Here is a 97,969-nt window from a genome sequence, read left to right as displayed (position 1 = left end):
TTGGGGTGTCGTGGTGGTGAAAAGACCCTACGGAAATTGTGTGCGAGCGCGCACAACCATGAGAGACGAGCGGGATTTGCCGGAGATCGCGGGGGGAGGCTGGACCGTGTGCGCATGCGCACACCACTACTCGGCGGTGGTCTCCCCGGTGTAACGACGCTTCCAGGGGTGACAGCACAAAAAAACCGCCTGTGCGCACGCGCACAAGCGGCTGTCCTCCTGAGAGGCTAACCTTTTAGCCGCCGGCCGAACCGGTCTGGCCGATCCGCCACAGAATGGCGGTTCTTAAAACCGAAGACGCGCTGAGATCCAGGATCAGGGGAGGGTCCTGGTGCAGCCCGTAATACGCGCTCCGAATGGCCGCCGCCAAAGCGCGATCCAATGTTTCAGGGTCCAGTTTGAACCACTCTTTGGCCGGATCCATGACCCGCATGCATTCTGAATCCACGACAATCCGTTGCCAGCTGGAATCGGGATCCTCTTCGGATTGTGCTGCCTCTTCATCCTCTTCGCAGTCGGGGATGTAACGCTTCGATCGCCAGTATTCGGTATCGAGAAAAGCATCAAGCGTATCCTTCATCCAGATGCTTTTTTCTTTGAGACCATAGCCGCGGGTCGTCATGTCGACGCGCATGTTCTTTTGTGCCTTCTTCGGCACCATAACGCTGATCTGGACCGGCTCACGCGCAGCTTTTCGGGAGCCGAACACCTCTGCGGCTGGAACATCCATCTTGGCCTTCATCCCATGTCCTCCTTGAAATGCGCAAGAGCCCGGCGGAAGGCGTCCGCCGCCTCACCTGCATCGGTCCAATCCACCGTGTTCAGCGAAAGAGAATCCCTTGCGTCATCACTCAGCGCGTTCTCGATCATTGCACCCAACGCCTGGATTTCATCGGCTTCAATCTGGAGGCTCAACGTGCTTTCCCGGCTCGATGCCACCGAAGCGCGCTGACCGCGTTTCTTGCTGGACGAGGGCTCCTGATCTCCGTTGGTCTTGCCGCCTGCATCCTTGTGCGCGTGCGCACGATCTTCGTCTTGCGGGGTCGAAGTAGGGTGCTGCGAGTTATCGGCGCCCTCATCCCGTTGCGTCGTCTGCCCGGTACCTTCATTGTTGGGCCGATCCTGGGATTCAAGCTCCTTGATGGCTTTTTCCACCTTGTTGAAGGAATCCAGCTCGCCGGTAGCAACCCGTTGTCGGATGCTGTCAGGCGCCTCAAGAACGGTCATGTACCGATAAGCCAGTCGCCGATCGAAGTGCAGAAGTGACATCAGCGACTTCGCGGACAGCTGCCAGTCCGGGGAAGCCGCTCTTTTCGATTCGGCGATGTATTCGATGGCTTCGACCCGTTCGGCCAGGGTCAAATCTTCACGCGCCAGGTTTTCCATCAACGAGGTCACTGCACTACGCAGCATATCCTCGGTATTTTCCGCATCGACGCGGCGATGGAGAGCCCGGATGTGCCGGCGGCCCAGTAGCACATGGGCAAGATACCGGCGCTCGCCCGCGAGCAGTTCGTACTTGCCGTCATCCGAAAACCGGACAGTGATCGGCGAGATCAGACGATCAGCATGGATCGAACGCGCGAGCAGAAGCAGGCGCTCGAATGCTGTGCGCATGCGCACATCCGACATCTCCTGGATCAGCGAGTCGGCCTGATCCAGAACCTCCGCATCCGCCGCTTCTTTAACGTCCCGATCGAGGTTACGTCGGGCCTGGTCCGCAACCTCTTGCACATCTTCCAGGCCCATCGGAAGGGAACGCGGATTATTGGGATTGAGCCGAATCTGGTCTACACGGAGGGATTGGAGTTCGCCTTCGCCCTGATGTTCTTCCTGCGCGAGCTCGCGCGCGACGCCGCTACCGATGGAGTTCTCACCGGTGACACCTTCAAGCGAAAAGTGGCGACGGCGGGTTCGTTTGCTTTCAGCCATTACGCCTCCTGCATCCGATCGATCATCATGCCGCACACCGCTTCCATCTGTTCCCGCTCTTTGGGGTAATCCGAGCGGAGGAAGATGGACATGGATTTGGGCAGCATCAGTTCTTTATAGCCGACCCAGTCACCGAGAATCTGCGGGAGCATGAGTGGGCCCAGGTCCGGATCCGATTCCAGCATTTCGTGAACGCTTCGATGCAGCCGGGTTTGTCGTTTGTACTTATTGACCAAAATACCCAGCAGTTTCAGTTCGTCACCATCGGTGCGCTGGTTGTTGGCATTTGTGCGTACGGTCAGCATGCCGCGGATCCCGTCGATTGACGGCGATTCCATTTCGGTCGGGAGCAGCATGTGCGTGCTCGCATTCGCCGCCGCTTGAACCAAAGGCCCACGCGAGGGGCGTGTGTCCAGGATGATTAGATCGTACTCCTCCTGAATCGCATCAAGCAGAAGGAATTTGCGTAGCCAGTGAACCACCTGGTCGTAGACATCCTCCCGCTTCACGTACTCGATGTCCTGCAGGTTCGCCGAATGCCCCGGCATGATGTCGAGATTCGGGTATTCCGCTTTCTCGCCGTTGACGTCCTGGTATTCGGCGCCGTAGGGCAGGGCGAACCCGTATTTCCAGATATGCGATGCGTCGCTTCGGCCGCCGACCTCGATTAGATCCTCGTCCCCGTCGTAGTAGTCGGGATGGATCGGAGGGGCATATTCGTTCGCATCATGCTCCGAAGGGCTCATGTCCAGATAGCGACGCGACAGGTTCGTCTGCGGATCGAGGTCCACCAGCAACACGCGCATGCCCCGAATAATGGACGCGTATTCGGCTAGGTGCTTGGAAATGAAAGTTTTTCCGACGCCTCCTTTTTGGTTGCCAACCGTCAGGATTTTCGCTTGCTTTCGCGCCATCGATTGCTCCTCTTGAGTCGCTTGCACCGCCAACCGTGGCGGTGCATGATTGTTCTGGCAGAAAAACTATCCTAGTTGTTCAAGCTGTGCAAGCAGGGATCAGGCGAGCGGGCAGGTCAGAGTGGTGTGGACAGGGGTAAGCTGTCTATGTAGTGTGTTCTTACAGACACGGCATAGACAATGTTGGGCAGCCTGAAAGATTCGCGAAAACAATGGGTTATCGAGGGGTAGGTGCCCGAATTTGTGCGAAAGGTACCGACGTCTGTGCTGAAAGGATCCCGGGATTGTGCGAAGGGTGACCGGATTTGTGCAGAGGCAACGAGCGGCTCCGGAGTCAAAAAGAGACAATGTAAGCCATTGAATATAAAGGCCTAAAACAACAGAACGGAGCACGTTAAGGGCTTGCAGCAAGCCAAAGGTGCCCGGATTTGTGCGAAAGGTGCCCGGATTTGTGCGGGGCGGCGGTGGGATCTGATTGGGCTGTAAGTGCCTGAAAATAAGCCCTTGCGTTTGGTGTCTTGGGGGTGGAAGAGATCCAAGAAGCCGAAAAGGTGACCAGATTTGTGCGCAGCTGCTTTGAAATTTTATGAATCAATACAGCAAGTTACGGGATCTCGGTATGAGCGTTGACGAAGCGGACCCCCAAAAGCCGATCCTCTACAAGCACACCGGCGTGATCCATGTCTCGGCTGATCTGACCGGGATGGCGAGGCGCACGTACAACGCCCTGCTACTGCACGCCCAGCCTCGACTACGCGAGGTCCTTACGCACGAGATCCATCTTTCCGAGCTCGCTCAGAAGCTCAGTTACGCCTCCCGGAATCGACAGCACCTCATTGATACGCTATATCTGCTGCGCGATACCAAAGCGCGGTTCAACGTTCTAGGGAAGGCCAAGGACGACTCATGGGTGCAGATGACCGGCTCACTACTGGCCGAGATCGGGATCTCCGATCGTTCCGTGTGTCATTACTCGTTCGGCCCCAATATGGCGGAACTCCTCGCCAATCCGTCCATCTATGCCCGACTGGATCTGGCTGTCCAGAATCGCTTGACGCTCAAGCATGCGATCATCCTCCATGAATATTATCTGGACGAGCTAACAACGTACCGATCCCAGCGAGAGATCGAGGTCCCAATCGAGGTCTATCGTGAGCTTTTATGCTTGGGCGAGACCCACAAAAAATTCAAGCAGCTGAAAGCAAAAGTGCTGAAACCGGCCCACGAGGACCTGCGCTCCAACGGTGACATCATCGCCACGGAAGTCGAGCAGATTCGTCGAAGCCGCGCGGTCAAAAGCCTACGTGTGCGGATCGAGCGAAAGAAGAGAGGAGAGAAAGGCGAGCTGCCAACTGGGGGCGTTCAGGCGATTCCAGCGCAAGCCATTGATCAGGCAGATGGTCTCATTACCGCCCTGGTTGAGCGGGGGGTCCATGAGGTGGCGGCGCGAAAGCTGGTGGAAGATTATTCTTCCGCGCAGGTCCAGGGGAATATCGAGTACGCTGATGCGGCAGCGGCTCGCGGGGAAATCGGTGGAGCAGGGTATTACGTATCCGCAATCCGTGAGGATTATGCCAGAGTCAGTAGCCGGCGTAGCCAGGGTAGGGCGCCAGTCCAGCAGGACGCGGAGGACGACGTACGCAGAAAGGCTGAGGACTACATGCGGCGTATGTCGAGAAAGGAGAAGCTGGCTGTAATGGAGCAATCCGGGATCTTTAAGTCATCGGAAGTCCCTGAGAACCCGGATGTCCAGATGAGACTCCAAATGTACTTAGAGCGCGAGCAGCCATGGCTGAGGGGAACCCGATAGTCGACTTCCTCCGCTGTGGGGAGGAAGTCAACAGTCCTCCCGAATCAGTACCTGCTCGTCCGCGAGTTCCTCCGTCGTGCGGCTGCCTTCATCGTCTGGCGCGGCGAGCTCGCCCTCGACAGGCGTTTTCTCGTCGACATCAAGTGAATGTTCGGTACCGGAACCCGCGATCACTCGATTGCCCCCGCGGCGCTTAGCCTCATACATACGCATGTCGGCATTTCGCACCAGTTCGCGCCAGTTATCCCCGTCGGTCGGGTAGACCGCGACCCCCACACTGGCCGTGATCGGCAAGCGATCGGGGCGGAGACCGAGACCCTGACGGGATATCCGGTCCAGCACTACCTGCACGCCGTGCGAATCCGCTCCCGGTAGCAGGATCAAAAACTCCTCGCCACCCCAACGTACAACGGAGTCGCCGGCCCGAAGGGTTGTACGCAGCGATTCGGACACGGCTCGTAGGGTTTCATCACCAGCCTTGTGGCCGAAACTGTTATTGACCTCGGAGAACTTGTCCAGATCGACGAACATGATTACGACGCTGGCAATCCTGTGGCGGGTGGACCGTTCGAGCATCATTTCGCCAGCCCGGCGCGTCAGGCAACCCGTGAGCTCATCGTAGTCCAGCTGCCGGATAATCTCGTGCATGTATCGCACCTGGACGACCGAGGCAAAAATCGCGATACCCCCGATCAGCGATAGCATCCATATCCGTTCTTCCACGGAAAGTACGGCGCCAATGGCGGTCGTCTCAGGAGCAGAGCCCAGGGTGAAGAGGGTCAAAAGGAAGCCCGGGATCGCGGTCATGGTGGCTTCCGGGAGGGTAAGCGGGAACAGGGCGACCAGAGCCACCATAACCAGCGGAAGAAGCGTGTAGGAAAGCGCGATCGTTCGCGAAATCTCATCGGGGGCGATGCTGCTCAGTGTCAGCACTGAATACAGATGGAACGCCGAGAGAATCGCGACCACCATCCCGACCGAGGCCCAGACTTCCTTCAGTGACCGTGGGTTACGAACCATCAGCCCTGACAGGAGGGCGATCGCCACCAGCATTCGCGCCATGCCCATCTGCAAGGCTTCACGTTCGGGCAAAGTGGCGATGTCGACCACAATCCAGGCCGGTGTCAAAACACCGATCAGAACGGCCAGGAGGTTGAGGCGCCATACCGCCTCCCGAACACGACTGCGCTGCAACGTCTCGGGGTGCGTTCGGGGGTCGAGTAGTACGCGGGCCTGCGAACCCAGCACCGCGATCTTGGAAAGCCATTGGTGGGACATCCCTGTCCTCCTTGTCAATCAGGCAGTTTGTGCGAGAGTTGTTCCCGAGTTTGTCGCGGTTTGCGGCGAAAACAGGTCCGGATGCTGACGAAAGTGTTCCACCTCGGATCGTATTTTCTGGGGGGCTTTCTCCTCAAAGGCTGCCGGGCAGAAGTGATCGGGCAGACCGAGCGTACGGGTGAAGTGCAGATGGCGCGAAGGGTTGAGAAGGAAGTCGGCCGCATCGAGTCGGACATCGCGTTTGGCGTCTCGAAGATCCAGTACCGCCTGATAGATAATGCGCGTGTAAACCTTTCGGGAGGGGACCGTCGGATCCGTGGAGGGCGTTTGCGACCGGTATTCCTGGTCGAGCGTGAAATCCGATGGGGAATCGTGATCGAGCTCCATCATGAGGACACTCCTTTGTGATAAGGCACGCGTACCGTCGCGAACCTGTGGGCCATTTAGACTCCGGATCATGGTAGGCGCGCGAAAAAATCGGTGCAACGGTGTATCGGTTTCGCGCCCGCGAAAGTTGAACCCGGAAGGCTTCCGCGGTTACGCTGAAAACAGCAAAACCTCCGCTGGTAGGTGAACCAGCCTCACGCCATCGAGCGTGCCGACGGCAAAAGCCGTCTTCTCACGGAACCGCAAGGGTTCGGTGGTGAGCCTGCATGGCTCTTGTGTCCCATCCGGGAGGTTACCCGGATGGGCGGCCTCCCTTAATCCAGAGAGGAGGCCCCATGTTCGAGATCAATCCCGAACGCCTCGAGATCCTGGCGCAACGCCTGCAGACGGATCCCGACATCGATCTGGCCCTGGCGGATGAACGCTTTGGGCTTTCCACACTGGTCATCGTTCCGACTGGAACGGTCGACCTGTCCCTGTCGCCGATGCTGCGCACCAAAGTCCTCCTTCATCTGGACGATGACATGGAGCTGCATCGGTGCATTCAGCCCACGCCCATCTTCGGCGATGTGCTGGGCGAACGGCGGAAAGTCGGATTTTCGGCTCCGTACTGGAAGTACGACATTCGCGCCCGAGTTTGAAGACCCATTCCCGCTGCCCCGGGTGAATCATCCACGATGACCGCCCGGGCAGGGGCGGTCGTTTGTTAGGAGGTTGTCATGGAGAAGCTTTCGAAAGACGTCCTGGAACGGGTCCATGATGTGTCCGATTCGGATCTGCCCATTAGCGATACCGATATCCAGATTCTCGGGGTCTACCGCCCCCAAGGGGAGGACGGTGACCGAGTCCTGGTGAAATGGACGTCCCACGATGACATTTCGTCGTCCAGATTGGATCTTTTCAGGGATGGGGACGATCTGTTTACGACCGGATTCTTTGATCGAGATGCGACCCGAGGAGACCATTCCTGGGAAGCCATGATCGAGAATCTGGGTGTTGACGTCGGAGAGCATGGTATCGACGGCTGGATCGGCGCCTATGCCGATGCCGTAGAAGATCGATGGGTGACGCATAAAGCGCGTTTGGTGAGCGAGATGGCAAGAATCCTCGCTGCACATCCGTCCTACAGGACGTTTCATGAACAGCAGGAGCGGCCAGCCAATGAGTTATATCGTGAAGCGCGCATTGATGCCCGGTATGTCCTGTCAGAGGAACGGGTTACTGACGGTCGAAACCGCATTCCAATGGAGTTGGCGGTAGAAATCTTCGAAGACGACCTGGTGCGAAGGATTAGCCTGCGTGAAATCGGAGACCCCTTGACCGTTCTCTGTTATTGTCCGGAGAACAATGACTGGCGGGTTAATGAGTCACCCGAGGGTGCGTTCACCTTCCCGATCCAACGCCAGAACTTGGTCTGGCGGCCCAAGCGACCTATTAAATCAGAGCTCCAAGAAGATCCGCCGATATGGATGGGGTTCGCGGAGTTCCTGAAGAAGCCGGACAGCTTGATGGGCAACTACGTTTACAGGGTTCGCATGGATCCGAAATTTGGCGGGGAAGAATCCCCGGCACTGGAGAATCTGGAGGATGTTGAAACGTGGGTAAGGTCCATGTTGCCGGAGACGGCGGAAACGCTCCTTGAGAAGTATCCGGATCTGCGGAGTGTAATGCTGCGCCGCAGGATCATCGACATGGCGGCGGATGATCTGGATACCATCAACGCCATTCACGACGGGGAAATGAGGATTGTATCCGCTGCCCTGTTCGCAAGAGACGAAGATGGTGACTACCAGGAAGTCTCCGATAGTTCGGCTGACGTTTGCGGGGTTCTTGGTTCGGCCTACGCCGAGGAAGTCGCTGAGGATTTGCTGGGGGAGGTGATCTCAATGGTCAACGCCCGCACGCCAAATCCGCAAGCCGATTGCGAGCCTGCCTGACAGGGCACACAACCCGCTGCCCCGGGTGAATCATCCACGATGACCGCCCGGGCAGGGGCGGTCCTGTTTGGAGGTCTCCATGACGAAAAAACAGCTGACGCTGAGCGACCTGGAAAAGGTCGATAACATCTCGGAACTTGATTTTCGTGATCTGCCGATGGAGGCGGATCTCATCGATGTGTACAAGCCATCCGGGGGGAACGGTTCACATCTGTTCGTGACGTGGGAAACGCCGGATCGTACGGGTCCTGCTTTTTCCTGGATCGAAGACGATGGGGATATGTTCGTTACCGGTTATTTTCAGGACCCGGTCAAAGACGATATTGATGGCTTGGTCACACTGGAAACGATCGGCGTGTACCACGATGAAGAGGATCTTGATGCATGGGTCGAACGCTTCGGTAATCTCGGAAAAATGAACCCCAAAGAGAGTCGCGCGCGATTGACCGACCGGCTGGCGCGGATTCTTTTTAATTCGAAGGATTATCGTGCGTCAGTGGGTTTCACCGGATGTTCCGAATGGGAAGCCCAGCAACGCGCCCGCAAGGATGCAAGAGCCATTCTTCGAGAAGAAGAGGCGGACACGCGCACGGAATCGTCGCTTCTGTTCGATATCGCGAGAAAAGCAGTGGACAGAGACCTGATCCGGCGAATAGCGGAGCGGGAAGTAGGCGATCCAATGGCGGTTTTGTGCTCCTGCCCGAAAGATGGTTCGTGGCACGTTGATGAACCCGAGCTTGTTCATGAGGAACCCTGGTCCGTGTTTCGAGGCGGCCTGAGTGTCTGGCGCCCCAAATCGGGTATCGAGGAAATTATTCGAGATTGGGGTGATCGGCCATGGGAGGCTTTTGCCGATTATCTGGAACAGCCCCACATACTGGACAAGGATCTGGATTCGGTCCGTGTTGTAATGGACGACAAGTTCGGTGGCGAAACCTCGCCGTGGTTGAAGAACAATCGCGAGGCAGCCGATTGGGTATTCCAGAGGCTGCCAGAGGATCCGCTGGAAATGATGCGTCTTTACCCGGATCTGGAGAGAAAGATGATCCGGCGACGGGCGCTATCGATGGCGCAGAAAGACCTGGAGATCGTCAACGCGGTGCATGATGATGAACTTCGTGTTGTGCATGCTGGATTGTTCGTCAAGTACGATTGCGGTGAATACGAAGGTATTGATGCATCGTTTACCTCTCTGCATGAGGTCCTGGGGCGGAACAACGCCCGAGAAGTTGCATGCAATGACCTCTTGGGTGAAGTGATTTACTACTTCAACGAAGAGGTATCCACTCCTAAAGCTGCCTGAAGGCGGCCTCCCGCTGTCCCGGGTGAACCATCCATGATGACCGCCCGGGCAGGGGCGGTCGTTTGTTAGGAGGCAAAGATGAGTGACAAAAACTACCAGAAAGTGGATATCCAAGAGGATCGCTTTCTGATGGATGCACGTCCGATTCTGGGCGGGCTTTCGGCTTTCAAAAAACAAGGCGAAAGCGAGGATCGTCTTCTGGTGTCGTGGTTGTCGCCGATTGAAGACGAGAAGTCGTCCGAGGAGATGCTTCAGGAGATTCTGGCTTTTGATGCGGACCAGCCATCCAAGTGGTATGCCGGGATGGTCAAGGATGTATCGGGGCAGGAGTTTGAGCATATCCTGGCGGCGTTGGGCGTCGACGATGTCGGCCCGGTTGCCAGTTTTGAAGGAGTCGATGGTCTGCGCAAGCAGGCCGAAGCCTCCAAGGAATCCAAGGCTGAGCAAGAGGCGCTGGTCGAGACGGTCCGTGAAATACTGATGGACAGCGAGGAGTACGAGCAAGGTGTTCGGGCCTCGGCGTATGGCTCCGCCTTCGAAGATCCTTCTTACCTGGAGCGTCGTGCTCGGCGTGATGCCAAGGACATCCTTCAGGGCGGGGGTATTCAGGCACTGAGCCACAATCAGGTGGACTTCCTGATCGGCACAGTTCGTCGGAACGCGCTGGAGCGTCGTGTGGCCCGCCGGGAGATCGGCGATCCGTACGCCGTACTCTGTGTACGGGACGGGGATTACGTCCGTGTGGCGGAGACGCCATGGGAAGAACTGATGGGCGCGTCTTCAACCGGCTCTGAATGGGCCGTCTGGAAGCCGCGTTCGGCCTTCCTGGAGCAGCCCGGAAAAGGTGTGAGCCGCTGGATGGCGTTCGCACGGATCGTCGAACGGCGTGGTTCGGATGTGCCCGGGGATCAATCCTATGTGGTTCAGATGGACGAACGGTTCGGGGGCAATATCGCTCCGACCATGAGCTCCTTCGACGAGATCGAGGAGTGGGTCAAAGACCAGCTCCCTGAATCCATGGGCGAGATCCTGGAGCAGCAACCGGAACTGGAGCGGCTGGCGATCCAGCGAAGCATGGTTCGGCAGGCCAAGGAAGACCTCCGGAGCCTGGAGAACGTCGAAGACGGGGACGTCTTCGACGTTCACGCGGCCATCTTCGAGAAAAACGCCCTGGGCGATTACGAAGAGGTCAGCGTCAGCGGGTCTAGTATTACGCAGCGTTGCATCGTCGGGCTCGACGAAGCACGTGCTCTGGCTGACGACCTGGTCCGGTCCCTTCGTTTCGATGGCGACGGCACCACGGAGGCGACCAAGGAATCCGAGGCCGTTTCGGCGGCCTGATTCCTGTTGCAAACACCCGCGACCCCGGGTTCATCAATGTCAGGTGGCCCGGGTCGGGGCCGCCGTTGTTGGAGGAAGCCATGGAAAACTATGAAGACCTGAAGACGCGGCTCGGCATGACCGGCGAACCCGAGTCGGAAGCCAATCCCCGGATCACCCGGGGGATGCCGAAGCCGATGGACGAAGCTGCGGCAATGCTGTCGGCTTTCCCGCAGGCCGAGTTCATCGAGAACCGGTCCTGGCGGTCAGAAGACTGCCAGGTGTGGGTAGACCTCGGCGGAATGGCCTTTGTCGTTCTTGTGGAGGATCAGGTGATTCTTGCCGAGTTCGATGATGGTGCGGCTTTTCTTGAGTTCGGGAGCCGGATGGGTGAGCTCATCGAGCACGCCCGGATGATGGCGATCGACGACGACGTCGCATGACAGAACCAACGCCCGGTGTTCCATTGGAACACCGGGCTTTTTTATGCTCGGGCGCATCTGAAGAAGTTGCGTTCCGAAAAAGATTTGCGATGATGAAGAAAAACGAAAGGAGGTGAAGTGTTCTGCAAGACGTTTCAGTTTGATGATGTCGGTCAGGTGCTCGTGATTCGGGAATCCGATGCGGAGTCCGAGCGCGTGGTATTCGTTGTGGAGGATTCCCATAACCCGGGCAGCATTAAAGCACGAGTCACAACGGCGTTTCTGCCAGATCAAGAAGGCAGTGAATACGCGGACAGGCTGTTTCACATGACGAAAGAGGATACAGCCCGAACCACGGCCCTGACCGTCAAGATGGACGAGCAGGTGCCAAAAGCCATCCGCAACCAGGGTAGACAGGCAATCCACTGATGGAAAATCGCAAGTTCGTCAAGGAATTCGAGAAGATGCAGCGCCGTACCGAGCGCCGGGCATTGATCCGTTCGGTGCGGGAGCGCGTGCTGGAGTGGTTTGGCCGTCGTGAAGACGGCCCTATGGCGGAGGCGAAGGAGAACAAGTGAAACCGACACGGGAACAGCAGGCCGTGATCGAGGCCCGGGGCGACCGGGACCTGGCGGTGAATGCATTGGCCGGGGCGGCGAAGACGACGACTCTGGAAATGCGGGCGCGCGCCAACCCGAACCGGAAGATCCTCTATGTCGCCTTCAACAAGGCCATCGAAACCGAAGCCCGTAAACGGTTCCCGTCCAACGTCACCTGCAAAACCACCCATGCCCTGGCGTTCCGGCAGTTCGGTCGCCGATTCGCGAATGCGGATCAGCTTCGCGAACCGCGGGCGGCGGACGCACAACGGGTCTTTTCCGTGAAGGCCCTGAAGGATCGGGGGCCGGGGTATATCCGCATCCTTCTGGAGACCGTCCAGCAGTACATGGCGTCAAGCGACCGGGAGATCGGGCCGCAGCATGTGCCGGAAACAACGCGCAAGGGCCTGGGGTTCCCCGTGGACATGATCGTCCCGCACGCGACCCACCTGTGGGAACGCATGAAGGATGTTCGGGATGACCGGATGCCGATGCCGCACGACGGCTACCTGAAGCTCTTTCAGTTGTCCGGGCCGCAGTTCGGCGGCATGTTCGACGAAATCGATCTGGACGAGGCACAAGACACGAACCCCGCTCTTTTCGATGTATTCCGAAGCCAGCAGGGCATCCAGAAGGTGGCGGTTGGAGACACGCACCAGTCGATTTACGGTTTCCGCGGCGCGATGGACGTGATGCAGTCCATGGAAGGGGCCGAAACCCTGGCGCTGACCGGCAGTTTCCGGTTCGGCCCGGAGCTGGCGGAGGTCGCGAACCTGATCCTCGGGGATTTCCTGAACTCGGAATACCTCCTGAGCGGGCTGGGGGAACGGACGGACATCCGGACCGGCGGGGATTTTCTCCATGATAGCCAGCCGGCGTGCCTGCTCTACCGCACCAATGGCGGGCTGTTTCAGGCCGCCGCGTATCTGCTCGAGAACGCACCGCGCCAGCACTGGGTCGGCGGCCTCAAGAGTTATGGCCTGAACACGATCATGGACGTATATCGCCTGTATTCCGGCGAGAAACGAGAAATCCGGGACCCGATGATCCGGCGGTTCCGGGATCTGGACGAGGCTCAGGAATACGCGAGCGCCGCGGGCGACAACGATCTGCTCTCGCGGATCCGGATCGTGATGCGCTATGGCGACCATATCCCCCAGCTTCTGTCCCATCTCCGTGACGCCGAGTGCAGCGATCCCAATCAGGCGGACATCATCCTGACGACGGCTCACCGTGCGAAAGGCCGGGAGTTCGATCGGGTGGTGATCGGCAACGATTTCGTGCGGACCATGTACGAGCCGAGAGCCAAGGGGATTGGCGAGGAAAGCGCCCTCCGGGTACCCCGGATCTTCGGGTGGCTGCCCGACGAGCGGGACCATGCGCTGCCATCGGAAGAAGAGCTGAGGTTGCTGTATATGGCGGTTACGCGCGGGCGCCGGGAAGTGCGGCTAAACCGGGATCTGGTCAGCCTGTGGAACTGGGCGCGGGGCGTGGGGGAAGAAAAGGCGGCCTGAGCTTCACATGGGAAATCAAAGAAAGCGCGTGGTACAGTGATGCCGCAGCCCAGGGACAGGAAGTGGCGCAGGATGCAGCCGAAAAAGTCGAATTCGAGAGGCATCGCGCGAGCCCCCTCCCTGTCCGTGTCATGGATGGAACGGACGGGGGAGGGGCTTCGCGCTTGATGTCCGCCGTAACCCCACCCCGGTAGGCTTCGGGTTCGAGGCCTCTCCTCCCGTGTGTTTCAGACACCGATAAACATTGTTTTGTTTGGACCTGCAAAAAAAACGGGTTAATATAAAACGAACCACGGAGGGATCGGTCAAAACCCACAGGTTGGGTTGACCCCGAAGAGAGGGGATTGAAGACCGTCAACCTTGACCCGAATTCGAAAGAGGAAATGAGATGACGCACGTTGAAGAACTGAGCTCGGAAGAGTTGTTCCAATACGCACAGAAGAAACAGGAGCAGGAGATGGAGGAGAAGCGCAGGGAAGCGCAGGACAAGATCGACGAAACCCGCCAGGCGATCCGTGATCTGAAGAAAGAACACAAGCGGCAGCAGAGAGAGCTGGCGAAAGAGCAACGGAAACAGATGAAGGCGCTGGAGAAGGAACAGCAGGACGAGCTGTCCAGCCTGGAAAAGCGTCTGGCGGACCAGGAAGAGGTCCTGGGGATTCGAAAGAAGGCTGCGAAGAGCAAGGCCGCCAGTGGCACTCGCAAGCAGGGTCCGCGGGGGATCTCCACGGCGATCATGAACGAGCTGCAGCCGGGTGAGGAGTACACGGTCTCGCAGATCCGCGAGAAGCTGCAGGGCAGCGGCCACGAAGATACGCCGCATCTCTCCCAGACCCTGAGCTACCTGAAGCGCCAGGGCCGACTGGAATCGCCTTCGCGCGGGGTCTACACCCCGGCCGGTTGACCCGAAAGCGCCCCGCATCCACGGGGCGCTTTCATTGGGCCCCGGGTGATCGCTATCATCCGGGGCATCCTCCACGTAGGGAGGACCTATAGGAGATAGGGGATGGACGGATTCCATCGAGACAAGTACAGGACGGCGATCAATGCGGCTCTGTCCCTGTTCCTGGGGGCAGCGGCAACGTATGCCGCGTGGGTACTCCTCGTACCGCACGCGTTCGATCCGGTTGCACAACAATCCGGCGTCGATCTCCCGGAGACTTCTCATTCGGGGGAGCGGGACCGATCGTCACCATCGGAATCTTCACCGAGAGGATTCAGTATAGCGGGCGAACACCCCCTGTTCGGCCGATCCCCGGAGGCGGAATCCAGTGCCCCGGAAATGCTCCCCGAATCCCGAATCAACATTGAGCTGACCGGCGTATCCGATCGATCCGGCGGTGATGGCGTTGCGTTGGTGCGTACGGGCGACGCACAGAAAACCGAAGTGGTGCGCCCGGGCGACACCCTGCGCAACAGCGAGAAGATCCGGATTCACGGAATCCACGCCGACCATATCGTGATCCAGCGCGACGGCCAGCTGGAAAGAATCTCCCTCGACGAAGAAGCAATGCTCGAAGCCCGTCAGCGGCCGGATCCATCCGGTGGCAAAACGGGACTGCGTGATGCGTCGGTATCCCGCGAGACCGTTTCGCGGTGGCGCGAGCGACCGGAAACCCTCATGGAAGACCTGGCGCCCGAGCCGATTCTGAAAAACGGTGGCCTGGAAGGCATCCGAATCGGGGGCGTACCGGAAGGACACCCGGCGGCTCAGGCAGGTCTTGAGGAAGACGACATCATCCGGGCCGTAGCCGGGCGAGAGCTGAAGAACGTCGCGAACCCGAACGAACTGACGGACGCGATCGAAAACGCCGACATGATCCCGATGATCGTGGATCGTGGCGGGCGGGAAATGGACATCAAAATCGAGATCGAAGGGCAATGAACAGCAAGCAGCAATGGAGGGCAATCCGGGGCATAGTGGCAGCCGCATCCATCGGTTTTGTGGCGCCGGCCTGGGGAGACGACGACGGCATTCAGGTCAACCTCCGGGATGCCGAGATTCGGGACGTGATCGATCTGGTATCCGAGGAAACCGGCCGGAATTTCATTATCGACCCGGAGGTGGAAGGCGAAGTCAACGTCATTTCCCGAACAAGACTCAGCGAACGACAGCTGGTTGAGCTGTTCCATGATGTGCTGGCGGTGCATGGGTTCGCCGCGGTCGAAGGAGAAAGCACAACCCGGATTGTCCCCGAAAACCAGGTTCAGGCAGAAGCCATTGCGGGGCTGGAAGAAACCGGCGCCGACGGCGAACACGTCCACCACATCATCGAACTGGAGTACGTGCCGGTATCCGACGTGCTCGCGACCCTGCGCCCCATGCTGCCGAGCGAGGGGGAGCTGAGGGGGAGCCAGACATCGAACACGCTCGTCGCGGTCGGATCCGCGAAAAACGTCCGCAAGATCGAGCGTCTGATTCAGCGGATCGATCAGCCTCTGGATACGGACACCGACGTCATCGCGATCGAACATGCGCGTGCGGTCTCGCTCGCGGAGCAGCTGAACCGCACCCTCGAAACCCGGCCGATGCCCGAAGGACGGGAGGCCTCGGTAGTGCCGGATCGCAACAGCAACGCACTGATCATCAGCGGCGCGAAGCGCGATCGTCTGCATCTGCGAAGCCTGGCGGCCAAGCTGGATGTCGAGGAAGAACAGGGGAACGCCCGTACGCACTACCTCCAGTATTCGGATGCGGAGGGTGTTGCCACACTGCTGCAGGAGATCCTGGAAGGGCGGGGGCAGAAAGCAGAAGGGCTTTCCGAAGAAGAAGTACGCATCCGTGCCCACTCCGAAACGAATACCGTCGTCACCTACGGGCCGTCGGATCGACTGGATGAACTGGATTCGCTGGTCGAAGACCTCGATATCCGGCGCGCACAGGTTCATGTCGAGGCGGTGATCGCTGAGGTGTCGTCGGACAAGGCGCGTCAGTTCGGGGTGCAGTGGGGGATCGGGGGCGAAAGCGCCGCGGGACTGCTGAACTTCACCGGGGCACAAAGCGGCGGGCTCGCGAATCTCGCGGCCGGCGTGGATGCCTTCCTCGGGGGCGAGGTGGCGCAGCCACCGGGTTTCGGGGACGGTCTGACCTTCGGTGGAGCCGGTTCGAGCGGCAGCACCCACATGGCCGCGCTGATCGAAGCCCTGGAGGCGGACCGGTCCAGCAACATCCTGTCCACGCCGAGCCTGTTGACCCTGGACAACGAGGAAGCGGAGATCGTGGTTGGGCAGAACGTCCCGTTCGTGATGGGGCGGACCATCGAGGAATCCGGACAGGCATTCGATACCATCGAACGCGAGGATATCGGCGTACAGCTTCGGGTGCGTCCGCAGATCAACCAGGGTGACGCGGTGCGCCTGGACGTGTCGCAGGAGGTCTCCCAGCTGGCCCCGGGGATTCAGGGGGCGGCGGACCTGGTAACCAACACCCGCACGCTCGATACGCACGTCCTGGTGGACGACGGTTCCATGCTGGTGCTCGGTGGATTGATCGAGGAGCAACAGACCGACTCGGAAGATCAGGTCCCGGGGCTCGGGAACCTCCCGGGGGTCGGCGGCCTTTTCCGGCATCAGTCGACCGAGACCGAGAAGCGTAATCTGATGGTTTTCATCTACCCGCGAATCGTGCGCGACGGTGCGACCGGCGAAGCCCTGTCCAGCGAGAAGTACAGCTACATCCGTGGCGAGCAGATGCGCCAGCAGGCGGCCACGGGGCGCGATATTCCTGTCATGGACGAACAGGATGGCCTGACCGAACTACCGCCCAGCTTCGACCAGGTTCGGGAGAAACGGGATGACTGAGGCACTTCAGGGTGAAGCCGTGCGTTTCGGGTTCGCCTATGCCCGGCGGATGGGCGTCCTTCCGGTCGGGTTCGATCCAGAGGAGGGTGCGGAACAGGTATGGGCCACGGCATCCGCCGATCCGGAAGGCATCCTCGAGGTGAAGCGCCGGTCGATCCGGCCGGTGTCCGTCGTGCAGGTCGATGATGAGGCCTTCGAGAAACGACTGCATGAAGAGCACCAGAGCACCACGACGCAGGCCATGGGGGAGGGCGCGTCGATCGAGGATACCTTCGGGCTCGACCTGTCGAGCGTGGCGGCGGATCTCGAACAGCCGCAGGATCTGCTGGAGAGCGAAGACGACGCCCCGATCATCCGGCTCATCAATGCCCTGCTGACCGAAGCGGTGCGGGAAAACGCCTCGGACATCCATATCGAGCCCTTTGAGCGGGAGCTGGTCGTGCGGATGCGGGTGGATGGGGTGATGCGCCGGGTCTACGCGCCCAGCGCCTCGCTGACGCCGTTGATCGTCTCCCGCGTGAAGGTCATGGCGGACCTGGACATTGCCGAGAAACGGTTGCCCCAGGACGGACGGATTTCCCTTCGGGTCGCCGGGCGCCCGGTCGACGTACGCGTATCCACGTTGCCCGGGGCGCACGGGGAGCGGGTCGTAATGCGCCTGCTGGACAAGACGGCGGGGCGGCTGGATCTGGAGCATCTGGGGATGGACGCCGATACCCACGATGCGCTGGAGCGGGTCGTCACACGGCCGCACGGGATCATGCTGGTGACCGGGCCGACCGGCTCCGGCAAGACCACGACACTGTATGCGGCACTGTCCCGACTGAACGATGACAGCCGCAACATCCTGACCGTCGAAGATCCGATCGAATACTACCTGGAGGGGATCGGCCAGACGCAGATCAACAGCCGGATCGACATGACTTTCGCCCGTGGGTTGCGGGCGATCCTCCGGCAGGATCCGGACGTGGTGATGGTCGGGGAGATCCGGGATCTCGAGACGGTCCAGATCGCGGTTCAGGCCAGCCTGACGGGGCACCTCGTCTTCTCGACCCTGCATACGAACACGGCGGTCGGCGCGATCACGCGGCTGCGGGATATGGGGGTGGAGCCGTTCCTGCTGTCGTCCACGCTGAACGGGATTCTCGCGCAGCGTCTGGTGCGGACTCTGTGCCCGGATTGCCGGCGCATGGAAGCGGCCTCGGAACGCGAAGCCCGTCTGCTGGAGTACGACCCGTCGGATCCTCCGGTGATCGGGCACCCCGTGGGCTGCGAGGCCTGCCACGACACCGGGTACCGGGGGCGCTCCGGGGTGTACGAGCTGGTCGAGATGGACGAGGAGTTGCGCGCACTGATCCACGATAACGCGTCGGAACAGACCCTCACCGAGCGGGCGCGTCGGAACAGCCGAAGCCTGCGCGATGATGCCCGGCGCCTGGTGCTCAAGGGCGAAACCAGCATCGAGGAGATGCTGCGGGTGACCCACGAGGGCTGACCGTCATGCCGGCGTACCACTATGAAGCCATGGACGGCCACGGTCGGGTCCGCAAGGGCGTGATCGAGGGCGAGAACGACCGGGGTGCCCGGGGCGCCTTGCGCGAGCAGGGGCTGAAGCCGCTGGAAGTGGCCGCCATCGAGGAAAAGCCCGGGCGCTCCGGTCGAACCCGGGCGGTCGGTCGGATCAGTCGCATGGACCTGGCTTCGGCCACCCGCCAGATGGCAACGCTGGCGGAGGCGGGGATCCCGATTGCGGAGTGGCTGGATACCGTCGCCACGCAGTCGGAGAACCCGGCGGTCTCGCAGGTGCTACGGGCCGTGCGGACCCGTGTGGTGGAAGGGCAGCCGTTGTCGGCGGCCCTGGCGGAGTTCCCTCGGGTGTTCCCGTCAATCTATCGGTCCACGGTTGCGGCCGGCGAGGACGCCGGACAGCTGGACGGGGTGTTGTCGCGGCTGGCGGATCATCTGGAGGCCCAGCACGAGATGCGCCAGAAGATCGGGGTGGCCCTGATCTACCCGATCATACTGACGCTGGTGGCGATCGCCGTCACCGTGGGGCTGGTGGTGTACGTGGTCCCGGAGGTGGTGGCGGTGTTCGATGACACGGCCAACACGCTGCCCTGGATTACGGTCGCGCTGATCACCTTGAGCGACGGCGCGCGCGGTTATGGGGTCTGGGTCCTTGCGGGGTTGGCGGCCGCCGGGGTGGTCTTCGCGCGAAGCTGGCGACGCCCCGGGTTCCGCGCCCGATTCGATGGATGGCTGCTGAGCGTGCCGGTTGTGGGCCGAACGGTTCAGGCGGTGAATACGGCGCGTTTCACCCGCACCCTGGGCATCCTTACCGAGAGCGGCGTACCGCTGCTGGACGCCCTGAAGACCGGGGCCGAGGTCATCGAGAACCGACCGATGCGCGACTCCGTCGAGAAGGCATCCGGGCGAATTCGGGAAGGTGCGGGGATCGCCGCTTCACTGCAGGAGACCGGCGCCTTCCCGCCCATCGTGATCCATCTGATCCGCAGTGGTGAGGGAAGCGGCCAGTTGAACCGGATGCTGGAGCGTGCGGCACGCACGCAGGAAGGCGAAGTCCAGAGGCGGATCAGCACGGCCATGGGTCTGTTCGAGCCGTTGCTGATCGTCACGATGGGACTGGTGGTGATGGGGATCGTGATGGCGATCCTGTTGCCGATTTTCGACATGAACCAACTGGTGGGATAGCGAAGAATGAGAGAACGCATGGATGGGAAGAGGAAGCAGGGCGGCTTCACGCTGATTGAGGTCATGGTGGTGGTCGTGATCCTCGGGATTCTGGCCTCGGTCGTGGTGCCCCGGGTGATGGATCGTCCCGAGGAGGCCCGGATCACGCAGGCTCACCAGGATATCCGGAGTCTCGTGAGCGCCCTGGATATGTACCGACTCGATAACCATCACTACCCGACGACGGATCAGGGGCTGGAGGCGCTGGTGGAGAAGCCGACCGCCGGACCGGAGCCGGATTCGTACCCCGATGGCGGCTATCTGGACCGGCTGCCGGAAGACCCGTGGGGGAACCCGTACCAGTACCTCGAACCCGGGGAACACGGAGACATCGATGTCTACTCCTTCGGGCCTGCCGGGGATCGGCATGCGGGTGAGGACGAGATCATCGGATCCTGGAGCATCGAGGGCTGAAGGTGCAAAAAGGGTTCACGCTGCTGGAAGTGCTCGTGGTCATGGTGATCATCGGAGTCACCGCCGGGGGTGTCGTACTGGCGTCCGGCGCGGTGGAAGACCGTCGCATCGAGCGGGTCGGGGACCGGATCGTGATGGATCTTCAGCACGCCCGGGACCGGGCCGCACTCACGGGGGAACCTCTGGCGTTTGAAACCGCGGCCGAAGGCTACCGATTCCTGCATCGGCGATGGATCGACGAAGGGCGGGCCGTGGAGTGGGTGCCGCTCGACGATGGTCTGCTGGGTGAGCGTCAATGGCCCGGCCGCGACCTCCAGTTCCGGCTGGAGATTGCGGATCGGGAAGAAGCCGCGCGGCGCACCGGGGACGGTGATCGACTGCTGGTGCCCGGTATCAGGGCGATGCCCGAGTTCCGTGTCGTGATTGAACGCGGCGGGGTCGATGCCGGCTGGCAGGTTCGTCGTGATGATGATGGCGGCGTTCGGCTGGAACGCGGGGGCTGATCATGCGCGGATTCACGTTGATCGAGGTGGTGGTTGCGCTGGCGGTCCTGGCGATTGCGCTGGGCGCGGCCATTCATGCGGGGTCGACGCACGCGCACAACGTCCACGCGCTGGAAAAACGCGAGGTCGCGGCCTGGGTCGCTGCCAATCAGGTGGCGCGCTACGAGTCAGGCATCGAGGAGCCGGTTGATGGAGCCACCAACCGCCACGACATGGGCGGGCGCAGCTGGGTGGCGGAAACCCGCATCGAGTCGGTCGCGCCCGAATCCCGGTGGCCTCTGCCGGAGGTGGATCGCATCGAGGTCCGTGTGCGGGAAGAAGGGGATGGTGAGGAACGGGCCATCGCCAGCCGGAGCACGCATGCCGCCCCGTGATCGCACACGCGGCTTCACGCTGCTGGAGCTGCTGGTGGCCGTGGCAGTTTTTGCCGTCGTGGCCGCACTGGCGACCGGCGGTCTGCGCACGGTGCTGGATGCGGAAGCGCGCACGGCTGAGCGGGCGGAACAGGTCCGGTCGATCTCGATGATGTTTTCGCTGCTGGAGCGCGATCTGCGCCATGCCGTGGAAGTCCGCACACGGGATGTTCGCGGCGAACGCCGGCCGATCATGGAGGTGCGCAGTACGGACGAGGGAATGGAGGCGTACTGGGTTCGAATGAGCGGGGCTGGCGGGCGCGCACTGCAGGGCGTGATCTGGCGCTTTTCCGAGGAAGAAGGCGTGGAGCGAATCACCTGGGCACCCGTGGACGCGGATCGGAAAGCCGGCGGCGACCGGCGACGCTTCGTGGATGCCCTGGAGCCCCCGGAAGACGACGCCCGGTGGATCCAGGCTCATCGACGTCCGGCGGATGTGGGCGGCGATCGCGAGAACGGGGGCGAAGGAAGCCTGAACCGATTGCCGGCGCTGGTCGAATTGAATCTGACCCTGGAGCCGGTGGGCTCAGTGGGCCGGATGATGGTGGTGGGAGGTTCGCAGTGAAGCGGCGCGAGCACGGCGTAGCCCTGTTGACGGCGCTGCTGGTGGTGGCACTGGCGACGCTGGCCGCGGCCGCCATGGGGATGCGTGATCACTACCAGATCCAGCGGATGGAACTGATGGAGGAGCACGAACGCGCCTGGCAGACCGTCCGCGGGGCGGAAGAAATCGCCCTGGGGATGCTGGGCGGCCACGGCGCCGCCTATCGCCACCTGCCCTGGGAAGATGACTACGAATGCCGGACGGAGCCGGTGGAATTCGATATGGATGGGATGACGGTGCAGGCACGGGTTCACAATCTGCACTGCCGGTTCAATCTGAACAGTCTGGGTAGGGAAGAGCCATCGATGGAGGCTTTCGAGTCCCTGGTGACGGAGATGGCCGCGGAAGCCGGCGTATCCGCACCACAGGGACTGGGGGAGGCCATTCGGCAATGGATGGACGAGGAAGCCGAATTGCCCGAATACCGTGCGATGGATCCCGCGCGTTCCAGTGGCGCACGCCCCCTGACCCATGCCTCGGAACTTCTGGATGTGGAGGGTGTGACGGCTGCGGTGTACGACGCGCTGGAGCCCTGGGTGGTGGCCCGTCCGGGGACGGGCAATCGCATGGTCGTGACGGAGGACGCGCCGGAGGGGGTCCGTCGCGCAATGGAACACGAATTGGAGATCGACGCCTCGGGTGAAGGCATTCGGCATTTCGATGTCGAGGCGCATGTCCGGACAGAGCGCCGGAGCTACGCCTTCTGTACGCGGGTGAACGCGGAGCGGGGAACGATCCTGCACCGGCAACAGGGAGGATGTCAGTGGTGAGAATGCAGGGTGAACGGTGGTGGCTGGTGGAACTGCCGGACCGCGACGGATATACCCCGGACACACCGGTTCGCTGGGCCCGGATCGGGCGGGATGGAACGGTGGAAGCCGTTTCCAGCGCCGAAGGGGAGCCCTGGGAACCCGGGGACAGTATCGAATCCCGGGTGATCGTGATCGCCCCGGGGCATCGGGCGGTGCTGTATCCGGTTCCGTTCCCACGCTCGCCCCGGTCCCGCCGGATCCGGGCGCTGCCCTTCGAGCTCGAAGAACGGATCAGCGAGCCACTGGAATCCGTTGCCATCGAGCCCGGGCCGGACACGAACAGCGGAATGGTCGCGGCGGTCGCCAGTGTCGAAATACTGGAGCAGTGGCGGCAATGGTGCCGGGATGTCGGGCTCGCCCGGGCCCGGCTGGTGCCGGAAATGTTGCCGCTGCAGGGGTTTCGCGAGGACACCCTGCTGGATCACGAGAACGGCGGCATCCTGTTTTCGCCGGACGGGGTTCCGCGCCGGATGCCGGCGGAGTTGCGGGACTGGGCCCGCGGCCGTGCGGGGCAGGTGGAGCCGATCGAGGCGTGCGCGGGCTGGGATGGCTCCCTGATGGCCTGGGTGACCGGATGCGCGTCGCCGGAAGACTGGCGGAACATGATGCGCAACGCACGCACGATGAACCTGCTGGCGGACGATGGCCCCGAAACGGCGAGCTGGCGGCGCTGGCGGGTTCCTGCCGGTCTCGCCGCCGCGGCGGCGGTCGTCGCGACGGTCGGGCTGCATCTTGAAAACGCGCATCTGGAAAACCGGCTGGCGGCCGAAGAACAGCGGTTGGAAGCTGCGTTCTCGCAGGCACTGCCGGATACCCGCATGGTCAACCCGATCGTGCAGGTGGAACGAGCCCTGGCGTCGGATGGCGATTCCGCGGGTGAAGCCCGGGGGCGGACGCCCGAGATCGCGCAATGGCTGGGGCCGATGGCGGAAGAGCTTGCGCGCGATGAACTGACGGTTCGCAGCGTGGAAATGGAACGGGGGCGGTACGACATCGCGCTCCAGGCCGATTCCGTGGGTCCGATTGAAGAAGCCCGAGAAGCGTTGGAGGGGCGCATCAGGGGACACGTTCGACTCGCGGACACTCACCGGGAAACCCGTGGCGTCGATGCACGGATGCGGATCACGGAGGATGAACAGTGATGAAAGCATGGGAGCGTCTGGATGACCGTCAGAAGGCCGTAGTGACGGTCGGCGGCGGGATCGCGCTGGCGGTGCTCTTCGCGATCGGGGTGGTGGAGCCAACCCTGGAAAAGCGTGCGGAACTGCAGGATCGGGTGGTGCAGACGCAGGCGGAAGCCGACTGGGTGGAGCGTCAGGCGGATGTGATCCAGAAGGCGACGGCGAACGAGGACGGGGAAGGCCTCGAATCGAATCCGCCGGCCAGTCCCGCCGAGGTCCTGACCCGGGTGGAGACGACCGTGGCCGATGTTGGCATTGAGGACGGTTTCCGGGAAGCCCGTCCCTCCAATGGCGCGGTCGAGGTCCGCTTCGAGGGGGTGGAGTACGCAGCCCTGGTGAACTGGCTGGAACGGTTCGACGGGGGCGTGGCGATGGCCGGGGAACGGATGCGCCTCCAGCGCGGTGAAGCCGCCGGTCATGTCGATGCCACGGTCGAGTTCAGGGAGCCGGAGACGTGAAGGCCGCTTGGCTTTACGGAAGCGCCGCGGTCCTGGGAGGCGCGATTATGGGGGTGATCCTGTTCCCGGCGTCCACCGCGGTCACGATGGCGGAGAAGGTCGGCGGGTGGCCGACGGATCTCGCCGTGGAGCAGGTCCATGGCCGGGTCTGGTCCGGGCGGATGACCGGCGTGGCCTGGCAGGGTGAAGCGGTTGGGGACGTCCATTGGCAGCTGCGTCCGGTGTTGGGTTGGAACAGGCAGGCACGGGCGGACCTCCGGATTACAGGCGAGGACATCACGGCCCGAGGGCAGATGGAAGCCGGCCTCGGTCAGAAATGGCGAGTCGAGGGTGTGGATGGCAACCTGACGCTGGACTTTGCGCGCCAGTGGCTCTCTCGGCCACTGCCGGCCACCGGCCATGTGATGTTTGAGGGGGTAACCCTGAGTGGCGGGCCGGAGGCCTGGCAGGAAGCGGAAGGCCAGCTCCGGTGGAAGGACGCGTCCCTGCTGATGCCGAACGCCATGGAGGCCGGTGAACAGCGGGCAAGGCTGGCGGTGGTGGACCGGGATCTGGAGATCCGGATCCGTTCGGCCGGCGACGCGGCCGTTCAGACGCAGGGTGTGGTCCGCGCGAAGGATCAACCAGGGGCAGGTCCGGTGGAATGGGCGATGGCGGCGAGCGGCCCGGCCGATTGGTCGGAGCGGATCCGCAACCTGACCGGGCAGACGGAAAACGAAGACGGAGACTTTGAATGGCACGGAACAATGCAGATGCGGTGAGGGCCCCGGTCATGCGGGGGCCGATGGCTCGGATGACAGCCGCCGGGCTGGGGGTGATGCTGCTGGCCGGGTGCGCCACCACGGGCAATGGCGGAGATCGGGCGAGCGGATTCGAAGACGGCGATCCGGCCGTGACCGACTGTCGTTCGGTCGCGCAGGACAGTGAAGCCGAAACACTGGATCCGGGGATCTATCTTCAGGGCGCCCACCGATGCCTGGATGAAGGCGAATTCCGGCGCGCACAGGATCTTTCCCGGGCGTTTCAGTCGCACTACGCGGACCATGCGGACGCGGACTATGCCAGTTACACCGAGGTGATGGCCGATCTGGGGCAATGGACCCGGGGCCGTCACGTTGAAACAACGCAGCGAATCGAAAGCGGGCGGGATGTGTTCCGGGCCATGGCGGACTTCATGGAGACTTACCCGGGATCCCGTTACACCGAATCCATGGCACCTCGGCTGGTGGAAATGCGCGAAGAACTCGCGCGCCTGGAACTGCGAAAGGCTGAAGCCGTTAGCGAAGCCGGGGATGAATCGGAGGCCCGGGAACGACGGGAATACGTGAAGGAGTATTACGCGAATACGGACGTCGCGAGGAATCTGAAAGAATCGCATCGATGAAGAAATTGCGACTCCATCAAAAAACGATAGCCTGAAACTCCAATCAAGAAAGAAGGAAGAAAAATGGCCGAAACGGTGGAGTCCGTGCTGGAAGCGTTCGATCAGTCGATGTGGTTCATCCCGCTGGACAACCTGACGCCGGATGCGCTCTGGCGCCATGCCGAGGAAAACGAGGAACTGAGCGACGCCGATCGGGAAGTGCTGCAGGATCACTCGGTGATGATGGTCGGGACGCCCTGGAAAAACGGTGCCGGTGTATTCGGCCGGTTGGCGTCGCACCGGCTGCCGGTGATCGAGCGCATCCGTCAGGATGGCGTTGCCACCATCCCCTCCGGCATCGAGATTTACCAGGGGCGTCGTTCGGAAGAGAAGGTGCCCACCAAGCGGCGCCAGACGGTCAAGGTCGATGCCGTGCATCCCGGATCGCTCTCGAACGAACTGGAACTGGTGCAGCCGATGGTCGAATGGTCGGGCAGTGGCGGCCGAATCCGCCGGGTGGAGCTGGCCGTACTGGAGCACGCGGAGGTCAACTGATGGCCGCGTCGGCGCAAGCAGAAACCGTTGCAGGGATGGAGCGCCGGGTTCGCAACGTCGCCAGGGAAGCCGCGGACGAATACATCGGTCGCGGTTCCCCTTATGGCAATCCGTTCGTGATGCACGATCGCAGCGATTCCGAACGTCAGCGGGTCATCCGGGCGTTCCGCGAATGGCTGCCGGACCAACCGGCATTGCTGCGATTGATCCGCCGGACGCTGCCGGGGCAGACGCTGGGGTGTCACTGTGCGCCGGAAGCCTGCCACGGGGATGTTCTGGTGGAGATCGCGGACGGCGAATGGGATGATTGGATCCCGCCTGAGCCCGTGTTCGTATTCGGTTCCAACGAAGCCGGCCGGCACGGGAAGGGCGCGGCCCGTCTCGCGCGCGATCACTACGGCGCGGTGAATGGCAAGGGTGAGGGATCGATGGGACAGGCGTACGCCATCCCAACCAAGGACGCAGACCTGAATACCCGGCCGTTGTCGGCCATTCAGGAGTCCGTGGAGCGTTTCCTGGAACACGCCCGCCAGACTCCGGACCAGCGGTTTGCAGTCACGCGCGTTGGTTGCGGGCTGGCGGGGTATGCCGATGTGGACGTGGCGCCGATGTTCGCGCAGGCGCCGGACAACGTCGAACTCCCCGCCGCCTGGCGCCATTGGATACTGGGATCCGGCGAGCCGATCCGGGTAGCCGTTGGCGGTGACCTGAATCTGAAGCGTTACGAGGCGGTTCAATCGAAACTGTCGACGATCCTCCGCCAGCAACCCAACGCTCGCCTGATCACCAGCGGTGATCGCGGGGCCTCGATGCTGGCGGAGCGGTTTGCGGTGGAAGTGGCTCATCCTCTGACCCGAATTCCGGTGGAATGGGATCGATTCGAGCATGCCGATCGCGTCCGCGATCTTGCGATCATGCGCGAGGCGACGCATGCCGTCGTCTTCGACAGCGGTGAGGCCGGCAAGGCACAGGCATGGGCGAAAACGGCCCGGGAAGCAGGGCTGCGCGTTCGCACAGTTTCGGTATGATGGGAAAGGTCGCTGAAGTATAATCCGGAAAAAGGTCCGGTCAGTCTTCTGGATCAATGGTCGCCTGGAGGCGAAGAAACGAATCGCAGGGATGCGAACCCGCACCAATGAGACACCAGCATGTCCGCTTTATGTCCGGCACCGTCTCGCATCCCCTGTGATGGAAGCACAATCTTGAATGCCCAGGAGGGGTCGTATATGCAATTTCGAAAGACAATCATCGCCATGGCCGTTGTCGGCACGTTCGGTCTCGCCGGGTGTGAAACCGGCGGCGGTGGCGGCGGTAGCGGAGAGAACGAAAACCGCTTGAGCGTATCGACGGGGGACGACCGATATGTCTCGTCCGGGAGCTCCGTGAGTGTGCAGGGCGAAGCGGAGAACAAGGACAGTTACATCGACCGCATGGAATGGTCCATCGTCGATGGGGAAACCGATGTGCGTTCGGCAGTGGAGTTCCGCGGCGATGGGGCGTGCGATTTTGATGCCGATGACAATGACGGCGAGCGGGATTACGGGGTCGAGGACGAGAAGACCTGCGCGGCAACGCTCGACATTGGCGACATGCACGAGGACGCCCGGATCAAGCTGGAGCTGACCGCGTATGAAACGGGCGGTCTTTCGGACTCGAGCACCATGAACCTCTATATCGAGGGTGATGCCGACGAGGTCAACGTCAATGCCGGTGCCAATCGGACCGTCGAGGCCGAATCGACCCTGGAGCATTCCTGCGTAACCAGTGGCGGGATGTATTACGACGGTGGTGCTCCGACCTTCGAATGGGTCAATCTCAACGACGACGAAATCATTGGCGAGGGCATCAGCCTCAATTACCAGTACAGCAACGAGTCGGGTGAACTCCAAATGGAGGTCCCGGATGCGCCCACCGGTACGGAAGTCGTGATGGGCTGTACGGTAACCGACGATATCGGCCAGTCAGCGACGGATGACGTGACGTTTACCGTGGCGCAGCCGGAAGAGGAAGTGGTTCCCGAACCGGACGACCTCGTGGCCGATGCCGGGCCGGATCTGGAAGTTGCACCCGGCGATTACGTCGATCTGGAAGGGACCGTCACCGTGGACGGTGAGGAATCCACGGGGCACTACTACCAGTGGGTCGAGCTGACCGAGACGTCGATCGACCTCGACAACGAGAATCAGCGTGTGGCGGGATTCCTGGCGCCCAATGAAGCGGTGGAAGGCCTGTTCGAATTCCGGGCCCATCATGAGCCGATTGACGGTGACACCGATTTCGATGAGCTCGCGACGGATCGGATGACCGTCGAGATCATTCCGGACGACGTGGATGGGCGGCTGATCCTGGATACCGGGGAATACCAGATCGCGATTGCCGGTCAGGACGAACCCATCGTGTTTTCCGTGGACGTTCAGGAAGAAGGCGGGGGCGGTGGCCCCTATTACTACTACTGGGAGCACATTTCGGGACCGATGGGCGGAGGCGTCCAGGGCCGGGAAACCGATACGGTCAGCTTCCAGGCTCCGGACGAAGAAGCGGAAATCGTTTTCGAAGTCACGGTGTCCCGGGATCCGATTGGTTCCGGCGGGGATGAGTACACCGCCCTGGCCTACGCTTCCGTGGTCGAGGAAGAAGACTGATACCGGCTCACTTTATTCGGTAATAATGACGGCCGTGGTCGCGATGCGATCGCGGCCGTTTTTGATGGAGTAATGGGTATGGGAAAGGAAGAGCCACGCATCGGGGATCCGCCGCTCGGTGACGAGGAAAAGCCCAAGCATCACCAGCCGAGGACGACCGAACCTTCGCCGGCAAGGTCGGGTGGGAGTATCGTCCGCTGCGAAGAATGCGCACGCATGATCGTGCCCGTTCTGGGTTTCAGGGACGCCGGCGACGGACAGGGGCCCATCCCCATCCGATCCGCATGCCCGTTCTGCGGCGGCATCTGGCGGGAATTCGGGACGCCCCGGAAAAGAGCTCGGAAAGGCTCGATGGCGGGATGGTTTCTGCTGATCAGTCTTTTGGCCGGCGTTGCAGGGGCTGGCTATGCCGTGGTGAGCGGTATCTGGTCGCCATTGGGGGGTTAGGTGTCTTCGCCCCCGTCATTCTGGAGTCGCAGACCCTGGCTGTTGACCTCCGAATCGATCTGGTGGAACTGACGTTTGGCGATCAGGCTGCGTGAGCCTGTGTTCTCGTCACCGGAAAGCCAGAGCATTTCTGCGCGGATCGACAGCCGCCCGGTTCCACGAGTCAGGCGCTGATGGATGACAGCCGACAGACCGTTGGAGAGCATGGAAGAGGCATCTTCCGAGCCAACTTCGATCGCCGCCAATGAATAGAGACGGGTGATGGCACTCGAAACGTTGTGGGAATGGATGGTGGAAATCACCAGATGCCCACTCAGCGACGCGCGAATCGCCTCAACAGCCGATACTGGATCCCGGATCTCCCCGATATACAGAAAATCCGGGCTCATCCGGAGCGAATGGCGCAGGGGGGTTGCGAAGTCCTGGTCCTTCACCGTGACCTGATAACAACGGCCACCGGGGTAGTCGCCCTCCAGAGGCATTTCGGGCGGATCCTCCACCGCAAGACACACACCGGATTCCTTGGTCAGTCGGTCCGCCATCAATGCGGAAGCCGTGGTGGTTTTTCCGGAACCCACGGAGCCGGAAAGGATGATCAGGCCGGTCAGGCGACGCCGGGTAAGGCGCTTGTAGATGTAATCGGGCAGGCCGAGGGAGTCCAGGGAAGGGACTTCCGCGGGAATCCGGCGCATGACGAAAACGCCCTGGTGGTTGCGCGTGCTGATCCGAGAGACGCGAAACGTGAGCGTGTCATAGGAAACCGTGAATTCCTGGCGATCGGCTTCCGCATAGCATGCCTCACATCGCTCGAGAAGGGCTTTCCAGACCTGCTCCGGATTGCACAGATGGCGGTACAGGGTTCGCTCGTAAAGCTGCCTCGGCCCCACCTTGACCTCAAAAACATCGGGGCCCACGAAGAGATCGGAAAATCGCAAAGAATGAAGGTCACAAGGGATCTCTTCATCCGTCAGAGAAACATCCTCGTCTTTGGTGTGGGGCACCATCCGTTGCTCCTTCTGCAAACCAAAGCAATCCTATACAAAAGAAGGGTAACCCGCAAAGGATCGAGAAATTGCGAGATGCCCGGAAAATGGGATACTGGCGCTGAACTTACTAAACGGGTCCGCCCCGAAAGACCGACATGAACCAGGACATTACACTCGATCCGGAACAGGAGCAGGCGGCGGCGCTGACGCAGGGGCCATCGTTGGTGCTGGCGGGGGCCGGAGCCGGGAAAACGGCGACCCTGACCGAACGCATGGCGCGCATGATCGAAGGCGGGGTCGCCTCGGAAAACGTGCTCATGCTGACCTTTTCGCGCAAGGCCGCGCGAGAGATGTATGCCCGCCTGCGCGATCGTCTCGATATCTCGGATCGCAAACAGATGCCTTCCATCGAAAACTTCCATTCGTTCGGATGGAAGCTGCTGCAGGCCAACCCGAAACGCTGTCAGCGGCGATCCGGCGTGAGCCTCATGGATGATGCGGATCGCAAGAAAACGCTCCGGAGACTGCACAAGGAGCTGGCGGACGACGATTTCAAAGAGGAAATCCCGGTCCGCAAGCTGATGACCATTCATGATGTGCTGGCGAACGACGGGATCATCCTGGGGGACCGATACGCGTCTTCGGACGATCAGGAGCGCAAACAGCACATTATTCACCTGCTTCTGAATCAGGGCGTCAAACGGGCGCACTGGGCTCGCCTGAACGACATCCTGCGCCGTTACGAAGAAGAGAAACGGGAAAACAACCTCGTGGATTTCGGGGACCTGATCGTGCTCCCCGGTGCCGGGCTCCGTCGGGAGCCGGAATGGGCCGCCAAGCTGGAGGAGCGGTTTCAGCACATTGCCGTGGATGAGGCACAGGATACGAACAAGGCGCAGTACGACATGCTCCGCCTGTTTTCCTCGCACAACAACGTGATGATGGTCGGGGATGACGACCAGTGCATCTACGAGTGGCGCGGGGCGAACCCGGGGAATCTCAAGGCCTTTCTGGATGAGACGAATGCGGCGATCGTACGCCTGGAACGGAACTACCGGTCCAGCCCGTCCATCGTCTCGGCCGCGGCGGCGCACATCGCGCACAACAACAACCGCATCACGAAATCCCCGTTCGCGAACGAGCGCCCGGACGGCGACGCCCCGGATGGGCAGGCGCACGTCGACGGTGTGGCGATGGCGAACGCGATTGCAGCGGATATCCGTGCGGATCTCGATCGAGGGATCAACCCGAAGCGAATCGCCGTGCTCTACCGCGTCAACAAAATAAGCCGCCTGCTGGAGCCGGCACTGATCTCGCAGGGGATCCCGTATCGCATCGCGCAAGGCATCGACGTGTTCCAGACACCGGAGGCGCAGATGCTCATGGCCGGGGTTCGCCTGATGCTCAACCCCCAGGACGCCATGGCGCTGGAGCGTCTTGCGGGTCTGGTGAAAGGGCTGGGCGAAAAATCCGTCAACGAACTGGTGGTGCAGTCCCAGATGGATGACACCGGACTGCTGGAGTCGCGGGAGAACGCCCAACTGAACAAGCGTGCCCGCGCGGCCGCCGATCATCTGGCGCACATTCTGGAAGGGCTGAAGGTGTGGCCGCCGCTGTTCATCGCGCAATGGGCCCTGGACGAGGACATGGGTGGTTTCCAGTCCTTCCTCAAGGAGCTGTCGGCCAAGGCGGAGAAGCCGCAGGCCGTGTATGAGCGCCGGCTGGGTACGCTCCTCTCGATCGAGGAGGCCATCCAGTCCCGTTTCGGAACCACGGAGCAGACCCGAGTTGATGCGGAATACAGCCGCGACGAGCAGTGGCGGATTATTCAGGAGATGGCGCTGGCCGCCCCGGATGAAGAATCGGACGAAGACAAGGTCACGCTGGCGACCGTGTTTCGGGTGAAGGGGCTGGAGTATCACACCGTCCATGTCGCGGGTCTGTCCGAGGGCCTGATGCCGATGCAGCGGGCTTCCGTTCGCCCCGGGGTGTTCGGAGAAGAAGACGAAGAAGAGGCTCAGAACATGGAGGAGGAGCGCCGGCTGTCCTACGTCGCGGCGACCCGGGCACGGGAACGGCTGGTGGCTCACCACGCCCGATCCATCCACTGGGGTTACGAGGAGCAGGACTATGAGCCCTCCAGCTTTGCAACGGAGATGGGGATCGAGTGGCGCGAGGTGGCGCCCGTGAGTGCAGGGGTGCGCAATGTATCCGAAACCCGGGCGACGCTCCTGTCGGAATTCGCGGAAAATGTGGAGACGTAAAGAACAAATGGAAAACGGAGAGGAAAGGAAGACCCGAAACCGAAAACCGATGCCGAAAACGCCGCCCAAGCGGCCATCGGACGGGAAAGTGATCACGGCGAGCGAGCTGAAGACGGCGGTGTACTGCCCGGAAAGCCTCCGGTTGCAGCGGGAAGGCGCGGATCCTTCGCAGCGGGCACAGGCGCTGCGGGAGGCCGGAGAACGGGCGCACCAGCAAACCGGTGCCCGGGTGCAACAGGCCGCGGCCCAGAACGATCGACGCTGCTATGTCGCATCCCATCTTTACGGACCGGACGACCCGCGGACCGATCAGCTGCGCGACTGGCGGGATCGAAACCTGATGCCATCGGCTGCCGGGCGGTGGCTGGTCGCCGGCTATTACCGGTTGTCTCCGATGGTGGTGCTCCTGGCCCGGCGTGTACCGTTCTTAGATACCGTGCTCGGTGTGGTTTTGAATCGGATCGTAAGCCGGACTGGAGGAAACCGTCATGGGTCTTGAGTTCTGGATTGGGGCGGTACTGATGGCCGCCATGGTTCTGGCTGCTCTGGTCGCACTGTACTTTGATGTCGGCGGCACCCCGAAACAACCGCTGCCCGAAGTAGGCGGTGACAAGCTGCTGTATCAGGACACCCAGAATGCGCCAACCCTGATCAACCGCGAGTGGAGCGTAGGTGCGCGTCCCGATTACATCGTGCAGGAGGGCCCGGATGTGGTGCTGGTCGAGCAGAAGAAGCGGACCAAAGGACCGTTCCTGAGTGATCTGGTTCAGGCCTGGGCGGGTGCCCTGGCGGCCCGGGGGGAAGGTTACCCGGTCAACCGGGTCCGTTTCGTGCTGGGTGGAGAAGTCACCACCGAAGACATCCCGCAAAGCAACGCGGACCTGTTCAACCAGTTCCGTTCGAACTATGAGCAGGCGCGAGCGGTACGGGAAAAGCGGTGGGTCCGGTTCACCCCCAAGGCGCACAAATGCCGGAGCTGCAGCTATCGAGAGAACTGCGAACGAAAAGTCGAAGGAGTCCAATAATGGGCACGAAGGAGCGTGAAGAATTGAAGAAACCGTTTGGGCAAGTGGGCGAAAAGGGATCCATGGCGCCTTCCGGAGAAGACAGCGGTGAAGCCACCGGTTATGAAGCCGTGAAGCGGTTGGCGGAAAGCGGAGACGTGTGGGCGATGCGGTCCCTGGCGGAAAAGATGATGACCGGGGATGGAGGTGATTGGGATCCCCGTTCCGGGTTCCAGTGGATGCAGCGGGCCGCGATCAAGGAGGATGACGCCGAAGCCAAGGTTGCGATGGCTCGTTGGCTGATCGAGGGGCAGTACAATGTGCCGGTGGATGTGAACGTTGGACTGACCCATCTCTGGGGCGCAATGGAACAGGGGAAAGCGGAAGCCATCGAGATGTACTCGGATCTGCTGTGGGATGGCAAGGTGGTCGAACGGGATACACGACAGGCGTTCTTTTGGAGGCTGCAGCTGTTCGAGGAAGGCCGTCTTTCGCCGAGCGGGATGCGGCGCCTGTCCGACATGCTGAAGATCGAGGCGCTGTACCAGGCGACACCCGAGACGCAGCGGCCCATACTCGAGCCAACCTATGTCCCTCTGGACCTCGAGGAGTCACCGCAAGCCATCGAGCAGATTGCGACCGAGTGGATCGAATATGCCGCACGCAATGGGGACCCCGCCGCGCTGAACATCATGGGGCACTGGAAGCTGAATGGCAGTCCTTATGTGATGCAGGATCCGGATGGCGCAACCGCTTACCTCTATAAAGCCTTTGAATCTGGCGATGGCTACGATAAGGCCTATGCGGCTCGGATGATGGTGCGGAATTTCCTGAATTTCGGTGAGGACCGGGAGAATCACGTTCAGGAAATTCTGGCCTGGATTGAGGCGCTCGAAGCCTGTGGGGAGGAATCCTGGGAAGAGCGACAGGCACTGGCCGTCCTTGCCGACCAGAGCCGCACGGCCCAGGAGTCTGATCCCCCGCATCCCCTCGAATGGGAATGGGCGGCGAGCGATTCTCGGTCCGTGAGGGATTGGCTCGACCTGGTGCGCGGTGATCCGGAAGCGGGAAACCCGGAGGCGATCGCAGAGGAGGCGCGAGCCGACGCAATCAAGGGGGACCCGAAGGCGCAAAACAATCTGGGTGGTCTGTACGCCCTCGGGCTGGGGGTGCCACGCAATGACGTACTGGCGCACGCATGGGCGAACCGTTCGGGCGAGAACGGTTCGGAGGCGGGCGAGCGTAACCGGCTCGAATTGGAGAAAAACATGACACCGGAGGATATTCAGGCGTCGTGGGCGAAGGCCATGGAAGCGTGAAGTCCGAAAGGTGTATAGCCTTCGGCTTGGCAATCCCGGGCTCAATGGAGTGAGAAGTATGTCGAAAGGAAAGGCGATCAGTCTGCACGGAGATCAATGGCATGAATGGATCCTGAAAAACCTCGCGCGGGGTGTAAATCCATCGTCCATGTTCGACCAGATGGTAGGGGGTGTCTGGCGCAGGGATGATGCCTGTGAGGCCTTGAATGAAGGTCTGCAGAGGGTGGAGAGCCCGCGGCCATGGGGGGTCGAGTTGCCGCGAATTGATCACCCGCCCCGTGTCGAGAACGGGGCGGGTAAACCCGTCGACGTTTTGTGCGAAATGGAAGACCCACATGCCATCGTCATGGACGGTGTGCTGAGCGAAGAGGAATGTCAGGGGCTGATCTCGTACGCCTACGAGAAGGGCTTGAACCGATCCGGGGTCGTGGACCGTGAAAGCGGAGAGAGGATCTCACATGACTCGCGGACCAGCAGTAGCGTGATGTTCAGCCGCGCCGAGACAGCCTTGATTGACCGGATCGAAAATCGGCTGGCGGCACTGACGAACTGGCCGGTGGAAAGGGGTGAGGGACTTCAGCTCCTGCAATACGAGCCGGGGCAGGAATATCGGCCGCATTACGACTGGTTCGACCTCGAAAATCACGGGGCCAGAAAGCACACCCGATCAGCGGGGCAGAGGGTGGCGACGACCGTGATCTATCTTCAGCCGGCCCCTATAGGCGGGGCGACCCGATTCCCCAAGCGGGGGATTGAAGTGAATCCGAAAAAAGGGGGTGCAGTCTTCTTCGCAAACACCACCATTCGGGGGGAGCCCGATCGAAGTACAATGCATGCAGGGACACCGGTAGAGGAAGGGACGAAGATCGTCGTGACCTACTGGCAAAGAGAAAGGGATTTTCAGCGTCAATAACAGGAAGGAGTGGAGTTCATGGAAGAAACAACGGAGCGGGTTCTATACGTACTGGATACCAATGTGCTCATGCACGATCCGGCTGCGCTGTTCCGATTCGAAGAACATGATGTGTATGTCCCGATGGTCGTGCTTGAAGAGCTTGACCGGCACAAGAAAGGGAACACGGAAGTCGCCCGCAACGCTCGTCAGGCGTCCCGGTTTCTTGCCGAGCTCGCGCAAGGAAGGTCGCAGAAAGGGATAGAAGAAGGGATTGCGCTGGGGCAGGTGCCCGAGGGCGGGAACGGCGAAACCCATCCGATTCCCGGAGGGCGGCTTTACTTTCAGACGAATGGCGCCGGCGCCGGTCTCCCGGTCGAGTTGCCGGGGAGCGAACCCGACAACACCATCCTGAAAGCGCTGCTCGCGATCACCTCGGAGACCCGCGATCGCCCGGTTGTCCTGGTGTCGAAAGACATCAACATGCGGATCAAGGCCGCGGCCCTGGGCCTGACGGCCGAGGACTATCGCAACGACGAGGTGCTGAAGGATGTCCGGCTGCTGCATTCCGGTATCCATCGGTACGACGAAACCGTATGGGGCGAATTCGGGGACGATACCCAGTCGTGGAAAAACGGTGACCAGACCTATTACCGCGTGACGGGGGATCCGGTGGCAGAATGGGCGCCTAACGAGATCGTCCATATTGCCAGCGATCACCGCTCGTTCGAAGCGGTGGTCGAGTCGGTGGAAACCGAAGCCACCGCGGCAACGCTGCGCGTGCTGGAGAACTACCGAACAACCGGCGTCTGGGGTATCACCGCCCGCAACGACGAGCAGAACCACACGCTGAACCTGCTGATGGACCCGGAGGTGGATCTGGTCACGCTCATCGGGCAGGCCGGTACCGGGAAGACGCTCCTGGCGCTGGCGTCCGGCCTGGAACAGACGGTGGAACGGGGAAACTACCGCGAGATCCTCATGACCCGGGCGACCCAGCCGGTGGGCGAGGACATTGGATTCCTGCCAGGTACGGAGGAGGAAAAGATGACCCCATGGATGGGGGCGCTCTTCGACAACCTGGAGGTGCTGAATCCGGCGACAGACGAACGCCGTGGGAACAGCTTCGAAGCGGGTGTGACCTCCGAGATGGTCATGCGTCACGTCAAGGTGCGCTCGATGAACTTCATGCGGGGGCGGACGTTCCAGAACCGATACATCATCGTGGACGAGGCGCAGAATCTGACCAGCAAGCAGATAAAGACCCTGGTGACCCGGGCCGGGCCCGGCACGAAGATGGTGATCCTTGGTGATCTGAAGCAGATCGACACGCCTTACCTGACCGAGACCACATCGGGTCTCACCTACCTGGCGCATCGGTTCCGCCCCTGGGAGCATGGCGGCCACCTGGAACTGCCGCAGGGGGAACGGTCACGTCTGTCGAAGTTCGCCGCGCAGGCGCTGTGAACGATCCCGTCGATGACCCGAAAAATTCTTGTGACGGGATCCTCCGGGCTGGTGGGGACGGCGGTTACCGCGGCTCTTCGCGTGCGGGGGATCGAGACCGTGCCATTCGACATCCGGGCAGCCGGAGAGGCCCACCGCGACGTCCGGAACCCGAATCAGGTGCGCCAGGTGATACCTCGTATCGACGGGGTTGTTCACCTGGCGGCGGTTTCGCGTGTGATCTGGGGCGAGCAGGATCCGGAAGGCTGTTGGGAAACGAACGTCGGTGGGCTGCAGAACGTCCTCGATGGGATCACTGAGGCTGGACATAGGCCCTGGATGATCTTTGCCAGCAGTCGGGAGGTGTACGGCCAACCAAGTCGTCTGCCAGCCACGGAGGGGAGCCCGAAAGCGCCGGTCAACGTCTACGGTCGCGCCAAAGTTCGCGGTGAAGAACTAATTGAGAACGCCCGCACCGCAGGACTGCGTGCCTGCACGGTTCGCCTGTCCAACGTATTCGGATCGAACACGGATCACGCCGACCGCGTAGTACCGGCATTCGCCCGGGCCGCGGCCATGGGTGAGACGCTACGGGTTGACGGAGCGGATCAGACGTTCGACTTCACGCATGTCGAGGACGTCACCCGAGGCATCACAACCCTGGCAGAGATGCTTGCCGATGGAGAGACACCCCCTCCGCCGATCCATCTGGTGACCGGCCGGCCAACCACGCTCGGTGAGCTGGCCGAGCTCGCGATCCGATTGGGACGGTCGGGTTCAAGCATCCGATACGCACCGCCACGCGACTTTGATGTCGCGCAGTTCTTTGGAGCGCCGGATCGGGCTCGATCCCTGTTGGGATGGAGGCCATCCGTATCCGTGGAGGAGGGTATGACTCGGTTGATCCATGCGTTCGAATTCGATCAGGCGGAAGAGGTGGAACCGTGAAGGTTCTGAAGGTGATCCACGGTTATCCCATGCGGTACAACGCCGGCTCCGAAGTTTACAGCCAGGCGTTGTGCCAGGGGCTGGCGGGCCGGAACGAGGTCGAGGTATTCACGCGGGAGGAAGACCCGTTTGCCCCGGACTTTGCCATGCGAATGGAGCCGGATGCGGACGACCCGCGGATCACCGTGAACGTGGTCAACAACCCCCGGATGCGGGACCGCTATCGGGTCGAGGGGATGGACCGGCAATTCGCCGAGGTCCTGGATCGTTTCGATCCCGAGATCGTCCATGTCGGCCACCTGAACCACCTTTCCACCTCGCTGCTGCAGGAGGCCGCACGACGGGGTATCCCGATCGTGTTCACGCTGCACGACTACTGGCTCATGTGCCCGCGTGGTCAGTTCATGCAGATGTTTCCCAAGGACCCCGGCGATCCGTGGGCAGTGTGCGACGGCCAGGACGACCGAAAATGCGCCGAACGCTGCTATGCGCGCTACTTCAGTGGAGCGCCGGACGAGTACGAAGCCGACGTCGGATACTGGACCGACTGGGTGAACCGGCGGATGGCGCATGTCCGGGGCATGGTCGACCTTGTCGATGTCTTCATCGCGCCGTCGCGGTACCTGCGGGATCGCTTTCGGGATGAATTCGGGATTCCGGCGCACAAGCTGGTGTACCTGGACTACGGGTTCGACCGTAGCCGACTGGCTGGGCGCCGTCGTGTCCAGGGGGAACCGTTCACCTTCGGCTACATCGGTACCCACATCCCCGCCAAGGGGGTGCAGGACCTGATTCGGGCTTTCGGGATGCTGGAGGGCAATGCCCGGCTTCGTATCTGGGGGCGACCCCGTGGGCAGGACACTGAATCCCTGCAGCGCATCGCAAACACCCTGCCGGCGGAAGTTGCCGGGCGGATCGAATGGTTCCACGAATATCGGAATCAGGCCATCGTTCGAGAGGTATTCGATCATTGCGACGCGATCGTGGTCCCGTCGGTCTGGGTCGAGAATTCACCGCTGGTGATCCACGAGGCGCAGCAGGCCCGTGTACCGGTCGTGACCGCCGATGCCGGAGGTATGGCGGAATATGTTCACCACGAGGCCAACGGACTGCTGTTCGAGCACCGTTCCATCGACTCGCTCGCCACGCAGATGCAGCGGCTGGCGGACCATCCCGAATGGGCAACCCGCCTCGGGGCGCGGGGCTATCTCAACGATGAAACGGGCAACGTGCCCTCGATGGAAGACCATGTAAGGGAGGTGGAGTCGATTTACGGGTCTGTGCTTGAGCGATCCTCGTCCGCTCGGGTCGAGCATCGGAAGGGGCCCTGGCGGATCACGTTCGACGCGAACCCGGATACCTGCAACCTCCAGTGCATCATGTGCGAGGAGCATTCGGTGTACAGCCCGCTTCAGGAGCTTCGTCGGCAGAAGCGCCGTCCGCACCGACTAATGCCGTTCGACATGATCGAGCGCGTGGTCGCGGAAGCCGCACCGCACGGGCTCCGCGAGATCATCCCCTCCACGATGGGGGAGCCGCTGCTGTATAAGGAGTTCGAAGACATCCTGGATCTCTGTCGTCGCTACGGCGTCCAGATGAACCTGACCACGAACGGAACGTTCCCCGGGATGGGGGCCTCGGCCTGGGCCGAGCGGATCGTCCCGGTGACCTCGGACGTGAAGATTTCCTGGAATGGGGCTACCCGGGCGACGCAGGAAAACATCATGGCGGGCATCCGTTGGGAGCAGGCCATCGAGAACGTGCGTGCCTTCATCGCGGTGCGGGACCGGCAGGCGGCCGAGGGTGGTAACCGTTGCCGCGTCACGTTCCAGATGACATTCCTCGAAGACAACGTGGACGAGCTCGCGGATATCGTGAACCTGGCGATCGACCTGGGGGTGGATCGTGTGAAGGGTCACCATCTCTGGGCGCACTTCCCGGAGATCGAGGAACAGTCCATGCGGCGCGGACCGGAGGCCATCGAGCGATGGAACCGGGCCGTGCATAAGGCGCGGGGCGTGGCTTCGAGACGGCGGTTGCCGAACGGTCAGCCGATCCTTCTGGAGAACATCGACGTACTGGATGACACAGCCACGGAGGATCTGGCGCCCGGTGGGCCGTGCCCCTTTCTCGGGCAGGAAGCATGGGTGAGTGCCGCCGGGCGTTTCGATCCATGCTGCGCTCCGGATGCGCAGCGCCGGACTCTGGGGGAATTAGGGAACCTCCACGAACAGGGCATCATGGAAATATGGAACGGCGATGCCTACCGCGAACTGGAGCGAACCTACCATCACCGATCCCTCTGCCGCGGATGCAACATGCGAACGACTGAGGGGAACGAGCGAAATGGATAACGGCGCGCACCTTCGGGTTTCGGACTGCGGCACGCATCATGTCGATGATGATGGACGGCCGGCGTACGCACGCCGGTTCGTGCGCGTGTTCGGGTTCTATGAAGGACGGGCGGCGGTCGCGGCCCGGGACGGATGGTTTCACATTACCCCGGAAGGCTGGGAGGCCTACGAGGCGCGTCACGCCTGGTGCGGAAACTTTCAGGAAGGGCGATGCACCGTGCGCGAAAAGGATGGCACTTACCGGCACATCGACCCCAGAGGAGTCCCGGTCTACCCGGAACGGTGGCGCTATGCCGGAGACTTCAGCGAAGGGTTTGCCGTGGTCCAGGCGGGCGACGGACATTCCACGCATATCGATGCCGAAGGGAAGTTCGTCCATGACCGCCGGTTCCCGGACCTGGACGTGTTCCACAAAGGGTATGCGCGGGCCCGCGACGGCGACGGGTGGATGCATATTGATGGATCGGGCGCCCCCATTTACGAGCGGCGTTTCCAGACCGTCGAGCCGTTCTATAACGGGCAGGCCCGCGTGGAACGCTTTGATGGGGCGCTGGAGGTGATCGACGAAACCGGCGTGGCAACAACCACGTTGCGCCCGCCGCGGCGTTCGGAGCTGGCGGCATTATCCGAAGACCTTGTGGGGTTCTGGCGAACCCAGACGCTCGGGGCCGCGGTCCGACTCGGGGTGTTCGAGGCGCTGCCGGACTCGGAAGCGGCGATCGCCGAGCGGTGCGGACTGACCCCGGAAGGAACCCAGCGGTTGCTTCGGTCACTGGGGGAGCTGGCGGTCGTGACTCGGTATATGGGTCGATGGGAGTTGACGGCGCGCGGGGTCTTGCTGCAGAAGGATCACCACCTGACGCTGGCGGACGCGGCGCTGGAATATGCGGGACCGTTCGCCCGAATGTGGGAAACCCTGCCGGACGCTCTTCGGAGCAATTCCGGATGGAAGCCGCCCGACATCTTCGCGGATGTTGCGAAAGACAGCGAACGTTGCGCCGGCCATCATCGAATGCTGCGCAGCTACGCGCGACACGACTATGCCCAAGTCGCATCGGCTCTGGATCTGCAGGGAACGGAATGCGTCGTGGATGCGGGGGGAGGTGTCGGGGTCCTGGCCCAGCGGCTCGTGGACGCATACCCACAGCTCGAGGTGACGGTGCTGGATCGTCCGGAGGTGGTGGCAATGGGGGAAGCATCAGGCCCTCGGGTGCATTGGCACGGCGCCGATCTTTTCGATGTCTGGGGTGTTCGGGGCGATGCGGTCATTCTCGCGCGGGTTTTGCACGACTGGGACGATTCGGATGCCATCCGGATTCTGAAGCAGGCGCGTACGGCGCTTCCCCGAGGAGGGAAGGTTTATCTGGTGGAAATGCTGCTTGAGGAAGGTGGTTTGGCGGGCGGACTGTGCGACCTGCACCTGCTGATGGCGACCGGTGGGCGGGAACGTTCCCTGGGACAATACGGGCGGCTTCTGGAAGAGGCAGGGTTCATTCAATCCGCTGCTCGAAGGCTCTCATCCCTCTCATCCATTGTTGAGGGAGTTGCTCAATGAGCTTGTGTGCAAGTACGCAAGGAAAAGCAGTGCGCAAAAAAAAGGCCGCCCATCGGGCGGCCTTTTTCGTTGCGTCGGCGTTCTGATCGAGAGTCAGAAGTGGTAGTTCATGCCGACCGAAATGGCGTCCACGTCATAGTCGCTCTCGTCCATGTAGCGCATCCACTCGACGCTCAGGCCGAGGTCATTGGCGACATTGAATTCCGCTCCCACGCCATAGGAAGGACCAGTATCGTCGTCGGTTACCGAAACGCCCCCGCCCGATGCGGTCGCTTCAGCATGCGTAACACCTGCCATTCCATACAGTGAAACGACATTTGAAACGGGCAGGTTACCTCGGGCATAGCCGCCGATCATATAGTCCAGTTCGACATCGACACCGTTGTCGGTATCGTCACTGAGACCGGTGCCGGCGCGACCTTCGACGGCGAAGTATTCATTGAAGAAGTAGCCGCCGCGTGCCACCAGCGCATCCGGGTTCCAGCTGCCACTGACACCTGAAACGTCGGCGTCGAGGTGCGAATACTGCCCACCCACGTAGGGAGTACCGGCGGACGGCTGCGCCAGCGCCAGGGCCGGGGCCAGAAAGCCGAACGAAACCAGGGCGAGAGCTGTTTTGCGCATACAGTGATCCTTGCGTCTGTTGGTGAAAGGAAAGCCCGAAAAAAGGAGGGGCCTGTTTTGACAACCACAAAACCTACAAGGGAGGGAGTTTTGCAGCGACACGGAGGCCAGGCCCCTCCTTTTTCGGGCTTACTGAAAGCACCAGGAAGGAAGCAAAGATGGACTTGACGAAGTGAACGCGAGGAGACAGGAGACTCACACAAGGTCCGTCTTGCCAGTTCCTTCCTGATGACGTGAACAGGATGGTCCAGCATTTGGGCCGTGTCAACCGTGTTAATGAAACTGGAGAATTTCGTAAAACTTCATCCGGTCGTCTTCGCTTCGTGGTGGTTTCTGGCGATAATTGACGTACGCGGGTGGCTGGAAATGAATATCGGGTGACCGGAGGTCTTCCGGTTTTTGGACGTCGCCACCACCAATGCAGTTTTCCACGAAATCACGCCACGCCCGTTGAGCCGCTGGATTGCTCCAGTGCGGACTCAGCCAGATTTTGATTCGCGTGGGCTCGGGTTCAACCAGTCTGGGTGTTGGGTCCTCTTCTTCTTCATCGGGAGGCGGAGTTTCCAGATAAGGGAGTTCCCGCACACGGCAGTCGAGCGTTACGCACGAAACCCCCTTCTTCGTCTGCGTCACTTGCCAGGTCATGGCTTCCACCGTACCTCGGCGTTCGGTGTAAAGGACGTCTTTCGAAGCCGCCGCCGACGGACGGATTGCCCCCATAGTGGCGGTCAGCGGCTCGGTACAGTGCGTGCAAAAGGCATCATAGGCGGAATTGAGTTCGCCGCAGGCCGGGCATTCCTTGGACAGCCATCGGTGCGTGCAGCGACGGAGAAGACCGGTTTCGTCCGATGGAACATAACCCTGGCACTGCTGGCCGTGGTGCCCCGCCAGCTGCTCCCCCTTGTGGTTCACTACCGGTTCTTGTTTTCCCACGGTGTAGAGATAACCGTATTCATCCGCTTCGAGGCTGGTTGGGAGCGCGGCTTTGATGAACGCGTTGACGTGGTCACACTGCGGGCAGCGCACGAGCAGTTTTTCCCGATCGACGGAGTGCCCGGGTCGGGCCGCCTGAATGTCCGGGGCGAACGGATCCCCGCTGCCGCTGAAACGCGACAGGTTGTTGGCATAATCGAGAATCAGGCAATGCGTTTTCCCTGTTTTGGGGGACAGTCGCATACCTCGTCCAAGGATCTGCTGAAAAAGCGAAACGGAATCGGTTGCCCGCAGTATCGCGATCATATCGACGTGTTCCACATCGAAGCCGGTGGTCAGAACACTGACATTGATCAGGTAGCGCAGTTTGTGACGTTTCCGGAACTTCTCCAGAGAGTTCTTTCGCTCGGTGTCATCCGTATGGTGAGTAATCAGGGCCGCCTGTCGCTGGCCTTCCTTCGTTTCGTGAAAGATATCCAGGATCATTTGGGCATGATCGACATTGTGAGCGAAGATCAGGCATGAGTGATAACCCTGCGTCTTCATCTTCCTTTTGATGTCCTGAACGATCCTCTTTGTCGTCTTGCGCGCCCCGGTGCTGGTGAAAACCTTCTTCTCGGACTCGGAGGTCCATTTGAGCGTCTTGTCGCGGCGGAGTTGGCTGGTGTCGTACTGGTCGACGATATCGCCGAAAACCGGCGGGACGATATAACCCCGGTCGATCAGGTAGTGGGGCGAAACGGAGTAGACGAGTGTGGAGAACCAGGGGTCGCGACAGTACATATCGCTCAGCGTAATACCCTTGGTCGCGTCATGGCGGTAAATGTAGCCTTCGCCGAGACGGTAGGGCGTCGCCGTTACGCCAACGACTCGGAGCTGGGGGTTTTTTTCGCGGATCGCCTCGATAATCCGTAGCACCATCGGAGACAGGCGATGGCACTCATCCAGGAATACGCCCGCGAAATCGTATTCGAGGATTTCCTGAAGCCGATCCTTGGAGTTGATGGTTTCCGGATTCGCGAAGATGAAATCCTCGCCATGATCCCGGTATCCCGCGCCCGCACAGAAGATGCTCGCCGGATACCCGTAGTGGACCATCTTCTCCTGGTTTTGTTCGACCAGTTCCGAGCCGGGTGCAATGAGAAGGATCTTTTTCCGGACCCCGGAGTTCTTGAGCGCCATTTCCTGAAGCGCCGCGGCGAGGCCGGCCAGGACATGGCTTTTGCCGGCACCCGTCGGAAGCTGAAGAAGGATGGGCTCCTTGGATTTTCGAAGGTGGTCCGCCCCCGCAAGAATCGCCTGACCCTGATAATCACGCAGGCCGTCGAACGTGTGTTCGAGCAGGCGCAATACCGCCGAAACCGTTTCGGGGGGATGGGTGCGTTTAGAGGCAGCCTGAGACATGCCAGCGTCCTTGCTTGCTGCAAAGCGAATCTTAAAAAGTGTATCACCGCTCTCTAAAAAAACGGGAGCCCGAAGGCTCCCGTTATGGTCAGCGGGTTTGAGGCGATCAGTCTTCGTTGGAGGAAAGACTGCCATCTTCAGTCGCTGGGACCGCCAGGAGGTTCGTCACCGAGCCCTGGCGGATGATCGAGGATCCGGCCGTTGCACGACCGTTCTTCGGGACGGCGGATCCCGCTACGCGATTGGCGCCGCCTTCGTCCGTGAACAGGACCACGTCGACACCGGGGCCGATCACCGCTGCGGCGACCATTTCCCCCGACTTCTTGTTCGGGGCGTGCGCCGTGACCCCCTGACCGCCCCGGCTCTGCAGGCGGAAATCGGTCAGTGGTGTCGCCTTGCCAACCCCCTTGCGGGTGACCACCATCAGGTGCGAGGTGTCCAGTGAATCCTGGTGGACGATCTCGGCGGACAGCACGGATTCCCCGTCCTTGAGTCGGATGCCGCGCACCCCCTGGCTGGTTCGACCGATGGCCCGGGCCTCGTCCAGCGGATAGCGGATGGCGCGAGACCCGCTGGCGGTCATCACGATCTCCTCGGATTCGGGATCGGACGAGATCCGGGCGCAGACGATGCGATCGTCATCGTTCAGCCGAATACCCTGGACGCCACCACGGCGTTTCGCCCCGGAGAACGCGGACAGCGCCGTGCGCTTCACATACCCCCCAGCGGTGAAGATCACGAGGCTGGCCTGCTCGCTGTCGAGGTCGGGGACCGTCAGCATTGCGACAACATCGCCCTCAAGGCCCTCATAGATGTTTCGATAATGTCGGCCCCGGTTCCCCAGTCCGGTGTCAGGCACGTCGTAGGCCTTCACCGCATGGACCTGGCCCTGATCGGTCAGCGCAAGCAGGTAGTCGTGGGAATTGCCGGAGTGGAACGTCGTCACGACATCATCATCGTCCAGGGCGATGATCGAGCGCCCTTTCGTCCCGCGATTCTGACGGCTCATTGCATCGGCGGGCAGGCGTTTGAGGTAACCGTTACGCGTACCAATCAGCATCACCTGCTCCTCGGGGATCAGGTCCGCAGCCGAAACTTTCGAAAGCGAGTTGTCGATCTCGCTTCCGCGTGCGGTTGCGTGCTGATCGGAGAGATTCAGCAGTTCGTCCCGCATGATCGAGGTCTGGCGCTCGGGGCGGGCGAGGATGTCGCGCAGATCCTCGACCTTGGCGGTCAGGTCCCCGTGCTCGTCCCGAATGTCCTGGATCTGCATGCCGGTCAGGCGCTGCAGTTTCAGATCGAGAATCGCCTGTGCCTGCGTCGCATCAATCGACAGCAGTTGTTCCAGAGCCCCGCGCGCCTCTTCGGTATCCTTGCTGCCCCGGATCGTGGCGATCGTTTCGTCCAGACGATCCAGAGCGGCCAGGTAGCCTTCGAGGATGTGGAGGCGTTCCAGTGCGCGGTCCAGATCGTACTGGGTCCGCCGCTGGATGACCTCGATGCGGTGGGCGCGGAAGTGCTCGAAGACATCGCGGATGCCCAGCTGCACCGGCCGCTGGCCGTCGAGCGCCATCACGTTGTAGGAAACCGAGACCTCGAGACTGGTCATGGCAACCAGCTGGATCGCGATCAGATCCGGCTCGTGTCCGGCCTTCGTGTCCAGCACGATGCGGATGCCCTTTTTCGAGGATTCGTCGCGCATATCCGCAACGCCCTCGATCTCCTTCTCCTTCACCAGATTGGCGATCTGCTCAACCAGCTTCGCCTTGCTCGTGGCATACGGGATCTCGGTAATGACGAGGCGTTTCGCACCCCGCGACCGTTCTTCAGTGTGCCAGCGCGAGCGCAGCTTGACCTGACCCCGGCCGGTTTCCAACGCCTGAATGTATCCGTCGAGGCCGTGAACGATGCCCCCGGTGGGGAAATCCGGGCCGGGCATGTGTTCCACGATTTCGCGGGTACTGATTTCCGGGTTATCCAGCCAAGCCAGAAAGGCGTTCGCGGTTTCGGCCAGGTTGTGCGGCGGGATGGAGGTGGCGAGACCGACCGCGATCCCTTCCGTCCCGTTGACCCAGAGGTTCGGGTAGGAGACCGGCAGGACCTCCGGCTCGCGTTCGGAACCGTCGAAGTTGTCGCGGAAGTCCACGGTGTTCTTGCCAATGTCGGCAAACATCTTCGCGCCCATCTTCGACAGGCGCATCTCGGTGTAACGCATCGCGGCCGCGTTGTCGCCGTCGATGGAACCGAAATTGCCCTGGCCGTCGATCAGTGGATGTCGCATGGCCCACGGCTGCGCCATGCGGACGGCGGCGCCATAGGCGGCCGAGTCCCCGTGGGGGTGGTACTTACCAATCACCTCGCCGACGACGCGGGCCGACTTCTTGTGAGCGGATCCCGGCATGATATTCAGCTCGTTCATCGCGTACAGGATCCGGCGATGAACCGGTTTCAGCCCGTCCCGGGCATCGGGCAGGGCGCGGTCGGTGATGACCGACAGCGAATAGTCGAGGAAGGCGTCCTGCATGATCTCCCGGGCCGGGAGATGGATCGCCTCATTGGGCTCACTCGGTTCGGTGGTTGTGGTTTCGTCCGTCATAGATCGGCTCCTTCCTGTTCAGATTTGGGGGTAGCGGGCAAGCCCGCTCAGTCGCAGCCACGTCCCACGCGGCCGCTGTTATTGGAATCGGTAAACCGTCGCCAGTGCCGCCAGCCCTGGGGGCAATGGAACCCCCATTCCCGGACCTTCGGGCCGGTCAGGAACAGGCTGATCACGGGGGCGTCCACCGCCTCCAGTCGATGGGGTGCGCTCGACCGACGAAAGGCACGACGCCCCGGTGTCATCAGGCGTGTGCCGTGCGGCATGTGCTCACGATAAGTGCCTGAAAGAATCCAGCTAAAAGACGCCCAGGGGTGGTCGTGCAATGCCCTATCTTCGTCGCTCTTCTGGACACAGTGCAGATAGATGTTGCACAGCCGGTTGCGAGGGATGACGTACCAGCGAAGCAGGTAGTCATCCCCGATCACGAAGTCCGGTGGTCGGCGCTCCATGTACCGGCGAGCCCAGCGTTCCAGGCGCCGGGTGAGCCAGCCGGGGCGTTGTTCGGTCGAGCGCGCCACGATCAAACGTCCAGACGGGCCTGTTCCGCCCGCTCCTCGATGAATGCCCGGCGTGGCGGGACTTCCGAGCCCATCAGCATTTCAAAAATGGGATCGTCGGCTTCACGTCCGCCCTCCGGGTCATATTCGACGCGCCCGATGCGCCGGGTCTCCGGATCCATCGCGGCCTCCCAGAGCTGCTCGGGGTTCATTTCGCCCAGACCCTTGAACCGCTGGACCGACCACGCATCCGGCTTGTCCTGCTGCGCCAGAAACTCCTCCAGCGCCTGGTCATCCTTCAGGTAGTAGGAGGTCTTGCCTTTGCGTACGCGGTACAGCGGCGGCAGCGCGACATAGACGTGGCCGTTCTCGATCAGATCCGGCGCGTAGACGTGGAAGAACGTCAGCACCAGGGTTGCGATGTGGTTTCCGTCCGAGTCCGCGTCCGCAAGGATGATGATCTTGTGGTAGCGCAGCTTGTCGATGTCAAAATCGGACTTGGGGCCGCAACCCAGCGCCAGCACCAGGTTCTTCACCTCATCGGACTTGATGATCCGTGCCGGATCGGCCCGATAGGTGTTCAGGATCTTGCCCTTGAGCGGGAGAATCGCCTGAAACTCCCGGTCCCGGCCCTGCTTGGCCGAGCCGCCCGCGGAGTCCCCCTCCACGATGAACAGTTCCGATTTCGAAGGATCCTGCTCCTGGCAGTCCGCCAGCTTGCCGGGCAGGGCGGTGGCACTGATCGCGCTTTTGCGATTGACCACCAGATCCCGGGCCTTGTCCGCCGCTTCACGAGCCTTCTGCGCGAGTTTCGCCCGTTCCACGATGGCCTTGGCAACCTGCGGGTTTTCCTCGAACTGGCGGTCGATCATGTCGCGCACGGCACGGGAGACGACCCCTTCGATCGGCGGATTCTTCAGCTTCTCCTTCGTCTGGCCGGCGAACGTCGGATTGCCGAGACGAACCGCCACCGCGCCTACGAGCCCCGCCTGCACATCGTCGCTGGAGAGCGACTGATTGCCCCGCAGCAGATTGTTGTTCTGCGCATACTGGTTCACGGCTCGGGTGACCGATTTGCGCAGGCCGGTGATGTGGGTGCCTTCCGAAGTCGGGATGATGTTGGCGAACCCGGTCAGCACGCCGGATTTGTCGTGCCAGCGCAGTGCCACGGAAACTTCGATGTCGCCTTCCCCTTCGACCGTTTCCTGGTTCTGCGTGGTCAGGGTGTCGGTCAGGGCCTCCCCGCTTTTGCCCGCCAGGTCGTCCAGGATTTCGGCGAAAGCATCGAAGCAGTATTCGACCGTGCGTTCCGGCTCTTCGTCCGTGGCTTCAGCGTGCAGGGACAGACGCAGCCCCGGCGCCAGGTAGGCGGTCTGCTTCAGTCGGTCGGCCACCACGTCGAATTCGATGGAGGCATCCTCATCGAAATACCGCATGTCCGGCCAGAAACGGATCGTTGATCCCGTGTCCCGCTTCTTGTACTCCTGAATATCCGGAGCTTCAGGCTCCCCACCGTGCAGGAAACGCTGGTGGTAACGCTTGCCATCGCGGCGAATGTCCATCGTGAACTCCCGCGACAGCGCATTCGTCACCGCGGAACCAACGCCGTGAAGGCCACCCGAGAACTTGTAGGCCTCGTTATCGAACTTTCCGCCCGCATGGAGCGTGGTAACGAGCAGGGCGGCGGCGTGCATCCCCTTCTCCGGATGCATATCGATGGGGATGCCACGGCCATTGTCCGCGACCGAGAACGATCCGTCGGCGTGGAACGTGGTGGTGATGTGGTCACCGTGCCCGCCGATCGCCTCGTCCACGGCGTTGTCGATGATCTCGTAGAGGATGTGGCGGAGGCCGCCCGAGTCGGTCCCGCCGATATACATGCCGGGGCGCTTACGAACCGGCTCCAGCCCTTCAAGTACCTGGATCGAGCTGGCGTCGTACACCGTGTCAGCTACGTCTGCCATATTCATTCCTTTGTCGTCGGTTGTGCGTATGGAATGGCGAAGCGACCGAAGCCGCAACCGAAATTTTCCCAGTTCCGCCCGGGATGATACGACATCAACGCACCGACGCAATTTCTTCAGCAGAGAAATTTCGCGTGCGAAAAAATCGCGTAGAGGGGGGTCGGTACGGTAGAAAGGAAGTCGCCATCCAACGAAGGAGAAGCGAAATGGCGAAAGAGCCGACGACCATCGAAGTGGAACGCGAAGACCTGCGCATGATGGAACGCGCCCTGGCAAGGTACGCGCAGGAATGGCAGTTCACGATGGAAAACGAAAGCCTCTACCGAACCGAAGAACACGTCCGCGAAATGCGGCGCTTCGTCCGCGACATCGAGGATCTGAGGAAGCGCCTCGACCGTGCGCTGGAACCGCGCGAGCGGCGCTGGTTCGGGTTGCGCCCGAAGCGGGAGAATCGCCGGCTACGCGAGCGCGGCGCAGAAAATCGAGCCGTCGATATCGCGGCGGATTGACGATAACGGGGTGGGCGATCTATGGTGAAGGTAACCCTTCCCGGGGTGACAGGGATGCGGCATGGACCGCCCACTCCGCCTCGCACCACCGCGAGGCAGGCCGAAAAGGCCTCTCCTCTGCAGCCCATTGGCTGCCTCCGAACGCAGGGCCAGTGCGCCCTCATTCACGCAAATGACCAGTCACGAATCGCCGGGTGCGTGTGCGTGCGCGGCGGGAATGGACCCATGCAGGAGAGGTGCGATATGGACAAGGATGCACGAAAGATTCAGTGGCCCGAGCCCTGGCTTCCGCCCATCAATCTGCTGAACGCGCCGCGTCAGCCCGGAATGGAGGCGAACTATCGGGATCGACACACCACGGCCATTGAGGCGGCGCGCGCCCGCGGACGCCGCTCTCAGTAGCCAGACCAGGCATAAACCTTCCTCGGGTCGACAGAGGCGAGTTTGGGGTCTCGTTAAAAACTTTTCCGATGCCAAAGACTCTTGAGCGAGTATTTCGTGTCGGAAGTGGGCAACAGCCCATAACGCCGACTCTGATGGAGTCGGGGATGTTTAATTGCTTTCTAAAGGGGAAAGTGAACGATGAAAAAATCGTTGATGAAAAAGGTGGTGAGTGCCTTGGAGAAGGCCGAAGGGGCCTTCAATAAGGCCGCAGCGTCGTGCATGAGCACGACGGAGAAACTAGCGGAAGGGGGTAGTAAATCTACCCAAGATTCCGCTTTTGAGCGGGCCATGAATGCCAAGCCCGCAACTCCTGCCGGAAAGAAGGGGTTAATGTACCCCCATGAAGATTCATCCAACGATTAACCACAGGCCGCTCACCGGAGCGGCCAACAACGCCGCCCTTCGGGGCGGCTTTTTTATGGGCAAAAGAAATTGCGTAACAGAAGAAAGATGGAAGAATGGGAGGCAAGGAGTAAAACAGAGAACAAGATAATGAACAAAGACAAGGTGGCCAATATCGCGGTACGGGTGCTAACCCGATTGGGGCGATGGGTGGATCGTTTCGCGGACTGGCTGGTGGATGTCACTCCAAAGCCCTCCGGCGACGGGGAGGAGACCCGAGATCGCTCGAGAGAAAACGGGGAGAGTGAAACGGAGCGCCCGCGCGTCGAAACCACTTCGGGCGAACGATTCGCGGCCGGCCGTCGAGAAGGTGAACGCTGGCGGATCCCGCAGTCGCGCAAGGTCCTGGACCGGATCACCGAGATCGCGGACGAAGGGCAGTGGGGACGCGCCCTGGCGTACCTGCGCAAGGTGGACCCGCTGGTGTTCGAAGAGATCCTGCTGACGGCCTTTGAGCGGCAGGGCTACCGCATCGAGCGCAATGAGCGGTACTCCGGGGACGGAGGCATCGACGGCCGCGTGATGATCGGCGGGCGCTTCTGGCTGATCCAGGCGAAGCGGTATGCCAGCGCCATCCGGCCGGAGCACGTTCAGGAGTTTGCGGACGTATGCCGGCGTCAGGAGCGAAACGGGCTGTTCATCCATACCGGACGAACGGGCCCGAATTCGCAGCGGCTGTTCGAGAGCGCCCCGGATCTTCACCTGCTGTCCGGGCGGAAACTGATCGATTTTCTCGTGGACCGGGACGGCCCCGGGGTTTAGACGACCAGCGGGCCGGTCCACGCCTCGCCGGTCGGCAGTTCGAGGATCTCGCGTGGGAGCTCACCCATGACCTGGGTGGCATCCTGCGCGGCGATGTCGTTCCCACGCACGTTTTCACGCGTCACCTGACAGTCCCGATAAGAGGCGAACGTTGCCATGACCCGGCGGCCGATGCGCGAAATCGTCCGGCGCTCCTGGGCGAAGGTGTCCCACGACATCATCTGCTGATCCCGCAGAAACAGGCAGGCGGATGCGTACAGATCGATGTCATCGATCAACGAGGCACTGGCGACCGCGGTGGGCGTGCGAACCTTCACCTCGTATTCCTTCACGTCCACCGGCATCGGGAAGGTCTGGATGTCGAACCCGAGTTCCTGAAGGTGCTCCCGCATGTAGTTGAAGCTCGTCTCCAGGGAGTTTCGGGCGCGTTCCAGTTCCTTTCGGAAAAGCTGCAGATACCAGGCGGCCCAGGGATCATCCGCGAGCGCCTGATCCCAGACCGGGCGAGCCATGGACTCGTGCATGAACAGGCCGATGATGGGTGGTCGCTGATTGCCGTCATCATCGACGTAGGGCGGACGCCCCTCGACCAGTGAGCGCCCGATTCGGGTATGAATGGGGAGGGTGAAGTGTTCTCCCCAGCGGCGATCGTCGGGGAGGCGGTTGTCCGTCTTTTCTTCCTTGGGGGTTTCGGTTACTGCGTTGGCGTCCGTCATGGTCGCACCTCCGGTAAAAAAGGGCCGGCAGGCCCGTCGTTGGAAATGCCTCCTACGGTAAACGATCTCGCGCCGAATGAGGAAGCCCTGGCGGGGTGCTGCCGGCAAAGAGAACCGATCCGAATCGGTTGAAGGAAGAGTTGCAAGCGTTGAAGGAATTGCGATAGGGTCAGAGGTGAAATCCTGCCACCGGGTATATGGGGACAGTTCGGGGTTCTGTGCAAAAACCTTCGATCAGGCCATAGTTTCTCGCGCGAAACTATCGCCTGTTTCCACCCACCGGGTGCTCTGTGCCCGGTGCATGGAGTGCCCGTTTTTTCGGAGGACTCCATGAAGACATATTCTCTCCGTCATGTGCCGGACAAGATCCGGCGCATGACGGTAAAGGAATTCCGGAGCCGGTATGGCGAGAATGCTCGCCTCCGGCTCCGGAAGTACGCCCAGGCCAGCTCTATCGAGCTGGTCTGGGAATAAACAACCCCCGCGGGGCATCACTTCCCCGCGTGGGGAGGTGGTGCCCCTTTTTAATTTTTAAGGAGGCACCAATGAACAACCAACTGATCGCCGAGCTGAAAAACGATCCTGAAATCCGCGAAACGTTCGCGGAGCAGGATCAATCCGTATGGGTCCATCAGGCCGACATGCTCGGCCTGTTGGACCTTGAGGATTTCATCTCCTCGCAAGAGGAGATGAAATCTCAAATCCGTCAGGTTCTCCGGAATCACGGAGACATCTGACGGGGCTGAGGGCGCGCTTGCGCCCTCTCCTTGGAGGGAATGGTTATCCGTTTCCTCCACGGAGGGGGCGCAGGCAAACCCAAAGCCTGTCCCTCCCGATCAACCTTTTAACGGAACGGGAGAGACATCATGCGGATCAACGGCGAACTGTTGGAGTCTTCGGAAGTGCGTGCGACCTTCGTTTCGGTCTCGCCCGAACGCTGGCTGCACGCCGCGGAAGTGACCGGCCTGGTCGACAGCACGGAGAAACTGGACGAGCAAGGTGTCCAGGAGATCGAGCGTCAGATATGGCGCCGTGTGAGCCAGGCGCTGCGCAACCACGGAGATTGCTGATACGACCGCAGGGCGGCCCGAACATCGGGTCGCCCTTTTTTGTGCCTGAAATCCGGCGCCCGAAAAAATTGCGAGATCGATCCGATTGCGTATCGTGGGTCCCATCAGGCATTCAGGAGAAAGAGATTGGGAACGGACAAATACGACCATGATTTCATGCGCCGAATCCGCCAGGACATCCAGGCGGCTGCGCGCGCGGCCAGGGTCGCCGCGAGCGACAGGAACTACCAGCATGCCTATCACAGCGAACTGCGCCGCGAGCCCTTGCGGGCGGACATGGTCGCGGTGAGCGCCAAGGGCATGGTGATCACACCCGCCTGGATCTTCCAGGATCAGGGGCGATTCATCCCCATGTGGCACCCGAGCGAGACCAACCTGTTCATCGGGGAAGATGGGCTGATCGAATACCTGCTGGTCGTCCAGGTCCCGGAAAGCGAACCACACGTCTTCGAGGCGGAATCGATCCCGAACACGCTGTTCTACAAGCCGGTGAAGGACGAAGACGGACTGGCTGTGGAGGCGATCATGGCCCAGCACAACCGTCTCCCGCAGTCCGAAGAGAACCCGGATCCGAACGGTCAGGCGATCGATCAGACCCGCATGAACCTCGAGGGCTGGTTCGCCGAGCAGAGCGTCGGAATGCTGCTGGCGCTGGCGGACACGGGGTGGGGGCGCCGCGGCCTGCTCCCGGAAGTGCGCCAGAGCATGGAGGCCTACTGCGAACGCGAGGGCTACGACATCACACCCTGGCGGCGTCAGGCGGCCCTTGGTGAGCCCGTGCGCATCAACCCCGAACCGGAAAAGATTCTCGGTTGGTTGCACCGCAATCGCCCGGGGGTCTACGTCGCGATCGTGATGATGGGGTTCATCAAGGATATCCATCCGGTGTCGCTGGCCTACCGCATGGACCCCCATCTGCGTGAAGCCCTGCGGATGTACGATCCGGAATACGACTTCGAGGGCGATACCGACAAGGCCAAGGAGTATCTGGGGAATCTGGCGCGCGAAGTGCTGGACTGGTTGCCGGAGGAAAGCCTGCGGCCGATGACCGACGGACCGGTGCCGCTGCACCGTTGCGACGAAGCCTACGACGGGCAGAACGTCACCCGTCTTTTTGGGAAGGAGTGAGGGCATGAAAAGTTTCAAAGACAAGACGAATGACGAGGTGTGGGAGGACATCCTGTGCGTGGATCCTCAAGAACGGGAATCTGCCAAAAAGAGCCGCTGGGTTGCGGGCCTGGGCGCTCTGGCGGCTTCAGTCGCGGCCGCTGCCATTGCTTCTTGGGTGGAATTCCAGGGGGGATGGGGCATCCTGATGGCCGTCGGACTGGCGGCGGCTGTCCTGACCGCATGGATGGTATATGCGGCCATTGAGTCGGATTACATGAAGTTTAATCCGGCAAAGGATCGATTCGAGGAAATCCAGGATCAGGTCGAAGAATCCATATTCGAGATCGCACGAACATACGAAACAAGAGGGGACGACCACGACCTGGAAATTCGGCATTTTAGTTTCCGGGTGAGCCCGCCCGACGATCCCGAATCCAACGGGGTGATCACCACCGAAGCCTGCATCCGCACCTCGAGCGATCAGGACCGATACATCCGGTTCGAAGCGGAGTTGATGGCGCCTGAAAGGGGTGAAGAGGCGGGGTCGACGCGCTATCGACTCATCAATCGGCGCCGCATGGACGAAGAATACGAGCCGGTAACCGATCTCACCCTGGAAGGGTGATCCGGACGGGGGGAGGGGGCCGATGATCAATCTCCGATGGACTTTCGTGATCGTTCTGCTGGCAGTAATGGCGGCCAATGTCTGGGCTGTCCATGTCGCCATCGATTCCATGGCGCAGGACCGGGCGCACATGGCGGCCAATCAGGCCGCCAATGCGATCCGGGGGGCCGATCCGGCCGACCCGGAATCCATTCGGGATCAACTGGAAGGGGTTGCCGCACCATCGGATGCGTACATACGTGTCCGTTCCGTGGGTGGCGGCGCCATTGCGGCTCCGGGCCACGATGAAAAGCCCGATGCGGTCCGGCAGACGGCGACAGGAACCGCGATCGTGGAGCCGGAAGAGATGGGCGGAGAGGCGACGCCGGACGATTCATCGGTGATCGTGGAAGTCGAACTCGCGGATCGGATGATCGTTACGCAGATTGTCGCGCTGACCTGGATGATGCCGGTGCTGGCGATTCTGGCGTTTCTGGCCTTTGCGATGACCGAAAGGACCCACCGAACCATGGTGGAAGAGGCCACCGGCGCCCTGGACCTGCTGCGCATGGGGAAGAAGGCCGAATCCGATAGCAAAGATCGCGCCCCTTGGTGGCAAATACTGAAGGGGCCGAGCAAAAGCTACGACTCCAGCATGCGTGAGCTGCTGGAAAAAACGATGGATAGCTACCGCTACAACAAGTCCGTCCAGGAAAAAGAGCGCGAAATCCAGAGCCAGAGGAAAGTGCTCGAAGAACAGAAAGTCGAGCACACCTATCGCGTACACGATCTGAAAAGCCGTATCGGAATCGTACACGGGATGGCGAACCATGCCCTGCAGTACCTGCTTCCGGGTCAGCAACGGGGTAAGCCTGACGATCCGAGGATCAACAAGACACTGCGGCAGATCCGGGAGGCCGCCAGGCAGATCCGGGGCATGGTGGAGGAGGATCTGCGCAACGATCTGTCCGCTGAGTCGCCCGTGGAATGGGTGGAGGAAGTGGTTCGAACCCACCAGATCGCGGCCAGATCCCGGGGAATCGTATTGCGGCTGCGTGTGGATGCCGAGGTCCCTGGGAGGATGCCAGGAATCAACGAGCATGCAATCCGTTCGGGTGTCCAGAACCTCCTGGCCAACGCGGTCCGGCATTCGCCGGACGAGGGGCGCATCGACATCGAATTCGCCCGAGACCCCGAAGACCCGAGGTATTGGGCCATCGACGTGATGGATGAAGGTCCTGGAGTCCCGGAAGGGATGGAAGAGCGGATATTCGAGCAGGGTTACACGACGGCTTCACCCGCGGAAACGGGGCATGGGGTTGGCCTGAGTGGGGCCCTGTCGCGCATGCGCGAAGTGAGCGGGGATCTGCAGGTGGTACGGAATCGGCGCCCCAAGGGTGGCGCCTGGTTCCGTATGCGCTGGCCGATCCAAAAAACTGGGGAGACGCGGATCGATCAGGAAGTGCAGCAAGACGTCGGCATCGTTTGCGCCGAAGGGGATTACGCGGAAAAGGCCCGCCGAATGGTGGCGCACGTCGAACGATTGGATGGTGTTCGCGGGCAGGTCCGGCCACAGGTAGAGGCGGATCCATCGATTGCGCTATGGATCGCTGATGCGCAGCTCGCTACCGAGGCGAGCGGTCGTGAGACGGACGTGCTATGGATCAAAAGTGAGCTGGATGGGATTGGCGACACGGAGTTGGTTCGGTGGCCGTTGCTGCAGGAAATCCGGAATGGGATGTCCGGTGTGCTCCGGGACGAAGGCTACGAACCTGGGGATGGGGATATAGTGGACGACCAGCCGGTGTTGCTGTTGGTGGATGACACCCGTGAAAATCTGTCGATGCTCAGGGATCTCGTTCAGCGCCACCTGCGAGCAGAAGACGGGATACGCATCTGGACCGCCGGTTCGGCGGAACAGGCGCGGCGTAGGATCGAAGAGAGCGGAGGGGAAATCAACGCCGCGATCATCGATTATCAGACGCCGGGTGAATCCGGGGTAGACCTGATACGCTGGATCATGAGGGAAAGTGGGCATGACATCGCATGCGCACTGATTACGGCGCATTCGGGCATGGATATCTGGCACGAGGCCGTGGTCGCTGGCGCGCGGAAGACATTCCCGAGGCCGCCGGCGCCGGAAGAACTGCGGAAATTCCTGGTGGAAAATCTTGGTCTGAAGCGCGAAGACCCACAGGATGAAGCGGGAAGGTATTTGCTCGACCCCCAGCCCGCGGATTCCGAAGAAGCTCGACGTCAGGTTGAGATACGAAAAAGGATCGTGGAGCGTTTGTCGGAAGCCATCACCGCGATCGATGCTCGAGACGAAGCGGGGATGGACCGAGCCCTGCATACGGTGGGCGGAATGATTGATATGCACACCGGAGAAGGCAGCGAAATGATCGAAGAGGCCGAGAAATTGGTGCGCGAAGAAGACTACGAGCAGGCAAGTATCCGGGTACAGCGGGTAAAGGAGACGTATGAGCGGTAGTCGTCCGGTGAAGGTGTACGTCATCGAGGATGAAGAGTTGCTCCTCGAGAGCATCACGGGAGCACTGCAGTCAGGATTATCGGAATGGTTCGGCGAAGAAGACTGCGTAGTGGAAGGCTATAAGCGCCTGGCGGATTATTATTGCGACCATCCAGTGCCGGATGATGGAGAAGTAAGGATCGTGGTTCTTGACCTGTTCCTGGACGGAAATGAGAACGGGTTTGCGGCGCTCCGGGATCCTGTGTTTCGGGGGTTGGCCGACTACATCATCGGCGTATCGAGGATGTCCGAAAGACCCCAGCTGCGTTATATGCTTAAAAAGGAGCTCCTGGATGCATTCATCGCGAAAAAGAGCGGGACGGTCAGTGAGATCGTGAAAGCGGTCGTGACATTGGGCAATGGCGGCGACTACCGCAACGAAGTGATGGTCGAGGCGCTGGAATCCGAAGAAGAGGACCCGGTGGCGAGGTTGTCGGAAAAACAGATCGAAATCCTGGTGGATCTCGATCACGGAAAAACAGTGAAGCAGATTGCCATAGACATGGGGATAGGGGACAAGGCGGTCTATCGACACCGTGACCGGGCGTATGAGCGGATCGGTACGACACGCTGGTCGGAAATACGGCGGCTGCTCACCATCCATGGGTATATCGCTTGAGCGCATGAGGGGGGAGAAAATTCGACACAGCCCAGGGGTAGGCAACGCGCCAGGGCGCCAGTAGGCTAGTCACCGTACTCGACGGATCGGGCCACGGACGGACACCACGGAGGGTGTAGACCGGGAGGAGCTCGGCGGCACATCAGGAGGATGTGCGGACCAGGATGGTCGATGGCGTCCATGGATGACGCCGCCACGGAGTGGCAGTCGGACGGAGCCGACGATGGATATAGACCATCAGGATGATGTGTCGCCCCGCGCCACGGAGGCATGCCCATACGGATAGGGGATAGGGGCCGAGGTCAGGGCACACTGGACCTCATGCGGGCATCGAGATGGATCAAGATGCCATGGAGCCCGACGGACCGGGACCGCCGCCACGTATGGCTGCGAGGGTACGGATGCTCGATGTAGATGCGCTGGGAGCGCGGAAGCCAGTCCACCATTACGGTGGGCTGGCTTTTTTTTTGGAAATCGCTCCGAAAAAATTGCGTCGACGATCGAATTTGGCACGATGGCATCGTTGCATGAGAAAAAAGGAGAGAACGAACGATGGAAAAAGAGATTTATCGAACCCAGCCGACGCTGATGGCCGTCGCCGTGTCGACCGCAATCCTGGCACTGTCCGGCTGCGCGAGTAGCGGGGGGAGCAGCAGTAACGGGGGCGGTGGAAACGATGACCAGGGTGACGAGGTTGGCGAGCAATGGCCGGCCGAGCCGCAGGGCTTCGTAGCCAGCCGGGACTTTGGCGATGTCGACGAAGAATACGACGACCTGGATGAAGAGGATGTCGCCGATGTTCAGGTGACCGTAGTGGACGACTACATCCGGAAGTCCCATAAGGATTTCGAAGGGCAGCTGGTAGAGGAAGGCGACGGCAATCCGGATCATATCGTTCAGGATGACGATGCAGTGAGCGACTGGGATTTTGTCGACGGAGATGCGTATGACCATGGAACGCCGGTCGCGTCCCTGATTGCCGGTCGTAAATACGGTGTCTCGGGGGATGCGACCCTTCACCTCGTGGATCGTTATGACGAAGAAGGCCAGTTGGGAAGGAACGTGCGTGGCGGCATCAAAGCCGGGGCAGAGGCAGGCTCGGATGTGATCAATGTGAGTTTCGGCCCCGCGCCGGATGCGGATGAGGATGGGAATCCGGTAGGGCCGCTGGACAAAGGCGTTCTCGCTGACAGGGTGGCCGATGATGTCATCGAAAATGATGTTGTCGTAGTGGAAAGCGCAGGAAATGCTGGCATCCAGAGAAAGATCGGGGATCTGGAGGATGAAGAGCTACTGAACCACATTGTACTGGTGGGGGGTGTCGGGTATGACGGCCAGCGGCACCCGCAAAGTAATTATCCCGGGGATGACGAAAGGACCCAGGATCGATGGATCGTCGCGGATTACCATGCTGGAGAAGCCGCCAGCGGAAGAGGGGACGAAGGAACCACGCGGTTCTCCGGCACGTCCGTTGCGGCACCGGTTATCTCGGGGAAGATCGCGACCTTGATCTCGGTATGGCCCCATCTCGGCGTGGAAGAAGAGGGGGATGATCACGCGACGCCCCTTCTGGCGGCCCAGCGGCTGCTGGACACGGCGGATTGCTCCGAGGGAAGCACGGGCTACGAGTCCGAAACCAAGTGCAATGAGGAGCTGGGGCAAGGAATTGCTGACCTGGAGGCGGCAATGGCGCCGGAAGGGGAAGTCAAGATTGTCGCGGCGGGAGCGGTCGAAAGCGATGGCGCGAGTGATGACGCTGATGAAGGCACAGCTCAGGCCCAAAGCGTGACCGACACGTATGCGTCCTGGTCGCACGCCTTCGGGAATGGGCTCCCGGCCGACAGTGAACTTTTCGAGGGCGCAGTCGGCTTTGATGAACTGGGTCGGGATTATGCGGTTGATCTGAGCGGTGCCCACCGCGGCAATTCACTGCAGGCCGATGTGATGCGTCAGCGGATGCAATCGCATCTTTCGAACGCAGGGGTCGGTGGTGGTGAAATGGTGGAAATTGCCGAAGGTATTCGGATGGATGCACGGCATACCGACTCGGGTGAATTGCTCACCGGTCGTTTCGACATGGACTTCGGCGGTACCCGCGTGTCCGCGTTCGGCTTCCAGGGTGGAGAAGAAAACCCGATGGAGACCGTGCTGGAGGGGGTGGATACCGCCATGCTGTCCAGCACCACGCCGCAGTTCACCCACAGTCTGGACGACGTGGCCGGTGTCACCGCTGAGGTCGGCCTGACGGAAATGTTCAGCGTCAGCGCGGAATACTGGTCCGGGCGCTCGGACGAAGATCCGGCCGAGCGGGTGCTGAGTGAGGACACCGTGGGTCTGTCGGATTACGGCGTGGACCGCCAGGACATCGCCCTGCACATGCAGGCCACGGACGAGCTGCGGCTGTCGCTGGGTCAGGGAATGCTGCGTGAGGACAACGGCATGCTGGGCTCTCGTGGCTATGGTGCGCTGAACCTGGGTGACGAGCACGAGCTGCATGTCACCAGTCTCGGGGCGGAATATGCCGTGTCGGATCGACTGAGCGTGACGGGTCAGTACGAGTACGGCCAGGGCCGTATGGACGGCGGTGCCGGCATGATCCGCTCCATCGACAACCTGCGCACCGAACAGGCCACTCTGGGCGTGGCGTGGGACGGCGATGACCATCAGGTCGCGTTCATGGCGAACCAGCCGATGCGGGTCACCGGCGGGGAAATCCAGGCGAGCGTACCGGTCGGCCGAACCGTGGACGGTGAGGTGGTTCGCGAGGACCGCACCGCCAGCATTGGCACCGAAGGTCGGCAGATGGACATCGAGCTGGGCTACAGCTTCATGCCCGACCGTGACAGCCGCTTCAACGCGAACCTGCTGTACATGGACCAGCCGAACCATGACCCGAACGCCTCGGGTGAATGGGCCGGTGCCGTGACCTACGCGGTGCGGTTCTGATGGCGGCTCGATACGCCATGACCCTCATGGTGGCCCTCGCGGGGGCCACCATGCTTTCCGCCTGTGCCGGCGGCGGTCAGGCCGGGGTCGGAACCCACGAATCGAAGGCCGGCGACTCGGAGCCCAGCGTTCGCTATGTCCCGATTGGCCGGGACGAGGGCGGGTGCATGCAGTATCGCCCGGAACCACTGAAAGAAGACGTCGCGGTGCCGGCGGCGATCTTCTTCTGGGATGGCGAGGGTTACACCACCAACCGTGATCGGTGCATACCGGAGGAGCCGAAACCGTGAGCGAGGCCGTGAAAAAAGGGTGGATCAGCGATCGACCGGAGCCCCGGGTGCGACAACGCCGGGTGGATGCGACCACCGAGCTCAAGGCACGCGATGAAATGGGGCTGACGGAAATCCAGGCGCGAGTGCTCGCCGGCCGGCTGGCGGTCCCCGAACATCAGAGTCTGGAGCCGATCGTTTCGCCCACGTTGCGGCATCTGTCCGATCCGACGGGGTTGCCCGACATCGAGACGGGCGCGCGCCGCCTGGTGGAAGCCGTTCGCGCAGGGGAAACCATTGCCCTGGTGTGCGACCACGACGTGGACGGTGTCACGAGCATGGCGGTCCTTTATCGCGGGATCGTCGATGTGCTGGGTGGTGACGCATCGTGCCTGGCACCGTTCATCGGTCATCGGCTGAAGGAAGGCTATGGGCTGTCCGATGCCCTCGTGGACCGGATGCTGGAAGACGCGAGCCCGAGCCTCGTGGTGACAGCGGATCACGGGAGCGCGGACGAACCGCGCATTCGGCGGCTGGCGGAACAGGGCATCGAGACCATCGTGACGGATCACCACGCGATCCCGGAGGACGGGATCCCGGCGTCCGCGGTGGCCTGCATTACGCCCACCCGCGAAGACAGCCGATACGGAGATCCGGCCATTGCCGGGTGCATGGTGGCCTGGCTGCTGATCGCGCAGGCGGGGCGGATGCTGGATCTCGATGAAGAGTCGATGAAGCAGACGCGTCAGGCTCGCGACCGGCTGCTGGATTTCGTGGCACTGGGAACCGTCGCGGATTGCGTGAGCCTGGGCGAGAGCGTGAACAACCGGGCCGTGGTGCGCGCCGGTCTCCGCCGAATGAACGAAGCGGAGCCCCGTCCGTGCTGGGCGGTCGCGCGAGAACGGCTTGCGCAGGGTCAGCGCGATCTCGATGAACAGAGCCTCGCCTTCGACATCGGGCCCCGGATCAATGCCCGCGGTCGTCTTGATGAAGCGATGGCCGGTGTGCGTTTTCTGCTTTCCGGGAACGACCGGACGGCGACGAAATGGTGGGAAGCCATCCAGGAAGAGAACGAGAACCGCAAAGCGATCGAGCGGGACCTGAAGGTGACGGCGCTGGAACAGGCCAGTGAGCGTTATGCGGAAGGGGCGTCCGGTTTGGCAATCTGGTTGTCCGAAGGGCACCCGGGCGTGCATGGGATCGTTGCATCGCGTGTCGTGGAGGCGTTCGGGCGCCCCACGGTCTGTCTGTCTCCGGTATATGGCGATCCGGACCGCATTACAGGGTCCGCGCGGGGAATTCCGGGTATCCATATCAAGAGGGTAATGGATGCGGTTGCCACTGCGGCGCCGGGCATGTTGATCAAACATGGGGGGCACCAGGGAGCGGGCGGGCTGACGCTTTACCGAAAGGATTTGTCCCGGTTCCAGCAGTTATGGGATACCGCGTGCCAGACTCAAGCCGAAGCGGTTGGGGTGCGGATGGACCCGGTAATCTGGGTGGATGGCGAGCTTCACCGGCCATCGCTGGAAACTGTCGAGGAACTGCGAGCCATTGCGCCTTTTGGGCGCGGTTTTGAAGGTGCGCAATTCAGGATGAAAGCCAAAGTTCGAGGCATGCGTGCGGTTGGAGACAAGACGCACTTTCAGGTTACGCTTCAGGGGTCATCGGGTGTATTCCGCGGGATCTGGTTCAATGCAGTGACCCCGGAAAAGGCGGGCTTTGCGCCCGTGGAGGAAGGCCGGTGGTACGAGTGGGTGTATGCATTGGGCGTTAATGATTTTTCCCCAAAAAAGACCAATGAGTGTAATCGAGACCTTCAGCTTGTGATCCGGCATGTTGTTCGGGCGGATTCATGAAACAGGTGGGTTAATAAGGAGATACAGCGATGTCAGGGACGGAAAACGAGAAGAAACCGGGTAACGATGAAGCAATGCCTGAATCGGCGAAGCCGGATCCCGTAGATTCTGACGAAACGGAGGGTCGTGAGGGTAATGATGGTGAGCGGCAACGTCGTCAGGAGGACAACGAAGCAATCGAACCCCCGGATGCCCTGGAAGACGGGGTCGAAGAAGAGGACCTGACACCTGAAGAAAGAACGGAGCGGCGTCGTGAACGATTCGTTCAGGGTGTCGAGAATGCGGTCATCCAGGTGCTTCCCGGGAAACGGGTGCTGATAGTGGCGGTCGTGTTTGCTGTTCTCTATGTCTTCAATTCCAACGAATTCGGGGAATGGCTTAATATGGAGAGCCCGACGGTCGCTGAACTTCGGGAATCCGGTGATCTGGAAACCCATCGAAGGGAGCGTCGACTGGAAATCGCGAACTCTTTCCCGGACTGGTCCAGGTTTCCCTATGAGGCCAACGTAGAAGAGGAGGCGGTCTTTTCGATTCAGGCATTCGTTGATCCGAACTGCCCGGTTTGCCGGCGTATGTTTGCGGAAACGGAGGATTTGAACGATGCCGGAATTTCCGTCGAGTACATCGTCGTTCCACGCAACCGTGGCAGCGAGCTCGGGTTTGAAACCGCCTCAACGATATATTGTGCCGACGACTCACGCGAGGCGTTCGAGATGGAGATGCGGGGGGAGACCTACTTGGCGGACGAATGCCCGTTGGGAGAAGTTCTGGACGGGTTTCACGACCGTATGGATGCGATGAATCCGGATGCCCGACGTCCTTACGCTGTCACCATGGCCGGGGAAGGTGTAAACCGAAGGCTCGAACCGGGTGAGTGGGTCGACCTGGCGATCGCGAGCATGATGGGCGATCTGGCCCCTCAGACCGCAGATCAATGATCGCAAAAGACGCTCAAGAGCCAGCATCGGCCGCCAAGGCTGTGGTGAAGCGGTCATCCTCATCGGGCGATCGTGGGCTCGGTCGGCTGAAGAGTTTCGGGGTTCAGGAGCTGTGGCAGGTTGCCCTGTTGCTGCCGGATGCATGGGACGACTTCCGGCAATGCTGGGACCGTTTCGAGATGCTGGCCCCTGGCGAGGGGTCCCGGGTGCTGGTCAGGGGGCGGATACAGAACCACCCATCGGTCAAATTCGAAGGCGGCCCGCCAAGAACATCGGTAATCATGGAAGACCCGGCGGGCGAAACCGTGGGCTTCACGCTGTTTGGCGACATTCGGGAAATGGATATTCAGCTGGACCATGGGGCCGAAATCCGTGCCTATGGCACGCTCGGGTCGTTCAAGGATATGCGCTGGCTTCAGAGCGCAGAGGTGGTTGGCAAAGAGTGGATCGGGCATCTTCGCCCCCGGTACCCCGGTAAAACACGGGTGATCAAGCCGGAGACGGTGCGGGAGCGTGTGATCCGGGAGCTGGACCATGCGATCCCCGAGGCGGCCCGGTGGATTCATGGTCAGGCGCTGGACGCGGCGCGCGCGGTCGGGGTCACCGTGTCGGCGACGGAGGCGGATGTGACCCGGTGGCTGTGGGAGGCGCACGCCCCGGAAAACCCGGAACAGGGCTACAGGGCGCAGTCGAAGCTGGAAATGCTGGCGGCGCTGGCGACGCTGTCCCGGGCCTACGATGCGAAGTCCGGTGGTGCGGAGGCGTCCGGCCTGGACCTGTCCGGTTGGCGGCATCGCCAATCCGGCGTGCCATTCGAGCTGACCGCGGAACAGCGGGACGCTCTGGAAAAGATCGAAGGACAGATGGTTTCCTCCCAGCCCCAGCGCCATTTGATATCGGGTGACGTGGGGACCGGCAAGACCGTCGTGTTTGCGCTGGCGGCCGCGGCGAACCATGACCTGGGGCATCACACGGCCATCATGCTCCCGAATGAGCCCCTGGCGACGCAGGTGGCGCGTGAGATGCGGGAGATGTGGCCCGATCTCAATATTTTCGAGGTCTCCGGCGGCCTGAAACCGGGCGATTGGCGCGAAACGGAAGGGGCGTGCGTGTTTGTCGGGACAACGGCCCTGCTGAGTCGGATCCCGGATCGGGATGCCGGCGACGTATCGCTGGTGATCGTGGATGAGCAGCAGAAGTACAGCGTGGATCAGCGTGAACAAATGGCCCGGCACGGAGCGCATGTGATCGAAGCCACGGCAACGTGCATTCCACGCACGATGGCGCTGGTCCGTTACGGCGCGGCTGAAGTCAGCCAGCTGCGCCAGTGCCATACGCCCAAGGAGATCGTCACCGAGATTTGCCGACATGCGGATTCCGAACGGGTCTGGCGCCAGGTCGCCAAAACAGTCGGCAAGGGGTATCAGGCCCTCGTCATCTATCCGTTGAAGGAGGACGACGAGGAAGGCAATCCGCAGGCGCTTCTGAACGCGGCGGCTGAATGGAAAGCCCTCTGGGGTGAACGCGTCAGCGTGATCCACGGGGCCATGACGACGGAGGAGAAGTCAGAGGCGCTGCGGCGGATGCGCGACGGGGAAGCGGACATCCTGCTCGGGACCACGGTGGTGGAGGTCGGCGTCAATCTGCCCCAGCTGCGCCACATCGTCATCACGGATGCCAGTCGCTACGGCGTGACGCAGGTGCATCAGCTGCGAGGTCGTGCGGCCCGCCAGGGTGGCAAAGGCCTGTGCAGCCTGATCATCCCCGACAAGGCCAAGGACCGCGTGTACGAACGTCTGTCGATCCTGGAGCGTACGCAGGACGGATTCGAGGTGGCCGAGCACGATCTGAAACTCCGCGGGTTCGGCAACCTCTCGTCGGACGAAGGGGCGAACCAGTCGGGGGCTGACGAAACGTTCCTGTTCGGGCGTACAATAGGCATCGACGTAGCGGACCGCGTCGCCGGGATCATCCAGCAACGCCTGGCGGAGCAAAGCGAAAGGAACTGACCCCCTACCGGAGGATGGCGGGGGGCTCGCAAGACCGGAAAAGGAGTTCGGTAGTGCTTCAGGGATGGGCAAGAAAAGCCGGGGAATGGAAACGCCGCATTCTGAGGAAGAAGCGGATCGAAACCCCGAGTGCCGGCGAGATAGAGCGCCAGCGCGGCATCAACAAGAGCAAGCCCGTCGAACAGCGCCCCTTTTCGCTCGAGGAAGACATTCCCCGATATCCCTCGTACATGGAAGGGATCCCGGCCGTTGGATATGTCACGGTCCTGCAGACGCAGAAGGAACTGATCCGCAAACTGCAGGAAGAGTTCGGGGCGCCCAATAAGGCCGAAAAAGAACATTTCAATCAGGCGCTTCGCAACTACGCGGCGATCGTCCATCTTCTGCCAGCCTCGGAATACGATCACCACGCAACCCCGGGCGGCCTGTTTCGTCATGGGCTGGAAGTGGCCCTGGCCGCGCTGCGCTCATCGAACTACTACTCCCCATTCGCGCGGACCGAGTACGCCGAGCGTCGCAAGCACCTGGAAGTGCGTTTCCGGTTCGCCCTGCTGGTGGGGGCATTGTCGCATGATATCGGCAAACCGATTACGGACATCAACGTCACCGATGCATCCGGGAGCATTCGGTGGAATCCCTTCAGCGCCTCGATTCCCGAGTGGGCGGAAAAGCACGGCATTGACCGCTACTTCATCCACTGGAACAAGGGGCGGCACAAGAAGCATCAACCGGCTTCCCTGACGCTTCTGAACGAGATCATGGGGCCAGGCGGGAAGGAGTATCTCGCGGAAGTTCCATCCGACATCTTCTCCAATCTCCTGGAAGCCATTTCCGGTGAGGCGTCCGCTCTCAACGTCCTCGGGCGGATTCTCAAGGAGGCGGACTCGAACTCCACCACGCGGGATAAATCCAGCGCCAAGACGGCCGACACCGGCGCGGCGATCCCGGTGGAGAAATACTACCTGGCTGCAGCGCGCAGCCTGATAGGGAGCGGCCACTGGAAGCCCAATAAGCCGGGGAGCCCGCTCTGGATCATCGACAATACGATGTACCTGGTGTGGCCGGCCGCGGGTGAACAGATTTCGAGCAGTCTGAAAGCGGATCAGGTCCGGGGAATTCCGCTCGACAGCGAAACCATCCTGAGTGAATTGGTCGATCGCAGTCTTGCGCGGCCGTTCGTGAACGAGCAGAACGAAACCCGGAAACTGTGGCCCATCGTGCCCGAAGTGCTGGCTCAGTCGGGCGGGCTCAAGTCCCCGTTGATGGCGCTCCGGCTGCAGTCGATGGAGGCGGTAACCGAGCACTCACTTCCATCGACCGAAGGTGCGGCGGGGGAGGAGGCCCTGGAGCGCCTTCAGGGTGGGAAGCCAAAACCGGCAGAAGGGGAAGCACCGGCCGGGACGGACGCGCCCGTGGCAGGACCCGAGACGGGCGCCACCCCCAGCGGCGAAGCACCGGCGAGCGAGGCGAGTGCCGCGCCGCCGGCGGAGGCGCCCACGACGGATACACCCTCCGAGAGGGCCGCAGCCCCCGATGTGCCACCCGAAACCGAAGCGGGCAGCCCGGGGGAATCCCGGCCTTCCACGGCAGAGGCTGGCGAAGCGAATACACAGGCCCCGTCACCGGCCAAGGCGCCGAAGACCCTGGCGGACCAGGAGCCGCCGCGCATCATTCCCGACGAGGACTATGTCGATTCCATCGACGGCGAACAGGTCCGTCAGGTATTCGAAGAGAACGGGCTGATCGGGAACATCCTCGCGGCTTTCGTCGATGACCTGAACGGCCTCAAGGAGCCTTGCGAAAACATCCAGACGGTTACCTACCAGGTAGGGGAGGACGCGGAGCAGAAGGAGCGGATCGTTGCGCTCGCCGTGCCCGGGTGGTTCCGGGACATCCATGACGATCGGGAGATCATCGAGCAGGAAGCGAAAGAAAGCGGACTTTTCTTCAAGAACGTGGGTGGCGGTCTCTCGATGCCGGGCAAGGACGGTGAGGAGGAAGAGTATTGGCGCTTGCGTTACCTGCCAAGCCAGGCCGTGCTCAGAATGGCTTCCCGGTACCGCCAGATGGTGAAGAATTTCCACGAAAAGGGGAAAAAGCCGAAAAAGAAGCCGGCCGCGAGCAAGAAACAGGACAGTGGCGCACAGGAAAAAGGTAAGCCGGCGGCGGCCAACGCCTCGAAGGGTGCGTCCCAGAAAGCTGCCAAGCTGGCGGGCACGGGGTCCTCCGGGGTTCAGGTTGGTGGTGGCAAGAACACCCCTGCCAGGTCGAAAGATGCCGAACAGTCCGGAGGGGACAGGGGTTCCACCGAGAAAAAGGCCCAGGCCACCGCCGAGTCTTCCGAGGAGATGGCGAAGACCGAGCCCCGTGAAGGCGCACCTTCAGACGCAGGCGTGGATGCGCACACGGAAGGCGTTGAAGGTGCTGAGTCGCCGGCAAAGCCGGGGAGCAATGCAGAGGGCGAAGCGTCGAGCGGGGCGTCCGAGGGGCCGCAGGACCCAACCGGGGATGACCCACAACACGCGGCCAAAGCGGCTTCGGTAACCGAGGACGAGAAGGAAGAACAGGACGCCACCTCCAAATCGGAGCCGTCCTCGCAGGGGGCCGGCCAGGGCCCTTCCACCCGAGGTGGAATCCAGTTTGGCGCGGCCCCGGAGAAGGCTCAGAAATCGGGCGGCAACACGTCGAACGAAACCATGACCATCGGAGGCGCCGGCGCGAAGTCCGCGACGGGGAAGCCGAGCCAGCCTCGCAAGGGCGCGACCGGCGGCGGAATCCGTCTGGGGGACCAGGCTGATCCACCACCAGGGGAGGCGCCAGGGGGCGACCGGGAAGTCGAACAGTCGAAAACCCAAGGGCAGGGGCATCAGAAAGGCCCGAGCCCGTCCGATGAAGCGAAGCCGGCCGAGGGCACCAAAAAGGCGCAGTCCGGATTTCACCCGCGCGGGAAGCGCAACGAGATCGCTCAACCCCCGAGTGGGGAATCACAGAAACCGCCCCAGCAGGCGAAGAGTGAACCCAAAAAGTCGGACGAAGGGGAAGCGAAGCCCTCGAAGGGAGGCGAAGAAAGCAAGGCGAAGCCAGAGAAGCGGGCCGGTCAGACCCCGAAGGGGAAGAAGCAACAGGCAACCGCCCAGGGCGGCGAAGGTGGTAAGTCAGCCCCCAACGCAGTTGGTTCAGAACAGAAGTCGGGGTCCATGGGCGAGGCGGGTTCAGCCCTTCGGTCGGTGGTCAAGGAGCGGTTCGAATCTGGATTGACCGAGATTTCCGAAACGGAGTTGATGGAGGCGGTCAATGAAATCTCGAGTCAGAAAATCCAGCGTGGCAAGTTGCGCAGCCTGGTGGCGGCCCGGTCGATGAATCTGAAGATGGAACGAATCGAGATGGAAGGGGAACAGCGAGGCTATCGGATTCTTGAGCACCCCGGGAGCGAGGATGCGTCATGATTTTTACCGCCAAGGATGAATACGAAGTACCGTTTCGCCCGAATTTCGAGCTCCGTTCGGCGATCGTGTGGTTGATCGCGGGTGCAGCAGCGGCGCTCATCGGGTTTGCCAGTAATGCTTCCTGGCCGATGACGGGGATGATGATGATCTTCATCCTCTCCATGGGGGTCTATCGGGGGATTCAGGCGTGGCCCCGGTGGGCGGAAATCCGCCGAATGAGGGATGCGACCCTGAAATTCATCGATGTGGATGGGCTACAGGAAAAGATGCAGCCCGGGAAAATCTGGCTCGGGCGGGGGTACACCTGGGACAAGGAGGCCGCGAACAAGGCGTATTCGGTGCTGCGCCGGGGGCCGAGCCAGGTTATCGGCAAAGAGCCGAAGATTAACCAGATTGGCGGGGCCTATTGGCTTCAGGGCTTGAAATACGCGCAGGACGTGTACGCCTCGGAGAAGTTTCTGGAGGGGCACACGGTGATTGTCGGGACCACCGGATCCGGCAAAACCCGTCTTTACGATCTCATCCTGACGCAGCTGATTTTGAAGGATCAGTGCGTGATCGTGATCGACCCGAAGGGTGACCATGAGCTACGCGAGAATATGCGGCGGGCCTGTGAACGGCTGGGGCAGCCCGAGCGGTTCGCGATGTTCCATCCGGCTTATCCCGACCGGTCGGTACGCTTTGATCCGCTGAAGAACTGGAACCGCGGCACGGAAATCGCCACGCGTATCACCGACCTCATGGCAAGTGACGGGTCCGATCCCTTCCGTGACATTGCCTGGAACGCACTGAACTCGGGGATACAGGGAATGATCGAGGTCGGCGAGAAGCCGAGTCTGCGAAGCATCCGTGCCTACATCGAGAGTGGTCCCGGGGACCTGATCGCGCGCGTCCTGCCCGTGCATTTCGAAACCTGGTCCTCCGACTGGAACCAGCGGTTCCGGATGTTCTGTTCGAACGAGGGCGAATCCGTGGATGCGGGGAAGGGCGCTTCGGAGCAGGACCAGCAGATCACGAAGATGATTGCGTTTTACACCGATGTTGTCGCGAAGACGCACCGTAGCTCGGTGGTCGACGGACTGGTGACGGCTTACACCCACAATCGCGAACACCAGCAGAAACTTCTCGCCTCTCTTGTCCCGGTTCTGTCGAAGATGACCGCGGACGTGCTCGATGAACTGCTAAGCCCGCGGTACGACGATCTGGAAGACGATCGACCCGTATTGGACATGGCGAAGGTGATTCGCGAGAACAAGGTCTTCTACGTCGGGTTGGATTCGCTGGCGGACAGTACGGTGGGATCGTCCATCGGCTCGATCCTGCTGGCGGACGCGGCCGCGGTGTCCGGCGATATCTACAACTACGGCGGGTACGGCGACGAAGGGGAGAAAAAATCGGTCTGGTTCTGCATCGACGAGGCTTCGGAGGTCCTGAATGAGCCGGCGGTCCGCATTCTGAACAAAGGCCGAGGATCAGGGATGCGGGCCTTGCTGGCGACACAGACGTTGTCCGACGTGGAGGTGCGGATGGGCGACAAGCCGAGCGCGCTTCAGGCCCTGGGCAACATCAACAACAAGATCATCCTGCGTCTTCAGGATGGAGACACGCAGGAATACATCGCGAAATCAATGCCCAAAATGAAGGTGGAAGACCTGCAGACCGGGTATCGGGAAGGAACCGGGGATTTCGGAGAGGTCCAAACGAGCCGTTCCGGGTACAGCGAAACGCTGGAGGCCGAAGAGCTTGAGGCGGTTCCTCCGCCGCTTTTCGGCGAGATCCCGAACCTGAATATCCTGGCGACACTCGCCGATGGGAGGATGATGAAGAGCGAAGTCCCCATCCTCCAATACTGACGAACGAAGGGAATCGTTATGCCAGGTCAGCCGACCTCTCCACAACAGCCGCTGTCCAAATTCCGGCTTGCCATCGCCATCGTACTGTTCCAGACGGTGACGTTGTTTCTGTTCGCCGGGCAGAGTTACATGCAGGGAATGCTGGACTTGGAGCGGACGCTGAATGCGGCCGTCATCGGCCCGGAGGCCGAGCAGGCGTACAAGGACCGGGCGGACAATGCGTTCATGTCGACAGTGGTGGATACCGGTATCCACGGAACCGTCAAGTCCTGGGCAGGCAGTATGGCTCAGGGTTTTACGATGGGCGGGGAGGCTGGCGATCCGCATGTCAGCGAGAGTGCGATCTGGGAACAGCTTCAGGTGTTTTGGCTTGCGATCTGGGCCATGTTCTACCGGCTGTTCTCGGTCGTTGACTGGCTTCTGATATTCATCCCGGTCGGTGTCGCTCTGGTCATGGATGCCCTGTATGGCCGCGAGCGACGGAAGTGGCAATACAGTCTCACTTCGCCCCTGAAGAATGAAACGTTCCGGCACATCGTAGGATGGTCGACCTTCGTGTTGTTTTATGCGCCCTTCAGCCTGGTGCCGATGCCGATGTGGATCGTGCCGGTGATAATGGGGGTTGGAATCAGTGCCTTCGGTGGTCAGCTTCGTTCGACACAGAAACGGGTCTAGTCATAGGAGCCGTCCCTCGGGTATCCTGACAGGAACGAAGGAACGTAGAAACCGACGCAGGGAGCGTGGTTCATGGATGACAAACAAATCGATCATGCAGCACACATGCTGCATCACTACTTGGCCGCCTTGGCGGAATACCTGGATGATCCCGAAGTCCAGGAAATCATGGTGAATGCGCCCGATTCCGTCTGGGTGGAACGGGCCGGCCAACTGTTCAAGGCCGATGTATCCGTCGATGCGAAGGCACTCCGGGCAGCCATCGTTCTGATGGGGCGCATGGACGACAAAGATGTCCGTGAAGATGGGCCCAACGCCATCATCGATACCCAGATCAAAGGTATGCGCGTCGCAGCCGCTCTGGCGCCGACCGCGCGGGCCGGTCACTCGATCTGTATCCGAAAGCATCGCGAAGTGCGATTTTCCCTCGACGACTACGCCCAACAGCTGGCGGAGTTCTCGATGGAGGGTGGGCATGAAGGGTTGCCCGAGCCGCAGCCTCCCCAGCACGACGGAGCCGGACTCAAGGAGTGGGTCGACTGGCTGATCCGCACGCGCAAGAACTTTCTTGTCTCCGGAGGAACCTCGTCCGGCAAGACGGCTCTGCTGAACGCCCTGTTGCAGCATATCCCTGAAGATGACCGCGTCATGGTGCTCGAGGACGTTCCGGAGCTCGACGTGGCGGTTCCGAACCAGGTGCGCGTCCAGACCAACGACCAGACGGGAATCGACATGCGCCGACTGCTGAAGCTGGCGCTACGGTACCGTCCGGATCGCATCGTGGTCGGCGAGATCCGAGGGGGGGAAGCCTTCGATCTGATCCAGGCGATGAACACGGGACACGATGGCGGTTGTTGCTCCCTGCATGCCAACAGCGCCGTCCAGGCCCTGAGCCGCCTGGAAACACTGATTCTGATTGCGGACGTCGGTTGGCCGTCTGACGCCATTCGCAATCAGATTGCCTCGACCATCGACTACGTGATCCAGATGGCACGTACTGGTGGCCGCAGGCACATTGCCGAAATCGTCCGTGTGGATGGCTATCACAATGGTCAGTTCCAGTTCACGGATGTATTTCGGTTTGAACCCGAAAAGGCCTGATGCTGGTGGAAACGACAAGGATGATCGAAAAATGTTGATGTTGAGTCTGATGATGAAGAGCTTCGGGGGCAACCTGAAGGAGTGGTTGAGCCGGCCGCAGACCTGGTTTGCGCTGAGTGTGGGGATGGCGATTCTGTTTCTGGCGGCGGATCCGGCGCTGGCTCAGGTGGGCGATAGCGAATCAATGCCGTGGGAGGGTCCGCTGCAGACGGTGACTCAATCCCTGTGTGGCCCGGTGGCTCAGGCGGCCGCGGTGATCGCTTTCGTCGTGACGGGGCTTCTCGTTGCGTTTGGTGAGCTGAATGGGATCTTCTCGGTGATGATGCGGGTCGTGTTCGGTCTCTCGATCGCTCTGTTCGCCGTGAATTTCATGGGTATCTTCGGCGTGACCGGCGATCTTGGGTGCTGATCCGCAATGTCTTCCTGGACGTTGATGGTCAACGCCGCATGGTCATCTCGGGCGCTGCTGATCGCGGCGCTCGGGATCGTCGTGGTCCTCTTTCCGGAGGTCGCTCTGGCGAGCGGCGGCCTGGAGGTTCCCTGGCATGAGACGCTGGTTGCAATTCGGGATTCCTTCTGCGGTCCAGTAGCAAGGTCGGGGATGATCATTGCTCTGGTCGTAACCGGTTTGACCCTCGCGTTTGGCGAGTTGAATGGATTGACGGCGATCGCCATCCGGTTGTTGTTCGGGATGACCCTGGCCCTGATGTCAGTCCAGTTTATCGGGATCTTCGGATTCAGTGATGCGGAATGCGGAGCCTGATGGTGGGAGTACGGACAGACGGTGGTGTTGATGTCGGAAGATGAAGGTGAATTTGATCCGAATGTGCTCCGGCAAACGCCGTTGCGGAGCAGTCTGATGGAAGGGAAGCGGATCGCTGGCGTCGAGGACAAGCTGGTGATCGCCAACGGGACCATCGCGGCCGCCATGATCATGGGCATGTATTGGTACTGGTGGATCGTGATTGCATGGCTGTTGCATCGCTTCCTGAAGCACATCTATAAGCAGGATCCGCAGGCCCGGATGGTGTATATGCGATACGCGAAGCAAGCGGATCGGTACGAACCGTGGCCCAGGATCAATCAGAAATCGGGCAAACGCCCCCAAGGATGGGATCGGGATACGCTGTGCTAAAGATCGACCGCGAAAGACCGGACGTGGGTTACCAGAACGCCCACGGCTCCCTGGCGCAATTTCTGCCGTGGATGGCCTTTCTGACCGATGACGTGGTCATGTGCAAAGATGGGTCTTTTCTGGTGGCCTTTTCATTCGAGGGCTTCGATACGGAAGGGGTTGATACGATCGAGATCAACACCCTTATGGAGCGTATTGAAGGGGCAACGGCCGCGCTCGAGCCTGGCGCGACCTTGTGGTGGACAACGCAGAGACGACAGATCGGCATGCAAATGCCGTCAAACGACATGGACAACCCGGGGTCTCGATACGTCGAGGCCGAGTGGAGCCGGAAACTGGGGGAATCCAGGGGTTACGTCCACCGAAATACACTGGCGATCAGTTTCCCTACAGAAGGGGGGACCGGGCGTTTCTTCAACGTCTATTCGCAGGCGCTTGCGCAAGGCGACAACATGATTCAGGCCGCCCAGAAGGCGGTGAAGATGTCGCTGGGGAGCAAAAACCGGTTGATGCTGGATGCTGAAGAAACGGCAAATCTGGTGACCCGCTTCGAGAATCAGCTTTCCCAGTTTGCCGCGGCTTTGACGTCACTGGGCTTGAGACGGCTGAGGGGGAAGGAGTTTGCGGCGATGCTGCAACGGTCGGTATCACCGGGCTCGGACCAGGAGCAGGTCGCCGCCGATTTCACCAGCACCTACCTCGATACTTTCCTCGGCGATGAAAGCCTGACGGTTCACGCTTCGTATCTCCAATTCGACGGCGATAGTACGCGGTACGGGGCTACCGCGTCGATCAAGGCCTGGCCGCATTTCACCCAGCCGGGCATCTTCGACGTGGTTCAGATGGCCGATGCGGAACTGGATTTCACCGTGACGTTTCGAACGCTGGAAACGGAAGATGCGAAGGCGTACATTGAGGACGTAAGGCGCCATAACGCCAATTTCTCGAAGTCACTCACAGGATATTTCAAGGAGGCGGTATCCCAGGGTGGCGAGGAGGCTACGCCGGATAACGCCCGACTCGTTCAGTTCAATGAGACGGATGATGCGCTCACCGATCTGGGTGCTGGCGGAACCGGGGGGTTCATGCTGGCAACCCTGACGGTATTCGGCAGAACGCCAAAGGATATGGAAAAGCGGTATGCCGAAACGATGAAACTGTTGCGCAAGCGACAATTCAACCTCCTGCGGGAGAAGGTGCATCTGCTCTCCGCCTGGACAGGCCATATTCCCGGTCAGCTGAAAGAGCCCGTCCGGTGGATGTTCGTGTCGGGGGAGAACTACGCGGACTGCCTGCCCGTTCGGGCCGTCAAGACCGGCGATCCGCATAACGCCTACCTGACTCAGCAGCGGGGAGTGGAAACCAGTGCGTTGACGACACTCGAGACCGAGGACCATATCCCGTACTTTTTCAACTGGCACGAATCGGATCTGCCTCACGGCATCGTGATTGGGCCATCCCGCTCCGGGAAATCGGTGCTGATGATGTTCCTGGCATCCCAGTTCAATCGGTACAGTCCGAGCCAGGTGTTCATCTTCGACAAGGACTTGACGTGCCGGATTCCTACCTACATGCACGACGGCAAGTATCTCTGGTTGAACCGTGAAGATGCGCCCATGAACCCGCTGGCCCACATCAATACCGAAGAGGACATGCGCTGGTTCGCGCAATGGGTGGAGATCCTGATCGAGTCCCGTGGGTACCCCATCAGCGCAGAGGACGAAAAGGAAATCTGGGAGACCATCAAGCAGGTGGTGCAGGCAAAGGAGAAAGGGTTCCAGGTATCCCTGGAGTCATTTGCGATCCAGCTTCGTCAGGAATTGTACGAGCAGCTGCAGTCGTGGATAGGAGATGGGCAGCGTTCGTCGCTATTCGACAATAAGGAGGATGCGCTGAGCTTCTCCCACTGGACGGCCATGGAGATGGGCGGTCTCTACGATGACCCGCGCGCCGCCCGGGCGTTTCTGGATTACGCATTCCATCGAATCTACCAGCGACTGGATGGGCGGCCGACGATGATCTACGTCGAGGAAGCGTGGTTCATGCTGGAAGACGAGCGGTTCGCATCCAAAGTCAACGACTGGCTCCGAACTCTGGCGAAGAAGAACGCGCTTCTGGTGCTGACGACGCAGTCGCTGGAAGAGCTGTCGAACTCCAAGGCGTTCGTCTCAATGGTGGATAACATCCCAAATCGGATATTTCTGGCGAACCCGAATGCGCGAGCCTCGGTGGATCTGTACACCAAGAAGTTCGGGCTCAACGACGAACAGGTCGAACGCATACGCACGGCGATACCAAAAATGCAATACTATGTCTGTACGCCGGGTGCAAGCCGGATGGTCGAGGCGCGCTTTCCGCCGGAGATCCTGACGCATCTCCGCTCGGACGGTAAGGCGCAAAAGGCGTTCGAGGAGGCCCGTGAGCATCATGGGGAGAACTGGAAGGAGCACTACCATGAAGTCATGCGAAGTAATTTTTAGCCGGAAGACCGGGATCGTGTTAGCGATGGTGGCCGTGATGTCTCTTGGCGCGGGCAAATTGTCGGCCCAATGGGCGGTAATCGATGGCACGAATCTGGTCCAGAACATCGAAAACGTGGTGGAGAATGCCCGGCAGTACGAGCAGATGATTCGGGAATACCAGACGCAGCTGGAGGAGTATCAACGCAATTTCCAGCAGCTTGAGGATTTCGGAGATGGTGTGAGCGGTGCGCGGGATCAGTACGAAGCGCACCGTCAGGCGGCCGAGGATTTGTACGGGTCTCTGCGGGAAGCTGACGAGTTCGTTGATGAAATATACCGCGATTTTGCGTTGAGCGACGTTGAAACCTGGGAGGAATACCACGAGATGCGTAGTCGGCAGGAAGAGCAGGGACAAGCGCGGGCGAGGAATCAGGCTCAGCATGCATCCATGATTCTCGACGATATCGACAACCAGTACCAGGAGATCGATCGATTCGAGAGTCAGGCCCGGACCATCGATGGGCAGACACAGGGGTATCAGCAGTTGAGCAGCCAGCTTGCCTTGATCTCTCGCCAGAACGCACAGGTGATTGAGTTGCTCTCCCAGCAGAACATTGAGGAAGGTGCGCAGCAGACAAAAGAAGAAGCGGCGGAAAAGGCCGTTCGCGAGCGGCGCAAGGAAGAAACGGAAGCGTACAAAGAGCGCGCTACCGAGAGGTATGAGGCCTCTAAGGAGCACTTCCGGGAAACCATGGAGGGGTTCGGTCTGGAGACGAACTGATCTCGGAAATCGCTGTATTCTTTTCAGTCGGGATGGGGTACTCGTGGCCCCTCCCACACCTCCAGACACCTGCTGGGTGAAAAGGAATTTAGATCAGGGGTAGCAGGATCATGTCGAGTGCAACGGGAAATTTGGCAGGGGACGTCACCGATATCCTGCACATGGTTCTTGCGCCTCTGGTGACGCTTGAGAGTTACGCCACCAGTGTCGCCGAGCGCCTTGGGGTGGTATCCACGACGCTGATGGATATTTTTCTGGTCATTGCGGTTGTGGTGATGGGAATTCGCTTCGCGGTTTCCAACTCCATGGTGGCTCAGGATATGTTCTTTGAGCTTTTTAAGTTCATTATATTCTGGTCGGCCATCTATTGGATGGTTGGGGAATACGATGAGCTGATTGGTCGTTTTTACGATGGGTTCCAGGTTCTGGGGCAGTCGATCGAGACTGCAGGGGCTCAAGAGATCGAAGCGAGAGCGTTGCAGGCCGAGATCCAGCGTGCCGAAGGTACGGATCGGGCGCTTCCCGGTACTCATGGGTATGAAGGGGAAATGGACAACGATGTTCCCGGTATTGGGGGCGTCCAGGGGCTCGGTTCACTGCTTCTGACGATAAACCATTTTTGGGAAAATGCGGACGCCCAGACCAAGGAGAATGTGGAGGGTATGGCGTGGGGCCTGCTCACTACATCGTTTGATCGATACTACACCATGGCCTATATCGCATCAGTGATGTTGATTGCTCAGGCTATTGTGGTGGTGTATGTCTTGATGTACTCCCTGGTAATGGTGGTGCTGTGGTTTCTGAAGGCGTTGGTAATCGGTATTGGCCCGCTGATGCTTGCAATGTTTGTTGTTCCCTACTTGAATTATCTGGCAGACGGGTGGGTTCGTTTGGCGATCATTACGGGGCTCATTTACACGATGCTCTCTTTGGCGATGACGGTTTATTCCGGGTTAATGCTGGGAGTGATCGCGGAGTCGTCGCTGGTGTCGGATATTGACTGGGACTCCCTGGACAATTCGGAAATCCGGGAGTTGGTGAATATTGCAGAATTCGTGCCTTTCGCAGTCATAGCGATTACCGGTGCGTTGTTGATGACCAAGATCCCGGCGTTTGTGGAGATGCTGGTGATGGGTCGCATGCTGGGCGCAACGATAGCCGGCGCTGCAGGCGCGGGCGCTGGAATGGCCGCAAAAGCCGGCGCCAAAGGCGGCGGTAAGGCCGGAAACGCAGCGGCCGGAGCGACCAAGGGGGGAGGTAAATTGGCATGGGGCGGGGCAAAGCAAATTAAACGAGGGGCTTCAGCCGCAGCGAAATACGCGCGGGGTCGCGGAGGTTAGTTCGGGATAGTGCCTTGCGACGATCGACGGCCATCCACAGTGGCCAAGATTGGGTCTGTTGGGACTTTGGAATGAAGGAAGCCAGAGGATGAAGTGGAATCTAGGGAAGGTAATCAGGTCGGTTGTCAAGAAACAATCGGAAGACCAGTCGACCGGTAACAGCGAAGAGGAGGTGCGCGAGCATCCAGAGGCCCCAGCGGCGGATCACGCGGAAGTCGCCCCCGAATCCGCGGGGAGGGGGGGCAGTGTTCAGGCCCAACCGGGGGAACCACCGGCACAATCACCTGCGGTTGCGCTCAATGCGAAGGCGATCAAACGTCGATTCCTTCACGCGGGCGCCCTGGAAGTCGAACGCAATCGGTACTTCACGGTCGCGATCGGGCTTATTCTGGCCCTGATCGCGATGGGAATCGCGATGGCGGGGATCGCGCCACTCAAAACCGTCGTCCCCTATGTCATCGAGACGGATGATATTGGGAGGACGGAGGCGGCGCTGGCTTCCGTGGAGGAGTTCGAGCCCAATGAGGTTCAGCTCCATTATTTCCTGGCGGAGTGGGTCAATCACATGATGGAGATCCGACCCGGAGTCACTCAGCATAATTTGCAGGAAGCGTTTCAGAAAACAACGGGTACGGCGCAGGACCAGTTCCGCAACCATCTGGAGGAATACGAGCCGCTGGAACGGGTTGTGGATAATCCGGAGAGGATTACGGAGGTAAGAATCCGGTCCATGAACCGGATGTCGGAGAACGCGATTCTGATACAATTCCGGACAATTACGCGAGAGCCCAACCAGGCAGATGAGGAGCAAGATTGGAGCCTGACGGCAAATTTCGATATTGCAACGCCTTCCTCGGAGGAAGAGATACTGCGAAACCCGATTGGGCTACAGATTGAGAATTTCGACCTGCGACAAGAAATGGGGAGCAATTAGGCTATGGAAGGCACAATGCGGACGTACGGAGTATGGGTTGCGGGGCTGGTTGTAGCTGTGGCTATGCCGACGGCGGCTGCGCAAATGCCAGAAGGGGTAGGCCACCAGGCGCAGAATGAAGTGCGGGGGGCGGAGGCCTACACTTTTCCGCAAGAAACGAATCTGGTTCAGTTTCGATACGACCCGAACAGGACGTACGAAATCCTCGCAAGACCCGAAGCGCCGACCAATATCGCGCTCGAACCGGGAGAGTCGCTGGTGGCTCTGGCGATCGGGGATACCGTGCAATGGCAGACGGAGGACGTGGACGGTCATATCTTCGTCAAGCCTCTGAGGTCCGGCATCTATACGGCAGGGACCATCGTGACAGATCGGCGATCGTATCAGATCAGTCTGCGGGCAGTGGACGAGTCCTCCCAGTGGTATCAGCGCGTGTCCTGGGATTATGAGGCGCGGCAAAGCATGCTGAAACAAGGTAGCGCGTGGGGGCAAGCCTCTGGCGGCGATACAGCAGAGGCGCCGGAGGCGTCGATGCCGGATGTTCCAGAAGATCAGGATGGCAACCATCCACGACCACAGGACCTGAACTTCGGATACTCCATCGAGGGTGCGTCGGGGCTTGTCCAGAATGCGTTCGATGATGGCGACTCGATGTGGATCCGTCTGGACGATGGTATTCAGGAGTTGCCGGCGGTTTTTGTTGAGGGTCGCCGCAACAGTCAGGCTCTGGCGAACTACCGGGTCGATGGCGACTACATCATCATCCATCGCTTGGTCGACCGGGCAATGCTGCGGATCGGCGACGAAGAAGTAATCATCGAGCGGGGGTGATTCAATGGTCGAAGAGAATCAGGACCCAACCCGCGAATCGGAAGCCCCTGATAGGTCATCCGCAGAACCCCCCCAGGGGAAGATGAGCAAGAAGCTGACCGGAATCGTCGTATCGGCGATCGGTCTTCTGATGGGGGTAGGGCTGATGCTCAGCAATATGGGCGGCGATGACGAAACGGGAGGCGTCTCGGAAGAAGAGATCGGGGACGTCGAGCGTTCAGGGCCCAGTGATGATTCAGACGACCTCCTGGCCGAACTTCGCGAGCGAGAGCAGGCAGCCCTGGAGCGGCGACGCCAACGGGAGCAGGAGCTGCAAGAAGAAGCTGATGACGAAGAGGATGATGAAGCGGATATCGATGGGGAGCCGCAGATCGACCCTGGTGCGGACGAGACAGTCGAAGTAGACCCAGAAATCGAGCGTGAACGCGCGATGCGTGAGCGCGTCGCTCAATCGGACATCCTGGCGATTGACCACGGGGGTGGCGTCAGTGGCATGACGGATGACGTAAGGGGGGCCATGGGACAACAGGGGCACGGTGCTGCCCAGCAGCCTCCGGGCGCCGCGCAGGTGGGAATGCCCGGTCAGGCTCCGACACCCCAGGACCGGGGTGCAGAAGCAGCGGAACGGATGCAGCAAGCCATGGAAGGCATGATGGGCGGGGCTGGCATGCCGCCGGGTCAAGCCCAGAGTGACCAACCGAGCCGAGCCCAGCGCAACCAGCAATGGCTGGATGACCGATCCAGGCAGGATGCAGCGGATCGTACCGAAGAGGAGATCGAGGTTCGTGACCGGCCTCATGATCGCCCTGTGGTTTATGAGGGCTCGGTGATCCCGGCCGTGTTGCAGACCGCGGTGAATTCCGACCTTCCCGGAATGGTGACGGCACTGGTGACGCGGGACGTTCGCGATTCCGTTGACGGGAGCGAAGTGGTAATCCCGCGCGGATCCCGCATTATTGGGGAGTACAATTCGGATGTGCTGGATGGTCAGGACCGGCTGGTTTTTGCATTCGAACGAATTGTCTTTCCGGACGGGCGTGATATCGATATCGGCAATATGGGGGGTGCGGATGAAGCCGGGGCCTCCGGTGTGGATGGAAACGTCAACACGCATTTCTGGTCCAGACTTGGGCGTGCTGGCTTGATTGCTGCGATCACGATTGGCGCAGAGCGCCAGGCGGAGAGAGACCAGCAGGATTCGTTTATTGGCGGAGAGGCGAATCAGACGGGAACGGCCGCATCCGAGATTTTTGCTGACACTGCTGAAGATTCGCTTGATCGTCACCGGGATCGAGGCCCGACCATCACTATCCCGGCAGGCGAGACCTTCAACGTTATGGTCAACGCTGATATCGTGCTGTAAACTGGGAAAAGAACGGAGTTCGAAGAATCCAAAGGAATGGGGAAATGGTGATGGATCGCCTGAAAAACCGATCGGCCGCGCGTCGCTGGGGTGTTACGACCTGGCTGGGGGTCGTCCTGTTGGCGGCGGCGTCCGGGCCGGCATCTGGCGCGGGGCCGCTATACGAGCCCGGCGTGACGCTGGCCGATTTGGGGGCGAATCAAAGCGACTCCCCGAGTGTTATTGTTGCGCGAACACGATCCGGGGCGCGCGTCGCGCATTTCTTCCGCTCGGGAGAAACGACATCCCATCACGCAGAGGTCATCGAATCGCCCCGTGCCGCAGGGCCTAAACGCGACACCGCCATGCGAGGCGGCGGTCCGGCCCAGGGAGTTCAGATTGACCCTCAAGTAAGGCCTTATGACGGGGTGATCAATACGCGCGCTTTCCGCGCCCTGATTGATCGAGCCGCGGAGGATCAGGGCGTCCCTTCATCACTTCTCCGAGCGTTGATTCACACTGAAAGTTCTTTCCGGTCGGACGCAGAGTCTCATGCCGGCGCGGTTGGGCTGATGCAGCTTATGCCCGAGACCGCACAGCGATTCGGGGTCTCCGACCGTCGCGACCCGGTCCAGAACGTCTATGGCGGCGCTCGCTACATCCGTCACTTGATCGACAAATACGGCGACCTCGAAATGGCGCTGGCGGCCTATAACGCCGGAGAAGGTGCCGTGCGTCGTTACGGCGGGATCCCTCCGTTCGAGGAGACCCAGCAATTCGTGCCGCGGGTGTATTCACGGTTTGCGCGTTATCAGATTGAAGAATCGGGTGGACAGGTGGCTGCAAGGGGAAGCTATGTATCTCGATAGTGTCTTCAGGTCTGCCGTTCGCTGGGGCGCCATCGGTACGGCAATCGTATTAGGTGCCGGTTGCGCGGGTCTGGAAAGAACATCGGAATCCGGGCGCACCGGGGGGAATCCAGAGGCGGTGATCGTTTCGGAGTCGGAGGAATTCGAGCTGGGATACCGCGTAGAAAACATGCAGGGCCAAAGGAAACGCGGGCAAGTCTTTGATGACGGAGATCGGACGTTTTTCGCCTGGCCCCGCGATTCCAGAATCGAGTCACTGCAAACCGCGGAGGGGCAGCCGGTTAATGTCGAAAAGGTGGGCGCTTATTACATCGCCGATCGCGTGGAGGGGATGTGGTTTCTGGAAGACTCCAGCGGTAATACACGGTGTGTGCGCGATGCGCAGCTTTCGCGGAACGCTTGCAGTGACACCGTCGACGCGTCTCAGGCACGAGGTGCGCCGGGGCAAGAAGAACTCAAGAAGCGTCGGGAAGAGCTGGAGAATCGTCTTCGGGCGCTGGAACAGATGAACGGCGAAGAATATGGTACGGAAGAACACACAGATGAAGGCAGGGAGTGAGCCCGTTATGACACGAAAGATGAAAGCCATTGTGTTGGCACTTGCCGCTGGCGTCGGTGGGATGACCGTAACGGCGGCCCCGGCGATGGGGGCGAGCACCGTGTATAAGGACAACCAATCGGTAAACGCACCGTATTCTTTCGATTTCCAGTTCCGGGGGGCACCCAATGCCCAGCCGGTCCAGGTCTTTACGGACGAATACGAGACCTATATCGAGCTGCCGGAGGGTGTGACCCCGCACTACGCGCTGGTGGATGGGCACCGGGTACAGCTGAACGAAACGCCGCCTTACGTCATGATCGACGGGGCGCCGCGCGAATTTTTCATCCGAACGTCGCATGGTGAAGCGGAAGTCATCCGCCGCGGCAATCAGGTGCTTGCGGCCAACCTGGCGGATCGTGGCTCCTCCGCGTCCGGCGAGTGTGACCCCGTATGCCCGGGTGAGGAGTACATCCTTCGCGAGGGAACGCTCCTGTCCGAATCGCTTCGTCGCTATGTCCAGGACCAGGGGTGGAACGCGCTACGCTGGGAGCTGGATCACGACTACCGCATCGCGGAGGACATCCCGATGCATGGCGACATGCAAACGGCCATTCGTGGTCTCGTCCAGGCCTACCAGGCTCAGGGCGGTCTGATGGGTGTTGCCCCTCGATTCGCGGAAGGCAATCGGGTTGTGGTGATCGAGGAAGCGGATCATTCGGGTGATTTCGGCGGCGGCCGGTAAATCGAAAGGGAGTGGAAAAGATGCAAGGGATGTGGCGAAAGAGCCTGGTCGCGATCGGTGTGTCCGTACTGGTTTCCGGGTGCGCAACGCTGGGGCAGGAAGCAGCAGACGAGACCTCGCGGAAGAACGATGATGTGATGCAGCAGCTGCAGCAGTTCGAAGCGCAGCAGCAGAGAGAGCGGGAGCAGGCGCAACGGGAGCAGGATCGCGTCGGGACGGCGGATGCGCTGCCGTATGTATCGACGGAAAAGATCCCGCGGCACGAAACACTGCCTCCGGCTTTCGAGAAGGAGATCATCATTCACGAACCGCACGGCGTTCGGATCGGGAATCTGATGACCAAGCTGGGTGAGGCCACGGGCATTCGGATGACCTTCGAGTCGGATCTGGTCCGTCAAAGGGGCGCCGATGCGCCCGACAGTACGGATTCCGCCGGTGACGAGATGTCGCTTGCGGAAATGCGCAGCGCGGCGGATGCCGGAATGACGGGCGCGGATGCGCTATTGAACGACGTGCGTGTGGCGCTATCGCATCAGGGTCGCGTCCGCGATGTGCTGGATGCGGCCGCGAACGCGATGGAAGCGCGCTGGCGCTACGATGCGGAAGCGGGCGAGGTCGTGTTCTATCGCTATGTGAGCGAAACAATGCGGATCGCGATGACCGCGGGCGGAATGATCAACAACGTTACGCTGCAGACGCAGGGCGATTCGGGTTCCGGTGCGGAAAGCGAGCTCCAGATGGAAAGCGAATCCTCGATCTGGGAAGACATCGAATCTTCGCTGGAGTCGATGACCAGTTCGCAGGGAGCGTTTTCGATCTCCGACGTGATGGGCACCGTGACGGTGCGCGATCACCCGGATGTGGTCGAGGAGGTGGAGGCCTATGTGGAAAGACTCAATGAGACCTTCTCGCGACAGGTCAATGTTGACGTTCACATTTACAGTGTGGACGCATCGGAGGACGATCTGCGTGGCCTGAACTGGAATGCGCTGTTCCAGGTGCCGAATCTGGATTTCGATATTTCGACCCCCGACGGCGGTGGCGGGAGCCTGAGTGGCGGCGGCGCCGTGATCTCGGTTCCGGACCGTGCGGCCGGGCGCGCGCTGTCGAATTTCGTCGGTTCGGAAGCCTTTCTGGAAAGTCTGAATCGGGTCGGCGAGGCCAGTACCGTCACTACCACGACGTTGCAGACCGTGAACAATCAGCCGGCGCCGGTCCGGATCGGTCAGACGATTTCCTATCTGCGTGAGGTGTCCGAAACCGATACCGCGAACGTCGGCACCTCGGCGACTCTGACGCCCGGGGAGATCGATGTGGGACTGTCCATGCAGGTGCTCCCGCATGTTCAGGACAACGGGCGCGACTTGCTCATGCAGGTGATGATGAACCTGTCAACGCTCGACAACATGGAGGAGTTCTCGTCGGCGAACAATACGATCCAGCTTCCGGAGGTCACCACGCGTGATTTCGTCCAGCGCACATGGTTGCGCAGTGGGGAGGCACTGGTGCTCGCCGGCTTCGAGGAGGTGCAGGCGAATCTGGTCCGTCAGGGGCTGCTGGACGCGGACTCCTGGGGAGTCGGTGGATCCCGGCGGTCGGAGCAAAGCAGTGAAAGCCTCGTGATCGTCATCACGCCGACGGTGACCTCGGTTCGAGACCAGCTCTGAGGGGGTCACATGGAAAAGGTGAAGCTCAACGGAGAGGTGTATCTGGCGGGCCTGCAGTGGCAGGCCGCGCCGGATGAAGGCATCAGCGCCGCCTCCGTCATGAAACTGGCCTCGGACCTGGGGGGCAAGGCATCCGTCTATGCGGAATCCAGGTCCGAAGAGCATGAGGTGTTCGTCGGGATCGGACTGGCCGGCGAGGGTGATGGGTCGCGCGACGCCTCGCAGTCCCTCGCCTCGGCCATTGCGTCGCATCTGGGGGATCATGTGGTGGTCGCCCGGATCGGTGAAGACCGTTTCTGGCTCCTGATCGCGCATAACGGTGGGGTGATTCCAGGGACGGACGTATGCGGATCCAGTAGTGAGATCATTCGGAGTCTGCGAAACAATGTCGACCTGTTCGCCGACTTCCCGCTGTTGGTTTCGGAACCGGGCCTGTTCGAGCAGGACGAAGGTATCGCGTTGCTGGAAGATGTGCGCGATTGGTTGGCGGAGGCGGAAGTCCGCGATCTGGAATCGCTCGTCCAGGGTGGTGCGGCAAAGGCCCCTTTGGTGCATCTCGCGGATCCGGCGGCATCTCGCAAACGAAAGGTTCTTGCAGCCGGCGTGGCAATCGCCGTGATTGGTGTCGCCGGAAGCTGGTACTGGTACGCCCAGCAGACACCGGATATTCCCGGGCAACCTGTCGTGGAAGAAGAGGAAGAAGATCCGGTCGAGGTCGCCCGGGAGGAATATCTGAGCCAGCTGGTGTCCACGCTCGATGGATATCTCCCGAAGTCGAATGACTGGGTGCTCCCCTTGCTGGAACAGGCAATGGAGGATCATGCGCGTTCGGCGGTCGGATGGGGGTTCGAAGGGTTGGTGTGTGACCCGGGAGGCTGTCAGGTCTCGTGGGTTCCCTATTCCTCGGTCCGCCCGGTGCAGGCGTTCCCCGAAAAAGTCGGACTTTCACGGGATCGGATTCAGGTGAACGGTGATGTCACGAATATCACTGCTCATATCGAAAACCCGGAAGACGTGGATCATCGCGAAATGACGCGTCCCGGGCTCGATGATCTGCGTGACGGACGGGCGATTCGGGACGAGTGGTGGGATTTCCAGCAGCTGGCCCAGATCCGTCTCCCGGGCCTGCAGTTCGAGCACGCGGGAGAACCATCGTTGGTGCGCGAACCGGACGACCTGGTGCCTCGGGATGTCGTACGCGTGGAGGAAGGATCGATTCACGTCCGCGGCTCGAATCGAGATCAGCTGAAGGAATTGCTTACTGAAATCGACGGAACGGAAATCCGTGCCACCGAAGTCACCTATTCACCCGGTGGCGCCGTAGGGATGGGCAGCGCAGCACAATGGCGTGTGGAGCTGCAGTACGTCGCACAGCGTTAAAAAGGGACGAGAAAATGATGCAGAGAAAGACGAAAGTCGCCTGGGCGGTTGCGGCCGTTGTGTTCGGAGGCAGCGCCATGCTGGGGTCGAAATCGGTTGCGGACGAGGTCCCGTCGTTCATGCAGGAGATGAACGAGACGGATGAAACCGCACCGGAGGTATCGGAAGGACAGGAGCCGGAAGACGACGCCCCGGCGGAAGATGTTTTCGCGGAAGAGGATAACGGCAATGAGGAGCCGGACGTAGTGGATTCCTCGAGCGTGGAGCCGATCGGGGCGTCTTCGGATGCCGACGGAGAAGGTCTGAATGATGATCCGGAAATCAGCCGGGATGAGGACGCGGCTCCGACCGGCGGTGAGGATGTGGTAACGCTTCCGTCCGAGGGAATGGCGGACCCCGAGGCGGATCCGGATGAAACGGATCCAGCGATGGAACCCCACGAGATGCGCGCCAGCGAATCCGAATACCTCGAAGAGATGCGGGATCTGCAGCGCCAGTCCGAGCTGATGGAGCTGCGCAACCATGTGCTGGAACAGCGCCGCACCCATCAGGAAATTCAGCGTGAGATGAACCAGCGCCAGGCCGAACAGCGGGCGCGTCAGTCGCAACCCAGCCAGGAGGTCCAGCAGCTTCGTCGCCAGGTTCGAGCCATGGAGGAAGAATTGACGGGGGGTGATCTCGGGAGTGCCTACGATGATTCCCTCGCCCCGGACGAAGAGGTTCTGGCCGATATGCATCTGGTCAGCGTTTATGGCGATGCCCGCAACCCCAGAGCGGATGTCATCTATGGCGGTGGGCGCATGAGCGTGCAGCGCGGAGACATGCTGCCCGGTGACTGGCAAATCCAGCGCGTGGAGCGTTCGCGTATCCTCGTGCAAAAGGGAATGCGTCGATTCGAGATTGGCGTCGAAGCACCGGGTTCGGGTATGTCGTTCAACGTTTCCCGCTGATCAGGGAGAGGTGAGCATGGATCAGGATCAGAAAAAGGATTTCCTCAGCGAGCCGGATACCCCCGTGAAAGAGCCGGAGATGGCGGATCCGATCGAGGGGGAAGTCGTCGATCACTCGGATGGAGAAACTCAGGGAGGGGGTGGCCAGCCCCTGTCCCAGCCCAAGCAGACCGGAAAGGACTTTGCGCCACCGGACATCGTCCGGGTCAGGGACCTTCCGTCCTACCGTTGGGTCCTGAGTCGCGAAAAGGAACCCATCATCAAGCCATCCGACAATGTCTGGCCGTTTGTCGCGGTGATCGCGGCGCCGATACGCGAAGGGGATCATGTGTCCGCATCCGGTGAGACAATCCGGGCTTCGGAGTTGCCGGACCTGGCGGCCAACGGGACGCTTTCACTGGAAATCTGGATCATCGTTACCGGCCGAATGTGGGATCGGGGGAAAGGTCTTGTGGCCGGGCTGATCCAGGACATCGAGCGGCGATTCCCCAATGCCGTGATCCACCGTCGGGCACGAACCGCAACGGCGAACATCATCGAAGCGATCTACGATCGGGCCAACAATATCGAGCGGCAGATCGAACAGTCGGATTCCTCCAATGAACAGGAGGAATTCGACCAGATCGGTGCGTATGCGCTCGAACACGAGGTTTCCGATATTCACATCGAGGTGACTCGGGAGTCGGCGCAGATCCTCATGCGCCGGCACGGTCGCCTGAACCACTACCGGGATCTGTCGCCGGAGCGAGCGCAGGCGATTTGTGCGGCCGCATACAACACGCTCACGGAAGAAGGGTCGATATCGGATGCCTTCAATGTGCGCGAATTCCAGAATGCGGTCATCGATCGAACCTACGAAATGGGACGGGTCCGTTTTCGTTACGCTTCGATGCCGGTGGCCCCGGAGGGATTCAACGTCGTCCTCCGTCTGTTGCCGTTGGGCGTGGAGGCCGAGCACAAGACGTATGAGGAGCTGGGATATTCACCGGATCAGCGCAAAACGATTCGGCGGGCCCTGGGGAAATCCTCCGGTATGTTCATCATTGCCGGCACGACGGGATCCGGGAAATCGACGACCCTCCAGAACGCGATCGAGGGGGTCGCCATCGAGCGCCCCCATCACAAGATCCGTACAATCGAAGAACCGGTCGAGTACAATATCCGGAACGCGTCGCAGACACCTGTGGTGCGCGGAAAGGGTGAAAGTGGCAGCGAAAGCGGCGGTGAGGACAAGCCGTTCACCGACGCGATCCGTGCAGCGATGAGAAATGACCCCGACTTCCTCATGATAGGGGAAATCCGGGATGCCATCACGGCCCGGTTGGCGATCCAGGCGGCCCAGACCGGGCACCAGGTGGCGACGACACTGCATGCGGATTCCTGGAGTGGCGTGGTGGACCGTCTTGGCGTGATCGGGATCGAGATGGGGCTTTTGTCACAACCGGGGCTGATCTCCGGATTGGCGTATCAGAAACTGACGCCGGTACTCTGCCCCGAGTGCAAAATGCCGCTCGCCCAGTGGGAGAAGACCGAAGAAGCGCAGCGCCCCGAAAATCTGGAAATGCTCGAGCGGCTTGAACAGGTGGCGGGGGACGACAAGGATCACATTCGGGTAGGCCATCCCGACGGGTGCCCGAACTGTCAGGGAACCGGCGTTGTCGGGCAGACGATTTGCGCCGAGGTGGCGATCCCCAACAACGCAATGCTTCGGGCGATCCGGGAGGGGGATATCGTCGAACTGCGCCGAATCTGGCGTTCGACCCGCAACCCGGAAGACCCCTCGGATATGAGTGGACGCACGGCATTCGAACACGCCATCTGGAAGATGCGTAACGGCGTAACGGATCCTCGGGATGTCGAGCAAAAGTTCATGATGCTGGATGAAGTCTTCCACATCGACGAGTGATGGAGAACGCAGGGATGCAGGAAAGGATCCAGGGAGCGATCCAGCAATGGGCCGGATCGTGGAAAGAAAAACTCGGTCAGATGGGTCTGACAGCCGGACGGTTTTCCAGAACTGAAGGGAAGGCCGCGCCGAAAAAGGGTCAGGCTTCAAATGGATCGCCCGGCATTCAGGATCGTTTCGATCGTTTTCAGGCCAAAAGGGCCTTTAACGGCCGCACGCGGGCGGATCTCTACGAAGACCTGGCGGCGTTTCAGGACGCCGGCATTCCCCCGTTTTCGGCGATGCAGTCGATCAACGAGATTCACCATCGCCAGCGCCGCAGTCTGCTCCTTCTGGGGAAGAAGACGAAGAAGCCGTTGTGGCGCATGTCGGATGAATGGATTCGAACGATCGAGAAAGGCGGGACCGTCGCGGATGCGCTCGCCCCCTGGGCGGATCCGGCGGAAGTGACGATGATCGCGGCGGGGGAGGAGTCGGGCGAGCTTTCGGAGGCGTTGCGGGAAACCTCCCGCCTGACCCGGGCCCGGGGTGAAATGATCAAGACAGCCATCGGGAAACTGATCATGCCGGTGATTCTCCTTGCCGCTCTGTTCGGTTTCGTGTTTTACATCTCGGCGACGATCGTGCCGACCGCGCGCGAATTGCTCCCCCCGGATCAGATGCCCTGGCTGGCGTCGGCCTATTTCGGGTTCGGCGAGTGGATGCTGACCTATGGGCCGGGCCTGCTCATCGCGTTCGGGGTATTGGTCGCCGTCATCTTCGGGAGTATGCCGGTATGGCGCGGTCGATACCGTAACTGGGCGGATAAGGTGTTCCCGTGGACCTTTTATCGGATGATGCAGAGTGCGTTCTTTCTCTTGACGCTCTCCGCCATGCTTCGGGCGGGGATCCCGCCGATGAAGGCGCTGACCGGCTTGAAGAAATACGCACGACCCTGGATGGCCGAGCATCTGGAACGCATGATGACCCGGCTTCGAGCGGGCGAAAAAGAGACGCAGGCGCTGGATAGCGGTCTTCTGATGGACAGCATGAGTGATCGTCTGTACATCTACAGTCGGCTTCCGGATTTCTCCGTGGTCATGAACAGCCTGGGTGGGGATGCCATCAAAGACCTGCGCGAAAACATCGTGAAGGTGACGACGGCGGTATCGACCGCGGCAATGCTGGCCCTGGCGCTGTTCGTGGTCGCGACCGTGTTCTCTCTGGGGCAGGTCAGCTTTTCCATTCAGGGGCAGGTTGATCAGCAGGAAGTTGCCCCATAAAGTAATAAGGCGGGAGACGTAAGCAGCCCGCCCGCGCGGTCCGGTCGCAAACGGGCCGCTTACCGGTGAAAGCCGGTGGAACTCTCCTGATTCGGGAAATGGCGGAAAGGGAGAGCAACAGTCATCCGCGACCGGACCCGTAATCATAGGTCGTCGGAGATTTCACTAAGGCAAAAACGCAACAAGCAAGGAAGGTGACGAAATGCAACACTTCAACAAGGACGTCCATCGGAAGGTTCGCGGGTTTACCCTGGTCGAAATGCTGATCGTACTGGCGATCGGTGCATCGGTACTGTTCGGGGTCTTCTTGACGGTGAGTGCCGTGCAGAACCAGCAGGCCGCGAACGAGGCCTCGGAGAACCTCAACCTTTTCGCCGCGGAAATTCAGACGCTGTTCCGGGGGCAGTCCGATTTTTCGGATATCAGCAACACCGTGCTTCTGGATGCCGGTATCGTGCCGGGCCCGATGGAGCAGGGCGGTGAGATCGTGACCGCCTGGAACGATGATGTGGTGGTGGACCACACGGACCTGACCGGTACGTCGGGGACCGACAACGCGTTCGAGATCAAGTATCCGCTTCCGGAGGCGGCCTGCACCAACGTGATCCAGGCGGTTGAAGGCGCCTTCGCGGAGGTGCGGGTGGGTGGCTCGACCATCAAGGATGCCAACAATCGTGAGATGGACATTCCGACGATGGCCTCCGAGTGCAGCAGTGGGGGAGACGAAGTAACGGTGGACTTCATCCAGGGTCGGTAATTCGCCCCAATCGCCGGCTGTACAGGGGCCCGGCCCGGGGCGGCCTGGGCCCCTTTTTTTGACGAGGAGGCATGAATATGGACAGCCAGACAGTCAGGGATGAAGCTGTGGTGGGCATCGCCCGACCGAGGCGTCGAAAGCAGTCCGGTTACGTGACCCTGATCGGGATGTTGATGGCTTTGGCCTTAGCAATAGGTGCATTGCCCTGGGTGATCGAAATGCAGGAAAGGGATCGGGAAGCAGACCGGGCGGAGAAAACGGGGAAACAGCTTGCCCAAATCTCGGCGGGGCTTAACCAGTATATGTCTGAGATCCAGAGTGGAGAAGGTCACCCGGAGGAAATCAATAGTCTGGCACCCTTGCGGCCCGAATCTTGTGAGCCCGCCGAAGCAGTAAAAGAGGAAGGGTTTATTCCATGCCATGTTGCTTCGACGGATCGCTCCGATACATATCTGCGCGGTGATTACGAAATCCAGTTAATCGAGTTTGGGGCAGACGACGAAGGCATTGAGGTGCAGCTTCTGCTCGAAATTGAAAATCCACGCAATCCCGATAGGCGGGCGGCTATTGCCCAGTATGTGGCAAATGAAGTGGCTTTATCTCAGGAAAGTGCTTCGGCCGGGTTCTATGATGGCGTGTATGCCAATATCGAACGAGATGTATTTGATGGGCAAACGCCTGTGTCTTTGATGGATCCAGAGGACCTTTATCGAGATGTCGACGGAAATCTAACCGTGGAAGATGCGAATAATCATGGTCGCCTTTTGATGGTTCTGAGTAATCGGGCCACCGATGACCGTTGGCTTCGCGTAGATGGGACGAATCAGATGGAAGCCAATCTCGATGCTGGAGATAATAGCATCGTCAATGCGGATTCGATCGATGCAGCGGGAAATCTGGTGCTTGGCGAAGACGCATATATTGGTGGAGGAAGTGTCATACAAGAGAACCTCGAAGTCGATGGCGATATCTCTGGTGGGAGCGACATCATCAGTGAAGGCGACATCGTAAGTGAAGGTAACATCTTTACGGACGGTGATATTGTGGCCGAAGAAGGGAATGTCGTAGCAGAAGATGCGTTTCTGGAAAACGCGGGTATGCGTGCGAGTACCGGCGTTTTTCATCAGGAGGTGATTGATGCTCCAGGAAGCGTGGACTTCCAAGGGAATTGCGGAGACGGGCTGGAGCCAAGGATTTTTACTTCGATACAAAGCGTGATTGGCCATGATGCTGGTAACGGCGCAACCGCAATCCATGGGATTCGAACGATTGTCGATGGCGGTGGTGGGAGTTACCAAATTACACCGCAGGTAATAGGTCCGGAGACAAATTCGTGGCAAAACACGGAGGCGCAGGTGGTGGTCATGATGGCCTGCGGGCCAAACTAGTTGGGAGGCTGTATGCGGGTAGCCGGGTTAGTGATTGCGGTGAGTGCCATGGGGATGAATGTCGTCGCTCAAGCGGAGGAAGAATACCAGGCGCCGAGGGATCAGTACGGGTTCAACGTTGAAGACAAGATAGAGCAGCGTACGGAGATTGATCTGAGTGAAAATGAAGGAGACGACGTGGAACGCGAGACCATCGGGGTGGAGGGGAAGCCGTTGGATGTCCGCTATCCGGATTCGGGGCCAAGTGGGGGGTGGAAACCGAATGCTGAAGCAGGTTTTCCGGAAGGGCATGAAGAGTGTATTGACGCCGGCGGGGTATTCGTTGGTGGCGAATGTGTCGGCGCAGACCCGTGAGTTGCCGATGGGGAGAGAGGTATGATAGAATTCGTAAGCAGTAGGGTGGGATGGATTCTGCGAAGTAGGGGGAGTCAGGTATGACTCAAGTAAATGCGCGAAAGACGAAGGTGGCTCTGGCGGTGGCTATGGTCACGATGACCGGGATGTCGGTTTCCGCCATGGAGAATGGTGAAGATTCGGAAAAGTTTGATCTTGATGCCACCCTGGAAGAGCGGGGCTTCACGGAGGAGGTCATCAGGGGAGAGCCCAGGGACTCTTCGGAGCGAGAATCACCGGACGTGGATTTCGCTGAGTTTGGAGAGGATTCGTTCGGAAGTTGGAAGGGAGGTGAGTCACCCGGTCTGGCTTGCGAAGCCATGGGACTGGAAGAAGTTAATGGCTCATGCGGTATGACCGATGAACAAGCCTGCAACGAGGCAGGTCTTAATTGGGATGGTTCGTCATGCACGATGACCGAGCAGGCGATGTGTACGGAACTGGGCCTGAGCTGGGACGACGGATCGGGTACTTGTTATGACCCGGATAACGTGATTGCTTCGGAGCCGGTTGCGAGTACTCAATGCACGCCCGGTCAGGTCTACGTCACCAATAAGAAGTCTGGTGGTTATGGTAATAGGGGCCAGATTCGGTGCGCTTCTGATGGGGAGACCTTGGAAGGAGTTTTTGGTGGAGAGGTGAAAGGAACGATCCCGATGGGGGAAGAAGGCGATATATATTACGGTGGTGCTGGTCGATTCGTTCAGCATAACCGGATGTTAGTCAGGAACTGCAGTGACACACAATGCCAGGCAAGAATAGTGATTAGTGGATGGCGGCCGGTATCCGGCAGTTTCTACAATTCGGAAAATGGCTGGGTTTCATTGGGTAACTAAATGTGGATTTAAGCAAGTAATCCGCATAGAATGGGCCCCGGATCACATCCGGGGCCTTTTTTTATGGACAAACGCCGAATGTCCGAGTATCGTGCGCGGGAAGTCGATAGCGCGGATAACGCGCTGATCTGGCTGTTTTCATCGGGGCTGGATGGATGACTGGCTCCGACGATGCCCGCAAGCAGGACCCGGACGGCGACTCGCGTGCCCTCGAGTCCCGTCCTTCTTCATCCGATCTCCTGCCTCACGAAGCCTACCTCCTCAACCTGGGGAGCCGGGAATCCCGGGAAACCATGCGTTCGGTAATCCAGTCGATGTGCTGGATGCTGCGTGAATGCCAGCCGGCCGACATGGACTGGGGATCACTTCGTCGCTCGGACGGGCAATCCCTCCTCGCCTCGTTGCAGGACAAGGGGCGGTCTCGATCAACACAGGCGCTTTATCTGAGTGCCCTGCGGGGTGTCCTGAAAGAAACCTGGCACCAACGGCTGATCGACGGTGATGAATACCACCGGATCGTGGATATTCGGCCGTACAAGGAAAAGCGGCTGCCCAAGGGACGTGCCCTCGAATCGGACGAGATCGACCACCTCCTGAAAAAGCTGGAGGCCTCGGACCACCCTTCCGCCATTCGCGATCGCGCGATCATCAACGTGCTGTACAGCTCGGGGATGCGTCGGGCCGAACTGGTCGGCCTGGATCTCGACGATCTCTGCCCGGAGGCCGGTGGCCTCCGCATCCGGGGGAAAGGCAATCGCGAGCGCATCGCACCCGTCGATGATGAAGCCTGGGAGTCCGTGAATACCTGGATCGATGATCTGCGGGGCGAAGAATCGGGCCCCCTCTTTCTCCCGATGACCAAGGCCGGCAAGCTGAAGTGGAAACGCATGACCGGCCAGGGAGTCGCCTACCTGCTCGAGAAGGCCTCGAAGAAAGCCGGTACCGAACGCACCCTGCCCCACGATATGCGGCGCACCTTCATTACCCACCTGCTCGACAACAACGAGGATATCCTGACCGTGGCCGACCTGGCGGGACACGCCTCCGTCGAGACGACCCAGATATACGATCGCCGGGGGGAAGCGACCAAAAGGGCCGCAGTCGAACGGCTGCGGAAGGATCGAAGAAGGAAGGATTAGGGGTATCCCCCGCGGAGGTGCCAGGATGGCGCGCAATCTGCGACTCACCGAAGAAGAAGCAATCCGGATGGGGCTGATTCCATCGAAATCGCCCTCCTCGGCCCGTGGCCGCCAGCCGCATGAAGGGGAGCCGAAAGTTCCGGCCGTCGCCGGGAACAGGCGCCCTCGACATGCCCGGCCGGGGGAAAAGATTGATCCGCAACGGATCCTCGCCGGAGAGCTGAAGCGCCGATTGGGGGACGAGGCGGTTCACGAGGAAGTGGCCGGCCTGATCCCCGGCCGCAAGTACCGGGTCGATATTCTCCTGCCCGCCTCGAGCATCATCGTGGAGTTCGACGGGTTCCAGTACCACCGATCCAAGAGTGCGTTCCAGAAAGATCGCGAGCGGCAGAATCACCTGGTGATGGCCGGTTACCGGGTGCTGCGGTACTTCAACAAGCAGGTTCACGAGGAACTGGATAGGGTCGCGGAAGAGATCGTGGTTTTTCACCGGAGCGTGGTCCAGAGATAGAAAAAGGCCGCCATTTCTGGCGGCCTTTTCTTTGTGGGGCGGCGATCGCAGGAATCGTTACTGAGCGATGGGCCCCACATCGTGGCGCACTTCGACGCGGCGGTTGGCTTCGCGGCCTTCCTGGGTGTCGTTGGACTCCGCTGGCTGATGGAAGCCGTGGCCTCCGTATTCGATGGCCGATTCCCGCACGCCCTGCTCCACCAGGAAGTCCCGGACGGCGCGGGCCCGACGTTCCGACAGGTCCAGGTTGTATTCGTCCCCGCCGATGTTGCAGGTATGACCATCGACCTGGACCGTTGAATAGGCGGTCCGAGGGTCGGTCAGCACATCGGCCAGTTCCTGAAGAACGGCCCGGCCTTCTTCCCGCAGGGTTGCTTCGTCGAACTCGAACAACGTGTCGGCATCCATCACCGTTTCGGTGATCAGGTTCTCGACTTCGGAGTCCACAAAGGCCTCCGGAGCCGGGATTGCCTGCTCCACTGGGGTTCCCGGGCGCTCATCGGTGTCTTCATCCTCGTGCCCGGGATCACGTGGATCGGTGGGGTGTTCCTCTTCTTCATCATCCCCAGGGTCACGAGGATCAGAACCGCGTTCGTCCGGATCCGGGGCCTCGCGTGAATAATCGGGCTCTTCCGGCACGGCCGGCGTCACTTCCGGTTCGGGTTCCGGCTCGGGCTCCGGCTCGGGTTCTGGTTCGGGCTCGGGCTCGGGCTCGGGCTCCGGTTCCGGCTCGGGCTCCGGTTCCGGCTCGGGCTCGGGCTCCGGTTCCGGCTCCGGTTCCGGCTCCGGTTC

At 60.8% G+C, this 97,969-nt stretch carries 90 protein-coding genes; 77 read left to right on the top strand and 13 right to left on the bottom strand.

Annotated features, from left to right (window positions below; all coding sequences use genetic code 11):
- Positions 1-235 precede the first annotated feature (235 nt).
- From F787_RS0106570 to F787_RS0106560, 3 genes are read right to left on the bottom strand one after another with little or no spacing between them, the layout of a single operon-like run.
- Entirely contained in the window at positions 236-742 is a 507-nt protein-coding gene (locus F787_RS0106570) for a hypothetical protein (RefSeq protein WP_028491693.1), read from the bottom strand.
- Complete coding sequence (locus F787_RS0106565; protein ID WP_028491692.1) at positions 739-1,932, bottom strand: ParB N-terminal domain-containing protein; 1,194 nt, start codon at positions 1,930-1,932, stop codon at positions 739-741. The genes F787_RS0106570 and F787_RS0106565 overlap by 4 nt, the downstream gene beginning before the upstream one ends.
- A complete protein-coding gene (locus tag F787_RS0106560) occupies positions 1,932-2,846 on the bottom strand; it encodes a ParA family protein (RefSeq protein WP_028491691.1) in 915 nt (304 codons plus the stop codon). Before F787_RS0106560 ends, F787_RS0106565 begins: the two co-directional genes overlap by 1 nt.
- A gap of 619 nt (positions 2,847-3,465) precedes the next feature.
- Between F787_RS0106560 and F787_RS15610 the strand changes: the two genes are divergently transcribed.
- Complete coding sequence (locus F787_RS15610) at positions 3,466-4,656, top strand: replication initiation protein (RefSeq protein ID WP_051246070.1); 1,191 nt, start codon at positions 3,466-3,468, stop codon at positions 4,654-4,656.
- 27 nt (positions 4,657-4,683) lie between these two features.
- On the opposite strand, the gene F787_RS15605 is transcribed toward F787_RS15610, so the two are convergent.
- Together F787_RS15605 and F787_RS16775 are read right to left on the bottom strand one after the other, a co-directional pair.
- Positions 4,684-5,934: a diguanylate cyclase gene (locus F787_RS15605; protein WP_051246069.1), complete on the bottom strand. Its 1,251-nt coding sequence runs from the start codon at positions 5,932-5,934 to the stop codon at positions 4,684-4,686.
- Between the two features lie 18 nt (positions 5,935-5,952).
- Positions 5,953-6,324: a hypothetical protein gene (locus tag F787_RS16775; RefSeq protein ID WP_155989599.1), complete on the bottom strand. Its 372-nt coding sequence runs from the start codon at positions 6,322-6,324 to the stop codon at positions 5,953-5,955.
- Positions 6,325-6,656: 332 nt separating this feature from the next.
- On the opposite strand from F787_RS16775, the gene F787_RS0106540 reads away from it, so the two are divergent.
- From F787_RS0106540 to F787_RS0106420, 25 genes are all read left to right on the top strand, one after another.
- Positions 6,657-6,962, top strand: a complete 306-nt coding sequence (locus tag F787_RS0106540) for a hypothetical protein (protein ID WP_028491689.1) — start codon at positions 6,657-6,659, stop codon at positions 6,960-6,962.
- 78 nt (positions 6,963-7,040) lie between these two features.
- Positions 7,041-8,258, top strand: a complete 1,218-nt coding sequence (locus tag F787_RS0106535; protein WP_028491688.1) for a hypothetical protein — start codon at positions 7,041-7,043, stop codon at positions 8,256-8,258.
- A gap of 79 nt (positions 8,259-8,337) precedes the next feature.
- Positions 8,338-9,561, top strand: coding sequence for a hypothetical protein (locus F787_RS0106530; RefSeq protein WP_028491687.1), 1,224 nt, complete (start codon positions 8,338-8,340; stop codon positions 9,559-9,561).
- Positions 9,562-9,639: 78 nt separating this feature from the next.
- Complete coding sequence (locus F787_RS0106525) at positions 9,640-10,902, top strand: hypothetical protein (protein WP_028491686.1); 1,263 nt, start codon at positions 9,640-9,642, stop codon at positions 10,900-10,902.
- Between the two features lie 80 nt (positions 10,903-10,982).
- A complete protein-coding gene (locus F787_RS0106520) occupies positions 10,983-11,324 on the top strand; it encodes a hypothetical protein (protein WP_028491685.1) in 342 nt (113 codons plus the stop codon).
- Between the two features lie 117 nt (positions 11,325-11,441).
- The gene (locus F787_RS0106515) at positions 11,442-11,732 is read left to right on the top strand and encodes a hypothetical protein (RefSeq protein ID WP_019023091.1); all 291 of its coding nucleotides are present in this window, start codon (positions 11,442-11,444) and stop codon (positions 11,730-11,732) included.
- Positions 11,732-11,881: a hypothetical protein gene (locus F787_RS16770; protein WP_155989598.1), complete on the top strand. Its 150-nt coding sequence runs from the start codon at positions 11,732-11,734 to the stop codon at positions 11,879-11,881. The genes F787_RS0106515 and F787_RS16770 overlap by 1 nt, the downstream gene beginning before the upstream one ends.
- Entirely contained in the window at positions 11,878-13,416 is a 1,539-nt protein-coding gene (locus tag F787_RS0106505) for a UvrD-helicase domain-containing protein (protein ID WP_028491684.1), read from the top strand. The genes F787_RS16770 and F787_RS0106505 overlap by 4 nt, the downstream gene beginning before the upstream one ends.
- Positions 13,417-13,804: 388 nt before the next feature.
- Positions 13,805-14,320 carry a hypothetical protein gene (locus F787_RS15600; protein WP_042805712.1) on the top strand — a complete coding sequence of 172 codons (516 nt, stop codon included), beginning with the start codon at positions 13,805-13,807 and terminating at the stop codon, positions 14,318-14,320.
- Between the two features lie 102 nt (positions 14,321-14,422).
- A complete protein-coding gene (locus tag F787_RS0106495) occupies positions 14,423-15,301 on the top strand; it encodes a type II secretion system protein N (protein WP_081694102.1) in 879 nt (292 codons plus the stop codon).
- Positions 15,302-15,336: 35 nt separating this feature from the next.
- Entirely contained in the window at positions 15,337-17,217 is a 1,881-nt protein-coding gene (gspD, locus tag F787_RS0106490) for a type II secretion system secretin GspD (protein ID WP_155989597.1), read from the top strand.
- On the top strand, positions 17,210-18,712 hold the full coding sequence (gspE, locus tag F787_RS0106485) for a type II secretion system ATPase GspE (protein WP_028491681.1): 1,503 nt from the start codon (positions 17,210-17,212) through the stop codon (positions 18,710-18,712). Before gspD ends, gspE begins: the two co-directional genes overlap by 8 nt.
- A 5-nt stretch (positions 18,713-18,717) precedes the next feature.
- A complete protein-coding gene (gene gspF, locus F787_RS0106480) occupies positions 18,718-19,929 on the top strand; it encodes a type II secretion system inner membrane protein GspF (RefSeq protein ID WP_028491680.1) in 1,212 nt (403 codons plus the stop codon).
- An 18-nt stretch (positions 19,930-19,947) separates the two neighbouring features.
- Complete coding sequence (gene gspG / locus F787_RS0106475; RefSeq protein ID WP_028491679.1) at positions 19,948-20,382, top strand: type II secretion system major pseudopilin GspG; 435 nt, start codon at positions 19,948-19,950, stop codon at positions 20,380-20,382.
- A 2-nt stretch (positions 20,383-20,384) separates the two neighbouring features.
- Positions 20,385-20,885, top strand: a complete 501-nt coding sequence (locus F787_RS16130; RefSeq protein ID WP_019022945.1) for a prepilin-type N-terminal cleavage/methylation domain-containing protein — start codon at positions 20,385-20,387, stop codon at positions 20,883-20,885.
- Between the two features lie 2 nt (positions 20,886-20,887).
- The gene (gspI, locus tag F787_RS0106465) at positions 20,888-21,259 is read left to right on the top strand and encodes a type II secretion system minor pseudopilin GspI (protein WP_042805711.1); all 372 of its coding nucleotides are present in this window, start codon (positions 20,888-20,890) and stop codon (positions 21,257-21,259) included.
- A complete protein-coding gene (locus F787_RS16125) occupies positions 21,246-21,863 on the top strand; it encodes a prepilin-type N-terminal cleavage/methylation domain-containing protein (RefSeq protein ID WP_051246065.1) in 618 nt (205 codons plus the stop codon). The genes gspI and F787_RS16125 overlap by 14 nt, the downstream gene beginning before the upstream one ends.
- Positions 21,860-22,672, top strand: coding sequence for a type II secretion system protein GspK (locus F787_RS0106455; RefSeq protein WP_028491677.1), 813 nt, complete (start codon positions 21,860-21,862; stop codon positions 22,670-22,672). Before F787_RS16125 ends, F787_RS0106455 begins: the two co-directional genes overlap by 4 nt.
- A 2-nt stretch (positions 22,673-22,674) precedes the next feature.
- Positions 22,675-23,856 carry a type II secretion system protein GspL gene (gene gspL, locus F787_RS0106450; RefSeq protein WP_019022941.1) on the top strand — a complete coding sequence of 394 codons (1,182 nt, stop codon included), beginning with the start codon at positions 22,675-22,677 and terminating at the stop codon, positions 23,854-23,856.
- On the top strand, positions 23,856-24,353 hold the full coding sequence (gene gspM / locus F787_RS0106445; protein WP_028491676.1) for a type II secretion system protein GspM: 498 nt from the start codon (positions 23,856-23,858) through the stop codon (positions 24,351-24,353). Before gspL ends, gspM begins: the two co-directional genes overlap by 1 nt.
- Before the next feature lie 47 nt (positions 24,354-24,400).
- Complete coding sequence (gene gspN / locus F787_RS0106440) at positions 24,401-25,114, top strand: type II secretion system protein N (protein WP_155986664.1); 714 nt, start codon at positions 24,401-24,403, stop codon at positions 25,112-25,114.
- 23 nt (positions 25,115-25,137) lie between these two features.
- A complete protein-coding gene (bamD, locus tag F787_RS15585; protein ID WP_196801924.1) occupies positions 25,138-25,737 on the top strand; it encodes an outer membrane protein assembly factor BamD in 600 nt (199 codons plus the stop codon).
- Positions 25,738-25,800: 63 nt separating this feature from the next.
- Positions 25,801-26,271 carry a hypothetical protein gene (locus tag F787_RS0106430; RefSeq protein WP_028491675.1) on the top strand — a complete coding sequence of 157 codons (471 nt, stop codon included), beginning with the start codon at positions 25,801-25,803 and terminating at the stop codon, positions 26,269-26,271.
- A complete protein-coding gene (locus F787_RS16400) occupies positions 26,271-27,299 on the top strand; it encodes a DUF4326 domain-containing protein (RefSeq protein WP_231373411.1) in 1,029 nt (342 codons plus the stop codon). The genes F787_RS0106430 and F787_RS16400 overlap by 1 nt, the downstream gene beginning before the upstream one ends.
- A 354-nt stretch (positions 27,300-27,653) precedes the next feature.
- On the top strand, positions 27,654-28,913 hold the full coding sequence (locus F787_RS0106420) for a hypothetical protein (protein ID WP_155989595.1): 1,260 nt from the start codon (positions 27,654-27,656) through the stop codon (positions 28,911-28,913).
- A 443-nt stretch (positions 28,914-29,356) separates the two neighbouring features.
- Here the strand turns inward: F787_RS0106420 and F787_RS15570 are convergent, their stop codons facing one another.
- Positions 29,357-30,364, bottom strand: a complete 1,008-nt coding sequence (locus tag F787_RS15570; protein WP_019022884.1) for an ATPase, T2SS/T4P/T4SS family — start codon at positions 30,362-30,364, stop codon at positions 29,357-29,359.
- Positions 30,365-30,501: 137 nt separating this feature from the next.
- Between F787_RS15570 and F787_RS0106405 the strand changes: the two genes are divergently transcribed.
- The 9 genes from F787_RS0106405 to F787_RS0106370 are packed head-to-tail and all read left to right on the top strand — an operon-like array spanning position 30,502 to position 42,128.
- Complete coding sequence (locus F787_RS0106405) at positions 30,502-32,610, top strand: ATP-dependent helicase (RefSeq protein ID WP_028491673.1); 2,109 nt, start codon at positions 30,502-30,504, stop codon at positions 32,608-32,610.
- A gap of 7 nt (positions 32,611-32,617) precedes the next feature.
- Positions 32,618-33,109: a CFI-box-CTERM domain-containing protein gene (locus F787_RS16395; RefSeq protein WP_231373410.1), complete on the top strand. Its 492-nt coding sequence runs from the start codon at positions 32,618-32,620 to the stop codon at positions 33,107-33,109.
- Positions 33,099-33,635, top strand: coding sequence for a PD-(D/E)XK nuclease family protein (locus F787_RS0106400; RefSeq protein WP_028491672.1), 537 nt, complete (start codon positions 33,099-33,101; stop codon positions 33,633-33,635). The genes F787_RS16395 and F787_RS0106400 overlap by 11 nt, the downstream gene beginning before the upstream one ends.
- Complete coding sequence (locus tag F787_RS0106395; protein WP_028491671.1) at positions 33,635-34,933, top strand: tetratricopeptide repeat protein; 1,299 nt, start codon at positions 33,635-33,637, stop codon at positions 34,931-34,933. Before F787_RS0106400 ends, F787_RS0106395 begins: the two co-directional genes overlap by 1 nt.
- Before the next feature lie 58 nt (positions 34,934-34,991).
- On the top strand, positions 34,992-35,846 hold the full coding sequence (locus F787_RS15565; protein WP_081694096.1) for a 2OG-Fe(II) oxygenase: 855 nt from the start codon (positions 34,992-34,994) through the stop codon (positions 35,844-35,846).
- Positions 35,847-35,864: 18 nt separating this feature from the next.
- On the top strand, positions 35,865-37,292 hold the full coding sequence (locus F787_RS0106385) for a PhoH family protein (protein ID WP_028491670.1): 1,428 nt from the start codon (positions 35,865-35,867) through the stop codon (positions 37,290-37,292).
- Between the two features lie 12 nt (positions 37,293-37,304).
- Complete coding sequence (locus tag F787_RS0106380; protein WP_019022878.1) at positions 37,305-38,219, top strand: NAD(P)-dependent oxidoreductase; 915 nt, start codon at positions 37,305-37,307, stop codon at positions 38,217-38,219.
- On the top strand, positions 38,216-40,573 hold the full coding sequence (locus tag F787_RS0106375) for a glycosyltransferase (protein ID WP_028491669.1): 2,358 nt from the start codon (positions 38,216-38,218) through the stop codon (positions 40,571-40,573). The genes F787_RS0106380 and F787_RS0106375 overlap by 4 nt, the downstream gene beginning before the upstream one ends.
- The gene (locus F787_RS0106370) at positions 40,566-42,128 is read left to right on the top strand and encodes a methyltransferase (protein WP_028491668.1); all 1,563 of its coding nucleotides are present in this window, start codon (positions 40,566-40,568) and stop codon (positions 42,126-42,128) included. The genes F787_RS0106375 and F787_RS0106370 overlap by 8 nt, the downstream gene beginning before the upstream one ends.
- Before the next feature lie 93 nt (positions 42,129-42,221).
- On the opposite strand, the gene F787_RS15560 is transcribed toward F787_RS0106370, so the two are convergent.
- The 5 genes from F787_RS15560 to F787_RS0106350 all read right to left on the bottom strand — a co-directional run bounded on the left by F787_RS15560 (position 42,222) and on the right by F787_RS0106350 (position 50,149).
- A complete protein-coding gene (locus tag F787_RS15560; RefSeq protein WP_019022875.1) occupies positions 42,222-42,752 on the bottom strand; it encodes a porin family protein in 531 nt (176 codons plus the stop codon).
- 273 nt (positions 42,753-43,025) lie between these two features.
- On the bottom strand, positions 43,026-45,089 hold the full coding sequence (locus F787_RS15555; RefSeq protein ID WP_051246060.1) for a DEAD/DEAH box helicase: 2,064 nt from the start codon (positions 45,087-45,089) through the stop codon (positions 43,026-43,028).
- A 106-nt stretch (positions 45,090-45,195) separates the two neighbouring features.
- Positions 45,196-47,685: a DNA gyrase subunit A gene (gene gyrA, locus F787_RS0106355; RefSeq protein ID WP_028491667.1), complete on the bottom strand. Its 2,490-nt coding sequence runs from the start codon at positions 47,683-47,685 to the stop codon at positions 45,196-45,198.
- A gap of 47 nt (positions 47,686-47,732) precedes the next feature.
- Entirely contained in the window at positions 47,733-48,206 is a 474-nt protein-coding gene (locus tag F787_RS16390; protein ID WP_196801923.1) for a hypothetical protein, read from the bottom strand.
- Between the two features lie 2 nt (positions 48,207-48,208).
- Positions 48,209-50,149 carry a type IIA DNA topoisomerase subunit B gene (locus F787_RS0106350; protein WP_028491666.1) on the bottom strand — a complete coding sequence of 647 codons (1,941 nt, stop codon included), beginning with the start codon at positions 50,147-50,149 and terminating at the stop codon, positions 48,209-48,211.
- A gap of 206 nt (positions 50,150-50,355) precedes the next feature.
- On the opposite strand from F787_RS0106350, the gene F787_RS0106345 reads away from it, so the two are divergent.
- From F787_RS0106345 to F787_RS15550, 4 genes are all read left to right on the top strand, one after another.
- Positions 50,356-50,658: a hypothetical protein gene (locus tag F787_RS0106345; RefSeq protein ID WP_028491665.1), complete on the top strand. Its 303-nt coding sequence runs from the start codon at positions 50,356-50,358 to the stop codon at positions 50,656-50,658.
- Positions 50,659-50,901: 243 nt separating this feature from the next.
- Positions 50,902-51,060, top strand: a complete 159-nt coding sequence (locus F787_RS16765) for a hypothetical protein (protein WP_019022956.1) — start codon at positions 50,902-50,904, stop codon at positions 51,058-51,060.
- Between the two features lie 180 nt (positions 51,061-51,240).
- Positions 51,241-51,465: a hypothetical protein gene (locus tag F787_RS16760; RefSeq protein ID WP_155989594.1), complete on the top strand. Its 225-nt coding sequence runs from the start codon at positions 51,241-51,243 to the stop codon at positions 51,463-51,465.
- 129 nt (positions 51,466-51,594) lie between these two features.
- Positions 51,595-52,266, top strand: a complete 672-nt coding sequence (locus tag F787_RS15550) for a restriction endonuclease (RefSeq protein WP_051246057.1) — start codon at positions 51,595-51,597, stop codon at positions 52,264-52,266.
- Here F787_RS15550 and F787_RS0106325 read toward each other — a convergent pair.
- Positions 52,263-52,982 (bottom strand): AcaB family transcriptional regulator, encoded by a 720-nt coding sequence (locus F787_RS0106325; protein ID WP_028491663.1) that lies wholly within the window; start codon positions 52,980-52,982, stop codon positions 52,263-52,265. The two genes, F787_RS15550 and F787_RS0106325, sit on opposite strands and share 4 nt — an antisense overlap.
- 545 nt (positions 52,983-53,527) lie before the next feature.
- On the opposite strand from F787_RS0106325, the gene F787_RS0106315 reads away from it, so the two are divergent.
- The 38 genes from F787_RS0106315 (at position 53,528) to F787_RS15510 (ending at position 97,177) form a co-directional block, all read left to right on the top strand.
- Entirely contained in the window at positions 53,528-53,719 is a 192-nt protein-coding gene (locus tag F787_RS0106315) for a hypothetical protein (protein WP_028491662.1), read from the top strand.
- A gap of 129 nt (positions 53,720-53,848) precedes the next feature.
- Entirely contained in the window at positions 53,849-54,052 is a 204-nt protein-coding gene (locus F787_RS0106310; RefSeq protein ID WP_028491661.1) for a hypothetical protein, read from the top strand.
- Positions 54,053-54,178: 126 nt separating this feature from the next.
- Complete coding sequence (locus F787_RS0106305; RefSeq protein WP_028491660.1) at positions 54,179-55,180, top strand: hypothetical protein; 1,002 nt, start codon at positions 54,179-54,181, stop codon at positions 55,178-55,180.
- A 4-nt stretch (positions 55,181-55,184) separates the two neighbouring features.
- Positions 55,185-55,787, top strand: coding sequence for a hypothetical protein (locus tag F787_RS0106300; protein ID WP_028491659.1), 603 nt, complete (start codon positions 55,185-55,187; stop codon positions 55,785-55,787).
- Positions 55,788-55,809: 22 nt separating this feature from the next.
- A complete protein-coding gene (locus F787_RS0106295; RefSeq protein WP_028491658.1) occupies positions 55,810-58,257 on the top strand; it encodes a hybrid sensor histidine kinase/response regulator in 2,448 nt (815 codons plus the stop codon).
- A complete protein-coding gene (locus tag F787_RS0106290) occupies positions 58,247-58,915 on the top strand; it encodes a LuxR C-terminal-related transcriptional regulator (protein ID WP_028491657.1) in 669 nt (222 codons plus the stop codon). The genes F787_RS0106295 and F787_RS0106290 overlap by 11 nt, the downstream gene beginning before the upstream one ends.
- A gap of 552 nt (positions 58,916-59,467) precedes the next feature.
- The gene (locus F787_RS0106285) at positions 59,468-61,861 is read left to right on the top strand and encodes a S8 family serine peptidase (RefSeq protein ID WP_231373409.1); all 2,394 of its coding nucleotides are present in this window, start codon (positions 59,468-59,470) and stop codon (positions 61,859-61,861) included.
- Positions 61,861-62,151, top strand: a complete 291-nt coding sequence (locus tag F787_RS0106280) for a hypothetical protein (RefSeq protein WP_231373408.1) — start codon at positions 61,861-61,863, stop codon at positions 62,149-62,151. Before F787_RS0106285 ends, F787_RS0106280 begins: the two co-directional genes overlap by 1 nt.
- Entirely contained in the window at positions 62,148-63,989 is a 1,842-nt protein-coding gene (locus tag F787_RS0106275; protein ID WP_155989593.1) for a DHH family phosphoesterase, read from the top strand. Before F787_RS0106280 ends, F787_RS0106275 begins: the two co-directional genes overlap by 4 nt.
- Positions 63,990-64,018: 29 nt before the next feature.
- On the top strand, positions 64,019-64,927 hold the full coding sequence (locus tag F787_RS16755; protein ID WP_155989592.1) for a hypothetical protein: 909 nt from the start codon (positions 64,019-64,021) through the stop codon (positions 64,925-64,927).
- Complete coding sequence (locus tag F787_RS0106260) at positions 64,924-66,936, top strand: helicase-related protein (RefSeq protein WP_051246052.1); 2,013 nt, start codon at positions 64,924-64,926, stop codon at positions 66,934-66,936. The genes F787_RS16755 and F787_RS0106260 overlap by 4 nt, the downstream gene beginning before the upstream one ends.
- 53 nt (positions 66,937-66,989) lie before the next feature.
- Positions 66,990-70,382, top strand: coding sequence for a MobH family relaxase (gene mobH / locus F787_RS16120; protein ID WP_028491650.1), 3,393 nt, complete (start codon positions 66,990-66,992; stop codon positions 70,380-70,382).
- Positions 70,379-72,235 (top strand): conjugative transfer system coupling protein TraD, encoded by a 1,857-nt coding sequence (gene traD, locus F787_RS0106250; protein ID WP_196801922.1) that lies wholly within the window; start codon positions 70,379-70,381, stop codon positions 72,233-72,235. Before mobH ends, traD begins: the two co-directional genes overlap by 4 nt.
- An 18-nt stretch (positions 72,236-72,253) precedes the next feature.
- Positions 72,254-72,910, top strand: coding sequence for a DUF4400 domain-containing protein (locus F787_RS0106245; protein ID WP_028491648.1), 657 nt, complete (start codon positions 72,254-72,256; stop codon positions 72,908-72,910).
- A 72-nt stretch (positions 72,911-72,982) separates the two neighbouring features.
- Positions 72,983-74,011 (top strand): CpaF family protein, encoded by a 1,029-nt coding sequence (locus tag F787_RS0106240; RefSeq protein ID WP_028491647.1) that lies wholly within the window; start codon positions 72,983-72,985, stop codon positions 74,009-74,011.
- Positions 73,959-74,420 (top strand): TrbC/VirB2 family protein, encoded by a 462-nt coding sequence (locus F787_RS0106235; RefSeq protein WP_231373407.1) that lies wholly within the window; start codon positions 73,959-73,961, stop codon positions 74,418-74,420. The genes F787_RS0106240 and F787_RS0106235 overlap by 53 nt, the downstream gene beginning before the upstream one ends.
- A 6-nt stretch (positions 74,421-74,426) precedes the next feature.
- The gene (locus F787_RS0106230; RefSeq protein WP_196801921.1) at positions 74,427-74,774 is read left to right on the top strand and encodes a TrbC/VirB2 family protein; all 348 of its coding nucleotides are present in this window, start codon (positions 74,427-74,429) and stop codon (positions 74,772-74,774) included.
- Between the two features lie 30 nt (positions 74,775-74,804).
- Positions 74,805-75,146 (top strand): VirB3 family type IV secretion system protein, encoded by a 342-nt coding sequence (locus F787_RS0106225; protein ID WP_028491644.1) that lies wholly within the window; start codon positions 74,805-74,807, stop codon positions 75,144-75,146.
- On the top strand, positions 75,140-77,626 hold the full coding sequence (locus tag F787_RS0106220) for a type IV secretory pathway VirB4 components-like protein (protein WP_028491643.1): 2,487 nt from the start codon (positions 75,140-75,142) through the stop codon (positions 77,624-77,626). Before F787_RS0106225 ends, F787_RS0106220 begins: the two co-directional genes overlap by 7 nt.
- Positions 77,601-78,389, top strand: a complete 789-nt coding sequence (locus tag F787_RS0106215; RefSeq protein WP_196801920.1) for a DUF4141 domain-containing protein — start codon at positions 77,601-77,603, stop codon at positions 78,387-78,389. Before F787_RS0106220 ends, F787_RS0106215 begins: the two co-directional genes overlap by 26 nt.
- Positions 78,390-78,499: 110 nt before the next feature.
- Entirely contained in the window at positions 78,500-79,729 is a 1,230-nt protein-coding gene (locus F787_RS16750; RefSeq protein WP_028491641.1) for a hypothetical protein, read from the top strand.
- A gap of 88 nt (positions 79,730-79,817) precedes the next feature.
- A complete protein-coding gene (locus tag F787_RS15540) occupies positions 79,818-80,663 on the top strand; it encodes a type IV secretion system protein (RefSeq protein WP_051246048.1) in 846 nt (281 codons plus the stop codon).
- Between the two features lie 3 nt (positions 80,664-80,666).
- Positions 80,667-81,494, top strand: coding sequence for a TrbG/VirB9 family P-type conjugative transfer protein (locus F787_RS15535; protein ID WP_081694091.1), 828 nt, complete (start codon positions 80,667-80,669; stop codon positions 81,492-81,494).
- An 82-nt stretch (positions 81,495-81,576) separates the two neighbouring features.
- Entirely contained in the window at positions 81,577-82,857 is a 1,281-nt protein-coding gene (locus F787_RS15530) for a TrbI/VirB10 family protein (RefSeq protein ID WP_196801919.1), read from the top strand.
- Positions 82,858-82,907: 50 nt separating this feature from the next.
- On the top strand, positions 82,908-83,705 hold the full coding sequence (locus F787_RS16380; protein ID WP_196801918.1) for a lytic transglycosylase domain-containing protein: 798 nt from the start codon (positions 82,908-82,910) through the stop codon (positions 83,703-83,705).
- Positions 83,692-84,264 (top strand): hypothetical protein, encoded by a 573-nt coding sequence (locus tag F787_RS15520; protein WP_155989590.1) that lies wholly within the window; start codon positions 83,692-83,694, stop codon positions 84,262-84,264. Before F787_RS16380 ends, F787_RS15520 begins: the two co-directional genes overlap by 14 nt.
- A gap of 7 nt (positions 84,265-84,271) precedes the next feature.
- Positions 84,272-84,988, top strand: coding sequence for a TcpQ domain-containing protein (locus tag F787_RS0106180; RefSeq protein ID WP_042805709.1), 717 nt, complete (start codon positions 84,272-84,274; stop codon positions 84,986-84,988).
- Positions 84,989-85,008: 20 nt separating this feature from the next.
- Positions 85,009-86,655 carry a type II and III secretion system protein gene (locus tag F787_RS0106175; RefSeq protein ID WP_231373413.1) on the top strand — a complete coding sequence of 549 codons (1,647 nt, stop codon included), beginning with the start codon at positions 85,009-85,011 and terminating at the stop codon, positions 86,653-86,655.
- 9 nt (positions 86,656-86,664) lie between these two features.
- Positions 86,665-88,035, top strand: a complete 1,371-nt coding sequence (gene pilO2 / locus F787_RS0106170) for a type 4b pilus protein PilO2 (protein ID WP_028491638.1) — start codon at positions 86,665-86,667, stop codon at positions 88,033-88,035.
- A 77-nt stretch (positions 88,036-88,112) separates the two neighbouring features.
- On the top strand, positions 88,113-88,985 hold the full coding sequence (locus tag F787_RS0106165; protein ID WP_028491637.1) for a hypothetical protein: 873 nt from the start codon (positions 88,113-88,115) through the stop codon (positions 88,983-88,985).
- A 16-nt stretch (positions 88,986-89,001) separates the two neighbouring features.
- The gene (locus F787_RS0106160; RefSeq protein ID WP_042805707.1) at positions 89,002-90,891 is read left to right on the top strand and encodes a GspE/PulE family protein; all 1,890 of its coding nucleotides are present in this window, start codon (positions 89,002-89,004) and stop codon (positions 90,889-90,891) included.
- A 14-nt stretch (positions 90,892-90,905) separates the two neighbouring features.
- On the top strand, positions 90,906-92,153 hold the full coding sequence (locus F787_RS0106155; RefSeq protein WP_231373406.1) for a type II secretion system F family protein: 1,248 nt from the start codon (positions 90,906-90,908) through the stop codon (positions 92,151-92,153).
- Positions 92,154-92,355: 202 nt separating this feature from the next.
- Positions 92,356-92,910 (top strand): type 4 pilus major pilin, encoded by a 555-nt coding sequence (locus tag F787_RS0106150; RefSeq protein ID WP_028491634.1) that lies wholly within the window; start codon positions 92,356-92,358, stop codon positions 92,908-92,910.
- Positions 92,911-92,981: 71 nt separating this feature from the next.
- Positions 92,982-94,298 (top strand): hypothetical protein, encoded by a 1,317-nt coding sequence (locus tag F787_RS16745; RefSeq protein ID WP_155989589.1) that lies wholly within the window; start codon positions 92,982-92,984, stop codon positions 94,296-94,298.
- A gap of 48 nt (positions 94,299-94,346) precedes the next feature.
- Positions 94,347-94,652 carry a hypothetical protein gene (locus F787_RS16740; protein ID WP_155989588.1) on the top strand — a complete coding sequence of 102 codons (306 nt, stop codon included), beginning with the start codon at positions 94,347-94,349 and terminating at the stop codon, positions 94,650-94,652.
- 80 nt (positions 94,653-94,732) lie between these two features.
- Positions 94,733-95,527: a hypothetical protein gene (locus F787_RS16735; protein ID WP_155989587.1), complete on the top strand. Its 795-nt coding sequence runs from the start codon at positions 94,733-94,735 to the stop codon at positions 95,525-95,527.
- A gap of 155 nt (positions 95,528-95,682) precedes the next feature.
- Complete coding sequence (locus F787_RS15515; RefSeq protein WP_081694088.1) at positions 95,683-96,666, top strand: tyrosine-type recombinase/integrase; 984 nt, start codon at positions 95,683-95,685, stop codon at positions 96,664-96,666.
- Between the two features lie 25 nt (positions 96,667-96,691).
- Positions 96,692-97,177, top strand: a complete 486-nt coding sequence (locus tag F787_RS15510) for an endonuclease domain-containing protein (protein WP_231373405.1) — start codon at positions 96,692-96,694, stop codon at positions 97,175-97,177.
- A 57-nt stretch (positions 97,178-97,234) separates the two neighbouring features.
- Here F787_RS15510 and F787_RS17145 read toward each other — a convergent pair.
- A partial coding sequence (locus tag F787_RS17145) for an OmpA family protein (protein ID WP_369774274.1) occupies positions 97,235-97,969 on the bottom strand: 735 nt, incomplete at its 5' end.

Origin of the sequence: Thioalkalivibrio sp. ALE19, from assembly GCF_000428605.1 — a bacterium.
Lineage (GTDB): Bacteria > Pseudomonadota > Gammaproteobacteria > Ectothiorhodospirales > Ectothiorhodospiraceae > Thioalkalivibrio.
Note: the sequence above shows the minus strand (reverse complement) of the source record. Positions and strands in the feature narration are given on the sequence as shown.

Excerpts from the sequence above, each read along its gene's own strand:
- F787_RS0106570 (WP_028491693.1), bottom strand. The coding sequence starts at position 742 with ATGAAGGCCAAGATGGATGTTCCAGCCGCAGAGGTGTTCGGCTCCCGA.
- F787_RS0106565 (WP_028491692.1), bottom strand. The coding sequence starts at position 1,932 with ATGGCTGAAAGCAAACGAACCCGCCGTCGCCACTTTTCGCTTGAAGGT.
- F787_RS0106560 (WP_028491691.1), bottom strand. The coding sequence starts at position 2,846 with ATGGCGCGAAAGCAAGCGAAAATCCTGACGGTTGGCAACCAAAAAGGA.
- F787_RS15610 (WP_051246070.1), top strand. The coding sequence starts at position 3,466 with ATGAGCGTTGACGAAGCGGACCCCCAAAAGCCGATCCTCTACAAGCAC.
- F787_RS15605 (WP_051246069.1), bottom strand. The coding sequence starts at position 5,934 with ATGTCCCACCAATGGCTTTCCAAGATCGCGGTGCTGGGTTCGCAGGCC.
- F787_RS16775 (WP_155989599.1), bottom strand. The coding sequence starts at position 6,324 with ATGATGGAGCTCGATCACGATTCCCCATCGGATTTCACGCTCGACCAG.
- F787_RS0106540 (WP_028491689.1), top strand. The coding sequence starts at position 6,657 with ATGTTCGAGATCAATCCCGAACGCCTCGAGATCCTGGCGCAACGCCTG.
- F787_RS0106535 (WP_028491688.1), top strand. The coding sequence starts at position 7,041 with ATGGAGAAGCTTTCGAAAGACGTCCTGGAACGGGTCCATGATGTGTCC.
- F787_RS0106530 (WP_028491687.1), top strand. The coding sequence starts at position 8,338 with ATGACGAAAAAACAGCTGACGCTGAGCGACCTGGAAAAGGTCGATAAC.
- F787_RS0106525 (WP_028491686.1), top strand. The coding sequence starts at position 9,640 with ATGAGTGACAAAAACTACCAGAAAGTGGATATCCAAGAGGATCGCTTT.
- F787_RS0106520 (WP_028491685.1), top strand. The coding sequence starts at position 10,983 with ATGGAAAACTATGAAGACCTGAAGACGCGGCTCGGCATGACCGGCGAA.
- F787_RS16770 (WP_155989598.1), top strand. The coding sequence starts at position 11,732 with ATGGAAAATCGCAAGTTCGTCAAGGAATTCGAGAAGATGCAGCGCCGT.
- F787_RS15600 (WP_042805712.1), top strand. The coding sequence starts at position 13,805 with ATGACGCACGTTGAAGAACTGAGCTCGGAAGAGTTGTTCCAATACGCA.
- F787_RS0106495 (WP_081694102.1), top strand. The coding sequence starts at position 14,423 with ATGGACGGATTCCATCGAGACAAGTACAGGACGGCGATCAATGCGGCT.
- gspE (WP_028491681.1), top strand. The coding sequence starts at position 17,210 with ATGACTGAGGCACTTCAGGGTGAAGCCGTGCGTTTCGGGTTCGCCTAT.
- gspF (WP_028491680.1), top strand. The coding sequence starts at position 18,718 with ATGCCGGCGTACCACTATGAAGCCATGGACGGCCACGGTCGGGTCCGC.
- gspG (WP_028491679.1), top strand. The coding sequence starts at position 19,948 with ATGGATGGGAAGAGGAAGCAGGGCGGCTTCACGCTGATTGAGGTCATG.
- gspI (WP_042805711.1), top strand. The coding sequence starts at position 20,888 with ATGCGCGGATTCACGTTGATCGAGGTGGTGGTTGCGCTGGCGGTCCTG.
- F787_RS16125 (WP_051246065.1), top strand. The coding sequence starts at position 21,246 with ATGCCGCCCCGTGATCGCACACGCGGCTTCACGCTGCTGGAGCTGCTG.
- gspL (WP_019022941.1), top strand. The coding sequence starts at position 22,675 with ATGCAGGGTGAACGGTGGTGGCTGGTGGAACTGCCGGACCGCGACGGA.
- gspM (WP_028491676.1), top strand. The coding sequence starts at position 23,856 with ATGAAAGCATGGGAGCGTCTGGATGACCGTCAGAAGGCCGTAGTGACG.
- gspN (WP_155986664.1), top strand. The coding sequence starts at position 24,401 with ATGGGGGTGATCCTGTTCCCGGCGTCCACCGCGGTCACGATGGCGGAG.
- bamD (WP_196801924.1), top strand. The coding sequence starts at position 25,138 with ATGGCTCGGATGACAGCCGCCGGGCTGGGGGTGATGCTGCTGGCCGGG.
- F787_RS0106430 (WP_028491675.1), top strand. The coding sequence starts at position 25,801 with ATGGCCGAAACGGTGGAGTCCGTGCTGGAAGCGTTCGATCAGTCGATG.
- F787_RS16400 (WP_231373411.1), top strand. The coding sequence starts at position 26,271 with ATGGCCGCGTCGGCGCAAGCAGAAACCGTTGCAGGGATGGAGCGCCGG.
- F787_RS15570 (WP_019022884.1), bottom strand. The coding sequence starts at position 30,364 with ATGGTGCCCCACACCAAAGACGAGGATGTTTCTCTGACGGATGAAGAG.
- F787_RS0106405 (WP_028491673.1), top strand. The coding sequence starts at position 30,502 with ATGAACCAGGACATTACACTCGATCCGGAACAGGAGCAGGCGGCGGCG.
- F787_RS16395 (WP_231373410.1), top strand. The coding sequence starts at position 32,618 with ATGGAAAACGGAGAGGAAAGGAAGACCCGAAACCGAAAACCGATGCCG.
- F787_RS0106400 (WP_028491672.1), top strand. The coding sequence starts at position 33,099 with ATGGGTCTTGAGTTCTGGATTGGGGCGGTACTGATGGCCGCCATGGTT.
- F787_RS0106395 (WP_028491671.1), top strand. The coding sequence starts at position 33,635 with ATGGGCACGAAGGAGCGTGAAGAATTGAAGAAACCGTTTGGGCAAGTG.
- F787_RS15565 (WP_081694096.1), top strand. The coding sequence starts at position 34,992 with ATGTCGAAAGGAAAGGCGATCAGTCTGCACGGAGATCAATGGCATGAA.
- F787_RS0106385 (WP_028491670.1), top strand. The coding sequence starts at position 35,865 with ATGGAAGAAACAACGGAGCGGGTTCTATACGTACTGGATACCAATGTG.
- F787_RS0106380 (WP_019022878.1), top strand. The coding sequence starts at position 37,305 with ATGACCCGAAAAATTCTTGTGACGGGATCCTCCGGGCTGGTGGGGACG.
- F787_RS0106370 (WP_028491668.1), top strand. The coding sequence starts at position 40,566 with ATGGATAACGGCGCGCACCTTCGGGTTTCGGACTGCGGCACGCATCAT.
- F787_RS15560 (WP_019022875.1), bottom strand. The coding sequence starts at position 42,752 with ATGCGCAAAACAGCTCTCGCCCTGGTTTCGTTCGGCTTTCTGGCCCCG.
- F787_RS15555 (WP_051246060.1), bottom strand. The coding sequence starts at position 45,089 with ATGTCTCAGGCTGCCTCTAAACGCACCCATCCCCCCGAAACGGTTTCG.
- gyrA (WP_028491667.1), bottom strand. The coding sequence starts at position 47,685 with ATGACGGACGAAACCACAACCACCGAACCGAGTGAGCCCAATGAGGCG.
- F787_RS0106350 (WP_028491666.1), bottom strand. The coding sequence starts at position 50,149 with ATGGCAGACGTAGCTGACACGGTGTACGACGCCAGCTCGATCCAGGTA.
- F787_RS0106345 (WP_028491665.1), top strand. The coding sequence starts at position 50,356 with ATGGCGAAAGAGCCGACGACCATCGAAGTGGAACGCGAAGACCTGCGC.
- F787_RS16765 (WP_019022956.1), top strand. The coding sequence starts at position 50,902 with ATGGACAAGGATGCACGAAAGATTCAGTGGCCCGAGCCCTGGCTTCCG.
- F787_RS16760 (WP_155989594.1), top strand. The coding sequence starts at position 51,241 with ATGAAAAAATCGTTGATGAAAAAGGTGGTGAGTGCCTTGGAGAAGGCC.
- F787_RS15550 (WP_051246057.1), top strand. The coding sequence starts at position 51,595 with ATGAACAAAGACAAGGTGGCCAATATCGCGGTACGGGTGCTAACCCGA.
- F787_RS0106325 (WP_028491663.1), bottom strand. The coding sequence starts at position 52,982 with ATGACGGACGCCAACGCAGTAACCGAAACCCCCAAGGAAGAAAAGACG.
- F787_RS0106315 (WP_028491662.1), top strand. The coding sequence starts at position 53,528 with ATGAACAACCAACTGATCGCCGAGCTGAAAAACGATCCTGAAATCCGC.
- F787_RS0106310 (WP_028491661.1), top strand. The coding sequence starts at position 53,849 with ATGCGGATCAACGGCGAACTGTTGGAGTCTTCGGAAGTGCGTGCGACC.
- F787_RS0106300 (WP_028491659.1), top strand. The coding sequence starts at position 55,185 with ATGAAAAGTTTCAAAGACAAGACGAATGACGAGGTGTGGGAGGACATC.
- F787_RS0106295 (WP_028491658.1), top strand. The coding sequence starts at position 55,810 with ATGATCAATCTCCGATGGACTTTCGTGATCGTTCTGCTGGCAGTAATG.
- F787_RS0106290 (WP_028491657.1), top strand. The coding sequence starts at position 58,247 with ATGAGCGGTAGTCGTCCGGTGAAGGTGTACGTCATCGAGGATGAAGAG.
- F787_RS0106285 (WP_231373409.1), top strand. The coding sequence starts at position 59,468 with ATGGAAAAAGAGATTTATCGAACCCAGCCGACGCTGATGGCCGTCGCC.
- F787_RS0106280 (WP_231373408.1), top strand. The coding sequence starts at position 61,861 with ATGGCGGCTCGATACGCCATGACCCTCATGGTGGCCCTCGCGGGGGCC.
- F787_RS16755 (WP_155989592.1), top strand. The coding sequence starts at position 64,019 with ATGTCAGGGACGGAAAACGAGAAGAAACCGGGTAACGATGAAGCAATG.
- F787_RS0106260 (WP_051246052.1), top strand. The coding sequence starts at position 64,924 with ATGATCGCAAAAGACGCTCAAGAGCCAGCATCGGCCGCCAAGGCTGTG.
- traD (WP_196801922.1), top strand. The coding sequence starts at position 70,379 with ATGATTTTTACCGCCAAGGATGAATACGAAGTACCGTTTCGCCCGAAT.
- F787_RS0106245 (WP_028491648.1), top strand. The coding sequence starts at position 72,254 with ATGCCAGGTCAGCCGACCTCTCCACAACAGCCGCTGTCCAAATTCCGG.
- F787_RS0106240 (WP_028491647.1), top strand. The coding sequence starts at position 72,983 with ATGGATGACAAACAAATCGATCATGCAGCACACATGCTGCATCACTAC.
- F787_RS0106235 (WP_231373407.1), top strand. The coding sequence starts at position 73,959 with ATGGTCAGTTCCAGTTCACGGATGTATTTCGGTTTGAACCCGAAAAGG.
- F787_RS0106230 (WP_196801921.1), top strand. The coding sequence starts at position 74,427 with ATGTCTTCCTGGACGTTGATGGTCAACGCCGCATGGTCATCTCGGGCG.
- F787_RS0106225 (WP_028491644.1), top strand. The coding sequence starts at position 74,805 with ATGTCGGAAGATGAAGGTGAATTTGATCCGAATGTGCTCCGGCAAACG.
- F787_RS0106215 (WP_196801920.1), top strand. The coding sequence starts at position 77,601 with ATGAAGTCATGCGAAGTAATTTTTAGCCGGAAGACCGGGATCGTGTTA.
- F787_RS16750 (WP_028491641.1), top strand. The coding sequence starts at position 78,500 with ATGTCGAGTGCAACGGGAAATTTGGCAGGGGACGTCACCGATATCCTG.
- F787_RS15540 (WP_051246048.1), top strand. The coding sequence starts at position 79,818 with ATGAAGTGGAATCTAGGGAAGGTAATCAGGTCGGTTGTCAAGAAACAA.
- F787_RS15535 (WP_081694091.1), top strand. The coding sequence starts at position 80,667 with ATGGAAGGCACAATGCGGACGTACGGAGTATGGGTTGCGGGGCTGGTT.
- F787_RS15530 (WP_196801919.1), top strand. The coding sequence starts at position 81,577 with ATGAGCAAGAAGCTGACCGGAATCGTCGTATCGGCGATCGGTCTTCTG.
- F787_RS16380 (WP_196801918.1), top strand. The coding sequence starts at position 82,908 with ATGGATCGCCTGAAAAACCGATCGGCCGCGCGTCGCTGGGGTGTTACG.
- F787_RS15520 (WP_155989590.1), top strand. The coding sequence starts at position 83,692 with ATGTATCTCGATAGTGTCTTCAGGTCTGCCGTTCGCTGGGGCGCCATC.
- F787_RS0106180 (WP_042805709.1), top strand. The coding sequence starts at position 84,272 with ATGACACGAAAGATGAAAGCCATTGTGTTGGCACTTGCCGCTGGCGTC.
- F787_RS0106175 (WP_231373413.1), top strand. The coding sequence starts at position 85,009 with ATGCAAGGGATGTGGCGAAAGAGCCTGGTCGCGATCGGTGTGTCCGTA.
- pilO2 (WP_028491638.1), top strand. The coding sequence starts at position 86,665 with ATGGAAAAGGTGAAGCTCAACGGAGAGGTGTATCTGGCGGGCCTGCAG.
- F787_RS0106165 (WP_028491637.1), top strand. The coding sequence starts at position 88,113 with ATGCTGGGGTCGAAATCGGTTGCGGACGAGGTCCCGTCGTTCATGCAG.
- F787_RS0106160 (WP_042805707.1), top strand. The coding sequence starts at position 89,002 with ATGGATCAGGATCAGAAAAAGGATTTCCTCAGCGAGCCGGATACCCCC.
- F787_RS0106155 (WP_231373406.1), top strand. The coding sequence starts at position 90,906 with ATGCAGGAAAGGATCCAGGGAGCGATCCAGCAATGGGCCGGATCGTGG.
- F787_RS0106150 (WP_028491634.1), top strand. The coding sequence starts at position 92,356 with ATGCAACACTTCAACAAGGACGTCCATCGGAAGGTTCGCGGGTTTACC.
- F787_RS16745 (WP_155989589.1), top strand. The coding sequence starts at position 92,982 with ATGAATATGGACAGCCAGACAGTCAGGGATGAAGCTGTGGTGGGCATC.
- F787_RS16740 (WP_155989588.1), top strand. The coding sequence starts at position 94,347 with ATGGGGATGAATGTCGTCGCTCAAGCGGAGGAAGAATACCAGGCGCCG.
- F787_RS16735 (WP_155989587.1), top strand. The coding sequence starts at position 94,733 with ATGACTCAAGTAAATGCGCGAAAGACGAAGGTGGCTCTGGCGGTGGCT.
- F787_RS15515 (WP_081694088.1), top strand. The coding sequence starts at position 95,683 with ATGACTGGCTCCGACGATGCCCGCAAGCAGGACCCGGACGGCGACTCG.
- F787_RS15510 (WP_231373405.1), top strand. The coding sequence starts at position 96,692 with ATGGCGCGCAATCTGCGACTCACCGAAGAAGAAGCAATCCGGATGGGG.